At 59.8% G+C, this 115,343-nt stretch carries 103 protein-coding genes, 3 tRNA genes, 1 pseudogene and 2 riboswitches (1 of these 109 only partly in view); of the genes and pseudogenes, 62 read left to right on the forward strand and 45 right to left on the reverse strand.

Annotated features, from left to right (window positions below; all coding sequences use genetic code 11):
- Positions 1-204: 204 nt before the first annotated feature.
- The 10 genes and pseudogenes from DWB67_RS09250 to DWB67_RS09295 all read right to left on the reverse strand — a co-directional run.
- Positions 205-759 (reverse strand): annotated as a pseudogene (locus DWB67_RS09250) (AGE family epimerase/isomerase); the annotation flags it as partial.
- Positions 760-846: 87 nt separating this feature from the next.
- Entirely contained in the window at positions 847-1,452 is a 606-nt protein-coding gene (locus DWB67_RS09255; protein ID WP_119807261.1) for a response regulator transcription factor, read from the reverse strand.
- 3 nt (positions 1,453-1,455) lie between these two features.
- Positions 1,456-3,939 carry an ATP-binding protein gene (locus DWB67_RS09260; protein ID WP_147385919.1) on the reverse strand — a complete coding sequence of 828 codons (2,484 nt, stop codon included), beginning with the start codon at positions 3,937-3,939 and terminating at the stop codon, positions 1,456-1,458.
- Positions 3,940-4,047: 108 nt separating this feature from the next.
- A complete protein-coding gene (locus DWB67_RS09265; RefSeq protein WP_119807263.1) occupies positions 4,048-4,530 on the reverse strand; it encodes a molybdopterin-dependent oxidoreductase in 483 nt (160 codons plus the stop codon).
- A 164-nt stretch (positions 4,531-4,694) separates the two neighbouring features.
- Positions 4,695-5,603, reverse strand: coding sequence for a homocysteine S-methyltransferase family protein (locus tag DWB67_RS09270; protein ID WP_119807393.1), 909 nt, complete (start codon positions 5,601-5,603; stop codon positions 4,695-4,697).
- A 36-nt stretch (positions 5,604-5,639) separates the two neighbouring features.
- On the reverse strand, positions 5,640-6,425 hold the full coding sequence (locus DWB67_RS09275; protein WP_119807264.1) for an ABC transporter permease: 786 nt from the start codon (positions 6,423-6,425) through the stop codon (positions 5,640-5,642).
- Positions 6,425-7,144, reverse strand: coding sequence for an ABC transporter permease (locus DWB67_RS09280; RefSeq protein WP_119807265.1), 720 nt, complete (start codon positions 7,142-7,144; stop codon positions 6,425-6,427). Before DWB67_RS09280 ends, DWB67_RS09275 begins: the two co-directional genes overlap by 1 nt.
- Positions 7,145-7,203: 59 nt before the next feature.
- Complete coding sequence (locus DWB67_RS09285; RefSeq protein ID WP_255418618.1) at positions 7,204-8,019, reverse strand: transporter substrate-binding domain-containing protein; 816 nt, start codon at positions 8,017-8,019, stop codon at positions 7,204-7,206.
- On the reverse strand, positions 8,016-8,786 hold the full coding sequence (locus tag DWB67_RS09290; protein WP_119807267.1) for an ABC transporter ATP-binding protein: 771 nt from the start codon (positions 8,784-8,786) through the stop codon (positions 8,016-8,018). The genes DWB67_RS09285 and DWB67_RS09290 overlap by 4 nt, the downstream gene beginning before the upstream one ends.
- 145 nt (positions 8,787-8,931) lie before the next feature.
- A complete protein-coding gene (locus tag DWB67_RS09295; protein WP_119807268.1) occupies positions 8,932-11,046 on the reverse strand; it encodes a heavy metal translocating P-type ATPase in 2,115 nt (704 codons plus the stop codon).
- Positions 11,047-11,129: 83 nt separating this feature from the next.
- Here DWB67_RS09295 and DWB67_RS09300 point away from each other — a divergent pair, with 83 nt between their 5' ends.
- Positions 11,130-11,549, forward strand: coding sequence for a helix-turn-helix domain-containing protein (locus DWB67_RS09300; RefSeq protein ID WP_119807269.1), 420 nt, complete (start codon positions 11,130-11,132; stop codon positions 11,547-11,549).
- Positions 11,550-11,600: 51 nt separating this feature from the next.
- Here DWB67_RS09300 and DWB67_RS09305 read toward each other — a convergent pair whose 3' ends face one another.
- Both DWB67_RS09305 and DWB67_RS09310 read right to left on the reverse strand, forming a co-directional pair.
- Complete coding sequence (locus DWB67_RS09305) at positions 11,601-13,481, reverse strand: PhoX family phosphatase (protein ID WP_119807270.1); 1,881 nt, start codon at positions 13,479-13,481, stop codon at positions 11,601-11,603.
- A 108-nt stretch (positions 13,482-13,589) separates the two neighbouring features.
- A complete protein-coding gene (locus tag DWB67_RS09310; RefSeq protein ID WP_119807271.1) occupies positions 13,590-14,210 on the reverse strand; it encodes an aspartate/glutamate racemase family protein in 621 nt (206 codons plus the stop codon).
- A gap of 252 nt (positions 14,211-14,462) precedes the next feature.
- On the opposite strand from DWB67_RS09310, the gene DWB67_RS09315 reads away from it, so the two are divergent.
- The 5 genes from DWB67_RS09315 to DWB67_RS09335 are packed head-to-tail and all read left to right on the forward strand — an operon-like array spanning position 14,463 to position 19,934.
- Positions 14,463-16,067, forward strand: a complete 1,605-nt coding sequence (locus DWB67_RS09315) for an ABC transporter substrate-binding protein (RefSeq protein WP_119807272.1) — start codon at positions 14,463-14,465, stop codon at positions 16,065-16,067.
- A gap of 60 nt (positions 16,068-16,127) precedes the next feature.
- Positions 16,128-17,081 carry an ABC transporter permease gene (locus DWB67_RS09320; RefSeq protein ID WP_119807394.1) on the forward strand — a complete coding sequence of 318 codons (954 nt, stop codon included), beginning with the start codon at positions 16,128-16,130 and terminating at the stop codon, positions 17,079-17,081.
- Positions 17,082-17,084: 3 nt separating this feature from the next.
- On the forward strand, positions 17,085-17,960 hold the full coding sequence (locus tag DWB67_RS09325; protein ID WP_119807273.1) for an ABC transporter permease: 876 nt from the start codon (positions 17,085-17,087) through the stop codon (positions 17,958-17,960).
- Positions 17,947-18,960, forward strand: a complete 1,014-nt coding sequence (locus DWB67_RS09330; RefSeq protein WP_119807395.1) for an ABC transporter ATP-binding protein — start codon at positions 17,947-17,949, stop codon at positions 18,958-18,960. The genes DWB67_RS09325 and DWB67_RS09330 overlap by 14 nt, the downstream gene beginning before the upstream one ends.
- A complete protein-coding gene (locus DWB67_RS09335) occupies positions 18,957-19,934 on the forward strand; it encodes an ABC transporter ATP-binding protein (RefSeq protein ID WP_119807274.1) in 978 nt (325 codons plus the stop codon). The genes DWB67_RS09330 and DWB67_RS09335 overlap by 4 nt, the downstream gene beginning before the upstream one ends.
- On the opposite strand, the gene DWB67_RS09340 is transcribed toward DWB67_RS09335, so the two are convergent.
- A complete protein-coding gene (locus DWB67_RS09340) occupies positions 19,931-21,151 on the reverse strand; it encodes an amidohydrolase family protein (protein ID WP_119807275.1) in 1,221 nt (406 codons plus the stop codon). The two genes, DWB67_RS09335 and DWB67_RS09340, sit on opposite strands and share 4 nt — an antisense overlap.
- Positions 21,152-21,232: 81 nt before the next feature.
- Between DWB67_RS09340 and DWB67_RS09345 the strand changes: the two genes are divergently transcribed.
- Positions 21,233-21,634, forward strand: a complete 402-nt coding sequence (locus DWB67_RS09345; protein WP_119807276.1) for a nuclear transport factor 2 family protein — start codon at positions 21,233-21,235, stop codon at positions 21,632-21,634.
- On the opposite strand, the gene DWB67_RS09350 is transcribed toward DWB67_RS09345, so the two are convergent.
- Positions 21,635-22,336: a GntR family transcriptional regulator gene (locus tag DWB67_RS09350; protein ID WP_119807277.1), complete on the reverse strand. Its 702-nt coding sequence runs from the start codon at positions 22,334-22,336 to the stop codon at positions 21,635-21,637.
- 182 nt (positions 22,337-22,518) lie between these two features.
- Here DWB67_RS09350 and DWB67_RS09355 point away from each other — a divergent pair, with 182 nt between their 5' ends.
- Genes DWB67_RS09355 through DWB67_RS09370 form a run of 4 tightly spaced genes read left to right on the forward strand, consistent with a single transcriptional unit; the run spans position 22,519 to position 26,679 of the window.
- A complete protein-coding gene (locus DWB67_RS09355) occupies positions 22,519-23,361 on the forward strand; it encodes an ABC transporter ATP-binding protein (protein ID WP_119807278.1) in 843 nt (280 codons plus the stop codon).
- Positions 23,362-23,364: 3 nt separating this feature from the next.
- On the forward strand, positions 23,365-24,138 hold the full coding sequence (locus tag DWB67_RS09360; RefSeq protein WP_119807279.1) for an ABC transporter permease: 774 nt from the start codon (positions 23,365-23,367) through the stop codon (positions 24,136-24,138).
- Positions 24,139-24,157: 19 nt separating this feature from the next.
- Positions 24,158-25,177 carry an ABC transporter substrate-binding protein gene (locus tag DWB67_RS09365; RefSeq protein WP_119807280.1) on the forward strand — a complete coding sequence of 340 codons (1,020 nt, stop codon included), beginning with the start codon at positions 24,158-24,160 and terminating at the stop codon, positions 25,175-25,177.
- Positions 25,177-26,679 (forward strand): gamma-glutamyltransferase family protein, encoded by a 1,503-nt coding sequence (locus DWB67_RS09370; protein WP_220475108.1) that lies wholly within the window; start codon positions 25,177-25,179, stop codon positions 26,677-26,679. The genes DWB67_RS09365 and DWB67_RS09370 overlap by 1 nt, the downstream gene beginning before the upstream one ends.
- Positions 26,680-26,709: 30 nt before the next feature.
- Here the strand turns inward: DWB67_RS09370 and DWB67_RS09375 are convergent, their stop codons facing one another.
- The 6 genes from DWB67_RS09375 to DWB67_RS09400 form a co-directional block, all read right to left on the reverse strand.
- Positions 26,710-28,125 carry a M20 family metallopeptidase gene (locus DWB67_RS09375; protein ID WP_119807281.1) on the reverse strand — a complete coding sequence of 472 codons (1,416 nt, stop codon included), beginning with the start codon at positions 28,123-28,125 and terminating at the stop codon, positions 26,710-26,712.
- 23 nt (positions 28,126-28,148) lie between these two features.
- Positions 28,149-29,150, reverse strand: coding sequence for an ABC transporter ATP-binding protein (locus DWB67_RS09380; RefSeq protein ID WP_119807282.1), 1,002 nt, complete (start codon positions 29,148-29,150; stop codon positions 28,149-28,151).
- Positions 29,147-30,133: an ABC transporter ATP-binding protein gene (locus DWB67_RS09385; protein WP_119807283.1), complete on the reverse strand. Its 987-nt coding sequence runs from the start codon at positions 30,131-30,133 to the stop codon at positions 29,147-29,149. Before DWB67_RS09385 ends, DWB67_RS09380 begins: the two co-directional genes overlap by 4 nt.
- Entirely contained in the window at positions 30,130-31,038 is a 909-nt protein-coding gene (locus DWB67_RS09390) for an ABC transporter permease (protein ID WP_119807284.1), read from the reverse strand. The genes DWB67_RS09385 and DWB67_RS09390 overlap by 4 nt, the downstream gene beginning before the upstream one ends.
- Entirely contained in the window at positions 31,035-32,012 is a 978-nt protein-coding gene (locus tag DWB67_RS09395) for an ABC transporter permease (protein WP_119807285.1), read from the reverse strand. Before DWB67_RS09395 ends, DWB67_RS09390 begins: the two co-directional genes overlap by 4 nt.
- A gap of 71 nt (positions 32,013-32,083) precedes the next feature.
- Positions 32,084-33,691 carry an ABC transporter substrate-binding protein gene (locus DWB67_RS09400; RefSeq protein WP_220475109.1) on the reverse strand — a complete coding sequence of 536 codons (1,608 nt, stop codon included), beginning with the start codon at positions 33,689-33,691 and terminating at the stop codon, positions 32,084-32,086.
- A gap of 143 nt (positions 33,692-33,834) precedes the next feature.
- Between DWB67_RS09400 and DWB67_RS09405 the strand changes: the two genes are divergently transcribed.
- On the forward strand, positions 33,835-34,791 hold the full coding sequence (locus DWB67_RS09405; protein ID WP_119807286.1) for a LysR substrate-binding domain-containing protein: 957 nt from the start codon (positions 33,835-33,837) through the stop codon (positions 34,789-34,791).
- A 19-nt stretch (positions 34,792-34,810) separates the two neighbouring features.
- Positions 34,811-35,974: an acetylornithine deacetylase gene (gene argE, locus DWB67_RS09410; RefSeq protein ID WP_119807287.1), complete on the forward strand. Its 1,164-nt coding sequence runs from the start codon at positions 34,811-34,813 to the stop codon at positions 35,972-35,974.
- Between the two features lie 15 nt (positions 35,975-35,989).
- On the opposite strand, the gene DWB67_RS09415 is transcribed toward argE, so the two are convergent.
- The 5 genes from DWB67_RS09415 to DWB67_RS09440 form a co-directional block, all read right to left on the reverse strand.
- On the reverse strand, positions 35,990-37,312 hold the full coding sequence (locus DWB67_RS09415; protein ID WP_119807288.1) for an acetamidase/formamidase family protein: 1,323 nt from the start codon (positions 37,310-37,312) through the stop codon (positions 35,990-35,992).
- 780 nt (positions 37,313-38,092) lie between these two features.
- Positions 38,093-38,169 (reverse strand) — tRNA-Arg (locus DWB67_RS09425).
- 50 nt (positions 38,170-38,219) lie between these two features.
- Positions 38,220-38,954, reverse strand: coding sequence for a triose-phosphate isomerase (tpiA, locus tag DWB67_RS09430; RefSeq protein WP_119807290.1), 735 nt, complete (start codon positions 38,952-38,954; stop codon positions 38,220-38,222).
- Positions 38,955-39,026: 72 nt separating this feature from the next.
- Positions 39,027-39,398, reverse strand: a complete 372-nt coding sequence (locus DWB67_RS09435) for an iron-sulfur cluster assembly accessory protein (RefSeq protein WP_119807291.1) — start codon at positions 39,396-39,398, stop codon at positions 39,027-39,029.
- A gap of 72 nt (positions 39,399-39,470) precedes the next feature.
- Positions 39,471-39,827, reverse strand: coding sequence for an SUF system Fe-S cluster assembly protein (locus DWB67_RS09440; protein ID WP_119807292.1), 357 nt, complete (start codon positions 39,825-39,827; stop codon positions 39,471-39,473).
- Between the two features lie 127 nt (positions 39,828-39,954).
- Here DWB67_RS09440 and tgt point away from each other — a divergent pair, with 127 nt between their 5' ends.
- On the forward strand, positions 39,955-41,085 hold the full coding sequence (gene tgt / locus DWB67_RS09445; protein WP_119807293.1) for a tRNA guanosine(34) transglycosylase Tgt: 1,131 nt from the start codon (positions 39,955-39,957) through the stop codon (positions 41,083-41,085).
- A gap of 53 nt (positions 41,086-41,138) precedes the next feature.
- A riboswitch (FMN riboswitch) is annotated at positions 41,139-41,268 on the forward strand.
- A 72-nt stretch (positions 41,269-41,340) separates the two neighbouring features.
- Positions 41,341-41,814, forward strand: coding sequence for a 6,7-dimethyl-8-ribityllumazine synthase (locus tag DWB67_RS09450; protein WP_119807294.1), 474 nt, complete (start codon positions 41,341-41,343; stop codon positions 41,812-41,814).
- 63 nt (positions 41,815-41,877) lie between these two features.
- Here DWB67_RS09450 and DWB67_RS09455 read toward each other — a convergent pair whose 3' ends face one another.
- A complete protein-coding gene (locus DWB67_RS09455; protein ID WP_119807295.1) occupies positions 41,878-42,993 on the reverse strand; it encodes an alkene reductase in 1,116 nt (371 codons plus the stop codon).
- Positions 42,994-43,200: 207 nt separating this feature from the next.
- Between DWB67_RS09455 and DWB67_RS09460 the strand changes: the two genes are divergently transcribed.
- The 12 genes from DWB67_RS09460 (at position 43,201) to thiC (ending at position 57,314) form a co-directional block, all read left to right on the forward strand.
- Entirely contained in the window at positions 43,201-43,965 is a 765-nt protein-coding gene (locus tag DWB67_RS09460; RefSeq protein WP_119807296.1) for a DeoR/GlpR family DNA-binding transcription regulator, read from the forward strand.
- A 156-nt stretch (positions 43,966-44,121) separates the two neighbouring features.
- Positions 44,122-45,096, forward strand: a complete 975-nt coding sequence (locus DWB67_RS09465; RefSeq protein WP_370453581.1) for a class 1 fructose-bisphosphatase — start codon at positions 44,122-44,124, stop codon at positions 45,094-45,096.
- Positions 45,097-45,107: 11 nt separating this feature from the next.
- Positions 45,108-46,142 (forward strand): class II fructose-bisphosphate aldolase, encoded by a 1,035-nt coding sequence (gene fba / locus DWB67_RS09470; RefSeq protein WP_119807298.1) that lies wholly within the window; start codon positions 45,108-45,110, stop codon positions 46,140-46,142.
- Between the two features lie 111 nt (positions 46,143-46,253).
- Positions 46,254-47,264, forward strand: coding sequence for an ArsJ-associated glyceraldehyde-3-phosphate dehydrogenase (locus DWB67_RS09475; protein ID WP_119807398.1), 1,011 nt, complete (start codon positions 46,254-46,256; stop codon positions 47,262-47,264).
- The gene (gene arsJ, locus DWB67_RS09480) at positions 47,261-48,490 is read left to right on the forward strand and encodes an organoarsenical effux MFS transporter ArsJ (protein WP_119807299.1); all 1,230 of its coding nucleotides are present in this window, start codon (positions 47,261-47,263) and stop codon (positions 48,488-48,490) included. Before DWB67_RS09475 ends, arsJ begins: the two co-directional genes overlap by 4 nt.
- Before the next feature lie 136 nt (positions 48,491-48,626).
- The gene (locus tag DWB67_RS09485; protein ID WP_119807300.1) at positions 48,627-49,205 is read left to right on the forward strand and encodes a TetR/AcrR family transcriptional regulator; all 579 of its coding nucleotides are present in this window, start codon (positions 48,627-48,629) and stop codon (positions 49,203-49,205) included.
- 44 nt (positions 49,206-49,249) lie between these two features.
- The gene (locus DWB67_RS09490; RefSeq protein ID WP_119807301.1) at positions 49,250-50,281 is read left to right on the forward strand and encodes an NADP-dependent oxidoreductase; all 1,032 of its coding nucleotides are present in this window, start codon (positions 49,250-49,252) and stop codon (positions 50,279-50,281) included.
- A 27-nt stretch (positions 50,282-50,308) separates the two neighbouring features.
- A complete protein-coding gene (locus DWB67_RS09495) occupies positions 50,309-50,983 on the forward strand; it encodes a type 1 glutamine amidotransferase domain-containing protein (protein ID WP_119807302.1) in 675 nt (224 codons plus the stop codon).
- 131 nt (positions 50,984-51,114) lie between these two features.
- Entirely contained in the window at positions 51,115-52,416 is a 1,302-nt protein-coding gene (locus DWB67_RS09500) for a cytochrome c (protein WP_119807303.1), read from the forward strand.
- A 19-nt stretch (positions 52,417-52,435) separates the two neighbouring features.
- The gene (locus DWB67_RS09505; RefSeq protein WP_119807304.1) at positions 52,436-52,909 is read left to right on the forward strand and encodes a (2Fe-2S)-binding protein; all 474 of its coding nucleotides are present in this window, start codon (positions 52,436-52,438) and stop codon (positions 52,907-52,909) included.
- Positions 52,902-55,226, forward strand: coding sequence for a xanthine dehydrogenase family protein molybdopterin-binding subunit (locus DWB67_RS09510; protein ID WP_255418619.1), 2,325 nt, complete (start codon positions 52,902-52,904; stop codon positions 55,224-55,226). Before DWB67_RS09505 ends, DWB67_RS09510 begins: the two co-directional genes overlap by 8 nt.
- A gap of 76 nt (positions 55,227-55,302) precedes the next feature.
- Positions 55,303-55,425: riboswitch (TPP riboswitch) on the forward strand.
- Positions 55,426-55,532: 107 nt separating this feature from the next.
- Positions 55,533-57,314, forward strand: coding sequence for a phosphomethylpyrimidine synthase ThiC (gene thiC, locus DWB67_RS09515; RefSeq protein WP_119807400.1), 1,782 nt, complete (start codon positions 55,533-55,535; stop codon positions 57,312-57,314).
- Positions 57,315-57,462: 148 nt separating this feature from the next.
- Here thiC and DWB67_RS09520 read toward each other — a convergent pair.
- Both DWB67_RS09520 and DWB67_RS09525 read right to left on the reverse strand, forming a co-directional pair.
- Positions 57,463-57,537 (reverse strand) — tRNA-Asn (locus tag DWB67_RS09520).
- Between the two features lie 59 nt (positions 57,538-57,596).
- Entirely contained in the window at positions 57,597-58,460 is an 864-nt protein-coding gene (locus tag DWB67_RS09525; protein WP_119807305.1) for an MBL fold metallo-hydrolase, read from the reverse strand.
- Between the two features lie 34 nt (positions 58,461-58,494).
- Between DWB67_RS09525 and DWB67_RS09530 the strand changes: the two genes are divergently transcribed.
- From DWB67_RS09530 to dusA, 4 genes are all read left to right on the forward strand, one after another.
- On the forward strand, positions 58,495-59,850 hold the full coding sequence (locus DWB67_RS09530; RefSeq protein WP_119807306.1) for an ATP-binding protein: 1,356 nt from the start codon (positions 58,495-58,497) through the stop codon (positions 59,848-59,850).
- 147 nt (positions 59,851-59,997) lie between these two features.
- Positions 59,998-62,415 carry an endopeptidase La gene (gene lon / locus DWB67_RS09535; protein ID WP_119807307.1) on the forward strand — a complete coding sequence of 806 codons (2,418 nt, stop codon included), beginning with the start codon at positions 59,998-60,000 and terminating at the stop codon, positions 62,413-62,415.
- Positions 62,416-62,579: 164 nt separating this feature from the next.
- Positions 62,580-62,654 (forward strand) — tRNA-Val (locus tag DWB67_RS09540).
- Between the two features lie 97 nt (positions 62,655-62,751).
- Positions 62,752-63,762: a tRNA dihydrouridine(20/20a) synthase DusA gene (dusA, locus tag DWB67_RS09545; protein WP_119807308.1), complete on the forward strand. Its 1,011-nt coding sequence runs from the start codon at positions 62,752-62,754 to the stop codon at positions 63,760-63,762.
- On the opposite strand, the gene mazG is transcribed toward dusA, so the two are convergent.
- Positions 63,759-64,595, reverse strand: a complete 837-nt coding sequence (gene mazG, locus DWB67_RS09550) for a nucleoside triphosphate pyrophosphohydrolase (protein WP_119807309.1) — start codon at positions 64,593-64,595, stop codon at positions 63,759-63,761. The genes dusA and mazG overlap by 4 nt on opposite strands.
- A gap of 64 nt (positions 64,596-64,659) precedes the next feature.
- On the opposite strand from mazG, the gene DWB67_RS09555 reads away from it, so the two are divergent.
- The 11 genes from DWB67_RS09555 to ggt all read left to right on the forward strand — a co-directional run bounded on the left by DWB67_RS09555 (position 64,660) and on the right by ggt (position 73,945).
- Positions 64,660-65,823: a M20 aminoacylase family protein gene (locus DWB67_RS09555; RefSeq protein WP_119807310.1), complete on the forward strand. Its 1,164-nt coding sequence runs from the start codon at positions 64,660-64,662 to the stop codon at positions 65,821-65,823.
- Positions 65,824-65,969: 146 nt separating this feature from the next.
- Positions 65,970-66,299 (forward strand): preprotein translocase subunit YajC, encoded by a 330-nt coding sequence (yajC, locus tag DWB67_RS09560; protein ID WP_119807311.1) that lies wholly within the window; start codon positions 65,970-65,972, stop codon positions 66,297-66,299.
- 15 nt (positions 66,300-66,314) lie between these two features.
- Positions 66,315-67,979, forward strand: a complete 1,665-nt coding sequence (gene secD, locus DWB67_RS09565) for a protein translocase subunit SecD (protein ID WP_119807312.1) — start codon at positions 66,315-66,317, stop codon at positions 67,977-67,979.
- 1 nt (position 67,980) lies between these two features.
- Positions 67,981-68,982, forward strand: coding sequence for a protein translocase subunit SecF (gene secF, locus DWB67_RS09570; protein WP_119807313.1), 1,002 nt, complete (start codon positions 67,981-67,983; stop codon positions 68,980-68,982).
- Positions 68,982-69,335, forward strand: a complete 354-nt coding sequence (locus tag DWB67_RS09575; protein WP_119807314.1) for an Mth938-like domain-containing protein — start codon at positions 68,982-68,984, stop codon at positions 69,333-69,335. The genes secF and DWB67_RS09575 overlap by 1 nt, the downstream gene beginning before the upstream one ends.
- Positions 69,332-69,961 (forward strand): heme ABC exporter ATP-binding protein CcmA, encoded by a 630-nt coding sequence (gene ccmA, locus DWB67_RS09580; protein ID WP_119807315.1) that lies wholly within the window; start codon positions 69,332-69,334, stop codon positions 69,959-69,961. Before DWB67_RS09575 ends, ccmA begins: the two co-directional genes overlap by 4 nt.
- Complete coding sequence (gene ccmB, locus DWB67_RS09585) at positions 69,958-70,614, forward strand: heme exporter protein CcmB (RefSeq protein ID WP_119807316.1); 657 nt, start codon at positions 69,958-69,960, stop codon at positions 70,612-70,614. Before ccmA ends, ccmB begins: the two co-directional genes overlap by 4 nt.
- A 53-nt stretch (positions 70,615-70,667) precedes the next feature.
- Positions 70,668-71,393: a heme ABC transporter permease gene (locus DWB67_RS09590; RefSeq protein WP_119807317.1), complete on the forward strand. Its 726-nt coding sequence runs from the start codon at positions 70,668-70,670 to the stop codon at positions 71,391-71,393.
- Positions 71,390-71,533 carry a heme exporter protein CcmD gene (gene ccmD, locus DWB67_RS09595; RefSeq protein WP_119807318.1) on the forward strand — a complete coding sequence of 48 codons (144 nt, stop codon included), beginning with the start codon at positions 71,390-71,392 and terminating at the stop codon, positions 71,531-71,533. The genes DWB67_RS09590 and ccmD overlap by 4 nt, the downstream gene beginning before the upstream one ends.
- Positions 71,526-72,068 carry a DsbE family thiol:disulfide interchange protein gene (locus DWB67_RS09600; protein WP_255418620.1) on the forward strand — a complete coding sequence of 181 codons (543 nt, stop codon included), beginning with the start codon at positions 71,526-71,528 and terminating at the stop codon, positions 72,066-72,068. Before ccmD ends, DWB67_RS09600 begins: the two co-directional genes overlap by 8 nt.
- 71 nt (positions 72,069-72,139) lie before the next feature.
- Complete coding sequence (gene ggt, locus DWB67_RS09605; protein ID WP_119807320.1) at positions 72,140-73,945, forward strand: gamma-glutamyltransferase; 1,806 nt, start codon at positions 72,140-72,142, stop codon at positions 73,943-73,945.
- 72 nt (positions 73,946-74,017) lie between these two features.
- Here the strand turns inward: ggt and acnA are convergent, their stop codons facing one another.
- Entirely contained in the window at positions 74,018-76,792 is a 2,775-nt protein-coding gene (gene acnA / locus DWB67_RS09610; RefSeq protein WP_119807321.1) for an aconitate hydratase AcnA, read from the reverse strand.
- 296 nt (positions 76,793-77,088) lie between these two features.
- Between acnA and DWB67_RS09615 the strand changes: the two genes are divergently transcribed.
- Both DWB67_RS09615 and DWB67_RS09620 read left to right on the forward strand, forming a co-directional pair.
- A complete protein-coding gene (locus DWB67_RS09615; protein WP_220475110.1) occupies positions 77,089-77,931 on the forward strand; it encodes a thioredoxin family protein in 843 nt (280 codons plus the stop codon).
- A 93-nt stretch (positions 77,932-78,024) separates the two neighbouring features.
- Positions 78,025-78,621, forward strand: coding sequence for an inner membrane-spanning protein YciB (locus DWB67_RS09620; RefSeq protein ID WP_255418621.1), 597 nt, complete (start codon positions 78,025-78,027; stop codon positions 78,619-78,621).
- Here DWB67_RS09620 and DWB67_RS09625 read toward each other — a convergent pair.
- Complete coding sequence (locus DWB67_RS09625) at positions 78,618-79,502, reverse strand: alpha/beta fold hydrolase (protein ID WP_119807324.1); 885 nt, start codon at positions 79,500-79,502, stop codon at positions 78,618-78,620. The genes DWB67_RS09620 and DWB67_RS09625 overlap by 4 nt on opposite strands.
- Positions 79,503-80,124: 622 nt before the next feature.
- Here DWB67_RS09625 and DWB67_RS09630 point away from each other — a divergent pair.
- From DWB67_RS09630 to recN, 15 genes are all read left to right on the forward strand, one after another.
- The gene (locus DWB67_RS09630) at positions 80,125-82,467 is read left to right on the forward strand and encodes a ribonuclease E/G (RefSeq protein ID WP_119807325.1); all 2,343 of its coding nucleotides are present in this window, start codon (positions 80,125-80,127) and stop codon (positions 82,465-82,467) included.
- A gap of 124 nt (positions 82,468-82,591) precedes the next feature.
- Positions 82,592-83,335 carry a cytochrome c biogenesis CcdA family protein gene (locus tag DWB67_RS09635; RefSeq protein WP_119807326.1) on the forward strand — a complete coding sequence of 248 codons (744 nt, stop codon included), beginning with the start codon at positions 82,592-82,594 and terminating at the stop codon, positions 83,333-83,335.
- 58 nt (positions 83,336-83,393) lie between these two features.
- The gene (locus DWB67_RS09640) at positions 83,394-84,275 is read left to right on the forward strand and encodes a DUF1989 domain-containing protein (RefSeq protein ID WP_255418622.1); all 882 of its coding nucleotides are present in this window, start codon (positions 83,394-83,396) and stop codon (positions 84,273-84,275) included.
- A gap of 113 nt (positions 84,276-84,388) precedes the next feature.
- Positions 84,389-85,552 carry a putative lipid II flippase FtsW gene (ftsW, locus tag DWB67_RS09645; protein WP_119807327.1) on the forward strand — a complete coding sequence of 388 codons (1,164 nt, stop codon included), beginning with the start codon at positions 84,389-84,391 and terminating at the stop codon, positions 85,550-85,552.
- A complete protein-coding gene (locus tag DWB67_RS09650; RefSeq protein ID WP_119807328.1) occupies positions 85,552-86,637 on the forward strand; it encodes a UDP-N-acetylglucosamine--N-acetylmuramyl-(pentapeptide) pyrophosphoryl-undecaprenol N-acetylglucosamine transferase in 1,086 nt (361 codons plus the stop codon). Before ftsW ends, DWB67_RS09650 begins: the two co-directional genes overlap by 1 nt.
- The gene (gene murC, locus DWB67_RS09655) at positions 86,634-88,061 is read left to right on the forward strand and encodes a UDP-N-acetylmuramate--L-alanine ligase (RefSeq protein ID WP_119807329.1); all 1,428 of its coding nucleotides are present in this window, start codon (positions 86,634-86,636) and stop codon (positions 88,059-88,061) included. Before DWB67_RS09650 ends, murC begins: the two co-directional genes overlap by 4 nt.
- A gap of 55 nt (positions 88,062-88,116) precedes the next feature.
- Positions 88,117-88,464, forward strand: a complete 348-nt coding sequence (locus DWB67_RS09660) for a hypothetical protein (RefSeq protein WP_119807330.1) — start codon at positions 88,117-88,119, stop codon at positions 88,462-88,464.
- A 49-nt stretch (positions 88,465-88,513) separates the two neighbouring features.
- Positions 88,514-89,449, forward strand: a complete 936-nt coding sequence (gene murB / locus DWB67_RS09665; RefSeq protein WP_119807331.1) for a UDP-N-acetylmuramate dehydrogenase — start codon at positions 88,514-88,516, stop codon at positions 89,447-89,449.
- A gap of 204 nt (positions 89,450-89,653) precedes the next feature.
- A complete protein-coding gene (locus DWB67_RS09670; protein ID WP_255418623.1) occupies positions 89,654-90,544 on the forward strand; it encodes a D-alanine--D-alanine ligase in 891 nt (296 codons plus the stop codon).
- Entirely contained in the window at positions 90,532-91,470 is a 939-nt protein-coding gene (locus DWB67_RS09675) for a cell division protein FtsQ/DivIB (RefSeq protein WP_255418624.1), read from the forward strand. Before DWB67_RS09670 ends, DWB67_RS09675 begins: the two co-directional genes overlap by 13 nt.
- Before the next feature lie 30 nt (positions 91,471-91,500).
- Positions 91,501-92,835 carry a cell division protein FtsA gene (ftsA, locus tag DWB67_RS09680; RefSeq protein ID WP_119807333.1) on the forward strand — a complete coding sequence of 445 codons (1,335 nt, stop codon included), beginning with the start codon at positions 91,501-91,503 and terminating at the stop codon, positions 92,833-92,835.
- Between the two features lie 224 nt (positions 92,836-93,059).
- Positions 93,060-94,646 (forward strand): cell division protein FtsZ, encoded by a 1,587-nt coding sequence (gene ftsZ, locus DWB67_RS09685; RefSeq protein ID WP_119807334.1) that lies wholly within the window; start codon positions 93,060-93,062, stop codon positions 94,644-94,646.
- Between the two features lie 226 nt (positions 94,647-94,872).
- Positions 94,873-95,817 (forward strand): UDP-3-O-acyl-N-acetylglucosamine deacetylase, encoded by a 945-nt coding sequence (gene lpxC, locus DWB67_RS09690; RefSeq protein WP_119807335.1) that lies wholly within the window; start codon positions 94,873-94,875, stop codon positions 95,815-95,817.
- Positions 95,818-95,985: 168 nt separating this feature from the next.
- Positions 95,986-96,834: an outer membrane protein assembly factor BamD gene (locus tag DWB67_RS09695; RefSeq protein ID WP_119807336.1), complete on the forward strand. Its 849-nt coding sequence runs from the start codon at positions 95,986-95,988 to the stop codon at positions 96,832-96,834.
- A 39-nt stretch (positions 96,835-96,873) separates the two neighbouring features.
- Positions 96,874-98,520, forward strand: a complete 1,647-nt coding sequence (gene recN / locus DWB67_RS09700; RefSeq protein WP_119807337.1) for a DNA repair protein RecN — start codon at positions 96,874-96,876, stop codon at positions 98,518-98,520.
- Here the strand turns inward: recN and DWB67_RS09705 are convergent.
- The 5 genes from DWB67_RS09705 to DWB67_RS09725 form a co-directional block, all read right to left on the reverse strand.
- Positions 98,517-98,825, reverse strand: coding sequence for a hypothetical protein (locus tag DWB67_RS09705; protein ID WP_119807338.1), 309 nt, complete (start codon positions 98,823-98,825; stop codon positions 98,517-98,519). The genes recN and DWB67_RS09705 overlap by 4 nt on opposite strands.
- Before the next feature lie 88 nt (positions 98,826-98,913).
- Complete coding sequence (gene mmsB, locus DWB67_RS09710) at positions 98,914-99,783, reverse strand: 3-hydroxyisobutyrate dehydrogenase (RefSeq protein ID WP_119807339.1); 870 nt, start codon at positions 99,781-99,783, stop codon at positions 98,914-98,916.
- Positions 99,780-100,787, reverse strand: coding sequence for an enoyl-CoA hydratase/isomerase family protein (locus tag DWB67_RS09715; protein WP_119807340.1), 1,008 nt, complete (start codon positions 100,785-100,787; stop codon positions 99,780-99,782). The genes mmsB and DWB67_RS09715 overlap by 4 nt, the downstream gene beginning before the upstream one ends.
- 5 nt (positions 100,788-100,792) lie before the next feature.
- Positions 100,793-101,938, reverse strand: coding sequence for an acyl-CoA dehydrogenase family protein (locus DWB67_RS09720; protein ID WP_119807341.1), 1,146 nt, complete (start codon positions 101,936-101,938; stop codon positions 100,793-100,795).
- Positions 101,939-102,086: 148 nt separating this feature from the next.
- Positions 102,087-103,586, reverse strand: a complete 1,500-nt coding sequence (locus tag DWB67_RS09725; protein WP_119807342.1) for a CoA-acylating methylmalonate-semialdehyde dehydrogenase — start codon at positions 103,584-103,586, stop codon at positions 102,087-102,089.
- Positions 103,587-103,689: 103 nt separating this feature from the next.
- On the opposite strand from DWB67_RS09725, the gene DWB67_RS09730 reads away from it, so the two are divergent.
- From DWB67_RS09730 to coaD, 3 genes are all read left to right on the forward strand, one after another.
- The gene (locus tag DWB67_RS09730) at positions 103,690-104,601 is read left to right on the forward strand and encodes a LysR family transcriptional regulator (protein WP_119807343.1); all 912 of its coding nucleotides are present in this window, start codon (positions 103,690-103,692) and stop codon (positions 104,599-104,601) included.
- A 57-nt stretch (positions 104,602-104,658) separates the two neighbouring features.
- On the forward strand, positions 104,659-105,120 hold the full coding sequence (locus DWB67_RS09735) for a CBS domain-containing protein (protein WP_119807344.1): 462 nt from the start codon (positions 104,659-104,661) through the stop codon (positions 105,118-105,120).
- Positions 105,121-105,208: 88 nt separating this feature from the next.
- Complete coding sequence (gene coaD / locus DWB67_RS09740; protein WP_119807345.1) at positions 105,209-105,706, forward strand: pantetheine-phosphate adenylyltransferase; 498 nt, start codon at positions 105,209-105,211, stop codon at positions 105,704-105,706.
- A gap of 30 nt (positions 105,707-105,736) precedes the next feature.
- On the opposite strand, the gene DWB67_RS09745 is transcribed toward coaD, so the two are convergent.
- From DWB67_RS09745 to pyrC, 9 genes are all read right to left on the reverse strand, one after another.
- Complete coding sequence (locus tag DWB67_RS09745) at positions 105,737-106,591, reverse strand: fumarylacetoacetate hydrolase family protein (RefSeq protein ID WP_119807346.1); 855 nt, start codon at positions 106,589-106,591, stop codon at positions 105,737-105,739.
- 139 nt (positions 106,592-106,730) lie between these two features.
- The gene (locus tag DWB67_RS09750; RefSeq protein WP_182911540.1) at positions 106,731-107,231 is read right to left on the reverse strand and encodes a polymer-forming cytoskeletal protein; all 501 of its coding nucleotides are present in this window, start codon (positions 107,229-107,231) and stop codon (positions 106,731-106,733) included.
- Positions 107,221-108,519, reverse strand: coding sequence for a M23 family metallopeptidase (locus DWB67_RS09755; protein ID WP_119807347.1), 1,299 nt, complete (start codon positions 108,517-108,519; stop codon positions 107,221-107,223). The genes DWB67_RS09750 and DWB67_RS09755 overlap by 11 nt, the downstream gene beginning before the upstream one ends.
- Positions 108,520-108,708: 189 nt before the next feature.
- A complete protein-coding gene (locus DWB67_RS09760) occupies positions 108,709-110,106 on the reverse strand; it encodes a short-chain fatty acyl-CoA regulator family protein (protein ID WP_119807348.1) in 1,398 nt (465 codons plus the stop codon).
- Between the two features lie 60 nt (positions 110,107-110,166).
- Complete coding sequence (locus DWB67_RS09765; protein WP_119807349.1) at positions 110,167-111,363, reverse strand: multidrug effflux MFS transporter; 1,197 nt, start codon at positions 111,361-111,363, stop codon at positions 110,167-110,169.
- A gap of 77 nt (positions 111,364-111,440) precedes the next feature.
- Positions 111,441-112,091, reverse strand: a complete 651-nt coding sequence (gene msrA / locus DWB67_RS09770) for a peptide-methionine (S)-S-oxide reductase MsrA (protein WP_119807350.1) — start codon at positions 112,089-112,091, stop codon at positions 111,441-111,443.
- 69 nt (positions 112,092-112,160) lie between these two features.
- Positions 112,161-113,648: a replicative DNA helicase gene (locus DWB67_RS09775; protein ID WP_119807351.1), complete on the reverse strand. Its 1,488-nt coding sequence runs from the start codon at positions 113,646-113,648 to the stop codon at positions 112,161-112,163.
- Between the two features lie 76 nt (positions 113,649-113,724).
- The gene (locus DWB67_RS09780) at positions 113,725-114,396 is read right to left on the reverse strand and encodes an orotate phosphoribosyltransferase (protein WP_119807352.1); all 672 of its coding nucleotides are present in this window, start codon (positions 114,394-114,396) and stop codon (positions 113,725-113,727) included.
- A protein-coding gene (gene pyrC, locus DWB67_RS09785) for a dihydroorotase (RefSeq protein ID WP_119807353.1) crosses the window boundary here: on the reverse strand, positions 114,393-115,343 show its 3' portion. Its footprint extends 93 nt past the window's final position; the window shows 951 of its 1,044 coding nt (coding positions 94-1,044); its start codon lies off the right edge, out of view; its stop codon occupies positions 114,393-114,395. The genes DWB67_RS09780 and pyrC overlap by 4 nt, the downstream gene beginning before the upstream one ends.

Genomic DNA, 115,343 nt, shown 5'->3' on the forward strand with positions numbered 1-115,343 from the left:
GATAGAGCAGCCCGGTAGCTCGTCAGGCTCATAACCTGAAGGTCGTAGGTTCAAATCCTACTCCCGCAACCAGATCACAAAAAGCCCGCAGCAAATGCCGCGGGCTTCTTGCATTCCAAACAAATCCACAAAAAAACCGGAAATGCCCCGATCAAACAGGGCATCTAAACCTACATGAACTCCGATACAGAAACACATCGGGACTCAAGCATCCGGAAAGCCGGTAAAACCAGGCCACAGACCCGCACGCGCACCTTCCGTCAAGGCAAGCAGAACGTGATAGAACAAACGCGTCAAGGCCTCGGGCCAGACAACCGCGCCAGTCTTGTCCAGACGGTTCACCCAGACAGCATGATCCGCAAACCAGTGACGGAACATCGCGCATAACAGCCCCCGCGCCTGTTCCCCGGCACCCGCATCACCCGCCATGTGCCGCATCGCATAGACCTTGATCGCCTCGGTCTGCGGCCACAGAAGAAAACTGCCGTCCATCACCCGACCATCCGGAAATACCGCGTCATAGGCCGCACCCTCCAGAATGCCGCAAGGCGCACGACCGAAACTCTCTGCAAAGCGAACCATCCGCCGTCCCGTCACCCAACTGCTCTGATCGCCGCTGAAAGACGCCTCGCGCCCCAGCAACCACGCCCATTCGTACTGGTGACCCGGTTCGCGTCGATCCCCCGTCAGGCCCGCCAAAGCCGAAAGATCCGGTGAGATAAACTCCGCAAGGCTATCCGTATCATCGTCAAAAAAATGTCGGAGAGATAAATTGCGTAAATGTGTCGGATTTTAATGAAAACCCATTCCCAATTCACGACCATATACTCCGCTAAAGCGCTATGTTTATCGAAGCTTTTCCATACCGATCAAAGCTGCCTGTGTGCGATTTGATGCACCAAGTTTTCGACATAATGTCTTCACATGAAGCTTGATTGTGACTTCTGCTAGCGAGAGATTGTTTGCCATTTCTTTATTGGAATGTCCTTCGCATAATCCTCTGAGAACTTCCGTTTCCCGATTTGTTAAATTGTCGATTGGTCCTATGTTTTCACGCGCCAGAAAGTCATAGGGGATAAAAGCCTGCCCTGAAGCGATAAGCCGAATTGCGACACCCAATGACGTTGCGCTTATTGTTTTTGGTAAAAACCCTTTTGCACCGGCTTGAAGGGCTTGCCGTGCAATTGTCGGCGATGCCGACCCTGATATCAGGGCCACATGTGATTTCGGGGACAATTCCTGAATTTGCGTAAGACCAGCCAGGCCATTCATCCCCGGCATATCGTAGTCCAAAAGGATAACATCAAAATTTTTGTCAACTGCTGTTGCAATTGCTTGGGATGCGGTTGGTAGGCAATTTGCGCTTATAATATAATCAAAGCCATCATTTTTCAGAAATGCGACAATTGTATCTCTTACCAATTCATGATCATCGGCTATCAAAATACGCACTGTCTAATCCTTTAAATGATCTGTGCCATTCTCAGATCTTTTATCTACTTTGTTCGAAAAAAAGTCATCGCGCAATATGTCTGCTGCCTTTTGCATAGCGTGTAATTTTGCTTTGTCGTTAGCAACTTTGAAACCCTTTTCTAGAATAGAAAACTGGATTTGCATGTCGTGATAACCAACGATTGCAGAACTGCCCGCCAATTTATGGGCCAGACGCGCCAATTGAGACGCAGTTTCATCGGTGTGAAAATTTGTCAGGCGTGTCAAACCTTCGCTAATTTCGACATTGGCTTTTTCTTTAAGCTTTGTGGCTGCCACAGGACCTAAGACACCAATCAGTTCCTGCGACGTTGAATTGGCAGAAAAATCATTTTTTGGCAAAGGCATTAAATTACGATCAAGGATCTGCCTTAGTCCTGTCCGGTTAAGTGGTTTGATCAGGACATCCTGCATCCCTGAAACACGGAAACGTTTGATATCCTCGGGCATGGCATGTGCGGTCAGCGCGACGATCGGGGTTGTCACGTTGCAACGCCCCCCGCGAATATGGGCCGTAGCATCGATGCCATTCATGCGCGGCATGCTGATGTCCATCAGTATCAGGTCATAGGATTTGCGCTCGGCTTCCTTGATACCTTCGATGCCATCGACAGCCTCGGTGATAACACATCCGAACAGCTTCAACATTTCCTTCAGGACCAGCCGATTAATTTCATTGTCTTCTACCAAAAGAATCTGGCGGCCAGCATGGCTTTGGTACGGCAATAACTCCGGCGCTTCAGTTACGTCTGCCATAGTGGCAATGTCCAGTTTCAGATGCAGGGTAAATGCGGTCCCTTCGCCTGGCTCGCTGACAACGTCGATGGCGCCGTCCATTGCCTTGACCAATCGTTTGACGATTGCTAAGCCTAGACCGGTACCTTCGGCTTTGCGATCGTAAAAAGAGCCCAAAGTTACAAATTCATCAAAGATCTTATCAATATCCTCGTCGGCGATTCCGACGCCGGTATCGCTGACCTGAATTTCGATCGTCCCATCACTGCGGATCCGGTCCAGCTGAACGCTGATTTGACCATTTTCCGTGAATTTGATCGCATTGCCGACAAGATTGACGATGATTTGACGAATTTTTACGATATCACCATTCAGCAGCCGGTTGTCGGCACAGAAGCATTCTAACGTTAGACTGTTGTTCCGCTTTTCTGCAGCAGCGCGCATACCGTCCAGTAGTTCGCTGAGTTCTTTTTCCGGATCAAAAGGCGCAAGTGAAAGGTTAATCTGGCTGCTATAGGCATGCGTTGCCTCTAGCACGTCATTCACGTGGTGCAACAGCAACCGTGATGAATGGTCCATCGCATTCAGTAGCTTTCGTTGGTGGTCATCGAAGCCGGTTGTCTTCAGCAGGTCCAGCGTGCCCAGAATGCCGTTCAGGGGCGTCCGCATTTCATGATTCATTACGGTGATCATGCGGGTTTTCTGGCGTTCCCCTTCAACTGCGCGGTCGCGAGCCTCGATCAAGTCCGCCTCGGTTTTTTGACGACGCGTGACGTCACGGATATAGGCGACCAAAAGCGGACCGTCGGTTTCCCGATTGATGGATATCGAAATTTCAACCGGTACCATCAGGCCGCTTTTGTGTTTTGCAAATGATTGGCGCATTCCAAAGTTTTCGACGGTCCGTAATTGCGTGTTCCGGCGCATATTCGCGTAAAATATATCCGCGGTTTCAATTCGGTCGGGCGGAAGAAGAATATCACGTACGTTGTGGCCGATCGCCTCATGGGCTGTGAACCCATAAATACGTTCAGCCGACCGGTTAAAGTTCTGGATGATACCTTGTTGATCGGTGACAACGATGGCGTCGAACGATGTTGCAAACAAGGATTGAAGACGGTTCCGCGCCGAGGTGATAAGATTATTCTGCTGACGCGCGGCTTTGAACATCAGCGACAGAATTAAAACTGTCCCGGCCAGTATTAGGAATAATATGACAATGATCGTAAACAGTTTTTGAAGGGTCTGGACAATCGTCGCATGACGGATATCCGTCTTGCGAGAGAAGTATTGAACCCCTTCAAGCGAGATTGTCCTGAGATCGGGATAGATATCCTGAAAATTCCGCTGAAGTGTTTGCAGGTTTTCAAGCAGATATTCGTCACTGGCGTCAATAATGGCTGTCGATTGCTGCAGCTTGTCTTTGACGTTTTTAATCGCCGCATCCACCGTTGATTGCTGGCGGACTTCCTGAAAGCTTTTCCCGTATTGCAGGGTGTTGATACGGGAATAGAAAATATCAAATTTTTCCCGTACTTCCTGAACCGGATATCCATCTTCTGTCAGTAATAGCAACGTCGCTTTTTGCAGGGTCAGTAGTTCGACCTCGGACTGGGCCAGATACCAATGGATGCTATCGGTGTTGATCGCGCTCAGCTCGTGCAATTGTTCGCGCATATTATGGTTGAATTGCCACATGACACCGATTGTCACGACAATCAGTGTCAGAAATGCCCCGACAGCAAGTTGGTAACGGTGAAACAAAACTGTCACCCGTCACTGGCAGCTGTGTTCATCCACAGCAACCGCAATAGGGAATAATTATTCCAGTATGATCCGGTCCAACTGCCAGATACTGCGCGAATAATTGATCTGCGTCTGGTATTCGATAAACTGATCATACGGATATACGATCCAAAGCGGCCCTTTGTCGCGGACGGACATCGGTTCATCGTTCTGGTAATAGGCTATGATCGGGAATTTGTCATTGATTTCATTTAAAGGAATTTCAACAGCGTAATCATTAATTGCCGTTGCCATAATTGTGCCTTCGGTAATTCCGGCATCTTTCAATAATGCCGACAGCGATACGCCGGTAAATTCCGGAACCCCGCCTGTCCAGATTGTAGAGGTTTCAAATTTGACCTGTGGAAACGCCATCAGATCATCCAGATCATACCTTTTGGACGATGTCGGCGTGGTGATTGTCATTAAAACATCACTGGTTTCCGACGGATTTGCATAAATCCCTTGAGGCAATGCCAGAAACGATGCGAAAGCAATTGCCGCTTTAAAATGGGTCATGTCTGCCGTCCTATGAAATTCGGAATAACCTAACATTGATGATCATCGACGGCTAAGGGCGCAAAAGGATAGGATACGATGCTTTCGGACAGTATCAGACTTATTAAATATCAATTGGCAGTGCCGGACCGCCATCTACGCCAGTCCGGAATATTACTTCCGAATTAACACTTACAAATCTGCAAGTGATTCTTCAGGTGGCACTTCATGGCTGCAATATGCGGCGCGTCGATGCCGCAGCACCCGCCGATAATCGTTGCGCCGGCTGCGATCCAACGGTCCATCCAGATGGTATAGCCTTCGGGACTCAGATCTTCACGAAGGCTGGAAATGGCCTCATTGGCGGCACCTTCATCTTCTGGGGTAAAGGCATTGGCGTAGACGCCGACAGGAATGCTGCTGCCGGTTTCGGCAATCACATCGCGGGCAATGATAATCGCGGGCTGCATGGCTTCGGGCGCAGAACAGTTGAACAGGACCGCTTTTGCGCCAAGTGATACGGCAAGGCGCACTGCATCCGCGACGCTTTCGCCGGACCGCAGGGCGGGCGCATCATCTGCACTGTCACGCAGGGTATAGGAAATCCACAGCGGCAGGTCCGATCCTGCGACGGCTTCGGCCGTGATGCGGGCTTCGGCCAGACTGCTAAGGGTCTCACCCAGCCACAGGTCGACATAGGCGGCCATATTGTCGACCAGCACCTTCAGGATCGCCTTCGCGTCATCCTCGATCAAGTTTTCGGGCTGATAGGATCCGCAGACAGGGGGCAGGGAACCGGCCACGCGGATCCGGTCACCGGTGTTTGCCGCCTGCCGCGCCAGATGGCCCGCCCGGGCGGCCAGCATGGCGCCATCCTGATCGAAACGGTCCTGACCCAGATGGAAGGGCACGACGGCATAATTGTTGGCAATGATGATTTGCGCGCCGGCGGCGATGAACTCCTCATGCGCTTTCTGGACGATCTGGGGTTGGTTCATCAGCGCAAGGGCCGACCATTCGGGTTGGCGCAGGATCGCGCCGCAGCGTTCCAGTTCGCGGCTCATGCCGCCATCCAGCAGGGTGATTTGGGTCATATCGAATTGTCCGTTCATAGGAAAAAGTGCAGGCGTTTAGCGGCCTGTCGGAATACGGTTTTCCAGCCAACGCAGCCCGACAATCAGGATCGCGCTGAGGCAGAGATAGATGGCCACCAGAAGCAACAAGGGTTCATATGTCAGCAGTGTCGTCTGGCGGATGCGGGTGGTGACCGCATAAAGGTCGGTGACGGTAATGGTTGCGATCAGCGGCGTCGATTTCAGCTGCAGGATAATCTCGCCCGACAGGGTCGGCAAAGCACGGTGCAGGGCGCGGGGGAACCAGACGCGGCGAAAGACCAGCCAAGGGGACATGCCGACGGCGCGGGCAGCCTCCAACTCTCCATGCGGAACGCCGGTAAAGGCACCGCGCATCACTTCGCCCTGATAGGCGGCAAAGGACAGGGTCAGCGCCAGAAAGCCATAGGGCCAAGCCTGTCGCAGATAAGGCCATGCCCACGATTCGCGGATTTCGGGAAATTGCGCGAACAGCGCACCCAGCCCGAAATAGAACAGCCAGAGCTGTAACAGCAAAGGCGTCCCGCGAATGACAGTGCAAAAGCCAAGCGACAACCACCGCAGCGGCGAAGGCCCCATTACCTGAAACAGCGCCAGCGGCAGGGCCAGCATAAACCCCGTCACAACGCTGCCTGCCAGCATCGCCAGCGTGACCTGCAACCCCTGCCACAGGCGCGGTAAGGCGGCCGGCAGCCAGTCCCATTGCATTGTGGCGATGATAGCGACCAGACCGGCCAGCGCCATGGCTGCCATAATCAGGCGGTGCGGCATCATCATACGGCGCAGAAGGGTCGGGTTTTCCATTAGCGTGCCGCAATCATGCCGCGCCGCGCGCGTGTTTCATACCAACGCAGGACCACATTCGACAGCAATGTCAGCAGCAGATACAGCGCGGCCGCCGATAGGAAAAACAGGAAATAGGCCCGTGTGGCAGATGCCGCCTGTCGCGTCACCTGCGTTAATTCGCTAAAGCCGATGACCGCCAGCAATGCGGTGTCCTTGGTGGCGATCATCCATAAATTTGCCATGCCGGGCATGGCATGCGGCGTCATGGCGGGAATGGTCACGCGGCGCATGACAGTGACGGGGGACATGCCGAACGCCTGCGCGGCCTCTATCTGGCCATGCGGGACGGCCTTTATGGCGCCGCGGATCACCTCGGTCGCATAGCCGCCCTGAACCAGTCCGATGACGATGATACCGGCCAGCAGGCCGTCAATGTCAAAACCGGTGAAGCCCATTGCCTGCGCGGCGCGGCTGATCAGATCGGTCCCGACATAATAGAACAGCAACATCAGCACCAGTTCGGGAACGGCGCGGATGACCATTGTATAAATCTCGGCCAGATCGCGCAGGACCAGCCCGCCATACAGCTTGGCGCTGGCCCCCAAGATGCCGATAATTATGCCGACAGCATAGCCCCCCGCCGCCAGCTGGATCGACCGCAGAAAGCCGTTCAACAGCGCACCACCCCATCCGGGGGCCGTCAGCGCCAGCAGGCTGAAATCGATCGACTGGAACATAACGCAGGGGTCCTTTCACGGGTCAGATCAGGGGGCGGACAGATCCCGCCCCCGACAGGTCATTCGCCATAGATATCGATCGAGAAATACCGGTCGGTGATCTGCTGATAGGCACCATCCTTGCGGATATCGGCCAGCGCGGTGTTTACGCGCGCCATCAGGTCGGTATCTTCCTGACGCAGCCCCGCGCCGATGCCATAGCCCAGCACCTCTGGGTCGGGCTGGACGGCGCCTTTATATTCGCAGCAGGCCTGACCCGCATCCGATTGTGCAAAAGGCTGCATCGCCAGTGAATCGCCGATCACCGCATCCAGACGCCCCGAGGCAAGGTCCTGCAATTCTTCATCCAGATTCTGATAGATGCGGATCGCGCCTGCGGTATCTGCGAAATACTTGTTGGCATAAACCTCTTGGATGGACCCCGATTGCGCGCCGATAAAAGCACCGGTGACCCCTTCGGGCGTAGGGGTAATCTCTGACCCTGCCTGCGTCATCAGGCCCGTGGGGGCGGCGTAATATTTATCCGAAAAAGCGATCTGTTCGGCACGCGCGGGGGTGATGGCCATCGACCCCATGATCATGTCGATCTTGCCCGTGGTCAGCGCCGGAATGATGCCGTCCCATGCGATGGGGGTGACCACGCATTCCGCACCGAGCCGGTCGCAAAGCTGCGTCATCAGATCGATTTCCCATCCCGACCACGCGCCCGCAGCATCAGGGACATAGAATGGCGGATAAGGTTCGGCTGATATGCCGACATTCAGCGTCTCGGCCAGAACCGGTGATGTCAAAGCAAGTGAGAGAAGGACCGTCAGGCCGGTTTTGCGAAACATATTGTCTTCTTTCTGGATGATGATGGGGCGGAGCGGGGTCACATGACCGATCGGATGAATTGCTTCAGATGGGCGGATTGCGGGTCACCGAACAGCTGCTCGGGGGTGCCTTCTTCCTCGATCCGGCCATCGCGTAAATAGATCACGCGGCTGGCCACATCGCGGGCAAAAGCCATTTCATGGGTGACAAGAACCATCGTGCGGCCTTCGTCGGCCAGATCACGGATAACGCCCAGAACCTCGCCCACCAGTTCGGGATCAAGTGCGCTGGTGGGTTCGTCAAACAGTATAGCCAACGGGTCGATGGCCAGAACCCGCGCAATGGCAGCGCGCTGTTGCTGGCCGCCCGACAGATGGACCGGATAGGTCTGCAGCTTTTCACCCAGACCGACACGTTCCAGCACCTGACGCGCGCGGGCAATGGCCTGATCACGCGGGACGCCCAGCACATGGACCGGCGCCTCGGTCACATTTTCCAGCACGGTGCGATGCGGCCACAGATTGAAGTTCTGGAACACCATGCCCAGTTGCGCGCGGATGCGTTGGACCTGACGGCGGTCAGCGGGCTGTAACCCGCCCGCGCGTGACGGGCGCATCGCATAGGCTTCGCCCTGAATGGCAATATGGCCCGATGTCGGATGTTCCAGCATATTGATGCAGCGCAGCAATGTGGATTTTCCCGACCCCGACCCGCCGATAATGGCAATCACCTCGCCTGCATTGGCGGTCAGTGACACACCCTTCAGCACCTGCAGATCGCCAAAGCGTTTATGCAGGTCACGGATAACAATGGCGGGCTGGTCGTTCATGGTGCCGTCCTTTTGACATGCGGGTCCGGCAGTGTCCTGTCGGGCGACATGTTGGGCGGCACATATGTTCAAACTGGCGAAATATGGCAAGCGCCGTCGTCGGATAGTCTTTGGAATATGCGACAAAACGACGCTTGCGCATGGGTTATCGCTTAAAGGTGACCTTGGTCGGGTCGTGACGCAAAAGGCGCATGGCGTTCAGCGTGACCAGCACCGTCGCGCCGGTATCGGCCAGAATGGCGATCCACAGGCCGGTGATCCCCAGAACCGAGGTGACAAGAAACACCCCCTTCAGCCCCAAGGCCAGCCCGATATTCTGGCGGATATTGCCCATGGTCGCACGCGACAGCCGGATCATCGCGGCCACATCCGTCACGCGGTCGCGCAGGATCGCCGCATCCGCGGTTTCCAACGCGACATCCGTGCCCGACCCCATGGCCACACCGACATCGGCCTGTTTCAGCGCGGGTGCGTCATTGATGCCGTCGCCGATCATCATGACCCCGCCGTCTGCCGACAGGTCGCGGATGGTGTCCTGCTTGTCCTGCGGCAGCATCTGGGCGCGGTGATCGGCGCCAAGGCTTTCGGCGATGGCGGCTGCGGTGCGGGGGTTGTCACCGGTCAGAATGATCGGGGCCACACCCAGGTCACGCAATTGCTGCATCGCTTGGGCCGCATCTGCGCGGGGTTCGTCGCGTAGGGCGACCATGCCCAGAACCCGTTCGCCAAATAGCACCGCAACGGTCTTGCCCTGTTCCTCAAGCTGGCGGGCGCGGTCCAGAAGATCACCGGACAGGATACCCGCGTCGGCGGCGTGGCGGGGGCTGGCGACGGTCAGGGTCTGCCCATCGATCACCGCCTGCACGCCTTTGCCCGCAATGGCGCGAGCGTCCGAGGTGGGGGGCAGGGCCACGTCGCCCGCCCGCTGGACAATCGCCCGCGCCAACGGGTGGCTGGAAGCGCCTTCGATCGCCGCCATCGTCACCAGCATCGTATCATCTGATCCCGTCACCGGAATAATATCGGTCACTTGCGGGCGGCCATGGGTCAGGGTGCCGGTCTTGTCGATGGCAACATGGCGGATCTTGGCCGCAGCCTCTATCACCGCGCCACCTTTCATCAGCAACCCGCGCCGCGCCCCCGCCGACAGCGCCGAGGCAATCGCCGCCGGAACCGAGATGACCAGCGCACAAGGACAGCCGATCAGCAGAAGCGCCAGCCCGCGATAGATCCAGACATCCCAGAGCTGCCCGAAGAACAGCGGCGGGATCACGATGGTCAGCGCGGCCAAGGTGACCACCACCGGCATATACCAGCGGCTGAAACGGTCGATGAACCGTTCGGTGGGTGCGCGCGATTCCTCGGCCTCTTCGACCAGACGGATGATGCGGGAAATGGTGTTATCGGCGGCGGCTGTGGTGACGGTGATGCGTAGGGCGGCCTCGGTGTTGATGGACCCTGCAAAGACGTCTTCGTCCGGACCACGGGTGACGGGAATGCTTTCGCCCGTCACGGGGCTTTCGTCGATGCCGCTGATGCCGTCGATGATGCGCCCGTCGGCAGGGATGCGGTCACCAGGGCGGACCAGAACGATCCGGCCCGGTGCCAGCGATGCGGCGGGCACTTCGCGGGTCTTGCCGTCCTGTTCCAGCAGCGCGGTCTTCGGGACCAGATCGGACAGGGCACGGATGCTGTCGCGGGCCTTGTTAGAGGCGACGCCCTCCAAGACCTCGCCCACGGCAAATAGGAAAACGACTAGCGCGGCTTCCTCGGCGGCCCCAATCATCAGGGCACCGGCGGCGGCAATGGTCATCAGACCTTCGATGGTGAAGGGCTGCCCCATGCTTGCCATCTGGAAGGCGCGGCGGGCGACGGGTGTCACGCCGATCAGACAGGCGGCGATAAACGCCCAATGCCCGATCACGCCAAATGTCGTCAGCCGGATCGCCCATGCCAGCGCCAGCAACAGTCCCGTGGCGATGACCAGCCGCCCCTTGGCGGTGCTGTGCCACGGCCCGTCCTGCGGGCCGTGGTTATGGCCATGCGCCTTGGGGGCCGTGATGCCAAAGCCCAGCTTGCGGACCTCATCCTCGATCTGCGCTTCGGGGGTGGTGCCATCGGTCGTCAGGGTCAGCTTTTGTGACATCACGGTCACCTGCGGATCGGTGATCCCCGGCAGGCGCTGCACGGCGCGGGTGATCTTGGCCGCGCAACCGGCGCAATCCATGCCCGATACGGCCCATTCGCGGCGATTTTCCATAGTCCGACCCTTTCGATGGCGTCCTTGTGTCTTATGTGTTGGGAACATAGGATCTCTAGTGACTAGAGGTTCAAGGGGTGAATATGCCAAGCATCGGTGATTTAAGCAAAGAGACCGGCGTCAAGATTCCGACCATCCGCTATTACGAGGAAATCGGCCTGTTGCCGCCCCCTGCACGCAGCGCCGGAAACCAGCGGGTCTATGACACGGCCATGCTGCAACGGCTGGCCTTTATCCGGCACGCACGTGATCTGGGGTTTTCGCTGGCTGATATTCAGGAATTGCTGGGCATGTCCGATGATCCTGACCAGTCCTGCGCCGCAGCAGATGTCATTGCCACGCGCCAGCTGGCATCGGTCAAGGCGCGTATCGCCCGTCTGACCGCATTGCAGGATGAATTACAGCGGATGCTGGATCACTGTTCCTGCGGCACCATCGCCGATTGTCGCGTGATCGAGGTGTTGGGCAATCACGATCTGTGCACCCATGACCACGCGGAATAGAAAATGGCGCGCCGTTTCGGGCGCGCCATCCAAAAGCCGTTAAAGCCGGTATCAGCCGAACATCTGGCCGTCTTCACGCCACACAGCGATCACCGAAGAACGCGGCATGCCGGTGTTGTCGGGCCACGAACCGCCCGGATGCTGGATGCCGACAAAGGCGGTCTTGCGGTCGGGCGACCATGTCAGACCGGTGACTTCGCCACCCTTGGGGCCGGTCATGAAGCGGGCGATTTCGCCGGTTTCCGGATTGCCAACCAGCATCTGGTTGTTGCCTTGGCCTTCGAATTCGCCTTCGTTGCTGTCGTCACCATCGGTCTGGATCCACAGCATCCCGTCGGACGAGAATGCCATCCCGTCGGGCGAGTTGAACATGTTGCCTTCGTTCACATTCTCTGAACCGGCATAGGCATCGTCGCTGACAGTGGGGTTACCCGCCATGACATACAGATCCCATGCAAAGTCCGTTGCACCGTGATCTTCGCCCGTTGGACGCCAGCGCACGATCTGGCCGTAATTATTGGCTTCGCGCGGATTGGCACCGTTCACCGGCTGGTCTGCGCCACCTTCTGTCGGGGCAACGCCACGGTTTTTGTTGTTGGTCAGCGCGCAATACACTTCGCAACGGATCGGGTTGGCCGCGACCCATTCGGGACGGTCCATCGTGGTGGCGCCAACTTTGGAGCCGGCCATCCGCGAAAAGACCAGAACCTCTTCCATGGGCATGCCGGTGCTTTCGGCGGTCAGCGGCAGCCATTCACCCGACATATCGTCGTTGAATTTGGCAACATACAGCGTACCGTCCGACAGCAGGCCATCCGTCGGCTGACCTTCGGCCCATGTGCCGTTGGACACGTATTTATAGATAAATTCGCCGCGCTCGTCATCGCCCATATAGACAACGACACGACCGTCATTGGCCTGAACCATTTCAGCATTCTCATGCTTGAAGCGGCCAAGGGCAGTGTGCTTGACGGGGACCGAAGTGGCGTCCAGCGGATTGATCTCGGTCACCCAGCCGTGGCGGTTGGGTTCGTTCGGCTCGGCAACCACGTTAAAGCGTTCGTCGAACTTCTCATAGGCATAGCGGCTTTCACCACCCAGACCATAACGGATCTCGCCTTCGGATGGGGCGTGTTCACCCACAGCACCGAACATGCCGTTGAAGTTTTCCTCGCAGGTCAGATAGGTGCCCCAGAGGGTCTTGCCCGAACCGCAGTTGTTGGTCGTGCCCTTGGGCGACATGCCTTCGGGGTCGGCCTTGGTCTGGACCAGCGCGGAACCGGCGGCAGGGCCATCCATGGTCATCTGCGTTTCATGCGTGATGCGGCGGTTATAGGGGCTGTCGACGACAACCTTATATCCGTCATCGGTATTTTCGATTTCCAGAACAGTGACGCCCTGGATGTTCTTCAGCATGCGAACCTGATCGGCGTTCTGCGGCACGCCTTCGGTTTCGGCTGGCAGGTTGATTTCAGGGTTGGCGTATTCTGAATTGATGGCAAGGATGATCTTGTCGCCATCGGTAAAGGTTTCCATGCCGTCGGTGTTTTCCCCGAAGACCTTGTCAGACATCTCGATCGACAGGCCGGTTTCGGGCGAATAGGCGTCTTCGGCACCCGAAAACAGCGCGTCACCATAACGGACGACCGGCTTCCAGCTGTACCCTTGAGGGACGTGGACCGCAAAGTCGGTGGCAATGCCGATGGGCTGGAAAGCAAAGGCCGATGCCTGCGCGTTGGCCGAGCTGGCCGACCCGAACAGGCCCGTGCCCATCACAGCAGCGCCCGATCCGAAGGCCAGTGCCGCACCAAGGAAACCGCGACGCGACAAAGCGCGTTCGACGACGGCATCAAAACCGTTGTTGTCGGGACGCGGGTCGCGCAATTCGTCATATTCATCCCACGACAGGTTTGCGATGTCCTGCTTGTTCATGGCGGTATCCCTTCGGCATCAATCTGAAAGCCACGATCGTGATGATCGGGCGATGCCGCAGGACCTATGCCCCTAACCCTTCAGTTTTCTGACGCTTCCAAGAAGGTTTCATGTCAGGGGGCGCATCAAGGCCGCCGCCTCGGGGATGGGTTGGATCAGGGGGACCGGACAAAGGGCGTCAATGCGCTGGGCAGCCTCTGCCAAAGGGCCACCGCCGATGATCACCGCCTGGGCGCCCGCAGCTGCGGCCCGACGTGAGGCATCCAGCAATTCACGGTCCAGCAACGCGGGGTCTTTCATGACGCTCAGCGTGGGGCCATCGGTCAGGAAGCATCCCAGATAGCGGCCCTGACCGGCATGCGCTTTCATCAGCCGGTCGATGCCCTTGACCAGTTGCGGGGTGGTCGTCGCTACGGCAAAACTGCGCCCGCCAGCCCCTGCAGCACGCGCCGCCGCAGCGCCGATGCCGATCACGGGAATATCCAGCCGCGCCGCCAGCCGCACAGCACCGGGATCGCCAAAGGCCGATACGATCACCCCGCGGCACCCTTGGGGCGGCTGCAACTGCGCGATCTGGTCACCGGCCTGTGCAAGCAGGGCAGGGGTGTGGATCAGGTCGGCCCCATGGGGTGCGGTCCATCCCTGAATCTCGGGCAAAATCCGCGCGGCAATCGCGCACATCGCCATGGTCGTTTCGGCATTCGTGTTTGGATTGGCCAGAAGAATCATGAGTTTCCTTTCCGCGTTCCTGCAAGCCGCGCCCTGCTTTCCGCAAAGTCCACGAAACTGCACCCATCGGGCGCATAAGTTTTCCGTATGCAGAAAACGTGATCAATCTGGTCGCGCCTTAAGCAGCACAATAGCCGCCGGCCTTTTCCTTGTCGTGATGTGCCGCGGAACAGATGCATCCGTTCTGATCCAATTGGATGGTGACTACAGAAAACGGGCGTCCATAGACCCGGTCCAACAAGGAGATCAACATTGTTCCAACTTAGAAAAGGCCTTGCCGCATTGGCATTGTCGGTTGCTGTTCTGGGCGCGCATGGTGCGGCCGCCCAAGGGACCCTTCGCATCGGGATGACGGCATCCGATATTCCGCTGACCACCGGCCAGACCGATCAGGGCGGCGAAGGGCTGCGCTTCATGGGCTATACGGTCTATGACGCGCTGATCAACTGGGATCTGACCAGTGCCGACAAGCCGTCCGTGCTGACGCCGGGTCTTGCGACCGAATGGTCGGTCGATCCCGAAGATACCACCAAATGGACCTTCAAGCTGCGCGAAGGCGTGACCTTCCATGACGGCAGCACCTTTAACGCCGAAAACGTCGTCTGGAACCTGGACAAGCTGCTGGTCGAGGATTCCGAACAATACGACCCCCGCCAGTCGGCACAGGGCAAGTCGCGTATTCCGGCCATCGCCAGCTATCGCACGGTCGATGATTACACGCTGGAAATCATCACCAAGGAACCGGACGCCACGCTGCCCTATCAGCTGGCATGGATCATGATGTCCTCGAAGGCGAATTGGGAAGCACAGGACAAGGATTGGGAAAAGGTCGCGGAACATCCGTCAGGCACCGGTCCATGGCAGCTGGAAACCTTTGTGCCGCGCGAACGTGCCGAAATGGTACCCTATCCCGAATACTGGGATGAAACCCGTGTGCCACAGCTGGACAAGATGATCCTGATCCCGTTGCCGGAATCCAACGCCCGCTCAGCGGCGCTGATGTCCGGTCAGGTCGACTGGATCGAGGCACCGGCCCCCGACACCATCCCCGCGATGGAGGGGAACGGCTTTGTCATCACCTCGAACGCGTATCCGCATAACTGGACATGGCATCTGTCGCGTGTCGAAGGATCGCCGTGGAATGATATCCGTGTGCGGAAGGCCGCCAACCTTGCCATCGACCGTGAAGGCATGGGTGCTTTGCTGGGCGGTCTGATGATCCCCGCCGAAGGCTTCGTGCCGCCCAATTCGCAGTGGTTCGGCAACCCCGATTTCAAACTGACCTATGACATCGAGGCAGCACAGGAACTGATGACCGAGGCTGGTTTCGGCCCCGACAACCACCTGCAGGTCAAGGCGCTGATCTCGCCATCCGGTTCGGGCCAGATGCTGCCCCTGCCGATGAACGAATACATCCAGCAATCGCTGGCCGAGGCATGGATCGACGTCGAATTCATGGTCGTGGAATGGAACCAGATGATCAACCTGTGGCGCGCAGGTGCTGCCGATCCGGCGGTCGAGGGCGCACAGTCGATCAACTTTACCTATTTCATCCAGGACCCTTTCACCGGCTTTATCCGCCATCTGGATTGCGACCTGATCGCCCCGAACGGCACCAATTGGGGCCATTACTGCGACGAGGACATGCAGGACCTGTTCAAGAAGATCAAAACCACCTTTGATCCCGAAGAACAGGATGCCCTGCTGCGGACCACGCATGAAAAATACGTGAATGACGCGCTGTTCCTGATGGTCACCCATGACGTCGCGCCGCGCGCCATGTCACCCAAGGTGCAGGGCTTTGTCCAATCGCAGAACTGGTACCAGAACTTCTCGTCCATCACGATGGCCGAGTGATTTGAAACCCCGCGCCATCGGCCCTTTGGCTGGTGGCGTTTTATGGCGGGATGTGACGACGTGCTCAGCTATTTTCTTCGACGCCTGATCCTTGTGCTGCCGGTCGCCTTCGGGGTTTCGGTGGTGTGCTTCATGCTGGTCCAGATCGCGCCGGGTGATCCCCTAACTGCGATCATGCCGGTCGATGCCACTGCCGAACAACAGGCCGCCATGCGTGCCGCCTATGGGTTGGACAAGCCGCTGCCGGTCCAATACCTGATCTGGATCGCGAATCTGCTGCAGGGCGAGATGGGCCGATCCATCGCCAGTGGCCGCCCCGTTGCCGGCGAGGTTTTCGGCGCCGTCAGCAATTCGCTGTTACTGGCGGGGGCCGCTGCGGTCATCGCCTTTCCGATCGGCACGTTCCTTGGATTTCTGGCGGGATATTTCCGCGACACCATTCTGGACCGCTTCATCACGGCACTGTCGATCACCGGTGTCTCAGTTCCCAATTACTGGCTGGGCATTGTTCTGGTCATTATCTTTTCGGTCAATCTGGGCTGGTTGCCGTCGATGGGCGCTGGGCCGGGCGGGTCGCAGGACTGGCATTGGGACTGGGCGCATATCCGGCATCTGGTGCTGCCTGCCGTGACGCTGGCCGTGGTGCCCATCGGCATCGTGGCGCGCACCGTGCGGGCGCTGGCCGGTGATATCCTGTCGATGGATTTCGTGCAGGCGCTTTATGCCAAGGGCCTTAGCCGAGGCGATGTGCTGCGCCATGTGGCCCGCAATGCCGCCGCCACTGCGCTGTCGGTGATGGGCTTGCAGCTGGGCTATCTGCTGGGCGGGTCGATCCTGATCGAGACTGTCTTCAACTGGCCCGGTTCCGGTTTCCTGCTGTCGAACGCGATCTTCCAGCGTGACCTGCCGCTGTTGCAGGGCACGATCCTGATTCTGGCGATGTTCTTTGTGGGCATGAACCTGATCGTCGATGTGGCTCAAGCCGCCATCGACCCCCGTATCAAAAGGACCTGAGAAATGTCGCAGGTAGAAACCGCCGTTCCGGCGCCCACCCATCGCGGCTATTGGTCCCTTGTCATGTCGCGCCTGCTGCGCGATCCGGTGGCCATGGCCTGTCTGGCCGTGCTGGTGCTGTTGGTCTGTTCGGCCATCTTCGCACCGTGGCTGGGGCTGGCAGACCCTTATAAGGGGTCGATGATTGCCCGTCTGAAGCCGCTGGGAACGCCCGGCTATCTGCTGGGCACGGACGAACAGGGCCGCGACATGCTGTCCCGCCTGATCTATGGCGGACGTCTGACGCTGTTTATCGGCTTGATGCCGGTGGTGCTGGCCTTTTTCATCGGCGGCGCGCTTGGCATCGTCGCAGGCTATGTCGGCGGCATCACCAATACGATCATCATGCGCGTCGTCGATGTGTTCTTTGCCTTTCCGTCCGTCTTGCTGGCGATCGCCATTTCTGGGGCCTTGGGGGCAGGGGTGCTGAATAGCCTTGTGTCGCTGACCATCGTCTTTATCCCCCCCGTCACCCGCGTGGCAGAGGCCGTGACTTCGGGCGTCCGCCAGCTGGATTACATCGACGCCGCCCGCGCATCGGGTGCCAATGCGCTGACGGTGATCCGTGTGCATGTCATCGGCAATGTGCTGTCGCCGGTCTTCGTCTATGCGACCTCGCTGACCTCGGTCTGCATGATTTTGGCGGCGGGTCTGTCGTTTCTGGGCATCGGCGTGCGCCCGCCCGAACCCGAATGGGGGCTGATGCTGAACACGCTGCGGTCGGCCATCTATGTGAACCCGTGGCTGGCGGCGCTGCCCGGCGTGATGATCTTTGCGACCTCGCTGTGCCTGAACCTGCTAAGCGACGGTCTAAGGAGTGCGATGAATGTCCGTGACTGACAAACCCCTGCTAAGCGTACGCGACCTGAAAAAACACTTTCCCATCAAAGGCGGTATCCTTGGCCGGACGCAGGCGATGGTGCAGGCCGTCGATGGCGTCAGCTTTGACGTCGCCCCCGGCGAAACCCTTGGCATTGTCGGGGAATCCGGCTGCGGCAAATCCACGACGGCCAAGCTGCTGATCGGGCTGACCGACCGCGACGAAGGCGACATCGTTCTGAACGACAAGACCCTTGGACGCGACATGAACCTGCGGGCGCTGCGGCGCGACATCCAGATGGTGTTTCAGGACAGCTATGCATCGCTGAACCCGCGCATGACCATTCTGGACAGCGTGGCGTTTGGCGCGCGGGTGCAGGGTCTGGATGATCCGCTTGGCCGTTCGCGTCGCTTGATGGACCGCGTGGGGCTGGCGGCGGACCGCTTTGCCCATCGCTATCCGCATGAACTGTCGGGCGGCCAGCGCCAGCGGGTGAACATCGCTCGCGCCTTGGCCATGTCCCCCAAGGTCGTGGTGCTGGATGAGGCCGTCAGTGCCTTGGACAAATCGGTCGAAGCGCAGGTCCTGAACCTTCTGGCCGATCTGCGGGCGGAATTCGGGCTGACCTATATCTTTATCAGCCATGATCTGAACGTGGTGCGCTATATCTCGGACCGCATTCTTGTGATGTATCTGGGCGAGGTGGTGGAAATTGCCCCCGTCGATCTGATCTGGGCCGATCAGGCGCATCCTTATACGCGGTCACTGTTTTCGGCGATGCCGTCGATGGACCCCGACAGCCGCACTGAAAAGCCGCCGCTTGCGGGTGATCCGCCAAACCCCATCGACCCGCCATCTGGCTGTCGTTTCCATACACGATGTCCGCTGGCCGCACCTGTTTGCAAGACCCGCCATCCGGTTCTTGCACCGCGTGTGCAGGGATCAGCGCATTGGGTGGCCTGCCATCTGCATGATGTCAGCTCGGGGCATCCCGACGCAGGAAAGGGGTTAACGGCATGAGCGATAATCTGTTGGAAATCCGCAATCTGGACGTCCGCTTCAAGGGCGCGCGCAATGTCCATGCCATCAATGATCTGTCGCTGGAACTGAAACACGGCGAGACGCTGGCCCTGCTGGGCGAAAGTGGGTCGGGCAAAAGCGTGACGCTGAAAACGCTGCTGCGGTTGCTGCCTGAAAAGCGCACCGATCTGGGCGGTTCGATCGACTTTGACGGCACCGATATCATGACGCTTTCGGGCAAGCGGCTGCGGTCCTATCGCGGCGGCGACGTGTCGATGGTGTTTCAGGACCCCGGACTGGCGCTGGACCCCGTCTACACCATCGGTCAGCAAATCGCCGAAACGGTCATGCGCCACAAAGGCGTCAGCCGAGAGGATGCGCTGGATGTCGCGCTGGACATGCTGCACCGCGTGCGCATCCCTTCGGCGGAACGGCGGATGAAGAACTATCCGCATGAACTGTCGGGCGGCATGCGGCAGCGGGTGATGATCGCGCTGGCGCTGGCCTGCCGTCCGCGGCTGCTGCTGGCGGATGAACCGACCACGGCGCTGGATGCCACGGTGCAGATCCAGATCCTGCTGTTGCTGCGCGAGTTGCAAAAGGAATTCGGCATGGGGGTGATCTTCGTCACCCATGATATCGGCGTGGCGGTCGAAATATCCGAACGGATCGCGGTCATGTATGCCGGCCAGATCATCGAGGAAGGCACCACCCGCGAGGTTATCCGCAACCCCCAGCACCCCTATACCCAAGGGTTGCTGGCAGCGAACCTGCATGACGTGGCGCGTGGCACACGGCTGGATGCCATCCCCGGATCGCCCCCCGCATTGGAGACGCGCCCCGACGCCTGTCCCTTTGCGCCGCGCTGTCCGCTGATGGTGGATGCCTGCCGTCAGGCGCTGCCCCCTGTCCAGCGCCCCGGCCCACGCCGCCGCGTGGCCTGTCTGCGCGCGGGCGAAGCGATCCCGGCCTAGGGGTTCAGGATGGTGGCGGCGGGGCGATCAAAGCTTTGCCGCCCCCGTTTGAAGCCCATCAGCGGTTGGGCGATACTCGCAAAAGCCTCGGTGCCGTTTGGCGCATCCAGCACCAGCAGATCGGCCCATGCACCGACATGCAGGCCATAATCGGACAAGCGCAGGATACGCGCCGCGTCATGTGTCACCATCCCCAGACATCCCCCGAAGTGATCCGCCCCCAGATGCATGGTATTTGCATAAAGGTTGGCCATACGGATCAACGATGAATCCCCATAGGGCGTAAACGGGTTCATCACATTGTTCGTCGCGACCGACACCGCGACCCCCGCTTGCGCCAGCAGATGCACCGGTGCGATCCCGCGCGGCGCACGGTGGCCCATCTCTATCCCGTTCAGATACAGATCGGTCGAGGGCAGGGCCGTCACCGCAACCCCCGCCTGCGCCAGCATATCGGCATAGCTGGAGAACATCGCGTCATCCATCATCGCCAGCTTGGTGACATGGCCGATATTCACCCGACCCTGCCAGCCGTGACGGACGGTTGCATCGCAGATGGCATCCATATGCGACCCGTCGGGGTCCAGATCGAAATCCAGATGGAAGTCCAGATCGACATCATGGCGCAGGGCCATGTCGAACAGGCGGGTGATCTGCCCCACGGGATCGGTGTCGGTATAGGGGCAGCCGCCCAGCAGATCGGCACCCTGTTCCAAGGCCTGTTCCAGCATGCTTTCGGTGCCCGGATCATTCGTCAGCCCCTCTTGGGCGAAGGCGCAGATCGACAGGTCCAGCGCAAAGGCGAATTCGCGTTTCAGGTCCAGCATTGCCTGAAAACTGCGCATGCCGGCCCTTGGGTCGACCTCGACATGGGTGCGCATATACATGGTGCCTTGGGTGATGGCCGCCCGGATGACCCTTGCCGCGCGTTCATACACATCCTGAACCGTGAAATTACGCTTGGCCGCAGAGACCGCCGCAACCGCGCCAGCCAGCCCGCCTGCCTGACCACAGCGGCATAACAGCCCCGCCTTATCCAGATGGATATGCGTTTCCACCAACCCCGGAATGACCACCCGCCCGTCCAGATCACGGGTGCAGGACGCCGTCCCGATGTCTTGTCCGATGGCAACGATACGCCCGTCGCGGACGCCGATGTCGCAACTTGCATCATCAAGACGGGAATTGCGCAGCAGCATGTCGAATTGGGCGGTCATGTGATTGCTTTCTGGTTCAGATATGTATCGGATAAGTGTATGCAGTCTGAAGCCGGAACTTCAAGGATCAAGGGGCCTCTTATGGATGCGACAACGGAACGTGACCTGCAAACGGTCAAAGATTATCTGGATGCCTCGATGGCGCGCGATACCGAAAGGGCAGCCCGCCATGTCGCGCCCGATTTCATCTGCCGCTTTACCGGCGGGCGGGTTTATGATGCGCCGGACGGGCCGACCGGCTTTAATGCCAGCCGCTATAAATGGGTAAAAAAGCGGATCGAGCGTTATGATGTCATGCCGGGGGACGGGCAGACAGTGATCTATAGTCTTGGCTATCTTTATGGCGAATGGCCTGATGGAACGCCTTTCGACAACAACCGCTATGTCGACCGCTTTACGGTCAAGGACGGGCTGATCCTTGATACGGATGTCTGGAATGACAGCGCCGAATGGATTCTGGACCCGACGATCGCCCGCAGTTGATCAGGTATAGGGGGCAAGGATGCTGACCAGATCACGCGTGCGCGTCCCCTCACCCCCCAGCAGCGCGCGTGCGGCGACAGCCTCCAGATGATCGGCCATCATCTGGGCTGCTTTATCCGCGGGGCCTTTGGCGATGGTGTCGATCAGCAGTAAATGTTCGCTTATCGCGCATTCGGATGAATGCGGACGACCCAATGACGACAGCGACAGCCCTGCACGATAGCAGATTTCGGTCACATAGCGCACCAGAATGGGCCGTCCGGTCATTTCAGCCAGCTTGATGTGGAATTCGGTCGCCAACCTGATCGAGGCGCCCTCGGGGCCGTCGCGGGCATCATGTTCCTGCTGGACAATATCCTTTAGCTGGCGGATTTGCGTAGCTGTCAGCTGGCCGACCAGATGTTTGACCACCTGCTGTTCCAGACCCACACGAATGTCGAAAATATCCCGTGCATCGGCGGGGGTCGGGGCGGCGACCATGGCGATGCGGTTACGGCGCAGATCGACCAGCCCCTCGGCGGCCAACTGGCCCAAAGCGTGGCGGGCAATGGTTCGGCTGACGCCGAAGCTTTCGCCCAAGGCATCTTCTGGCAGGCGGTCGCCGGGGAACAATGCCCCTTCAAGAATGGCGCGACGGATGCCTTGGCAGATGGCCGACATGCGGTCGCCGTCCAGTTTGGTTGTGGTCTTGCCGGTGGTCATCGTCTGTCGCCCTCTTGCATCATTCCCGCGCATTCCTGTCCTTGTTGCCCGAAAAGAAGGCAGTTTTCCCTCATTCCGGTATCAGACCTTTGGCCAGGATTGCCGCAATTCGGTTCTGGCGGCTAGATCAAGGACAGAAAGTGCATGCAATTGCGTGATGCACCTTACACAGGAAGCCCGTTATGCAACCTGACGTCGCACAGAACGACGCTGAACGAAAGCGCCCTGCGGTGCAACTGTCGCGCGCCGGTGTTTCCTTTGGTCAGGGCGATGCTGCGGTGCAAGCCCTGCAACCCACTGATCTGACAATTGATCAGGGTGAATTTCTGGCCCTGGTCGGCCCGTCCGGCTGTGGCAAATCCACCATTCTGAAGCTGGCCAGCGGTTTGCTGCGCCCCACCACGGGTGCCGTAATCGTCGGCGGACGCGAGGTGGCGGCCAAGGCGCTGCGCGTCGGCATGGCGTTCCAGAACCCCACGATGCTGCCTTGGTTGACGATCGAACAGAACGTCATGCTGCCCCTGAAGATCGTTCAGCCCTTCCGCCGCGATTTTGCCCGCAAGAAGCGTGGCGAATATCGGGACCGCGTGCATGCGTTGCTGGCCGATGTCGGTCTGGGCAATTTTGCGGGCAGTTTTCCGTGGCAATTGTCGGGCGGTATGTTGCAACGCGCCAATCTGTGCCGCGCGCTGATCCATGATCCCAGCCTGTTGCTGCTGGACGAACCTTTCGGTGCCTTGGACCAGTTCACCCGCGAGGAACTTTGGGGCACCATGCAAAACCTGTGGACCAAGCGCCGTCCCACCGTCCTGCTGGTCACGCATGACCTGAAAGAGGCAGGCTTTCTTGGCACCCGCATCTGCGTCATGAGCGCGCGTCCGGGTCGTATCATCGACGACAGCCCTGTGACCTTCCCGCGCCCCCGCACGGTCGAAATGACCTTCCAGCCAGAATTCGTCGCCCTGAACCAGCGTCTGCGCGAACGCATCATCGATGCCCGCAGCGAAACCATGGAGGGGGTCTGACCCATGCCCTATGCCCTGAAACGCCGCATCTGGGCCGCCGCGCTGATCGTCGGGTTTTTCCTGCTTTGGGAAATTCTGTGTATTGCGATGGATATATCCGATCTGATCGTGCCGCGCCCCAGTCAGGTCTTCGCCACGCTGTTCGCCCGCTTTCCGGTGCTGTTGCCGCATATCTTCCACACATTATGGACCACGATGATCGGCTTTGTGCTGGGCGTCATTGTCGGGGTCATCATCGGGGCGGTGATCGGCACGTCACGCACCGCCTATGACACCGCCTATCCGTTGCTGATCGGCTTTTCATCCATCCCCAAGGTCGCTGTCGTGCCGATCTTCGTGCTGTGGTTCGGGGCAGGGGCCGTGCCTGCGGTGCTGACCGCGCTGGCCATGTGCTTTTTCCCCATCGTCGTGAATATCGCGACCGGCCTTGCCACGACCGAACCGGAACTGGAGGACGTGCTGAAATCCCTCGGTGCCAGCAAGATGGACCTGCTGCTGAATGTCGGTTTGCCACGCACCATGCCGTTCTTTTTCGCATCGCTGAAAATTGCCGCAACCTTTGCTTTTGTGGGAACGGTGCTGGCCGAAACAGTTGCCTCGAACAAAGGCATCGGCAACGTGATGATGAGCGCGTCTTCCAATTTCGACGTGCCCTTGGTCTTTGCGGGCCTGTTCATTTTGGCCTTCCTTGGCGTCGCGCTTTACGTCCTGTTTTCGGTCATCGAAGGCCGGTTCGTGGGCTGGGCCAACCGCCGTGACGATTTTGCATCCACCTGAACCTATCCGGAGCCTGCACATGCTGCTGAAAACCCTGCTTGCAACCGCCGCCACGCTGACCATGGGCACGGCTGCTTTGGCCGATACCGATATCCGCTTTACCCTTGGCTGGAAGACCCAAGGGTCGGATGCACCCTTTTTGATGGCGCTGGAAAAGGGTTATTTCACCGACGAAGGCCTGAACGTCACCATTGATCAGGGCGAGGGGTCCGCCGCCACGGTCACCCGCATTATGTCGGGCACCTATGACGCGGGCTTTGGTGATATCAACGCCATTATCCAGAACGCCGCGACCCGCCCCGACGAAACGCCGGTCATGGTATATCAGCTGTGGAACAAACCACCCTTTGCCATCGTCAGCAAAAAAGAAACCGGCATCACCGTGCCTGTTGATCTGACGGGTAAAACACTTGGCGGCGCGCAAGGAACGCCGACGACGCGGTTGCTGCCGATGTTTGCGCGTCAGAACGATGTCGATATCGACACTATCGACATCCAGAACATGGCTCCCAACCTGCAGGAACCGATGCTGATCCGCGATGATATCGACGGCGCAATGGTGTTCAATATCACCAGTTGGTTCAATCTGATCAATAATCGCCAAGACCCCGCCGCCGATTACAACTGGCTGAATTTCGGTGAATTCGGGCTGGACCTGTATTCCAACGGCATGATGGTGTCGCAATCGTTGATTGCCGAAAACCCCGAGGCCGTCACCGGCCTTGTCCGTGCCGTTAACCGCGCCGCCGTCGAAATCGCGCAGGATCACGAGGCGGGCGCGGATGCCGTCATGGCCTATGACAACCTTGCCAAGCGTGATCTGGAAATGGCGCGGATGTTGTTTTCCTATGAAAACCTGATCGCCTCACCCGAGGTTGAGCGGATCGGCCTTGGCGATCTGGATGATGAACGCCTTGTGCGGTCGATCGATCTGGTGGCCGAAGGATATCAGTTGGACACCACGCCCGAGGCGTCGGCTATCTTTAACCGCGACTTTCTGCCACCGCTGGCGGACCGTCAACTGATCATGGCCGATTGATGCAAGGGATGGTCACCAGCCCGCATCCGCTGGCCAGTCAGGCGGGCGCTGCGGTCCTGCGCCAAGGTGGCAACGCCGCCGAGGCTGCGGTCGCCATCGGTGCCGTGCTGACCGTTGTCATGCCGCATTTTTGCGGTCTTGGCGGCGATGCGGTCTGGATGCTGGCGGGCCGTGACGGGTTGGCGACATCAATTTTGGGCATCGGGCAGGCACCGCAGGTTCTGCCCGATCTGGACGGGCCTTTGCCGATGCGCGGCGTGGGGTCGATGCTGACGACGGCCTGCGCGGTGGACAGTTGGGATCAGGCGCTGGCTGTGTGGGACGGGGGGATGGATTTTTCCGATCTGATTGCCCCTGCGATTGCCTTGGCGCAGGACGGGTTTCTGCCATCGCGCAGTCAGGATTTCTGGTTAGAGTTTCGTGCCGCCGACTGGCCCACATGGACGGGTTTTGCCGAGCGTTTCAATCATCTTGGCAGTCACGGCCCCTTGTGCCAGCCAGAACTGGCCGAGATGCTGGCCCTGATTGCTGCTGATGGTCCGCGTAGCTTTTATCACGGACGGGCTGCAGACAGGGTGGCGCAGGGGCTGGCCGATCTGGGCGCGCCCATCACCTCGGCCGATCTGGCCGCGACGCGCAGCCAGCGATGCGCCCCGCTGTCGCTGGAGTATAATGGCCTGCGTTTATTGGCCCCGCCGCCGCCGACCCAAGGTATCACCACGCTGGCGATCATGGGTGTCCTTGCGCGTCTGGGCGCGGGCAATCCGACGCATCGTCTGGTCGAGGCTGTGAAACAGGCTTTTCTTGACCGCGACCTGATTGCCGATCCCGATATGGCCGATGTCGATTGCGCCGCCATGCTGTCGCCCGACCGGCTGGCCGCCAAAGCCGCTGCCATCCATCCTGACCGCGCGCTGGACTGGCCGCAGACCTATCAGCACGGCGATACGGTGTTTTTCGCAGCTTGCGACGGGCAGGGACGCAGTGCCAGCGTCTTGCAAAGCACCTTTTTCGATTGGGGCAGCGGCGTGGTGGTCGGCGACACCGGCATCATCTGGCAGAACCGCGGAGCCAACTTTTCGACCCAAGCGGGGCATCCGAATTGCATCGCCGCTGGCAAGCGGCCCTTTTACACGCTGAATCCCGGAATTGCGCTGAAGGATGGCGCGCCGCATCTGCTGTATGGAACCCAAGGTGCGGATGGGCAGCCGCAGACATTGGCGGTGATCCTGTCAGGATTGATCGATCAGGCAATGACGCCCGAACAGGCGCTGGCGCAGCCGCGGTTTCTGCTGGGAAAGACATTCTCCGACAGCCGCGACAGCCTGAAGCTGGAGGCTTCGCACGGTCCGCAAATGCTGACGACCCTGCGATCCTTGGGCCATCAGGTTGCGGAACTGCCTGCGCTGTCACCGATCTTCGGCTGTGCGGGGGTGATCCGGATCGGCGATGACGGCATGACCGGCGCACATGATCCACGCGGCGAAGGCATCGCGATGTAGCGCGGCCCCTGTCACGGGGCCGCGTCGAGATTATGCCGCACCGATCGGCGGGGTGGTTTCCGGCGGAATCGGGCAGGAATAGGGGAATTCAGCCAGATGTTCCCGATGCGCCCCTTTGGCCGCCTTGATCAGGGCTGGATCGGTCAGCGCCTTGCGCGCGGTCGAGGCCATGACCTTGGCCGCATGCAGCATGCCCTTATGCGCGGCAGGGGCCTTGCCCTGTGCCGTCTGCTGCCACGTATGCAGCGCGGTCCCCACAGCGCAGGTCGCGACGCGTGCCTGAACGGTCGGCACAGCCCAGCTGACGTCGCCCACATCGGTCGATCCCATGCCGCCCATGAACGGACGGTCCAAAGGCGCGATGAAATCACACATCGACTTGTCATAATCGGGCTTCATTGCCAAGCGCTGGAAGGTATCCGCGATGTCTTCGCGGGCCAGCGATTTGCGGATATCGGTGGCAAAGGCTTTGTCCTGATCGTCGAAGGGGACGGGGCCAAGCGCCTCGAATTCGGCCTGCATTGCCAGCGACAGGGGACGGTTGCCGATCAGGTTCGACACAGCAGAAAACACCTGTGATGTGACAGCCGTTCCCGACATCAGCGCCGCGCCATCGGCCATATTGCGCACCCGCTGGACCAGCGATTGCAGGCCGGCCAGATCGGGGCTGCGGATCAGCTGGCGCACGGTCGCCTTGGCCTGCACCACATTCGGTGCAATCCCGCCGGCATCCAGATAGGCGTAATGCACTCGTGCCGCATCGGGCATGTGTTCACGCATGTAATTGATGCCGATGTTCATCAGTTCGACTGAATCCAGCGCGGAACGGCCCAGTTCGGGGGCACCCGCGGCATGGGCGGCCTTGCCGGTGAAGGTGAAATCGATGCGGGTATTTGCCAGCGACCGCATGTCGTCCACGGCGTTGAAGCTGGCCGGATGCCATGTGATGGCGATATCCACGTCATCGAACTGGCCGTCGCGCACCATATAGGTCTTGGCAGCGCCGCCTTCTTCGGCAGGGCAACCGTAATAACGGACGCGGCCTTCGATACCTTCGGATTCCAGCCAGTCCTTGACGGCGGTGGCGGCGGACAATGCAGCCGACCCCAACAGATTATGACCGCAGCCGTGACCGAAACCGTGATCGGCGATCTGTTTGGGTTCGGCCAGACCGGGTTCCTGCGACAGGCCGGGCAGGGCGTCATATTCGCCAAGGATGGCGATGATCGGGCCACCGGTGCCAGCCTCGCCCATGACGGCGGTCGGAATGCCCGCGACGTTTTCGGTGACGCGGAAGCCTTGGTCGCGCAGCATCTGCGTGTGCTGGGCGCAGGATTTGGTTTCGGTATAGGCCAGTTCGGGCGTGTCGAAGACGCGGTCGGCCAGACCGGTGAATTCCGGTCCTTTTGCATCGACGAAGGACCAGATCGGATTGTCATTACGCATCGTATTCTCCTGTAAGGGGCGGATCAGGCCCCGTCGTTCAAATGGCAGGCGGACATGCGACCGGCGGCGACCTGCTTTAACGCGGGCACCTCGATCCGGCAGCGGTCATGGGCGTGGGGGCAGCGGGGGTGGAAATGGCACCCTTTGGGCGGGTTCAACGGCGATGGAATTTCGCCCTTGATGGCGTGATAGCTACGCTTGCCGGTTTCGAATGTCGGGATCTCGCTGATCAGGGCTTGGGTATAGGGGTGGTTGGGGCGCGCGATCAGATCCTCGGCGGTGCCCAGTTCGACCAGCCGTCCCAGATACATCACCGCGATCCGGTCCGAGATATGTTCGACCACGCCCAGATCATGGCTGACAAACAGATAGGTCAGGTCATTGTCCTGACGCAGCTTGACGAACAGGTTCAGCACCTGCGCCTGAATGGACACATCCAGTGCCGCCACAGATTCATCACAGACCAGAAAATCGGGTTTTACAGCCAGCGCCCGGGCAATGCCGATGCGTGCTCGCTGACCGCCGGAAAACTGGTGCGGGTAACGCTTGGCGGTGCTGGGGTCCAGACCGACCTGCTGCAGGATCGATTCGACATATTCATCGACCTGACCGCGCGGGGCGATGCCATGGACGCGCGGTGCCTCGCCCACGATATCGCGGATGCGGATGCGCGGGTTCAGCGATGACATCGGGTCCTGAAACACCATCTGGATTTTCAGCGCCGCATCGCGGGCCGCAGCGCCTTTCAGTCCCGCCACATCCTGCCCGTTAAAGTGGATGTGCCCGTTGCTGGGCGAGGCCAGCCCCGCCACCATCCGGCCAAGGGTGGATTTGCCGCAACCCGATTCACCGACAAGGCCCAAAACCTCGCCTCGTTTGATATCAAGGCTGACGTTGTCGACCGCATGGACGGTCATCGGCGCGATCTTGGCGCCCAGTTTGCGGGCGGCTTTTTCGGCAATATCAAGGTCTTTGGTAAACCGCTTCGAGACGCCGTCGATTTGAAGGATGGTATCTTGGGTCACAAGGCGGCCTTTCCGTCGGCTTCGGCATGGGGGTGGAAACAGCGCACGCTGCGATCCGGCCCGATCAGGTCCAATGCGGGTTCTGCCTGACAGGCGGCATCGGCACGCGGACAGCGCGGGGCGAATTTGCACCCTTTCGGCAGTTTCAGCAGCGATGGCGTCATGCCCTTGATCTGCGTCAGCAGCGCACCGTGGCGTTTGCCCTGCGGCACGCTGTCGATCAGCCCGCGTGTATAGGGGTGGCTGGGGTTGGCGATGATCTGGGCGGTGGGACCTTCCTCGATAATGCGGCCCGCATACATCACGGCCAGACGGTCGGCCAAACCTGACACCACGGCCAGATCATGGGTGATCCAGATCAGTGCCGTGCCGGATTTGGCGCAAAGGGACTGCACCTCGGCCAGGATCTGGGCCTGGATTGTGACGTCCAGCGCAGTCGTGGGTTCATCTGCGATAATCAGGTCTGGCTTGTGCAGCAGGGCGATGGCAATGGCCACACGCTGGCGCATCCCGCCCGAAAACTGGTGCGGATAGCTTTGCAACCGTTCGTCGGGCGATGAAATGCCCACCTGCACCAAAGCGTCGCGCGACCGGCGCAGGGCCTCGGCTTTGGAGACGTTTTCATGGGCACGCACGGTTTCGACCATTTGCGTGTCGATCCGCAGTACGGGGTTCAGGGTCATCATCGGGTCCTGAAAGATCATCGCGATCCGCTTGCCGCGCAGGTTGCGCAGCAACGGTTCCCCTTTGGCGACCAGATCGTCGCCGTCAAAGATGATCTGCCCGCCGGCGACGCGGCCCGGTTCATCGACCAACCCCAGGATCGAGAACCCCGTGACCGATTTGCCGGAACCGGATTCGCCGACCAGCCCAAGGATCTCGCCCCTGTTCAGGGAAAAGCTGACGCCATCGACGGCTTTGGCCACGCCGTCGCGGGTGAAGAAATGCGTTTGCAGATCTTTGACTTCAAGAAGTTTGGTCATTTCTGCAACCTCGGGTTCAGGACATCGCGCAGGCGGTCGCCGACAAGGTTGATGGCAACGATAGTCACCACCAGGGCCAGGCCGGGGAAAATGCTGATCCAGTAGCTGCCCGACAGTAGGTAGTCATAGCCATTGGCGATCAGCAGCCCCAATGAGGGTTCGGTGATGGGCACGCCGACGCCAAGGAATGACAGCGTCGCCTCCAGGGCGATGGCCTGTGCAATCTGCACGGTGGCGACCACGATCAGCGGCGGGACGCAATTGGGCAGCAGGTGGCGGAACATGATGCGCCGGTTCGACAGCGCCAGACAGCGGGCGGCATCGATGTAATCCTTGCGGCGTTCGACAATGGCCGAACTGCGGACGGTGCGGGCGTAATAGGCCCATTGCACGATCACCAGCGCAAGGATCACCTTATCGACCCCGCGCCCCAGCAGCGCCAACAGGATCAGCGCGATCAGGATGGCAGGGAAGGACAACTGAAGATCGACGATCCGCATGATAAAGCTGTCCAGTTTGCCGCCGAAATAAGCCGCAACGACGCCGATAATGGTGCCGATTGTAATCGCCAGCCCCAGCGACACTGTGGCAACCAGCAGGCTGATGCGCAGCCCGTACATAATGGCCGACACCATATCGCGCCCCTGTTGGTCAGTGCCCAACCAATAGGTCTGGCCTGTGGCAAAGCTGACCTCGCCCGGGGGCAGGGCGCCGTCCATGATGTCCAGCTGCGCCAGATCATAGGGGTTCTGCGGCGCGATCCACGGCGCGGCAATCGCGATCAGCGCGACGATGACGAACAATAGCAGGCCGACGACGGCAATGCGATCCTCAATGAATTCCTTGAAAATGCGTTTAGAGGGGCTATCGATGCGGGCGGGGGCGTTGGTGGTAATCTCGGTCATCCCTTCATCTCCGACAGGCGGATGCGTGGGTCCAGCAGGGAATAGATCACATCGACCAGCAGGTTGATGGCGACAATGATCAGCACGGTCAGCATCAGATAGGCCACGATCACGGGGCGATCCAAAAGGTTGATGCTGTCGATCAACAGCTTGCCCATGCCCGGCCATGCAAAGACGGTTTCAGTCACAATGGCAAAGGCGACCATCGACCCCAGTTCCAGACCGATGATGGTCACGATCGGGATCATGATGTTTTTCAGCACATGGACCAACACAACGCGGCGGCTGGACAGGCCCTTGGCGCGGGCGAATTTGACGTAATCCTGCATGCAGACCTCGCGCGTGTTTGCGCGGGCAAGGCGGATGATCAGCGACATCTTGAACAGCGCCAGATTGATGGCGGGCAGGATCAGGTGGCTGAGCCCGTCCCATGTCAAAAAGCTGACTTGCATGCCCAGAAATTCGGTTGTCTCACCGCGGCCACCGGCAGGCATCCACCCAAGGATGACGGCAAAGACCAGAATCAGCAGCATCCCCTGCCAGAAGTTCGGCAGCGAAAAACCAAGGATGGAGCCGCCCATGATGGTGCGTCCGGCGATGCTTTTGGGGCGCAGACCGGCCCAGACACCCAAGGGGATGCCGATGCCAACCGACAGAAACAGGGCGACAACCGCCAGCTCCATCGTAGCGGGCAGACGCTCCATAATAATGTCCAGCGCCGGACGGCCATAGACGAACGAGGTGCCCAGATCGCCATGCAGCGCGTTCCAGATAAAGATCCCGAACTGTTGGTACAGCGGTTTGTCCAACCCCAGACGTTGGGTTGTGGCAATGATATCGGCCTGCGTGGCCTCGGGGTTGATCAGCACATCGACGGGATTGCCGATGAAATAGACGCCGGCAAAGACCAGCACCGCCATTGCCATAATGGCAAGCATGCTTTGGCCCAAGCGGCGGACAAGATAGACGATCATGGCGGGGGTCCTTCGTGGTCCGGCATTCGGTAAGGTCCGGCACCCCGTTCAGGGATGCCGGAAGGGTCGGATCACTCGGCTGCGACAGGTTTGACCTCGGTGGCCATGGTGTATTGATCGACGCGCGGCTCATAGGACAGGGTCGGCTTCATCGCCCACACGGTCTGTTCGTAATGCAGCGGGATGATGCCGAAATCGTCCAGAACCATCGTTTCGGCCTGTTGCAGCATTTCGTCGCGTTTGGAGTCGTCGATGGTGGCCATCGCCTCGATCAGGACCTTGTCCATGTCGGGGTTGGAATAGCGGCCCGCATTGGTCGGGCCCATGCCGGTATCGGCGTTATAGGTCGCAACCAGCGATTTCAGCGGCGATGACATATCGCCCGAAGATGCGCCCCAACCGGCCATATAGATCGGGAATTCCAGCGCGTTGCGGCGGCTAAAGAACTGGCTGGCGGTGCTGGCATCGACATTGGTGTTGATGCCGATCCGCGCCATCATCTGGGCTACAGCCTGCGCGACCTGTTCATCATTGATATAACGGTCGTTCGGCGTTCCCAGCGTGATCGTGAAACCGTCGGGATAGCCCGCCTCGGCCAGCAATTCCTTGGCGCGATCAACGTCATAGGTATCGACAGCGCGCCCCGAGGTGCCAAACATCGGCGGCGGCAGCAATTCGCCCGCAGGCTGGGCATAACCACCCATGATGCGTTCGGCGATGGCTTCGCGGTTGATCGAGATCGAGATCGCCTCGCGGACGCGGGGGTCCAGCAGGGGGTTCTTGCCGTCGGTGCCTTCGATGCCGGGGGCATCTTCGACCTGCTGCATGTGCAGATAGATGATGCGGTTCGACAGCGCATCGACGATGTGAAAGCCTTCGCCCTCGATACGTTTGATGTCCTGAATGGGGGGCGATTCAATCATATCGACATCGCCTGCCAACAGGGCCGCCACACGGGGGCCATCGCTGGTGATCGGGCGCATGACAACGCGTTCCCAATCAGGCTTGCCACCCCAGTAATCGTCAAAACGGGTCACGGTCATTTCCGACCCGCGGGTATAGCTTTCCAGCTTGTAAGGGCCGGTCCCGACCGCAACATCGGGTGAATTGAATGCATGCGATTGCGGGACATCGCCCATGCCTTCGCAGGTGCCGTCCGTGCCAAAGGTGACGGTGTCTTCTGCGCCCAAAGCGTTGGCCGACAACACCGCAAGGCTCCACAGATCGGTGGGCAGCAGGGGGTTGGTTGCTTTGGTCTTGATGATCAGCGTGTGATCGTCTTCGGCCTGCATATCGGCAATGCCACCGGTAAAGATGGTAAATGCCGATGGCGAATTTTCCACCAGCGGCACGCGGCAGAATGAATAGATCACGTCACGGGCGGTGAAATCACTGCCATCGTGGAATTTGACGCCTTGGCGCAGCTTGAAGCGCCATGTGGTGTCATCCACCGCTTCCCAGCTTTCGGCCAGACCGGGGGTGACTTTCTGGACGGCGTCCTGCGTGGTCAGCGCCTCGAAGATGTTCTTGGCAACCTGGATGTTCGTCGACAGCTGGTGGAATTGCGGGTCCATCGAGGTGGCTTCGGATTTCAGGCCGATGGACAGGTCCTGCGCCAGCGCGGGGGTCATGCCAGCGGCAATCAGGCCCGCCATCAGTGGCAACGTAAGTGCTTTCACCGGAAGATCCTTCCTATTGGTTGTTTTCGCTTTTTCAGTCCCGGGGTTGATCCCCGATGGTGCAATCCTGCTTGGCGTTGAAACTATTATGCGTTAAACAGAAGTCAACAAAGAATCTGTATGCGTTTTTGTCATAGGTTATTATGAATTCCGAAATATCTGCTGCGGCAAAAGACCGAAGATCAGGAATTACCCTGCGCGAGCTTGAGGTTTTGCAGGCTTTGGTGACGGCAGGCACGGCCATCAGCGCTGCCCGCCGGTTGGGGATTTCGCAATCCGCTGTCAGCCGTCGGTTGGCCCAGCTTGAGGAAAGATTGGGCTTCCAGCTGTTTTTGCGGGCAGGCGGGCGGCTGGTCCCCACGGTCGAGGCAATGTCGATCAATGAACAGCTTACGCCGGTTTTCGACACCCTTGCGCGCATTGCCAATCATGCCGACCAACCCGAAAAAGCGCATGTCGGGACGCTGGCGATTGTAGCCCCGCCGACTATCGCGCACCGCTTTCTGCCCAGTCGAATCGCCGCTTTCAAAAAGCAGAACCCCGATCTGCAGATCACCTTCGAGGTGCTGTCCAGCGATAGCCTGCTGACCGGAATCGCCGAATGCCGCTTTGACGTGGGGCTGACCGACAGCATTACTGCCCATGAAGGCATTCAGAATGAGCAACTGCTTGAAACACAGGCAATCTGCATATTGCCGCAGCATCATCCGCTTGCGGGACTGGATGTGATTCGTCCCACCGACCTGCAAGGCGAAGATTTCATCGCCCTGTCACGCCGCCATTCCAGCCGTGTTGCCATCGACCGCGTCTTCGACAAGGCGGGGGTCAATCTGAACATCGTGATCGAAGCCTCGACCAACGTCTCGGCGATGGAGTTCGTGCGCGAAGGCCTTGGTGTGTCCCTGTTGAATCCTTTCCCGCTGGTCCACCAGATGGGCGAGGGGGTGGTATTGCGCCCGTTTGTTCCGACGCTTTGTTACACCACCAATTTCCTGCTGCCTTCCAGTCATGCGCCATCGGCGGTGACGCTGGCCTTTATTCAGGCAACGCGGGCCAGTCTTGACCGCAATGCCTATCCCACTGTTCCGACAAATATCTGATCCGAAAAAGGAATATCTGATGTCCACCCCGTCCAGCCGCGAAATTCTGGCCCGATTGGTCACCTTCGATACGACCAGCAGAAATTCGAACCTTGCGCTGATCGACTATGTTCAGACCTTCCTGTCATCCTATGGCGTCGAAAGCCGTCTGGTGATGGATGCGACCGGCCAGAAGGCCAATCTTTGGGCCACCATCGGCCCTGCGGATCAGGCGGGTGTCATTCTGTCAGGGCATACCGATACCGTGCCGGTCGACAATCAGGATTGGGCCAGTGATCCCTTCACGCTGGATGCGCGTGACGGGCGTCTTTACGGGCGTGGTTCTTGCGACATGAAGGGGTTTCTGGCCTGCGCCCTTGCAGCCGTTCCTTCTTTGGTGGCGCGTCAACTGAAACGTCCTGTGCATCTGGCCTTTTCCTATGACGAAGAGGTCGGCTGCGTCGGTGTCGTCGGATTGCTGGAAATGTTGCAGGCCCAGAACATCCGGCCCGCCATGTGTATCGTCGGCGAACCGACGATGATGCAGGTGGTGACGGGGCATAAGGCCAAACGCTCGATGCGGGTGACGGTGCGGGGTGAATCCTGCCATTCGTCATTGGCGCCGCAAGGCGTGAACGCGGTAAATTATGCCGCGCGCATGGTGGTCCGCATGCAGGATATTGCGGACAGACTGGCATCGACCGGCGATAACGACGCCGATTACGACATCACCCACAGCACGGCCCATACAGGCGTCATCCACGGCGGAACCGCGCTGAATATCGTGCCTGACAGCTGCACCTTCGATTGTGAATTCCGCGTCCTGCCGCATGAGGACGCCGACGCATTGGTGCAGGAATTGCGCGACTATGCCGCCGAACTGGAACCGGCCATGCAGGCTGTCGCCCCCGAAGCAGGGATCGACATCGATCTATACGCCCAATTCCCCGGTCTGGACACCGCACCCGATGCACCCATCGTGACATTGGCCAAGCGGATGACCGGCAAGAACGGTCATTCCAAGGTCGCCTTCGGGACCGAGGGCGGGCGCTTTGATCAGATGCTGGATGTGCCGACGATCATCTGCGGTCCGGGGTCGATTGGGCAGGCGCATAAGCCTGATGAATATATCGACCAGTCGCAGCTGGATGCCTGTGATGACTTTCTGTCGCAAATGGCCGATTGGGCCGCGCAGCCCGATTAAGCTGCGCGGATTAGGCTACAGCCCGTATTGTTCGCGGGCAAAGCCGCCCAATCCGACGGCATCCAGCTTAGCCAGCGGCGCAAGGAAAGTGACCTGAATAACGCCGGGCGCACGCCCGATCTCGATCGCCCCATTGATGGTGGCGCGGTTGCGGATCTCGGCCACGGTGACATCCAGCAGCAGGGCGGCACGGGCCAGACCGTTTTCAATTGCGTCATTCAGATTGGCCGCCGTCCCGATGACCGAAATCGGGGCCAGCGGTTCAATCTGTGTCACGCCCCATTTTGCGGCCAGCTTGGCCCCCTTGGCCTGTTCGGCTTGGGTAAAGGGACGCGCCATCGGGGGCAGATCCTCGAACAGGGGGAACAGCACGGGTCCGTCGAGGGGATAGTTTTTGACAACCTCGACCTGCAGGGTCACGCTGCCTGACACATCCATGGTGTGACCTGCGATCTCTCCGTCACCCTGACCGGCGTGCATGTCACCCATATAGATGCCCGCGCCTTCAACCTTGACCGGTGCCACCAGAATAGCGCCGGCCCGCACGGCATCGATGTCCATATGGCCGTCGGTTTTATGTTCGGCCAGCTGTTCGGGGGTGATTGCATATTCATGCGGCGCGCCAACCAGAAACGCCCCGAAATCACCGGCATTATGGCTGTCTGGCATGGGCATGGAGGGGCAACTGCCCAGCTGTCCCATAAAGGGCCGCATCCGCACCAACGTACCCGGCATATCCGACGGCGCATAGTTCAGGATTGAATGCTGTTTGCTGCCATCAGGTAGGGCGGCATAGCGATCGGCATCGGCGGCAATGGTTTCGGCGGCGTTTGCAGGCAGGGTCAGGCCAACGCTACGCGTTTCGTCAAAGGTGACGGTATAACCGTGGACAATGTTGAACGGGGTCACCGGATTGTCGCAGGTATCGCATTTCACCGCATCCTGCCCGATGCCGTCGACATGGGTTTCGGGCCAGACTGTATCACATGTCGGACAGCGGGCGGCGACATAGGGATCGCCCAGACAGAACCCCTCGGGCGAGGCATCATGACCCGATGCCGTCGCGGTCGAGGTCACGGTGATATCGCGGATGCGGATGGCCACCCCGTCACCGACCTGCGCGCCTTCGACGAAAACCGGCCTGGTCACCTCATGGCCGCCACGCAGGCGGGGAGTAATCATAGGCCCCCAGCAACCGGGTGCCGTATTTGCAATGATCGTGCCACCATTCTGCACCGGTCCCAACATCGGTGCATCGGGGTCCAGCAGGCTGTTGGTATATTCGTTGACGACAATGCTGCGCATCGTCTTTATCGGGGTCTGGCTTCCATCCGGCATGATATTCTCCGCTAAATGATATCCGGCAATGATAGGCGGCCCGACCCTTGCAACAAGCCCCGAAGGGTTAAAAAATCCGCCCTGTTCCAAATGGAAAAACCCCGCGCCGAATAAACGGGCGGGGTTTGACGCGGTAGTCTGTGATCCATTCTCTTCGCTGGCTCGGAATCGCCATACAGGCATTTTGACCAGTGCCGCAGTCTTCGTGATTGGAACGGTTAGTGCCCGATGTGGTTCCTGTTGTCCGCGGCGTAAGGGCGTCAGAACGGGGCAAACCTAGAAAATCAGCGATAAGATGCCGATGACAACCAAAAGTCCGATCAAAAAGATGATGCCGACAGCACCTCCTAGAAATTTAAACATCGTCATCTCCTGTTTTTGTTCAGGACTCAACGAGAAGCGGTTAATGTTGTTCCACCCGATCAGGGCATGATGCTTTGGCCTGTCAGCGTCATAAATAATACCGAAAAGCGGATATACGTATGGCTAGCTTTTCGGAAAACAGAACAATGTTAATATCCAGAAGGGCCTAAGACTGAGTTTAGAGTGGGAGATTTATAAAATGAATAACGGTGTTAAGTCGATTCACGGAATAACCGGCCGCGATTGGGCCCTTATTATTAATGCAATAAAAGCGTACTCTCATAATACCGAATATTCGGATCTGTTGTCACGTCTGGAACAATCCAACCAGCCATTTGAAAAAGACAGGAAAAGCCAGATGGTGCTGCGCTAACGCTATCAAAAGGATAGGCACCAACGATCACAATTGTCATGAAATGGTGCACCCGAGAGGATTCGAACCTCTGGCCTCTGCCTTCGGAGGGCAGCGCTCTATCCAGCTGAGCTACGGGTGCCTGCCGCCTGATTACCGATCTGTATCAGGCGGCGCAATGGTGAAAATGCCTTAGGCGGCGGTCAATGCAGCAATGATGGGGGCAAAATCATCCGCCTTCAGGCTGGCACCGCCGACCAAAGCGCCATCGACATGGGGGATCGCAAAGATCTGGGTGGCGTTTGCCGCTTTGACGCTGCCGCCATAAAGCAATGACATATTGGCACCATCAGTAAAACGCGCACCAAGTTCGTCACGCAACAGGGCGTGAACCTCGGCGATCTGGTCTTCGGTCGGGGTGCGGCCTGTTCCGATGGCCCAGACGGGTTCATAGGCAATGACAGTATTGTCAGCCGTCGCGCAGTCCGGAACCGAGCCTGCCAGTTGTGTCGCAATCACCTGCAGTGTTTCGCCGCTGTCGCGCTGGCTTTCGGTTTCGCCGATGCAGATCACCGTTACCAATCCGGCCTGATGGGCAGTAATTGCCTTGGCGCTAACATCCGCATCTGTTTCGCCATGATCGGCGCGGCGTTCGGAATGGCCAAGGATCACATGGCTGGCACCGACATCGCGCATTTGCTCGGCGGAAATATCGCCGGTATGGGCACCGCTGGTCTTGTCATGGCAATCCTGCCCGCCAACCAGAATGGCACTGCCTTCGGCCTTCTGAACCATCGCATGGATCAACACCGAAGGGGGGCAGATCAGCACCTGACACCCATCGGCCGTCAAAGCATCCAGCTGGGTAAGTGCCGCCAGATCGCCGTTCATTTTCCAGTTGCCAGCTGCGATTTTCTGCGGTGCCATCGATATTCCTCCCTGAATTTGTCAAGAAGTATCCAGCGGATGGCGGTCATGCAATATCCAATGCCACCAGCATCAGCTTTGTGCGCGACTGCCTTCCAATGCTTCGAAGGTCACTGATTCACCGCAACCGCAGGCATCGGTGACATTGGGATTGCGGAACTTGAAACCGGATTCCAGCAGACCGTTTTCGTAATCGATTTCGGTCCCGAACAGGAACATCTGTGCCATGGGTGCGATGATGACGCGGGCACCGTTCTGTTCGATCACCTCTTCGTTGCTTGAAGGGGTTTCAGCCAGCTCCATGGTATATTCCATGCCGGCACATCCGCCCTTTTTAAGCCCGATCCGCAGGCCGTAAGCGTCTTTACCCGCCATCAGACGGGCGATCTGCGCCGCAGCGGCGGCGGTGATGGTCACGGGGGCGGTGCCGGGTATGGCGAACATGGCGGGTTCCTTTTGCTGACCTCAAGATAGTCATCCGACCTGCGGTGCTTCAACCCCGCAGGTCGTGAAAGCTTACATGAAGCCCAGTTCCAGACGCGCCTCGTCGGACATCATATCCATGCCCCATTGCGGCTGGAACGTCATTTCCACATCGACCTGCTTGACGCCGGGCAGAGGTTCGATCGCATCTGCGACCCATCCGGGCATTTCACCGGCCACGGGGCAACCGGGGGCAGTCAGGGTCATTGTGACGCGCACCTCGTTGTGGTCATTCGCCTCGATCGTATAGATCAGGCCCAGATCATAGATGTTGACCGGAATTTCCGGGTCATAAACCGTTTTGCACGCCTCGACGATCGCTTCATACAGCGGATGGTCTGTGGTCGAGGGCGTAATCAGCGGCGCGCCTTCCATCAGGGGTTCGGTCATCACATCATCCTTCAATTCCGAGCAATTATATAGGGCATGACCCGCCCTTGGTCCAGTGGTGCCCCTTTGCATTGCGTCCGAACGACGCGACGGTTAAATACGTCCGGTTCCAGCGACAGGCAGCATCATGACGAAACGCATCTCTTTCACACTTAATGCGACGGATGGCGCGGCCCGTACGGGCGTCATCAACACGCCGCGCGGCCAGATCCGCACCCCTGCTTTTATGCCCGTGGGCACGGCGGCCACGGTCAAGGCTATGCTGCCCGGTTCGGTGCGCGAAACGGGTGCCGACATTCTGCTGGGCAACACCTATCACCTGATGCTGCGTCCGGGGGCCGAACGCGTGGCCCGTCTGGGCGGGCTGCATAAATTCATGAACTGGGAACGCCCCATTCTGACGGATTCGGGGGGATTTCAGGTCATGTCGCTGGCGGGTCTACGCAAGCTGACCGAAGAGGGTGTGACCTTTTCCAGCCATATCGACGGCTCCAAGCACCACCTGACCCCCGAACGCAGCATGGAAATCCAGCGCCTGCTGGGGTCCGATATCGTGATGGCCTTCGACGAATGCCCCGCGCTGCCTGCGACCGATGCGGCGGTGGCCGAATCCATGCGCCTGTCGATGCGGTGGGCGCAAAGGTCGCGGGACGCATTCGGTGACCGTCCGGGCCATGCGCTGTTCGGCATCATGCAGGGCGGCGTCACCCGCGACCTGCGTGAGGAATCGGCGAAGGCGCTGACTGATATCGGCTTTGACGGCTACGCCGTCGGCGGCCTTGCCGTGGGCGAGGGGCAGGAGGCGATGTTCGGCGTTCTGGATTACGCATCTGATTTCCTGCCCGAAGACAAGCCGCGCTATCTGATGGGGGTTGGCAAGCCCGATGACATCGTCGGTGCGGTGCAGCGCGGTATCGACATGATGGATTGCGTGCTGCCCTCTCGGTCGGGACGCACCGGACAGGCGTGGACCCCGCGTGGTCAGGTCAACATCAAGAACGCCCGCCATCAGGACGACCCGCGCCCGCTGGATGAAAACTGCAGCTGCCCCGCCTGCACCGGCTATTCGCGCGCCTATCTGCACCACGTTTTCCGTTCGGGGGAAATGATCAGCGGCATGCTGCTGACATGGCACAACCTGCATTACTATCAACAACTGATGGCCGGACTGCGGGATGCCATCGAAAACGGCACACTTGATGCTTTCGTCACCAAGTTCCATGCTGATCGCGCGCAGGGCGACATAGAACCACTGTGATGCAGTTTCGCGCCGCGTCACACTTGCGCGGCGCCATCGGGGCGCTATGGTCGGGATGTTCTCAGGGCGGGGTGCAATTCCCCACCGGCGGTGACAGCCCGCGAGCGCCCCTTTCCGAAGGGGGTCAGCAGATCCGGTGAAACTCCGGGGCCGACGGTATAGTCCGGATGAAAGAGAACCGTGTCAGGCCGCTTTCCGGTCCGGCATGGCTCGTGCTCTGGGACCTGACGCAAGCAAACGTAAGGTTCCTGCAAGATGACCAACCAATCCCCCCGTATCGCCTTTATCAAGGCCCGCTGGCACGCTGATATCGTGGACCGCGCCTATGACGGTTTTACCGATGCCGCAACGGGTCTGATCCCCAACGCGCAAATTGACCCCTATGATGTGCCGGGCGCATTCGAAATGCCCTTGCTGGCCAAAAAGCTGGCACAGACCGGCAAGTATGACGCCGTGGTCGCGGCTGCGCTGGTGGTCGATGGCGGTATCTATCGCCATGATTTTGTGGCGCAGGCTGTGGTGACGGGCCTGATGCAGGCGGGACTGGAAACAGGCATTCCCTGTTTCTCGGTGTCACTGACGCCGCATAACTATCAGGAAACCGATCTGCATACGGCGTTCTTCACAGAACATTTTATCAAAAAAGGTGCCGAAGCCGCCGAGGCTGTCCGTCAGGTTCTGGTGCTGGAAAGCCAGCTGGCAGAACTGGATCAGGTTTCGGCGGCCTGATCCGGTCGCAAATGTTCTGCGAATGAAAAACGCGCATCCGGTTCGAACCGGATGCGCGAATTGTTATTTATCGTCCAAAGCGGGATAGTCGGTATACCCTTTGGCACCACCGCCATAGAAGGTGTCGGGGTCGGGTTCGTTATAGGGACCATCCTGCGCGATACGGGCCGGCAGATCCGGATTGGCGATAAAATCGCGTCCGAAAGCAACGGCATCGGCTTTTCCATCCTGCACCCAGATCGCGGCCTCGGGGGCCGAGAAATCGCCGTTCGCGATAAAGACGCCGTCGAATGCGTCCTTCATTTTTTCCATTAGTGTGGTCGCTGCGTCTTTTCCATTCCCGTCGCTGGTATAATTGTTTGGACGGATCACATGCAGATAGGCCAGTCCTTTACCGGAAAGTGCCTTTGCGGCCTCGACGTAAAGCGTATCGGGATCATCGTCAAAGCTGCCGCCCGGACCGCCTTGGGGCGACAGGCGGACACCGACCTGACCGGGGCCCCACGCCTCGGCCGAGGCATGGACCGCCTCGATCAGCAGGCGGATGCGGTTCTGGACCGGACCGCCGTATTCATCGCTGCGCTTGTTGACCGAGGACCGCATGAACTGGTCGATCAGATAGCCATTCGCGCCATGCACCTCGACCCCGTCAAAACCGGCGCGGCGGGCGCATTCCGATGCGTGGCGGAAATCATTCAACAGACGCGGAATTTCATCCAGCGCCAGCGCACGGGCTTTGGGGTGGGGAACGGTCGGGCCATCGGGCAACAGATCGCCGACAAAAGCCTCGCCCTTGGGGGTCCATTCGCTGGCGGAAACTGGGGCCGCACCACCGTGGAAGACGTTATGGCTGATCGCACCCACATGCCACAGCTGGCACACGATCTTGCCGCCCTTTGCGTGGACTGCATCGGTCACTTTGCGCCAGCCTTCGATCTGCGCCTCGGAATAGATGCCGGGCGTCCACGCATAACCCTGACCTTCGGTGCTGATCTGGGTCGCTTCACTGACGATCAGCCCCGCACCCGCGCGTTGACTGTAATAGGTCGCGTGCAGATCGGTCTGGGTCAGATCATCGGGCTTGGACCGCGCCCGTGTCAGGGGGGCCATGATGATCCGGTTGGTGGCGTCGATGCCACCGATGGCAAGCGGGGCGAAGAGTGGTGCGTTGGAGGGCATGTTTCATCCTTCGGTATCAATACGATTTGCGCCATCCAACATTTGCTGGGGCCGATAGTTCCGGCTGCACAATACGCAGGCAGTCGGGCCGAAAATCCCCTCGATGCACAGAATTGTAACATTTATAAATCACAAAATAACATTTTATAGCATTGTTAATCGCAGTCGTGATGTTATGTAGCCAGCGAACCGACAGAGGAACCGGCTTTGAAACGCGAAGAACGCAGACAGGCGATCATGGATTTGCTGGTTGAAACCCGCGCCGTTGATCTGGATGATCTGGCTGACCGCTTTACGGTATCGAAGATGACGATCCACCGCGATCTGGACGATCTGGATCAAGCTGGACTGCTGCGAAAGGTGCGTGGCGGGGCGACGATCGATGCCGGCACGCAGTTCGAAAGCGATTTCCGCATCCGTGAAACACAGGACGCCGAAGCCAAGGCCCGTATGGCCCGCGCTGCGCTGGAACTGGTCGATCCCGGAATGACGGTGATGGTCAATGACGGCTCGATGGCGGCGCTGCTGGGGGGCAGCCTGACGGAGAAGGCCCCGCTGACCGTTATCACCAATAATGCCGCCGTGATCGACCGCCTGAAAGAGGCGCCGCGTGTCACATTGATGGCCTTGGGCGGTGTCTTCAGTGCCAAGTTCAACGGCTTTTTCGGTATGGTGACCGAAGATTCGCTGTCGCGCCTGCGGGCAGACATTGCCTTTATCTCGGCCCCCGCTGTGTCGGGGTTGCAGGCGTTCCATCAGGACGACAACGCGGTCCGTGCCAAGCGGGCGATGATGGCCGTTGCGGATCGCAAGATCCTGATGGTCAATCACCAGCGGTTCGGGCGATCGGCGCTGCAATCCTTGGCCCGCCTGACCGATTTTGACACGATCATCACCGATGCCCCTCCGGCCCCCGAGGCGCGCGCCCATCTGGACCGCGCGGGCATCGCTTTGATCATCGCCAAGGACTGACGGAATGGCCCCCTTGTTCCAAAGCCATCCGACATCCCGGCGGGCGCCGGCCCGCCCGACTGCATTTCCGGCCGGAATGACGGCAACCGACAGCACCGGCCACATGGCCGGACACATCGGGGCCGCGACCTTAATTGAAGCAAGATATAGGCAATCATGACTATGTTACACCTTCCAAATGACAGCGAAGCCACCGGTCCCTTGTTGACCGATATGCTGTCCACCGATGGCGTTCAGGGTGTTGTCCTTGCCATTGCACAGGCTTTACCACCTTTGGCGCAGCGACTTGCAGCGGGGCGCCTGCATGGTGATCCGGCGGCAATTGTCGGCACCAACGACAGCGGCGACAAACAAAAGGCGCTGGATGTCGCAGCCCATGACCATATGATCGCGGTCCTGCGCGACGCGGGCGTTCGGCAAGTGCTGTCCGAGGAAGCCGAGCAGATCATCGCCCTGAATGCCGACGGTGCATTCGATGTCGCCATCGACCCCATCGACGGGTCGGGCAGCATCGGCATCGGCGCGCCTTTGGGCATGTTGTTTTCGGTTCTTCCCGCCGATGACAAAGGCTTCCTGCGCAAGGGCCGTGATGCGGTCGCTGCGGGCTATGCGTCCTTCGGGCATTCGGTCGATTTCGGCTGGTCGGTGGGACAGGGCGTCCATGTGGCGACTTTTGACGCAGATGTGGATGCCTTCCGTGTTGCACGCCAGAACCTGACGCTGCCTGCCAAGGCGTCGGTCTTTGCCTATAACGCGTCGAACGAACGGCATTGGTCCCCTGACTTGCAACGCTGGGTCAGCGATCTGCGCGCAGGGGCGGATGGACCGCATGGCCGCAACGTCAACATGCGCTGGCTGGCGGCGGCTGTGGGCGACATGCACCGTATCCTGATGCAGGGTGGCGTCTTCCTGTACCCCGCCGACAAGCGTCGAGGCTATGAAAACGGTCGTCTGCGTCTGATCTATGAATGCATTCCCATGGCCTATCTTGTCGAACAGGCCGGCGGGCGTGCCACCAACGGCAAGATCGACATTCTGGACGTCGAACCGAACGAACTTCACCAGATGTGTGCCCTCTATTTCGGTGCAAGCGCCGAGATAGATCTTATCCATTCCTATTTTACGTCATAAGGATCAGTCACATGGCTATGATCACCCTGCGTCAGCTTTTGGACCACGCCGCTGAAAACAGCTATGCCGTGCCGGCGTTCAACATCAACAATTTGGAACAGGGCCTTTCGGTCATGAAGGCGGCGCAGGCCACGCGTTCGCCTGTTATCCTGCAGGCCAGCCGCGGCGCGCGGGCCTATGCCAATGATCTGGTGCTGGCAGGTCTGATTTCGGGGCTGGCCAAGGCTTATCCGGATATTCCGCTGTGCATGCATCTGGATCACGGCAACGGTCTGGAAACCTGCGCGACGGCGATCCAGAACGGCTTTACCAGCGTCATGATGGACGGGTCGCTGAAATCCGATGGCACGACGCCTGCCAATTATGAATATAACGCCGACATTACCCGTCGCGTGACCCAGATGGCGCATGCCTGCGGTGTGTCCGTCGAGGGTGAGCTGGGCGTGCTGGGCAGTCTGGAAACCGGCATGGGCGATCAGGAAGACGGCCATGGCGCGACCGAAAAGCTGTCCCATGACCAGCTGCTGACCGATCCTGCCGAGGCCGAGCAATTCGTCAAGGATACCGGTGTCGATGCACTGGCTGTTGCGATGGGGACCAGCCATGGTGCCTATAAGTTCACGCGCAAACCCGATGGCGACATTCTGGCCATGGGTGTGATCGAGGAAATCCATCGTCGCATTCCCAACACCCATCTGGTGATGCACGGCTCATCCTCGGTCCCCGAGGATCTGCAAGAGATTATCAACCAGTATGGCGGCGAAATCCGCCCCACATGGGGTGTTCCGGTCGAGGAAATCCAGCGCGGCATCAAGCACGGCGTTCGCAAGGTCAATATCGACACCGACAACCGTCTGGCCATGACCGCCGCGATCCGTAAATGCTTTGCCGAGGATCCTTCGGAATTCGATCCGCGCAAATATCTGAAGCCCGCGATGGAAATGATGGCACAGGTCTGTCAGGATCGCTTCGAGGCTTTCGGCACCGCAGGTCAGGCCGACAAGCTGCGTCCGCTGCCGCTGTCGGCAATGGCTGGACGTTACTAGGGATATCGGGCGCGGGGTCCACCCCGCGCCGTGACAGCCTTGCGGGTTGTGTGCTTTTAATTTCTATTATACATGATTAATTGAATTAAAGCATCCCGAAAGGCTGATATGATGACCCGGATCGCCCTGAATGGCCTTGGCCGTATCGGAAAACTGGTGTTGCGCGACCTGATCGATACAGGTGCCGCCGGACAGATCGTTTTGCTGAACGACACTGTCGGAACGCCTGAACAACATGCGATGTGGCTGGAATTCGACAGTGTCCACGGGCGCTGGGCCACAGATATCAGCTATGATGACGCCGGACTGGTGATCAACGGCCAGCAGATCGCGCTGACCTCTGCCAAACGGATTCAGGATCTGCCGCTGCAGGATATGGGCATCGATGTCGTGATCGATTGCACCGGTGTTTTCAAAACCGCCGACAAGGTGCAGCCCTATTTTGATGCCAGTGTGAAAAAGGTTGTTGTTTCGGCACCGGTCAAGGATGGCGGGGCGTTGAACATCGTCTATGGCATCAACCACGGTGATTATGATCCCGACCAGCACCGGCTGATCACGGCAGCCAGCTGCACAACCAACTGTCTGGCCCCTGTGGTCAAGGTGATCCACGAAGGTCTGGGCATTCGCCACGGATCAATCACGACCATCCATGATGTGACGAACACCCAGACCATTGTGGATCGTCCCGCCAAGGATTCACGCCGCGCAAGGTCGGCATTGTCGAACCTGATCCCGACCTCGACCGGATCGGCGACGGCGATCACGCTGATTTATCCCGAACTTGCAGGCCGTCTGAACGGTCATGCCGTGCGTGTGCCACTGTTGAATGCATCCCTGACCGATTGCGTGTTCGAGGTCGAACGCCCCACCACCGCAGCCGAGGTGAACGCCCTGTTCGCCGCTGCCGCAGAAGGCCCCCTGAAAGGCATTCTGGGATATGAGGAGCGGCCATTGGTGTCATGCGATTACCTGAATGATCCACGGTCGGGCATTATCGACGCCGGATCGACCATGGTCATCAACGGCACGCAGGTCAAAATCTATGCGTGGTATGACAATGAATGGGGCTATGCCTGCCGTCTGGCAGATATTGTCCGCATGGTGGCGGGCGAAAAATGAACGGCCTGCGCGCTTATATTGCCGTAACGGCGGCCTATTGGACCTTTATGCTGTCGGATGGCGCCCTGCGGATGCTGGTGTTGTTGCATTTCAACGGGTTGGGATTCTCTCCGATCCAGCTGGCGTGGCTGTTCCTGCTGTATGAACTGGCAGGCATTGTCACCAATCTGGCGGCAGGATGGATTGCCGCGCGCTTTGGTTTGGCCAGCACGCTGTTTGCGGGGCTTGGTTTGCAGGTGGCGGCCCTGATCGCCTTGGCGCAACTTGATCCGGCATGGGGCATGGTGCCATCGGTTATCTTTGTGATGGCGGTGCAGGGTGCCAGTGGCGTCGCCAAGGATCTGTCCAAGATGTCATCGAAGTCAGCGGTCAAGGTGCTTGCGCCGACCGGTGACGGGGTGCTGTTCCGCTGGGTCGCGGCGCTGACGGGCTCGAAGAATGCCGTCAAAGGCTTGGGGTTCTTCCTTGGGGCCGCGATGCTGGGGCTGGCCGGTTTTCAGGCGGCGGTCTGGTTTATGGCGGCGGTGCTGGCCATCATCCTGATCGCGATTGCCTTGTTCCTGCCCGAGGGCCTGCCCAAAGGGCGCAAGGACAGCAAGATCAGCGCCATCTGGTCGCGTGACCCGCTGGTCAACCGGCTGTCGCTTTCACGCATGTTCCTGTTCGGTGCAAGGGATGTGTGGTTCGTCGTCGGTATTCCGGTCTATTTCCACTCGGTCCTGTCGGATGGCACCCCTGATGGCAGCCGAGAGGCTTTCTTTCTGATCGGCGCATTCATGGCGGCATGGATCATTGCCTATGGGGGGGTTCAGGCGGCTGCTCCTCGATTGCTGGCCGCGCAGGGCAAAGCAGTTGCGGCCATTGTCGACAAGGCAATCGCATGGGCCGGATGGCTGGTGCCGATCCCCTTGGTTCTGGCCGGATTGGCGATGTTGTCCAAGGGTCCGGCGCTGTGGCTGACCTTGGCCTTGGTTGCGGGGCTGATGCTGTTCGGCTTTGTCTTCGCGGTCAATTCGGCGGTGCATTCCTATCTGATTCTTGCGTTTTCCAAGAATGACCGCGTCACGATGGATGTCGGTTTCTACTATATGGCAAATGCTGCGGGGCGTTTGCTGGGAACACTTCTGTCCGGCCTCAGCTATCAGTTCGGTGGATTGCCGTTATGTCTGGGCACAGCTGGGGTGATGGCCTTGGCAAGCTGGGTCAGTATCCGCCGCCTGCGGTAAGCAGCGATGGAACATCAGGGCAGGGGATGTGCGTTGGTTGGTACAATGTGCACGACCCCTGCCAGTCTGAACTTATCAAAAATTTATTTCCAGCAGTGCACTAGACAATCGGTCTAACGTGCATAGGTAGTGTATCATGACAGATGCACGCACCCATATACTGGATACCGGACGCCGCCTTGTGGCACAGCGCGGCTATACCGCAGTCGGCCTTGGCCAATTGTTGGCCGAAGCCGAGGTGCCCAAGGGGTCTTTCTATCACTATTTCACCTCGAAAGAGGGATATGGCTGTGCGCTGCTGGATCGCTATGTCCGCGATTACGAAGCCAACCTTGCCGCCACGCTGGATAACGGACAGCTGTCCGGCCGCGACAGGGTGCTGGATTATTTCGCTGACTGGCAGGGGCGACAGGGCGGCGACGATGCCCAGCAGAAATGCCTGATCGTCAAATTGGCCGCCGAAGTGGCCGATCTGTCCCCCGATATGCGCGCCATTCTGCAACAGGGTGTTCAAGGCATCATTGCCAAGCTGTCCGATGCGCTGGTCCAAGCAGGCCGCGACGAATCGATGGTCGCTGTCGATGACCCCGAAGCCCTTGCCACGACGCTGTACCAACTGTGGCTTGGCGCCAGCCTGATGGCACATCTGTCGCAAGACAACGCCCCCTTTCATCACGCGATGGCGCAAAGCCGGACGCTTTTGCGCCAATCGTGAAACCCATTCCAGAACTTGGTCCACCGGACCGAAAAGGAGATAATATGGCACAGTCGAACACACAGAACCGCCGCCAGATTCTGGCCGAACGCCCCAATGGCGAGCCGACCGAAAACACGCTGCGCCTTGAAACCGCGGATGTTCCGACCCCGAAAAAGGGCCAGATGCTGCTGCGCAACGAATTTCTGTCGCTGGACCCCTATATGCGTGGCCGGATGAGCGATGCGCCCTCTTACGCGGCCCCTGTCGAGGTCGGCGATGTCATGGTCGGTGGGACGGTGTCGCAGGTCGTCACCTCGCACGTCGAGGGCTTTGAAGAAGGTGATTGGGTCGTCGCATTCGGCGGCTGGCAGGATTACGCCCTGTCCGATGGCAAGGGTGTCATCAACATGGGCAAGAACCCCGAAAACCCGTCATGGGCGTTGGGCGTTCTGGGCATGCCCGGCCTGACCGCTTGGGCGGGGTTGACGCAGATCGGTTTACCCAAGGCAGGTGAAACACTGGTCGTGGCGGGCGCAAGCGGACCTGTCGGTGCGACCGTTGGCCAGATCGGCAAGATCCTTGGCCTGAAGGTCATCGGCATCGCCGGTGGTGCCGACAAGTGCAAGCACGTCGTAGATACTTTGGGCTTTGACGCCTGCGTTGATTACAAAGCCGACAGTTTCGAGGCTGACCTGAAAGCCAAAGCAACTGACGGCATCGACATCTATTTCGAAAACGTCGGTGGTGCGGTCTTTGACGCGGTGCTGCCACTGCTGAACCCCTCGGCCCGTATTCCGGTGTGCGGCCTGATTTCGCAGTATAACGCGACCTCGCTGCCCGACGGGCCGGACCGCATGAATTATCTGATGGGTCAGATCCTTCGCAAGCGGATGACCATGCGCGGATTTATTGTCTTTGACGATTTCGGTCAACATTACCCCGAATTTGCCGAACAAGTTGGTGGTTGGGTCAAGGAAGGCAAGATCAAATACCGTGAGGAAATGATCGACGGTCTGGAACAGGCACCCCAAGCCTTTATCGGACTGCTGCGCGGCGAGGCTTTCGGCAAGCGCGTCATCCGTCTGTCCGCCTAATCCCCACATTCTCAAGGAGAAACCGATATGAAAATCCTGATGGTTCTGACTTCGCATGACAAACTGGGCGACACCGGTGAAAAAACCGGCTTCTGGCTAGAGGAATTTGCCGCCCCCTATTACACCTTCAAAGACGCAGGGGCCGAGGTGGTTCTGGCATCCCCCAAAGGTGGCCAACCGCCTCTGGACCCCAAAAGCGACGATGAAAGCACCCAGACGGCAGCGACCACGCGTTTCAAGGGCGATGATGCCGCGCAGGCCGATCTGGCCAACACCAAAGTGCTGGCCGATGTGACGGAAGCGGGCTTTGATGCCATCTTCTATCCCGGTGGTCACGGTCCCTTGTGGGATCTGGCCGAAGATGCCGACAGCAAGCGCTTGATCGAGGCATTTGCCGCCAAGGACCTGCCCGTCGGCGCTGTCTGCCACGCGCCTGCCGTCTTCCGTCATACGGTGACTGCCGATGGCAAGCCGCTGGTTTCCGGCAAGCGCGTCACCGGCTTTACCAACACCGAGGAAGAGGCCGTCGGCCTGACCGATGTTGTTCCCTTCCTGGTCGAGGATATGCTGAAAGCCAATGGCGGCAGCTATGAAAAGGGCGACGATTGGGCTGTCTTTACGCTTGTCGATGGCAAGCTGGTCACGGGCCAGAACCCTGCGTCCTCTGAAAAGGCCGCGGAAAAACTACTGGCATTGATCTGACCGGATCAGCGTCGTCGGGTAGTTAAAACCTGACCTGCATGGAACCCGATCGTCCGCGGTCGGGTTCACATTTATATATTATCGGCGGGTTCCCGCTGATACCTCAGAGAGATACCCAGGGAAACGGATCTATGTTCAAACAGATCTGCCTAGGCATTCTGGCTGTCGGCGCAATCGGCGCTGCGGGCTTTGGTGTCTATGCTTATAAGCCTGCCATATCGCCGGTCACTGCGGCAGACCACGCCAGTTTCCCCCCTGAACAGGTGGAACAGGGCAGGGTGCTGGTTGGTGCCGGCTATTGCGCGACCTGCCATACGGCAAAGGGTGGCGAACCTTATGCCGGCAATTACGCAATGGAGACAGGGTTCGGCACCATCTATGCCACGAACCTGACGCCGGATATGGAAACAGGCATCGGGGCCTATTCCAAGGATGCGTTCCGCCGGGCCATGCATGAAGGGGTTGCCCGTGACGGCAGCCACCTGTTCCCCGCCTTCCCCTATGACCATTTCACCAAGATGAGCGACGATGACATTGATGCCATCTATGCGTTCATCATGTCCGAGGTGAAGCCGGTCCGCACCACCCAGAAGGAAAACGAACTGCCCTTCCCGTTGAACGTCCGTTTCCTGCAGGCCGGTTGGAAAATGCTGTTCGTCGATTTTGGCGAATATGAAACCGATCCGGATAAATCGGCGGAATGGAACCGCGGTGCCTATCTGGCCGAGGGCGTGACCCATTGCGGCGCATGCCACACCCCGCGCAATGCCCTTGGCGCGGAAGACGCCGATCAGAAATTTGCCGGCGCCGAGATTGACCGCTGGCAGGCCCCTGCGCTGACCGCGGCCAATGCCTCGGCCGTGCCGTGGAACGCAGCGGAATTCCGGGAATATCTGGTCAAGGGATCGACGAAATACCACGGGATTGCTGCAGGTCCGATGGGTCCGGTTGTCCATGCGGGTGTGCGTGAACTGCCCGACAGCGATCTGACAGCGATCAGCATCTATCTGGCCGATCAGGTCGGTGCGGATGACAGCGATCCTGCCGACAGCCAGATCGTTCAGGCCAGCCTTGAACGCAACGCCCCCGACCGCCGCTATCGTCAGGCCGAGGGTGAACGTCTGTACACAACCGCCTGTGCGGCCTGCCACTACAATTCGCAGCAGATCAATGCGGGGCGTCCCGATCTTGGGATCAATTCATCCGTCAATCAGAATGATCCCAGCAACCTGATTCAGGTGATCCTCTATGGTGTGAACAGCCATCAAGGGACCGAAGGCGTCGTGATGCCCGGTTTCCGTGACGCGCTGAGCGATGACCAGATCACCTCTATTGCCGCCTATCTTCGCGCTGACCGTGCCGAACAGGCCCCGTGGGAAGGCTTGCGCGGCAGCGTGACCGAACTGCGCGCCCGCGGCCCCGGCACCCACTAATTCATAAGGGAAAGACCTGATGGTAAATTTGAAAATCAACGGGCGCGAGGTCAGCGTCGATGCCGATCCCGCGACCCCTTTGCTGTGGGCGATCCGCGATGAAATCGGCCTGACGGGCACGAAATTCGGTTGTGGCATCGGCATGTGCGGTGCCTGCACCGTCCATGTGGGCGGTCAGGCCACGCGGTCCTGCATCACCATGTTGGGCGACGTCGAAGGCACCGAGATCACCACGATCGAAGGTCTGGACGCCGATGACAACCACCCCGTTCAGGAAGCGTGGCGCAATCTGCGTGTGCCGCAATGCGGGTACTGTCAGTCGGGCCAGATCATGCAGGCCGCAGCCCTGCTGACCGACATCCCCGACCCAAGCGACGACGACATCGACGCCGTCATGACCGGCAACCTGTGCCGCTGCATGACCTATCCGCGCATCCGTAGTGCGGTCCGCGAAGCAGCTTCGGCAAATAGGGGGCAGACCCAGAATGGCTAAGAACAAAATCATGTCGCGTCTTGGCGGGGCTGGCAAAGCGACCGCACTAAGCCGCCGTGGCTTTCTGATCTCGATGACGGCTGCCGGTGTGGCATTCGGTTTCCCGCGCAGCTCTTATGCCGCGATGGACCCGCAGGCCGCCGATGGTGTGCCGATCACTGCGGTGGGCGATGCGTTCGAACCGACCATGTGGTACTGGATCGACACCGAAGGCCGCGTGAACGTCAACATCATCCGCGCCGAAATGGGCCAGCATGTCGGCACCGCCATCGCCCGCATCCTTGCTGACGAGTTGGAAGTGTCATGGGACGATGTCCGCATTACCCATGTCGATACAGATGAAAAATGGGGCACCATGGTCACCGGCGGCAGCTGGTCGATCTGGCAAAGCTGGCCGGTTTACCGCCAAGCCGGTGCCGCTGGTTGTACCGCGCTGATCGAGGCTGCCGCGACCCAATGGGGCGTGGACGCATCGACCTGCACGGCGCGTGACGGCACGGTCACCGATGGGACCAATTCCATCACCTATGCCGAATTGGTCAAGGCGGGCATCAGCCGCAGCTTTACCGAAGACGAACTGGCCGCCCTGCCGCTGAAGCCGCATTCCGAATTGCGTCTGGTCGGCAAGGATGTCACCGCGCTGGACATCGCCAATAAGACCAACGGCAAGGCCATCTATGGTCTGGATGCCAAGATCGACGGCATGGTTTACGGCGTTCCGCTGATGCCGCCGACCCGTCTGGGATCGCAGGTTCTGTCGATTGACGACAGCGGTGCCAAAGACGTCAAAGGCTATCTGCAGACGCTGACGCTGGACGATCCTTCAGGGACGGTTCCGGGTTGGGTCGTGGTCTTGGGTGAAACACTGATGGCGGCCAAATGGGCGTCCCAGCAGATCAATGTCGAATGGAACGCAGGCGAAACCGCCGGCGTCTCCGAGGCGGACATTCAGGCCAAATCACGCGAATTGATCGCGGATGCCTCGACCGGTGCGATCCTGCCGACCGAAACGCCTGATACGACGCAGGCGTTCAAGGACGCGGCTGACACGCTGGAGGCCGAGTATTCAACCGCAACCGTTCTGCATTTCCAGATGGAGCCGCTGAACGCGACCGTTTTCCAGAATGCCGATGGTGTCTGGGAAATCCATTCGGGCAACCAGTGGCAATCGCTGATCCTGCCAACGCTGTCTGCCGCGCTGGAAGAAGCACCCGATAAGATTATCATGCGCAGCTATATGTTGGGCGGTGGTTTCGGACGTCGCCTGAATGGCGATTATACGATCCCTGCGGCGCTGGCGTCGAAACAGCTGGGCGGCAAGCCGGTCAAGCTGGTCTTCATGCGCGAAGACGATGTGCAATTCGACAGCGTCCGGTCGCCAAGCGTCCAGAAGCTGCGGATGGCCTTTGACGGTGACAAGCAGGTCATCGGCATGGAACATCACGCGGCTGCCGGTTGGCCCACGGGCGTCATGGCCCCGTCCTTCCTGCCCAAGGGCGTGAACGACCAGCCCTATGACGTCTTTGCCATCGACGGCGCCGACCACTGGTATTCGGTCGGCGCGCATCAGGTTCGCGCCATTGAAAACGAGCTGGCCAACCAGACCTTCCGTCCCGGCTGGCTGCGCTCGGTCGGTCCGGGCTGGACCAATTTTGCCGTCGAAAGCTTCATGGATGAAGCGGCGGCGAAGATCGGGGTCGATCCGCTGGAATTCCGGCTGAACCATCTGATTGCCGAAGGTTACAACGCCGGCACCGTGCCGGATTCGGTCGGGGGCGCATCGCGTCAGGCGGCTGTTCTGGAACGGGTGGCCAAGATGTCGGGCTATGGCACGGCTGATCTGCCCGCCGATACCGCCATCGGTATCGCGACGACCTTCGGTCAAAGCCGCCAGATGCCGACATGGACCGCAGGTGCCGTGCAGGTGCATGTGGACCGCGAAACCGGCACGGTCGAGGTCCAGAAGATGTGGCTGGCCTTTGATTGCGGCACGGTCGTCGACCCCGACGGGGCACGCGCGCAATGCGAAGGTGCGGCACTTTGGGGCCTGTCCATGGCGCTGTACGAAGGGACCGAGTTCGAGGATGGCAACGTCCGCGACCTGAACCTTGGCGGCTATACCCCCTTGCGGATGATCGACACGCCGGAAATGGAGATCGAGTTCATCGACAGCACCGAAGTGCCGGTGGGTCTGGGTGAACCGGGCACCACGGTCATCGCACCGGCCATCGCCAATGCCATCCAGTCTGCCGTGGGCGTGCGCCTGCGCCACCTGCCGATGCGTCCCGACGATGTGCTGGCCGCGTTGAAGGCCTGATACCGACCGCAGGCGCCCGCCACCTTGGGCGCCTGCATCACAGCTGTTGACAGTCCCCCCCGAAATCGCGAACCTGCCCGCACGTCAGGGGAGTCCCGCCTTAAGGGGACTGAGAGGCTGAGTGGGGACAACCCCGGTGAAGCGACCCTTTGAACCTGACCCAGTTTATGCTGGCGTAGGAAGACCAAAGGCAGCTTCCCCAACCAAACGGGGCGGTCCTTTGGGCCGCAAGGTCCGTCATCGGGCCCGCGTGGCCCCTTCATCGCTTGTCTTATCCGGGTCGCCCATTTCGAACGGGAGACACTGATGAAACCGAACCCCCAGATCACCACCGGCCCCATGCCCGCATCCAGCAAGCTGTATGTGCCGGGTGCCATGCACGACATTCGCGTGCCGATGCGCCAGATTGCCCTGACGGGCGAGGCCCCGCTGACCGTCTATGACAGCTCCGGCCCCTATACCGACGGGGATGCGCGGATGGACATCCAAAGCGGGCTGCCCTCGGTTCGTGGCGGTTGGCTGACGGGCAGGGGCGATGCCGAAAGCTATACCGGTCGTCCGCTGACCGCCGCCGATAACGGCTTTGTCGATGGCAAGCGCCTGACACCTGCCTTTCCGCATCAACGCGACCCGCTGCGTGCCACCAAAGGGGCCGTGACCCAGCTGGCCTATGCCCGCGCCGGTATCATCACGCCGGAAATGGAATATGTGGCCATCCGCGAAAACGAAGGCCGCACCGCCGCCTATACCCGTGACGGAGAGGATTTTGGCGCATCGATCCCCGATCTGGTCACGCCGGAATTCGTGCGGTTGGAAATTGCGCGGGGGCGGGCGGTGATTCCCGCCAACATCAACCACCCCGAGCTGGAGCCGATGATCATCGGCCGCAATTTTCTGGTCAAGATTAACGCCAACATCGGCAATTCCGCGGTGACATCCTCGATGGAGGAAGAGGTCGACAAGATGGTCTGGGCCATCCGCTGGGGTGCCGATACCGTCATGGACCTGTCCACGGGCCGCAACATCCACAACATCCGCGACTGGATCATCCGCAATTCGCCCGTGCCCATCGGGACGGTGCCGCTGTATCAGGCGCTGGAAAAGGTCGGCGGCATCGCCGAGGACCTGACGTGGGAGATCTATCGCGACACGCTGATCGAACAGGCCGAACAGGGTGTGGATTATTTCACCATCCACGCGGGCGTGCGGCTGCATATGATCCCGATGACGGCCAAGCGCGTGACGGGCATCGTCAGCCGTGGCGGATCGATCATGGCGAAATGGTGCCTGCATCATCACCGCGAGAGCTTTCTGTACGAGCGCTTCGACGAAATCTGCGAGATTATGCGCGCCTATGACGTGACCTTCAGCCTTGGCGACGGGTTGCGCCCCGGTTCCATCGCCGATGCCAACGATCAGGCGCAATTCGCCGAGCTGGAGACATTAGGTGAGTTGACCAAGAGAGCATGGGCACGCGATTGTCAGGTCTTCATCGAAGGACCGGGCCATGTGCCGATGCACAAGCTGAAGGCCAATATGGACAAGCAGTTGGAGCATTGCCACGAAGCGCCGTTCTATACCCTCGGGCCGCTGACCACCGATATCGCGCCGGGGTACGACCATATCACCAGCGCCATTGGGGCCGCGATGATCGGTTGGTTCGGAACGGCGATGCTGTGCTATGTCACGCCGAAGGAGCATCTGGGACTGCCGGATCGGGATGATGTCAAAACCGGCGTCATCACCTATAAGCTGGCGGCCCATGCGGCGGATCTGGCCAAGGGGCATCCCGGCGCACAGATGCGCGATGATGCGCTGTCACGTGCGCGGTTCGATTTCCGCTGGCAGGATCAGTTCAATCTGGGACTGGACCCTGACACCGCGCGGAAAATGCATGATGAAACCATGCCCGCCGATGCCCATAAGGTCGCGCATTTTTGTTCGATGTGCGGGCCGAAATTTTGCTCGATGAAAATCTCGCATGACATCCGTGCGACTGCGGAAAAGCAGGAGGGGATGGAGCGGATGGCCGATCTGTTCCGCGAAAAGGGCCAACTTTACGTAACTGCCGAATCTGTCGACGGCTGAAACCGGTTGCGCCCTGCCGTTTCTAACGGTGGGGCCAGTCTTTGAATGATCAGAAAACAACGCGACACGGATGCAACAAAGCCCTGAAACGCAAAAAGCCACCCGAAGGTGGCTTTTGCAGTAGCAATGAAACCTTCAAAAAGATTTCTGGCTCCGGCGGTAGGGATCGAACCTACGACCAATTGATTAACAGTCAACTGCTCTACCGCTGAGCTACGCCGGAACACGAGGCGGATATAGCAACGTGTTATGGGGGCGTCTAGGGCCTTTTTGCATTTTTCGTCATAAAGTTGAAAAAAAGCTGTCGACGGTCAAATTCTTTGGGAAATCAAGGGCGCCCAGCTGTGACAGGGCAATCAGATGGGACAGGATGTTCCGCTGTGCTGCCGGAAAAAGATGTTCGGGGATGTCATAAAGCCGGCGCGCAAGACCGGCGGCTGAATCGGGGCGCTGTCGCAGCGCCGCCATAATCTGTGCAGTGCGGGCGCGGCGGTGGCGGGCCAGTTCGTCGATGCGGGGCAGGGGGGCGTCGATGGCCGGACCGTGGGTCGGCAGCATGCGGCGGGGAGCCATATGGGCCAGCCGCTCCAGTGATCTGAAATAATCGCCCAGATCCCCGTCGGGGGGCGATATCAGTGTCGATGACCACGCCATGACGATATCACCGCAAAAGACGGTGTCGTCCCATCGAAAGCACAGATGGTTGGCCGCATGTCCGGGTGTATGCAGCGCTTGCAAGGTCCAGTCGGGGGTCGTGACCTGCTGGCCATCGGTCAGGCGGATGTCGGGGATGAAACTGTGGTCCAGCCCTTCGCCCCCCTCGATCAGGCCCGTTTCTGCAAGACGCACCATTACCGGTGATCTGCCGTCAGTCACTGTTCCGAAAGCCAGCACAGGCGCGCCGGTCATGGCCGACAGACGGGGGGCACCCTGACTGTGGTCGCGATGGGCATGGGTCACGAAGATGTGGCTGATATTGCTGCGCCCTGCCTTGATGATCCTGTCAAGGTGGCCATCATCATCAGGGCCTGGGTCGATGACGGCGACATGGTCCTGGCCGATCAGGAATGTCGTTGTTCCCGGTCCCGTCAGGGCCGAAGGGTTCGGGGCCAATAGACGCAGCGGCTCTTTCACGGGGGCGTTCATGGCGATAGCCTAGCGGGCGAAAGAAGGGGTTTCCATGCCAAACGAACATCAGGGGCCGATTGCCAGATCGCTGGTCCCGCGGGGACTTTATGCCCGCGCTGCGTTGATCCTGTTCCTGCCTGTGGTGGTGGTGACTCTGGTGGTCGGGGTCATGTTTCTGCAGCGCCATTTCGACGGGGTGACGCGGCAGATGACCTCCAGCATGGCGCATGAGCTGGACTTTGTGGCTCGCCAGATTGAGCTGGCGGATGATGTGCTGGACGCCCGCGCAAGGGCCGAAAACGTGGCGCGTCCGCTAAGTCTTGCCTTCCGCCTGCCGGTCAAACCCGCAGAACACGACCAACGGCTGTGGTATGACTTTTCGGGGCGGATCGTGACAGAAGTGCTGCGCGAAACCGTTCCGCGCGTTTTGTCGATTGATCTGGCCAGTAATGAAAAACGGGTCGATGTGGCGCTGATGGGTCCGTTCGGGCCGTATGGCCTCAGCTTTGAACGGCGCAGGGTCAGTGCCTCGAATCCGCATCAACTGCTGGTTCTGATGATGTTCACATCTTTACTGATGAGCAGCATTGCAACTGTCTTCCTGCGCAACCAGCTGCGCCCGATCCGCCGCCTTGCATTTGCTGCCGAAGAATACGGCAAGGGCCGGATGGTCCCATATCGCCCATCGGGTGCGATAGAGGTTCGCAGCGCGGGCACCGCATTTCTGGATATGCGCAACCGTCTGGAACGCCAGAACGAACAACGCAAACTGATGATGTCGGGGATCAGCCATGATCTGCGCACGCCGCTGACCCGTTTGCGTCTGGGTCTGTCGATGGTCTCGCCGGAGATGCCGCCCGACGCCGAGGATGTCACCGCGATGGAAGCTGACATCGCCGAGATGAACCGCATGGTGGATGGTTTTCTGGATTACGCGCGGGATGAGGCACAGGACCGCCCTGCCGAAACGCTTGTCGCGGGGGCGTTTCTGGAAACCGTCGTGGCGGATGCACAACGCGCGGGGCAGAACATCGTGCTGACCGCATTCGAGGGCGATAGGCAGGGGATGGCAACCTTCCGGCCCGATATGTTGCGCCGTGCCTTGGAAAACCTGATGGGGAATGCCGTGCGCTATGGATCGCGCGCCCAGATGGATGCGGCCCTTGGTCCGCGCAGCCTGCGTATCGGGATCGAGGATGACGGCCCCGGCATTCCCGAAGACAGCCTTGAAACCGCGATGCGTCCCTTTACCCGTCTGGACCCCGCACGGCGTCGCAACAGCGCCCAAGGGGCCGGTCTGGGACTGGCCATTGTGAACGATGTGGTGCGTGCACATGGCGGACAACTGCGTTTAGGAAAAGGTCACAAAATGGGCGGATTACGTGCCGAAATCGTGATTCCGCGCTAATTAAGCCCTTTCGGGGCATTTTCTTGCAAAATAGGTCGTATTCTTACGGTCGTATTGAACGCAGCCCATGCCCGTCCTAGATTAACGCGATGCAGAGGCCGTGCGTCGCCATGACGGGGCCACGGTTTCGGGCAGAAAGGACAAGACATGACGGAATTCGCCACTTCAACCTACCCGGTGCTTCCTTTGCGGGATATCGTCGTTTTCCCGCACATGATCGTGCCACTTTTTGTTGGCCGCGAAAAATCTGTGCGTGCGCTGGAAGCGGTGATGGAATCGGACAGTCCGATCCTGCTGGCGGCCCAGATCGACGCCTCGATCGACGAACCTACCGAAGACGGAATTTACCGCACTGGCGTATTGGCCAATGTGCTGCAACTGCTCAAGCTGCCCGACGGAACCGTGAAGGTGCTGGTCGAAGGCCGTGAACGCGTCCAGATCACCGAATTCGTTCCGAATGAGGATCATTTTCAGGCGTCGGCAACGGAAATGGCCGAAATCGACGGCGATTCCGACACCGTGACCGCGCTGGTCCGCACCGTCGCCGAGGAATTCGAGCGTTACGTCAAAGTGCGCAAGAATATCCCCGAAGAGGTTGTGACCGCCGTGTCCGAAGCGGATGAACCCGGCAAGCTGGCCGATCTTGTCGCGGGCCACATGGGCATCGATCTGGACCGCAAGCAGGACCTTCTGGACACGCTGAATATTTCCGAGCGTCTGGAAAAGGTCTATGGCCATATGCAGGGCGAGATGTCGGTTCTGCAGGTCGAGAAGAAGATCAAGTCGCGCGTCAAGACCCAGATGGAAAAGACGCAGCGCGAGTATTATCTGAACGAGCAGATGAAGGCCATTCAGAAGGAACTTGGCGACGGTGAGGACGGCCAGAACGAGCTGGACGAGCTGGAAGAGAAAATCGCCAATACCAAATTCAGCAAGGAAGCCCGCGAAAAGGCTGAATCCGAACTGAAAAAGCTGAAGTCCATGTCGCCGATGTCTGCAGAAGCAACGGTCAGCCGTAACTATCTTGACTGGCTTCTGGCGCTGCCGTGGGGCGTGAAATCGCGCACCCGCAAGGATCTGGGCCGCGCGGAAAACATTCTGGACGCCGATCATTTCGGACTGGAAAAGGTCAAGGAACGCATCGTCGAATATCTGGCCGTTCAGGCCCGCAGCCAGAAGCTGAAAAGCCCGATCCTGACGCTGGTCGGCCCTCCGGGTGTGGGTAAAACCTCGCTGGGTCGGTCGATTGCCAAGGCGACGGGGCGCGAATTCATCCGCATCAGCCTTGGTGGCGTGCGTGACGAATCGGAAATTCGCGGTCACCGCAGGACCTATATCGGCTCGATGCCGGGCAAGATCATTCAGGCCCTGAAAAAGGCCAAGACGACGAACCCGCTGATCCTGCTGGATGAGATCGACAAGATGGGTCAGGACTTCCGCGGCGATCCTGCTTCGGCCATGCTCGAGGTGTTGGACCCCGAACAGAATTCGACCTTCGTTGACCACTACCTCGAGGTGGAATACGATCTGTCGAACGTCATGTTTGTAACCACGGCCAACAGCTATAACATGCCGGGTCCGCTGCTGGACCGGATGGAGATCATCAGCCTGTCGGGCTATACCGAAGATGAAAAGCGCGAGATCGCCAAAGGTCACCTGCTGTCCAAGCAGATCACGGCCAACGGTCTGCGTAAGGGGGAATTCAGCGTCACCGACGAGGCGCTGACCCATATGATCCGGTATTACACCCGCGAAGCCGGTGTGCGTTCGCTAGAACGTGAAATCGCCAAGCTGGCCCGCAAGTCCGTCACCGAGATCATGAAGACCAAGGTCAAATCGATCGAAGTGACGCCTGAAAAGGTCGAGGAATATTTGGGCGTCCGTCGCCACCGCTATGGTCTGGCCGAGCGTGAGGATCAGGTCGGTGTCGTCACCGGTCTGGCATGGACGTCGGTCGGGGGTGATCTGCTTCAGATTGAAGCACTGCGTCTGCCGGGTAAAGGCCGGATGAAAACGACCGGCAAGCTTGGCGATGTGATGAAGGAATCGATCGACGCGGCCTCCAGCTTTGTGCGGTCGGTTGCGCCGGAAATCGGCGTCAAGCCGCCGGAGTTCGACAAGCGTGACATCCACGTCCACGTTCCGGAAGGGGCAACCCCGAAGGATGGTCCGTCTGCAGGTGTCGCGATGGTCACCTCGGTCGTGTCGGTGATGACGGGCATTCCGGTCCGCAAGGAAGTCGCCATGACGGGTGAAGTCACCCTGCGCGGCAATGTGCTTGCCATTGGCGGTCTGAAGGAAAAACTGCTGGCAGCCCTTCGCGGTGGCATCACCACGGTGATGATCCCGCAAGATAATGAAAAGGATCTGATCGAGATCCCGGACAACGTCAAAGAGGGTCTTACCATCATTCCGGTCAGCAACGTCCGTGAAGTCCTGCGTCACGCCTTGGTCCGTCAGCCTGTTGCGGTCGAATGGGACGAAGCCGCCGAGGAAGCCGCCGAAGCAGCCCGCCTTGACGCCCGTCGCGGTGATGGCAGCAAAGGCAGCACCGTCGCCCATTAAGGCCACCGAACATTCAAAAGGGGCCGGGGGCGTTTTGCGTCCCCGGCCTTTGTCATGTCTGACCAAGCAATACCGCTGCAGACTGTGATGTTGGGTATGATTGCGGCTTATGTCGTCATCACCTCTTGCAACATGGTTTGACTGGCGCTAGAAGCCAGCGCGACGGGTGATTAGCTCAGTGGTAGAGCGCTTCGTTCACATCGAAGATGTCAGGGGTTCAAATCCCTTATCACCCACCATTTTCCCGCCTGTGCGAATATGCCTTGGACAGAATGCGTCCGCATTTGCATAGGGCGTTGCCCGATATGACCGGCGCAGAATCAGCAAGAGGTTTTGATGAAAAATCCCGATGCCAAAGGTGATCTGGCCGTGCGTCGCGCGGCGCGCCTGTCTGTCGCGCCGATGATGGATTGGACCGACCGGAATTGTCGACTGTTCCACCGGATGATGTCGCGCAATACCTTGCTGTATACTGAAATGATCACGGCGCCGGCGGTGATCCACGGTGACCGTGCGCGGCTGCTGGATTATGACGCCCGCGAACATCCGCTGGCGCTGCAATTGGGCGGCTCGATCCCCGATGAATTGCGTCAGGCCACCCGTATCGCCGAAGATTGGGGCTATGACGAGATTAACCTGAATGTCGGTTGTCCCAGTGACCGCGTGCAATCGGGGGCCTTCGGGGCTGTTTTGATGAAATCGCCCGATCTGGTGGCGGAATGCGTCAGCGCGATGCAAGCCGAAACGCAGGTCGAGGTGACGGTGAAATGCCGCATCGGGGTTGATGACCAGACCGCTGCTGAAATTCTGCCAGATTTCCTGGCAAAGATGCAGCAGGCCGGCGTCCGTCGTGTGACGATCCATGCCCGTAAAGCATGGTTGCAAGGGCTTAGCCCGCGCGAGAACCGTGAAATTCCCCCGCTGGATTACCCATTGGTCCATGCGATGAAGGGCCAGTTTCCCGATATGCATCTGTCCGTCAACGGTGGCATCGCCGATCTGGATGCGGCGCGTGACCATCTGTCGGTGATGGATGGCGTGATGATCGGTCGGGCTGCCTATCATGAACCGTGGAAGATTCTGGGGGCCGCCGATCGCCTTTGGGATCAGGCACCGCCGTTCGAACACCCGCTGGATGTGGCTGCGGCCATGCGTCCATTAATTGTCGATCATATGGCCAAAGGGGGCCGGTTGCACCAGTTCACGCGGCATATGCTGGGCCTGTTCCACGGCATGCCGGGGGCAAGGGGTTGGAAGCGCACCATATCGGAAGGCGCATCCAAAGGCGGGATCGAGGTCTATGACGCCGCCGTTCAGCAGGTCGCAGACCCCGTCTTTCCGGCCTAGCGCGCGGCTTTTTCGGCTGCCTTGGCCTTATTCCACAACTGGTCCATTTCGGTCAGGTCGCTGTCTTCGGGACGGCGGCCTGTTGCGGCCAGATCGGCCTCGATACTTCCGAAGCGGCGGGTGAATTTGGTATTGGCGCGACGCAGGGCCAGTTCCGGATCGATCTTCAGATGACGGGCCAGATTGGCCATCACGAACATCAGATCGCCGAACTCTTCCTCCAATTCGTCCTGACCAAGGGTATCACGTGCCTCGACCAGTTCGGCAGTTTCTTCGGTGATCTTGTCCAGAACCCCCGACACACCGGGCCAGTCAAAGCCGACCCGGGCGGCGCGGTTCTGCAGTTTCACGGCCCGCGTCAGGGCAGGCAGCCCAAGCGCCACGCCGTCCAATGTGCCACGTTCGGCTTTGCCTGCACGTTCGACGGCCTTGATCGCCTCCCAATCCTTGACCTGCTGTTCGGCTGATTTATCGCGGCTTTCATCGCCGAAGACATGTGGATGGCGAAAGACCAGTTTGTCACTGATGGCGGCGGCGCAATCGGCAAAATCGAACATTTCCGCTTCCGCTGCCATCTGGGCATGAAAGACCACTTGCAGCAGCAAATCGCCCAGTTCGGATGGCAGTTCGTCCCACGCCTGACGTTCGATCGCGTCCTCGACCTCATGCGCTTCTTCGATGGTATAGGGCGCAATCGAGGCAAAATCCTGTTCGATATCCCACGGGCAACCGGTCTTGGGGTCGCGCAAAGCGGCCATAATATCTAGCAAACGCCGGATTTCTGCGGCCGGATCGCGCGGCTGCGCGGCGAGGGACGGTGTCTGGTCAGCCATTGCAATTCCCCTTGGGACACGGAAGATGCCCCATCGACTGCCACAGCCAAAGGCCCAAGTCCACATGCCCGTCCTGAACCGTATCGCCGATTTCACCGACCAGATGACCGCATGGCGCCGCCATCTGCACCAGAACCCCGAACTGGGGTTTGAATGTCACCAGACCGCAGCATTCGTTGCCAAAAGGCTTGCCGAATTCGGCGTTGATGAAATCCATCAGGGGATCGGCAAGACCGGCGTTGTGGCCATCATCAACGGTCAGGGGGACGGTCCGACCATCGGTTTGCGCGCCGATATGGACGCCCTGCCGATGGACGAGATTACCGGCGCGGAATGGGCGTCTACAGTGGCGGGAAAAATGCATGCCTGCGGGCATGACGGCCATACGACCATGTTGCTGGGGGCTGCGAAATATCTGGCCGAAACGCGCAATTTTTCAGGCCGCGTTGCGTTGATCTTCCAACCGGCAGAGGAAAACGGCGGCGGTGCGGATATCATGGTGCAGGAAGGCATTATGGACCGGTTCGACATCGGCCGCGTCTTCGCCATGCATAACAGCCCCGACCAACCCGAGGGCAGCTTTCATACCGCCATCGGCCCGATCATGGCCGCCGTCGATACATTCGAGGTCTATGTTCAGGGCCGCGGTGGCCACGGTGCCATGCCGCATCTGACCAATGACCCCATTGTGGCGGCGGTGGCTGTCGTAAACTCGGTCCAGACGATCAGCAGCCGCAACCATTACAGCGGCGATGATCTGGTCGTGTCGGTCACGCAGATCCATACGGGCAGCGCGGACAACATCGTGCCGGATACGGCCTATATTTGCGGCACGGTGCGGACCTTCGATCCGCAGGTGCGCGATATGGTCAAACGCCGGATCAGCCAGATCTGCGAGGGGCAGGCGCAGGCCTATGACCTGCAGATCCGGCTGGATTACCAGCAGGGCTATCCCGCGACGGTGAATGATGCCGATCAGGCGGGCTTTGCCATTGCCACCGCGCAGGAAGTCGCCGGTGCCGATCAGGTGGACCCCGACACCAGCCGCCACATGGGCGCCGAGGATTTCAGCTATATGCTGAACGCCCGTCCGGGGTGCTATCTGTTTCTGGGGCAGGGCGAAGGCCCGGGGCTGCATCATCCGGCATTCGATTTTAACGATGCCGTCGCCCCCGTGGGTGCCAGCTTCTTTGCGCGGCTGGTCGAACGCGCCCAACCGCGCGGCTGATATCCGATCACGCAGCCGTTTGTCGCAGTGCGCCGGTCAGCCTTGGCGCTTTCTTGCCAAGCGCCGGTCGCACAGATAGGTTGCGCGCCAATCCAGACGCGGCTTGCGGGCTTTTCCGCGGCCCTTATTTGTCGAAAGGACTATGAATGTTCGTGACCCCAGCTTATGCCCAAGCCGCAGGTGCCGGTGGAACTGCTGCTTTTGCACAGTTCATCCCGCTGATCCTGATCTTCCTGATCATGTATTTCCTGATGATCCGCCCCCAGCAAAAGCGTGCCAAACAGCACCGTGAACTGGTCGCGAATGTCAAAAAAGGCGATACGATCATCACCTCGGGCGGCATTCTGGGCAAGGTTGCCACGGTTCGCGACGACGAACTGGAAGTCGAAATCGCACAAGGCGTCCGTGTCCGCGTCGTGCGCAGCACCATCGCCCAGGTTGTCAGCAAAACTGCACCTGTCGCCGCCAACAACTGAAAGGCGTAAGCCAAAATGCTGCAGATTGACCGCTGGAAGCGCGTCCTGATTATCGGGATCTGCCTTCTCGGGCTGCTATTCGCATTGCCCAATGCCTTCTATAAACGCGTCGAGGCGCATAATGATGCCGTGGCCCAGATCGAGGCCACCGGCGTCGAAACGCCCGAGCTGGTTGCGGCGCGCGATGCCTGGCCGTCTTGGATGCCCAGCAATCTGGTCAATCTGGGCCTTGACCTGCGCGGAGGCGCCCATCTGCTGGGCGAAGTGCAGGTCGAACAGGTTTACAAAAGCCGCATGGATTCCATGTGGCCGGAACTGCGTACGGCGCTGGCCGCCGAACGCGAAACCATCGGCGCGATCCGCCGCGTGCAATCGCCCGATGGTGTTCTTGCCCTTGATATCGGCAATGCCGACCAGATGGCCCGCGCGGTCGAAATCGCCCGCGGTTTTTCCGAGCCTGTGACCACTTTGTCGGGTGCGGGCCAGCAATCGCTGGCAATCTCGACCCAAGGGGCACGGCTGACCATCCAGTTGTCCGAGGCTGAAAAAGCTGTCACCGACGACCGGACCATCCAGCAAAGTCTTGAAATCATCCGCCGCCGCGTGGATGAGGTCGGCACACGCGAACCCACGATCATGCGCCAGGGCGAAGATCGGATCCTGATCCAGGTGCCCGGTATCGGATCGGCAGCCGAGCTGAAAGAACTGATCGGGACGACGGCGCAGCTGACCTTCAACCCCGTCGTGGGCACCACCGGCGATGCCTCTGCCACAGCCGCCCTTGGCCAGTTTATCGCACCGGCGGTCGATCAGCAGGGCTTGTATTACATCATGGAAGACACGCCTGTTGTTACGGGCGAGGATCTGGTCGATGCGCTGACTGCCAGCGATGAAAACGGCCTGCCTTCGGTGAACTTCCGGTTCAACCCCTCGGGGGCGCGGGCGTTCGGCAAATATACGTCGGAAAATATCGGTCAGCCTTTCGCCATCGTTCTGGACAATGAGGTCATCTCGGCCCCTGTCATCCGTTCGGCGATCACCACAGGTTCGGGCCAGATTTCCGGTTCGATGGGCTTTGACGAGGCGAACCGCCTGTCGGTCCTGCTGCGCGCCGGTGCCCTGCCTGCCGAACTGACTTTCCTTGAGGAACGGACCGTCGGTCCCGAATTGGGACAGGACAGCATCGACGCGGGCAAAATCGCATCCGGTGTCGGATTTGCGGCGGTGATTGCACTGATGGTTCTATCTTATGGCCGTTTCGGGGTCTTTGCGACCGTGGCGCTTGGTTGCAACATGCTGCTGCTGTTTGCGGTGCTGTCGATCATCGGCGCAACGCTGACCTTGCCCGGCATCGCGGGGATCGTGCTGACCATCGGTATGGCGGTTGATGCCAACGTGCTGGTCTTCGAACGCATCCGCGAGGAACTGAAGACCGCCCGTGGCCCCGCCCGTGCCATCCAGACCGGTTATGAAAAGGCGATGTCGGCCATTGTCGATGCAAACATCACCACGCTGATTGTCGCCGGCATCCTGTTTGTTCTTGGTTCGGGGCCTGTCAAAGGCTTCGCCGTGACGCTGACCATCGGTATCGTGACCTCGGTCTTTACGGCGCTGTATGTGACCCGTCTGATAACCGTCATGTGGTTCGAGCGTGCGCGCCCGAAGCAGATCGAGGTGTGATATGGCTTTCCGTTTAAAACTTGTCCCCGACGAAACAAAGATCGACTTCTTCAGATGGCAAAAGGGCACCTTCGGGCTGTCCGCCCTTCTGCTGGTGCTGTCGGTGGTGCTGTTGCTGGTCAACGGCCTGAACTTCGGCATCGATTTCCGCGGCGGCACCACGATCCGCACGGAATCAACGCAAGAGGTCGACGTCGCCGAATACCGCGCCGCGCTGCAACCGCTGGACCTTGGCGATGTCGCCATTACCGAGGTTTTCGACCCCAGCTTTGATGATGACCAGAACGTCGCCATGGTGCGTATCAGCGCGCAGGACGGCGTCGAGGCCGTGACCCCCGAACTGATCGCCTCGGTCGAGGAAGCTTTGCAGGTCTATGATTCCTCGATCACTTTCCCGTCGGTGGAATCGGTCGGACCCAAGGTTTCGGGCGAATTGGTCAATACGGCGATCTATTCCGTGTTGGCTGCGCTGGCGGCCATTTCGGTCTATATCTGGTTGCGGTTCGAATGGCAGTTCGCCGTGGGCGCGATCGTGTCGCTGTTCCACGACGTGCTGCTGACCATGGGCCTGTTCGCCCTGTTGCAGATCAGGTTCGACCTGACCACCATCGCGGCGCTGCTGACCATTGTCGGCTATTCGATCAACGATACCGTGGTTGTCTTCGACAGGCTTCGTGAAAACCTGATGAAGTTCAAGAAAACCCCGCTGCGTGATTTGATGAACCTGTCGGTGAACGAAACGCTGTCGCGGACCATCATGACCTCGGGGACGACGCTGGTCGCGCTGATCGCGTTGCTGGTTCTGGGTGGCGATGTGATCCGCGGGTTTGTGTTCGCGATCACCTTCGGTATTCTGGTCGGGACATATTCGTCGATCTATGTCGCCAAGAACTTTGTTCTGTGGCTGGGCGTGCGTCGTGATTGGGGCAAACCCGATCCCAACGACCCCACCGCCAAGCCGCGCAAACCCGTGTCGCCCTTCGAGGGCGCCGAGGAGGGCTGATGATCCTTAACCCCACCGATTTCGAAGGCGCGAATGCCGTCGACAGCTATGGCCCCGGTTTTTTCCGGATTGCCGGCAAGGTGTTCCACGGTGCGTTGGTCGTCGAAGGCGACCGCGTTACCGAATGGGGCGGTCTTGACGATATGCAGGCGCTGAAAGATCTGGCGGGGCGCGTGGACGTGCTGTTTCTGGGCATGGGCGACCAGATCGCCTATGCCCCGCGCGATCTGGTCGCTGCGCTGGATGCCCTTGGCATCATGGTCGAGGCGATGAATTCGCCCACCGCCGCGCGCACCTATAACGTGACCCTCTCGGAAGGTCGCCGCGTCGCCTGCGCGCTTTTACCGTTGTGAGCCTGCTGGCGGTCCATGATCTCTCCGTCGCGCGCGGTGGATTGCGGGCCGTCGAAGGTGTCGGCTTTGCCCTGAACGCGGGGCAGGCACTGATCCTGCGAGGGCCGAACGGCATCGGGAAAACGACGCTGTTGCGGACCATCGCGGGGTTACAGGCCCCCGTTTGCGGAACAATCAAGATGCCCGACGATGCGGTGGCCTATGCCGCGCATTCCGACGGGCTGAAATCATCCCTGACTGCGCGTGAAAACCTGACCTTCTGGGCGCGGGTTTTCGGCGGTGGCGGGATTGATACCGCATTGGCCGCCATGGATCTTGCCGCGCTGGCCGACCGTCCTGCAGGGGCACTGTCAGCGGGGCAGAAACGACGCCTTGGCCTTGCCCGCCTGATCGTCAGCGGTCGCCCCTTATGGGTGCTGGATGAACCGACAGTCTCGCTGGATGCTGCATCCGTGGCCCGCTTTGCCGATGTGGTCGGTGGCCATCTGGGGCAGGGCGGGGCCGCACTGATGGCGACCCATATCGACCTTGGTCTGCCTGATGCGCAGGTGCTGGACCTGACACCCTTTCGTGCGCGAGGCGGTCCGACCGCCCGACCGCATGGCTTTAACGAGGCTTTTGCATGATCGCCCTGCTGTTGCGCGATTTGCGTCTGGCGACCCGTGCGGGCGGCGGATTTGGCCTTGGGGTGGCGTTTTTCCTGATCCTTTGTGCGCTGGTGCCTTTTGGCATCGGGCCGGATCGCGCGGCACTGGCCCCTGTTGCACCGGGTATCCTGTGGGTGGGGGCGCTGCTGTCCTGCCTGCTGTCGCTGGACCGCATCTTTGCGCTGGATCATGAAGACGGCAGTCTTGATTTGCTGGCCACATCCCCCATGCCACTTGAAGGCACCGTGGCCGTCAAGGCGCTGGCCCATTGGATCACCACCGGATTGCCTCTGATTTTGGCGGCCCCTGTGTTCGGCATTTTGTTGCAACTGCCCGTCCACGCCATGCCGATGCTGGTGCTGTCGCTGTTGATCGGCACGCCTGCGCTGTCGATGCTGGGCGCATTCGGGGCGGCGGTGACAGTCGGGCTGCGGCGTGGCGGTTTGTTGTTGTCGCTGCTGGTTCTGCCGCTTTATATCCCGACATTGATTTTTGGCGCGGAAATCACCCGTCGCGGTGCTGCGGGGATGGACGTAGCCACGCCTTTAGTCTTTCTGGCGGGGGTGACGCTGGCGGTTCTGGCGCTTATTCCCTTTGCGGCGGCGGCGGCACTGCGGGTCAATCTGCGGTGATCCGCACCTTGGCAGGCCAAAGCGGCCTGCCGTGGGACAGATAAGGAAGAATGATGTCGATCTGGGAATATGCAAATCCGGCCAAGTTCATGCGGACAACCGACAAGGTCCTGCCCTGGCTGGTCGTCAGCGCGACAATCTGTGTGCTGGGCGGCATTGTCTGGGGGTTTCTGACGCCGGATGATTACCGTCAGGGATCGACCGTCAAGATCATGTTCCTGCATGTGCCCGCCGCCCTGATGGCGATCAATATCTGGGTGATGATGCTGGTCACATCGCTGGTCTGGATCATCCGCCGCCATCACGTCAGCGCATTGGCCGCCAAAGCCGCAGCCCCCATTGGCGCGGTCATGACGCTGATCGCGCTGATTACCGGTGCCATCTGGGGTCAGCCGATGTGGGGGACATGGTGGGAATGGGACCCGCGGCTGACATCATTCCTGATCCTGTTCCTGTTCTATGTCGGCTATATCGCGCTGTGGTCCGCGATCGAGGATCCTGACAGCGCTGCCGACCTGACCGGCGTTGTCTGCCTTGTCGGTTCGGTCTTTGCGCTGCTGTCGCGCTATGCCGTGCTGTTCTGGAATCAAGGCTTGCATCAGGGTGCGTCCCTGTCCGTCCAGTCCGGCGAAAGAATGAGCGCGGTCTATCGCTATCCCCTTTATCTGTCGATGATCGGCTTTGCGCTGCTGTTTCTGGCGCTGGTCGTTATTCGCACCCGCACCGAAATCCGCAAGCGGCGTCTGGCCGCGTTGCAAGCGCAAGAGGCCCGTGCATGATCGACCTTGGACGTTATACCGGAACCGTTCTGGCCGCCTATGGCGTGTCGGTCGTTCTGCTGGCCGGACTGATCTGGCATAGCATTGCCGCAAATACCCGCGCGCGCCGCAATTTGGAAAAGCATAGAAACGATGCCTAAAATCTCTCCTCTGATGATGCTGCCTCCGGCGATTTTTGTGGCTTTGGCTGCGACGTTCCTGTGGGGGATGGGGCGCGATGATCCGGGGGGTATGCCCTCGACCATGGTGGGCCGGCAGGCACCGGAAATTCCGCAGACGACCTTGCCCGGCAAGGTGCAGCTGACCGATGCCATGCTGCGCGAACCGGGGGTAAAACTGGTGAATTTCTGGGCCAGCTGGTGCCCGCCATGCCGCGCTGAACATCCGACCCTGACCGATCTGTCGGCGCAATTGCCGGTTTATGGCATCGATCTGAAAGACCCCGAAAGCAACGCCCTGTCCTTTCTGACGCAGGATGGTGATCCTTTCGCGGCGATCTCTACCGATCCACGCGGGCGCACGGCCATTGACTGGGGTGTCACCGCACCGCCCGAAACCTTTATCATCGACGGCGAGGGCAATGTCCTTTACCGCCACGCCGGCCCCCTGATCCGCGAAGATTATACCAACCGCTTTTTGCCCGAACTGGAAAAGGCATTGGCCGCACAGGATTAAGGTGCAGCCTTGCGCGTTATGGTTGTTTTGACCAAAGTGCCGTCACGTAAATACCGTGAGGGAGAATGGCAATGACGCGAACTGGTCTGGCTTTGGCACTGCTGCTTGGCAGCGCCTCAATGGCGGGGGCCCAGCAGGCCACCGACGCCGTCGCCCCCGAGGCAGCATCCGCGGCAGAAATCGCCACCGACGGCTTTGGTGATCTGGACCAGCCCGCCCGTGACGGTCTGACTGCCAAAGCCGAAGGTCGTCCGGTGACATCCGAAAACTGGATGGTTACCGCCGCACATCCGCTGGCCGTTCAGGCCGGTGCGCGTGTGTTGGAGGCAGGCGGCACTGCGGCTGATGCGATGGTGGCTGTCCAGACCGTGCTGGGTCTGGTCGAACCGCAAAGTTCTGGCCTTGGCGGCGGATCGTTTCTGATCTGGTATGATGCCAAATCCGGTAAAACCACCACACTGGACGCGCGTGAAACCGCACCCATGGATATAAAACCGACGCTGTTTCAGGACGATCAGGGGCAGCCATTGGAATTCATGCAGGCTGTCGTCGGTGGCCGTTCGGTCGGCACCCCCGGCACGCCGCGCCTGTTGGAAATGGCACATCGCAAATGGGGCAAATCCAATTGGGCGACCCTGTTTGACGATGCGATCAAACTGGCCGATGACGGGTTCACAGTTTCGCCCCGTTTGGCAGGTTTGGTGGCCGAAGAAGGCGATGCCTTGAAGCGCTATCCCGCGACCGAAAATTACTTTTTCCCCGAAGGTCAGGCCGTGACCGAAGGAAGCACGCTGAAAAACCCCGCCTATGCCGATACCCTGCGCGCCATTGCGGCGGGGGGTGCGGATGCCTTTTATAAGGGGCCGATCGCAGAACAGGTGACTGCTGCGGTGCGCGGCGCCACTGACAACCCCGGCTATCTGTCGGCCAGCGATCTTGCCGCTTATCAGGTTATCGAACGTCCTGCGGTCTGTGTCGAATACCGCGAACATGACGTTTGCGGCATGGGGCCGCCATCATCCGGCGCTCTGACGGTCGGTCAGATTCTGGGCATGCTGAACAATTATGACCTGTCGGAAACCGGTCCGGACAGCCCCGAAAGCTGGCGTCTGATCGGCGATGCCTCGCGTCTGGCATTCGCGGATCGTGGCCGTTTCATGGCCGACAGTGATTTCGTTCCGATGCCGACCGAGGGTCTGATCGATCCCGCCTATCTGGCCGAACGCGCCAAGCTGCTGGCGGGTGACGACAGCCTGCCCGAAGTGACCGCAGGCAACCCCGGTTGGACCCACGCTAGCCTCTGGGGCGATGATGTCGCGATCGAGCTTCCATCGACCACGCATATCTCGATCGTGGATGCCGAAGGCAACGCCTTGTCGATGACCACCACCATTGAAAACGGCTTCGGGTCGCGCCTGATGGCCGGTGGTTTCCTGCTGAACAACGAACTGACCGATTTCAGTTTCGCAACGCATGATGACGCGGGCTATCCCATCGCCAATGCCATCGCACCGGGCAAGCGTCCGCGGTCGTCCATGGCGCCGACGATTGTTCTGAAAGACGATGCGCCGGTCATGGTAATCGGGTCACCCGGTGGCAGCCGGATCATCGGCTATGTCGCCAAGGCGATCATTGCGCATCTGGATTGGGGCATGGACATCCAGTCGGCGGTGGCCAGTCCGAATATTCTGAACCGTTTTGGCAAGATGGATGTCGAACCGGGTCTGCCTGCCGCGCTGACCGAAGGTCTGACCGCGATGGGGTTCGAGCTGAACGAGGGTGAACAGACCTCCGGCCTGCAAGGTGTCGTAATTACGCCCGAGGGGTTGATCGGTGGCGTCGATCCGCGCCGTGAAGGCGTCGCCATCGGCGGCTGACGCCCACCGGACCGCGCAATAAAAAAGCCCCCGACCATCGTCGGGGGCTTTTCAGTTCAATGCATGCTCTGATCAGGAGGCAGCAAGGTTGCGCAGCACATAGTGCAACACGCCGCCGTTTTTCAGATAGTCGATTTCGACTTCCGTATCGACGCGTGCCTTCAGCTGGATCGTCTTTTCGGTGCCGTCTTTATAGGTGATGGTGCAAGGCACCAGCGACAGCGGCTTGAATTCGCCCGACAGACCGTCGATCGAGATGACTTCGTCGCCGGTCAGATTCAGCGATTTGCGCGATGCGCCTTCGGTGAACTCGAACGGGATGACGCCCATACCGACAAGGTTCGAACGGTGGATACGTTCAAAGCTTTCCGCGATGACGGCTTTGACGCCCAGCAGGTTGGTGCCTTTAGCGGCCCAGTCACGCGACGAACCCGCGCCATATTCGATGCCGCCGACGACAACCAGGGGTGTGCCCTGATCGACATAGGACATCGCCGCGTCATAGATCGCAGCTTCATTGCCGTTGGCGTCCTTGGAATAGCCGCCTTCGACGCCGTCCAGCATCTCGTTCTTGATGCGGATGTTGGCGAAGGTACCGCGCATCATGATCTCGTGGTTGCCACGACGCGAGCCATAGCTGTTGAAGTCGCGGACCGGCACCTGACGGTCGGTCAGATACTGACCGGCAGGGGTGGTCGGTTTAAACGAACCGGCAGGGCTGATGTGGTCGGTCGTGATCATGTCGCCCAGCAGCGCAAGGACGCGCGCGCCTTTAACGTCGCTGATCGTGCCGGGTTCCTGGGACATGCCCTGGAAATACGGCGGGTTCTGGATATAGGTCGAATTCGCAGGCCAGTCATAGGTTTCACTGTCCGTGATCTCGACACCCTGCCAGCGTTCGTCGCCTTTGAAAACATCGGCGTATTTCGACTGGAACATTTCGCGGGTGACGACGCTGTCGACCATGTCCGACACCTCTTTCGAGGTCGGCCAGACGTCCTTCAGGAACACGTCCTGACCGTCTTTGCCCTTACCCAAAGGTTCGGTGGTCAAATCGATGTTCATGTCGCCTGCCAGCGCGTAAGCGACGACCAGCGGGGGCGATGCCAGATAGTTGGCGCGAACATCAGGGCTGATGCGCCCTTCAAAGTTGCGGTTACCCGACAGGACCGACACAGCGACCAGATCGTTGTCGTTGACCGACTTCGAGATCTCGGGCTGCAGAGGACCCGAGTTGCCGATGCAGGTGGTGCAGCCATAACCGACCAGATCGAAGCCGATGGCGTCCAGATCGTCCTGAAGGCCGGCAGCTTCCAGATATTCGGACACAACCTGCGAACCGGGAGCCAATGAGGTTTTGACCCAAGGCTTGCGGTTCAGACCCAATTCGCGCGCCTTGCGGGCCACCAGACCGGCCGCCATCATCACGTAAGGGTTCGAGGTGTTGGTGCACGACGTGATCGAGGCGATGACGATCGAACCGTCACGAAGGGTGTAATCCTCGCCCTCGACGCTGCCTGATTTCAGATGACCGTGGCTGTCGCCCGGAATGTCGCCGGGGGAAGGCTGGCCGCCTTCTTCTGCCCAGTCGCCTTTTTCTTCGGCAGGAACCGAAGGGGCGGCGCGCATGCCTTTGATGTAATCGCTGAATGCGGTCTTGGATTCGGTTAGTGCGACGTGATCCTGCGGGCGCTTGGGGCCCGAGATGGCCGGAACGACGGTGCTTTGATCCAGCGATAGGGTCGAGGAATAGACCGGTGCGTAATCAGTCGTGCGCCAGAAACCGTTTTCCTTGGCGTAGGCTTCGACCAGCGCGATGCGGTCTTCTTCGCGACCGGTTTGACGCAGGTAACGCAGGGTTTCGTTGTCGATGGGGAAGAAGCCGCAGGTGGCACCGTATTCGGGGGCCATGTTGGCGATCGTTGCGCGATCGGCCAGCGGCATGTTGTCCAGACCTTCGCCATAGAATTCGACGAACTTACCGACCACGCCGTGGGCGCGCAACATTTGCACGACCTTCAGCACAAGGTCGGTGGCGGTGACGCCTTCGGCCAGCGCGCCGGTGACTTCAAAGCCAACAACCTCGGGGATCAGCATCGAGATCGGCTGGCCCAGCATTGCGGCTTCGGCTTCGATCCCGCCGACACCCCAGCCCAGAACGGCAAGGCCGTTGACCATGGTGGTGTGGCTGTCGGTGCCGACCAGCGTGTCAGGATAGGCAACCTGATTGCCGTTCTGGTCCGTATCGGTCCAGACGGTCTGCGACAGGTATTCCAGGTTTACCTGGTGGCAGATGCCGGTTCCGGGGGGGACCACGCGGAAGTTGTTAAAGGCTTTCTGACCCCATTTCAGGAACGTATAACGCTCCATGTTGCGCTCGTACTCCAGCTCGACGTTGCGCTGGAAGGCGCGGGGGTTGCCGAATTCGTCGATCATGACGCTGTGGTCGATGACCAGATCAACGGGGTTCAGCGGGTTGATCTTCTGTGCGTCGCCGCCCAGTGCCTTGATGCCGTCGCGCATTGCGGCCAGATCGACCACGGCGGGAACGCCGGTGAAGTCCTGCATCAGAACGCGGGCAGGGCGGTATGCGATTTCGCGCGGGTTCTTGCCGCCCAAAGTCGCCCATTCGGCAAAAGCCTTGATGTCGTCAACCGACACCGTATGGCCGCCATCTTCAAAGCGCAGCATGTTTTCCAGCACCACTTTCAGCGCGGCGGGAAGTTTCGAAAAATCACCAAGTCCTGCCTCGGTGGCGGCGTCGATCGAATAATAGTCGACCTTATTGTCGCCAACCGCAAGCGTGCGGCGCGTCTTGGCGGTATCTGTTCCGGTATTGATCGGCATCAAAGCCTCCCTGTCTGGAAGTATGGATGGGTCTGGCGTGCGTGCACAGCTTTGCCCCATCACGGGGTGTATCGCAAGTCTGCGTCACAAATTGTATGCCGTCGCATACCATGCATGGGGTTGTTGCTCAAGAGGCACGGTTTCGAAAGGTCACGGTCACTGACGAAGCCTTGATTTGGCCTTGGTCGGGGATGGTCGCTATCACTGTGGACAAGATGACAATCGGGGATCGACAGATGGGTTCTGTGCCGCGCTTTTGCCGGACGGAGTGGCGCTTCGGCGTCTTTGGACTAACTATGGCCGCGCTGTCCACGACAGGGGCGGGCGCTTTTGCACAGCCGATCATTCTGGCCCCTGAAAATGCGGGCCGGATGATGCCTTCCGTCGCGGACGTGCTGGAAGGGGGCGGTTTCAGCAATTTCTCGGCCACCGACACAGCCCCGCCCACCGCCGATCTGCCTGATGCCACCCAGCCTGTCGTGGTCGAGATGTTCACCTCTCAGGGGTGTTCCTCCTGTCCCCCCGCAGATGCGATGCTGGCGATGCTGGGCAACCAGCGGGATGTCCTGCCGCTGTCCTATCATGTCGATTACTGGGACTATCTTGGTTGGGCCGACAGTTTCGCCAAGCCCGAATTCACCGACCGCCAAGAGGCATATGCACGCGCGGTTGGCGAACGCTCGGTCTATACCCCCCAGATCATTGTGGGTGGTACGGATACGGCATTGTCGCCGGGCCCGACCGAATTGATGGGGCTGGTCGATGGTCGCCGCTTTGCGCCGACCACCGTCAGCGTCACCCGCGACAAGACCCCCGAAGGCGAGATGATCGAACTGTCCCCCTTGTCCGAACTGGGCAACCGGATCGACGTCGTTCTGGTCAGCTATGCGCCCGAACGCAGGATCAATGTAACGGCAGGGGAAAATCGTGGCCGGACGATTGTCTATACCAATGTTGTCGTGTCAACGCAGCATCTGACCGAATGGGACGGCAACACGGCGCTGCGACTGAACGTGCGGCCCGAATATTTCAGGGATGGCCGTTTCGATGCTGACACACGGCATGTGCTGCTGGTCCAGCAGATGTTGGGCAAGCGCGGATTGCCGGGTGCAATCCTGACGGCCATCCGGCTGGACTAGGGCCTTGCGGTGGCGTTCTTGTCGGGCGACAAGATCGGCGCAAATCGGATGATGCCGTCCTGACGGATGGCCAGAAACAGGCGGATAGGCCGGATGAAAACGAATAAACCCTGGATCAAGCCCGCATTGGAATTCGGGCCGCTGATCATCTTCTTCGGCGTCTTCATGCTGTATCGTGAACGCGATGTCGTGCTGTGGGGCGAAACCTACAGCGGCTTTATCCTTGCAACGCTGGTCTTTATTCCTGCCCAGTTCATCAGCACGCTGATCCAGTGGCGCATGACCGGCAAGCTGGCCCCCATGCAGGTGGCCACGCTGGTGCTGGTCGTGGTATTCGGTGGCATGTCGGTCTGGCTGAACGATCCCAGCTTCTTCAAGTTCAAGCCCACATTGATCTATCTGCTGTTCGCGATCATCCTTGGCACCGGCCTGCTGCTGCGCCGCAACTGGCTGGGATCGGTCCTGTCCGAGGCTTTGCCGATGGACGAGGAGGGCTGGCGCAAACTGACCCTGCGTATGGCGATTTTCTTTGTCTGCCTTGCCGTTGCCAATGAAATCGTCTGGCGGAACATGTCGGAAACGACCTGGGTCTATTTCAAGACCTTCGGCCTTCCGTTCCTGCTGTTTGCGTTCCTGTTGGGGAATGCGGGGCTGTATCGCGCACATGCGCTGCCCGAAAAGAAAGACTAGGCCCGCATCGCGCCCAATGTCGCTGGTCGTGCCAGCAAGCGCGACCAGCGCGCATCGTGCCTGGCGGGCAAGTGGTGGCGCAACAATCCCAGCGGCAGCGCCCATGGATGGCAAAGCGCCGCCCGATAGAAATCAAACAAGCCGCCTCGCAGATAGGGCGTCCAATGCGACAGGCGGCGCGCCCCGCGTTCGGTCGGAAAACCCAGATCCGCCAGCGCATCCAGCGTTGCGGCATCGTCAATCTGCAGATCGACCCAATTCGCCCGACGGGTTTCAAGCCCCAGCCCCAAGGCGCGCCTGCGTCCGCGGGCAAGCAAACGCTCTAGCGCGAAATCGAACAGGTCGTTTTCACGGGCGGTGACATTGATCACCTCGGCCCGTTGACCGGCGGGGGACATCAGGGCGGTTTCCGCCGTGTCGCGGAATTCCGCAGCGTTCAGCAGGATGACCCGCTCCACGCTGCCCTCGTCAGTCTTTTGCACCGCTTGCAGCGCGACCCGCCCGCCAAGCGAATGGCCGATCAATCCGACCGGACGACCGGCTTGCTGCGCCAGTTCCGACAAGGCCGCGGCCAGAACCTGTCCTGACGGTTCTGCGCGACCATAGGCGGCGCGCAAGGTGCCGCGTGCTTCCCAGCCGAAGGCAATGGCAAGACCTTCGTGGTTTTCAGCCCCGAAGCCCAATGCGACGGGCCATGAAGTCGTATGGGGAACTGGCAGGGGCGACAGGATATGGCGATGGGGATCATGGGCGGGAATGCTGGGGGAATAGCGATAGCCATGCATCATGACCAGAATTGGCGCACCTTTGGGCAATCTTCTGGCAGCATGGATCAACGATTGCGTGATCCCCTGTTCGGCATTCATCTGCACCACTGGCATCGTGAACCTCCGCTGCGGCCCTTTTCGCAGCCTTTGCTAGGTCAAGCGTGCGACAGCCCCGTGAAGTTGGCATCAAAGATACATGACGGTAGGGGTGCATCTTTGGTATGAAATCTGCGCCATAACGGGGGGCCCCGAACGCAGAATACCAGAGTTTGTCGCCTGATTGGTCGATTATTGCGCGCGAATAGCCGCGGTTGGGGGTGCGGCAACGTTTTCTGCATTGAATTTTCCCCTTGTGAACCTCTATGCTGTCCAAATGTGCAAGTGGCCTTTGAACAGGTCGCAAATGCACCGACAGTTTCGCAGCGGGGCACCTCTGGATCCGATCAAGATGACGGAACAGCCATGTACCACGCGGAAAACCCGCCCTCCGGTCGCGCAACCGCGCACGGGGGTGATGAACACAGCGGCCCGGTCGGCCTTAAGGCACCGGGTCTTTCGTAAGGAACAGACGCGATGACGCGCGCTTTGGACGGCAGACTTCAGGACGGGCGGGCCATTGGCAGCGCCGGTTCGAACGTCTTCACCGAAGACGCCCCCGCGTCCCCATCATACCGCAGCCGCATTCAGGGGATGCCACTGGCACCACCCGGCCCGCGCCTGCGCGAAAGACATATTAATGGCAAACAAAATGCTGATAGACGCGACCCACGCCGAGGAAACTCGGGTGGTCGTGGTGGATGGAACCAAGGTTGAAGAATTCGATTTCGAAACCGTAAACAAGCGGCAGCTGTCAGGAAATATCTATCTGGCCAAAGTCACGCGGGTCGAACCCTCGTTGCAGGCGGCCTTTGTGGATTACGGCGGAAACCGCCACGGGTTTCTGGCATTCGCGGAAATCCATCCCGATTATTACCAGATCCCCGCTGCCGATCGCGATGCGCTGATCGCCGAGGAAAAAGCACAAAACGACGACGAGCCCGAGGAAGCACCGCGCAAACCTGCCCGTGCCCAAACCGCCTCGTCGGATGATGAAACCACGTCCGATGACGATGGTGACAGCGATGACGGTATTGAATCGGTTGCAGAAGAAGACGTGACCGAGGAAGTCCGCGCCCCCCGCAAGCCGCGCGCGCGCCGCTATAAGATCCAGGAAGTGATCAAGGTCCGCCAGATCATGCTGGTGCAGGTGGTTAAGGAAGAGCGCGGCAACAAGGGCGCTGCGCTGACGACATATCTGTCGCTGCCGGGCCGTTACTGCGTCCTGATGCCCAACACCGCACGCGGTGGCGGGATCAGCCGCAAGATCACCAATGCCGCCGACCGCAAGAAGCTGAAAGACATCGCCGCCGAACTAGATGTTCCGGAAGGCGCGGGTCTGATCATCCGCACGGCGGGCAGCCAGCGCACGCGGACCGAGATTCGTCGTGATTACGAATACCTGCTGCGTTTGTGGGAACAGATCCGCGATCTGACCTTCAAGTCGATTGCCCCTGCGGCGATCTATGAAGAAGGCGATATCATCAAGCGCAACATCCGCGACCTGTTCAGCAAAGACATCGACGAGGTGTTGGTCGAAGGCGAACGCGGTTACCGCGTGGCCAAAGATTTTATGAGCATGATCATGCCGTCGCATGCCGACAGCGTGAAGCATTACACCGACCAGATGCCGCTTTTTGCCCGCTATCAGGTCGAAAGCTATCTGTCCGGCATGTTCAATCCCATCGTTCAGCTGAAATCGGGCGGCTATATCGTCATCGGCGTGACCGAGGCGCTGGTCGCGGTCGACGTCAACTCGGGTCGGGCCACTAAGGAAGGCTCGATCGAGGATACGGCGGTCAAGACCAACCTTGAAGCCGCCGACGAGGTTGCCCGCCAGCTGCGCCTGCGCGATCTGGCCGGTCTGATCGTCATCGACTTTATCGACATGGACGAGCGTAAAAACAACGCTGCCGTCGAAAAGCGCATGAAGGACAAGCTGAAGTCCGACCGCGCCCGCATTCAGGTTGGCCGCATTTCCGGCTTTGGCCTGATGGAAATGTCGCGTCAGCGTCTGCGTCCGGGCATGTTGGAAAGCACGACCCAGCCTTGCGCCCATTGCCACGGCACCGGCCTGATCCGCAGCGACGACAGCCTTGCGCTGACCATCCTGCGCGCGATCGAGGAAGAGGGCACCCGCAAGCGGTCGCGCGAAGTTCTGGTCAAGGCACCGATTGCCGTCGCCAACTTCTTGATGAACACCAAGCGCGAACATGTCGCCGGCATCGAGGCGCGCTACGGCATGTCCGTACGTGTCGAGGCTGATCCGCTGATCACCTCGCCCGATTTCGCGATTGAAAAGTTCAAGACCGCAACGCGTGTGGTTCCCGAACCCTCGCATGTGGTGCTTGGCGTGAATGCGGACCTGATGGCCAGCATCGACGACGAGGATGACCACATCGAACCGCAGGTCGAAGACGCTGAAATTGTCCCCGTGGTAGAGGTGGCGCAAGCCCCCGAAGCCCCCGAGGCCGAAGCAAAGCCCGAAGAAACGGCAGAAGACGATTGCGAAGGCGGACGTTCGCGTCGCCGTCGTCGCCGTCGCCGCCGGAAAACCGGTGACCGCCCCGAGGGTGAAAACACCGATACCGACAATGGTGACGATACCGTCGCCGAAGCGGATCCGGTCGCCGAAACGGTTGAAGAGGTTGCGCCCGAAGCCGCAGCCGAAGCGCCAAGCACCGGTCGTCGCCGTTCGCGGTCTCGTTCGCGGTCGCGCAAACCGGCGGATGCCGGTGCGCTGCCCGAGGTGGTCGACCTGTCTGCTGACGGTGATGCGGATGACAGCCGCGCGGCTGCTTTGCCGTCGGGTGATCATGGCACCAAAGTGACGGCACCTGCAGCGCCGCAAGCCGTCCCCGCCGAGGCTGTGGCCGAAGCGCTGGTCGAAACCGCTGCGGCCCCGAAGGCTGCCAACCAGCCCGAGCCTGCAGAAGAAGCCGCGCCGACCAAGCGTCGCGGATGGTGGGCCGCAGGCCGGTAAGGCATTCCATTGAACCTGACAGGGGCGTGGCAGCGATGCCGCGCCCCTTTTTAATTGGCGACCCCACGAAGGCGTGACGCTCTGCCCTCTGTCTTTCTGAGGATGGGACGCTAAGGTGCCGGTTATGTTAGGAATCGAACTCGTCTCAGCCGCTTTTCTGCCTTCTGCGTTTGTCGCATTACTGGCGGGTATTTTGTCTTTCCTGTCGCCATGTGTGCTGCCGATTGTGCCGCCCTATCTGGCCTATATGACGGGTGTCGGCGTGAACGGGCTGAAAACCCATGAACGCAGCGCGGTCGTGCCCGCGCTGTTTTTCGTGCTGGGACTGTCGACAGTCTTCCTAATTATGGGCTTTGCAGCCTCGGCCTTCGGGCGCGCATTTCTGCAATATCAGGATATTCTGGCGCAGGCTGCCGGTGTCATGGTCATCGTGATGGGGCTGCATTTCCTGCATGTGTTCCGCATTCCCTTCCTTGATCAGGACGCACGGATGAATGCCGGCAAGCAGGATGGCGGTGCTTTCGGGGCCTATATCCTCGGGCTGGCCTTTGCCTTTGGCTGGACGCCCTGCATCGGTCCGCAATTGGGCATGATCCTGTCGCTGGCGGCAACAGGGGGGGAATTGTCACGGGGCACTGCCTTGTTGGCGATCTATGCCTTCGGTCTGGGGATTCCTTTCCTGCTGGCGGCGATCTTTATCAACCGCGCGATGGGGGTGATGAACCGCATCAAACCCTATCTGAAAACGATCGAGCGGGTGATGGGCGGATTGCTGATCATTGTGGGGGTCATGCTGCTGACCGGTGCCTTCACAAGCTTCAGCTTCTGGCTGCTGGAAACATTCCCCGCTTTGGCCACCTTGGGCTGAGGGTCAGATTCAGGGGCAGTAATCTTTCCGTTTTCGCGGCAGCATGGCGCGATACCAGATGAAGGCACCCCTGATGAAGCCAAGCCGTCCCGAATATTCCTGCCCCGATGACGCTGCAGACCGCCGCGCGGTCGCGCCAATCATCTGCTATCCTGTCGATGCCTTGCCGCAACCTGATCTGACGGCATATCGCGCCGCGCGGGATGGCTGGGTCCAGCTGTTCGAAACCATCATTCCCCCGCGCGATGCCGCATGTTTCGAGGTGCCTGCCGGACATTTCTTCCGCATCACCAGCACTGATGGCCCGCAGGTCGGTGACCTGAACCTGTGGTCGGCGGATCTGTCGGCGCATTTTTATTCCGGCAAGACACGGGCGCTGCATGGCACCCATCTGTCCACGGGCGACCGGATGTGGTCGAACCTGCCGGATCTGCGCCCCTTGGCAACCATCACCGATGACACTCTGGATTGGTATGGTTTTGATGAATGGGGCGGCAGTGTGCATGATGTGATCGGGACGCGCTGCGATCCCTATACCCATGCGCTGTTGTCGGGGGGCGGTCAGTATCACCATTGCTGCCATTCGAACCTGACGCGGGCTTTGGCGCGGGCCCGCAATATGCCCCTGCATCAGGCCGAGGCATTCATTCATGACGTGCTGAACGTCTTCATGTGTACCGGCTTTACCCGCGACACGGGCCAGTATTTCATGAAAGCCAGCCCTGTCCGCCCCGGTGATTATCTGGAGTTTTTTGCCGAGACTGATCTGCTAGCGGCGCTTTCGGCCTGTCCGGGCGGTGATTGCGCGGGCCAGCATTCATCGGATGCCGCACAATGCCATCCGCTTCTGGTGCAGGTATTCAAGCCGATGACGCCCCCTGCCGGTTGGACCGGCCCTGCGTCAAACCCCTATGATCGTAGCCACGGGGCGGGAATATGATCACGATCCCGCTGCACCACAATCTGTAGTAGCGCCTAAGGCCTAATCAGGCTATCCTTTCGCGCAGATCCGGGAAAACCGGACAGACACAGGCAGTGACGGCGGTATTTTCCATGACCGATATGGTTTTTGGCACGGCGCCCGCACGGGCGGGCGACCCTATTCTTCCGCGTTGGTGGCGGACGTTGGACAAGTGGACGCTGTTCTGCGTGCTTGCCCTTTTCGCGATCGGGCTTTTGCTGGGGCTTGCGGCCTCGGTTCCGCTGGCGGAAAAGAACAATCTTCCACGTTTCTACTATGTCCAGCGGCAGGCTGTCTTTGGCGGTATGGCGCTGGTGGTGATGCTGGTCATTTCGATGATGTCACCGCGACAGGTCAGGCGTCTGGGGGTGCTGGGCTTTGCCATCGCCTTCCTGTCGATCCTTGCGCTGCCTTTCATCGGCACGGATTTCGGCAAGGGCGCGACCCGCTGGCTAAGCCTTGGTTTCGTATCCATCCAACCTTCGGAATTTCTGAAGCCCGGATTTGTGGCATTTTGCGCATGGTTCATGGCTGCCTCGACCGAAATCGGTGGCCCGCCGGGTAAGCTCTATTCCTTCTTCACGGCGGCAACGGTTGTTGTGCTTCTGGCGCTGCAACCCGACTTCGGTCAGGCATCATTGGTGCTGTTTTCATGGCTGGTGATGTATTTTGTCGCCGGTGCACCAATGGTGCTGCTGGTGGGCGTTTTGGGAATGGCCGTCACGGGCGGGTTTTTCGCCTATGGCGCGTCGGAACACTTCGCCCGACGCATCAACGGTTTTCTTTCGCCAGATATCGATCCGCGCACCCAGATCGGCTATGCGACCAATGCCATCCAAGAGGGCGGGTTCTTTGGTGTTGGCGTGGGCGAAGGCACGGTGAAATGGTCGCTGCCTGACGCGCATACCGATTTCATCATCGCCGTCGCCGCCGAGGAATATGGCCTGATCATGGTCCTGACCGTGATCGCCCTTTACATGACCATCGTCATCCGGTCGCTGCTGCGCCTGCTAAAGGAGCGTGATCCTTTTGCGCGGATCGCGGGTACCGGTCTTGCCTGTGCGTTCGGCGTGCAGGCCCTGATCAATATGGGCGTGGCCGTGCGATTGCTGCCTGCCAAAGGCATGACGCTGCCCTTTGTCAGCTATGGCGGATCATCCGTGATTGCATCGGGGATTGCGGCGGGAATGCTGCTGGCCCTGACCCGAACCCGCCCTCAGGGCGAATTTGCCGAAATCCTGCGCCGAGGCCGCTAATGTCCAAACCCCTTGCCCTGATTGCCGCCGGAGGAACCGGCGGCCATATGTTTCCCGCCCAATCACTGGCTGAAATCCTGCTGTCCGAGGGCTGGCGCGTGCGCCTGTCCACAGATGAACGTGGTGCGCGGTATGCGGGGGGCTTTCCCGATGCCGTGCAGCGCCAGATCGTCCGATCCGCCACCACGGCACGCGGCGGGGTCGCGGGCAAGCTGGTGGCACCGTTAAAAATTGCCTCGGGCGTGCTGTCGGCGCGTCGGGCGTTCCGGATGGAAAGACCGACCGTCGTGATCGGCTTTGGTGGATATCCGACCATTCCGGCGCTGTCTGCCGCGTGGTCGATGGGGCTGCCACGGATGATCCATGAACAGAACGGTGTGATGGGCCGCGTGAACCGGCTTTTTGCCGGACGTGTGGACCGCGTCGCCTGCGGTATCTGGCCGACCGATCTGCCGCAGGGTGTCAGCGGGCTGCATGTCGGCAACCCTGTGCGTTCGGCCGTGCTGAACCATGCCGCCGCGCCGTATCAGGCGCCGGGGCAGGGGGCTTTGCATCTGCTGGTTATCGGCGGCAGTCAGGGTGCGCGTGTGCTGTCCGATCTTGTGCCCGCAGCACTTGCGGCCTTGCCCGATGACATCCGCGCCCGTCTGGTCGTCAGCCATCAGGCGCGGGCCGAGGATGGCGATCGCGTCACCAAGACCTATGCCGATGCCGGTATCACCGCCGATGTTCAGGCGTTCTTTGCCGATGTTCCCGAACGTCTGGCGCAGGCGCAGCTGGTCATCAGCCGGTCGGGTGCATCGTCGCTGGCCGATATCACGGTGATCGGGCGACCCTCGATCCTGATCCCCTTTGCGGCGGCAACCGGCGACCACCAGACCGCGAATGCGCAAGCTTTGGCCGATAATGGCGCGGCGCTGGTCCATCCTGAATCGGTGCTTGACGCCGAAAGCCTGACGCGCGACATCCGCGCGATTTTGAACGACCCTGCGCGTGCGACGGCCATGGCCCAAGCTGCGCTGTCCCTTGCCCGTCCCGATGCGGCGCGGCGCCTTTACGACCTCGTTACGGAGATTGTGCGATGAATGCGGCGACAAAACTTCCCGGTGAACTTGGCCCTATCCATTTTGTCGGTATAGGCGGCATCGGCATGTCGGGCATCGCCGAGGTGCTGCTGACCCTTGGTTACCGTGTTCAGGGCAGTGACCTGAAGAAATCGAAAATTACTGACCGGCTGGAAAACCTTGGGGCTGTGGTGTTCGAAGGCCAGCGCGCCGAAAACGTCGAAGGTGCCGGTGTCATCGTTATCTCGACCGCGATCAAGAAGGGCAATCCCGAACTGGAAGAAGCCCGCTTGCGCGGCATGCCCATTGTCCGCCGTGCCGAAATGCTGGCGGAACTGATGCGGATGAAATCGAACATCGCCATCGCGGGCACCCATGGCAAGACGACCACCACCACGATGGTCGCCACGCTGCTGGATGCGGGCGGCGTCGATCCGACCGTGATCAATGGCGGCGTGATCCATGCCTATGGATCGAACGCGCGTGCCGGTGCCGGTGAATGGATGGTGGTCGAGGCTGACGAATCTGACGGCAGCTTCAACCGTCTGCCCGCAGATATTGCCATCATCACCAATATCGACCCCGAACATATGGAACATTGGGGCAACTTCGACGCGCTGCGTCAGGCTTTCTATAACTTTGCCTCGGGCATTCCCTTCTATGGTCTGGCCGTTTGCTGCACCGACCACCCCGAGGTGCAATCCTTGGTCGGCAAGCTGACCGACCGCCGCGTCGTGACTTTCGGCTTCAATGCCCAAGCGGACGTGCGGGCGGTGAACCTGCGCTATGAAAAGGGGATCGCGCATTTCGATATTGTCCTGCGCGGTGAAAGTGCTGCCGATGCCGCCACCCCCGAAGTGATCGAAGGCTGCACCTTGCCCATGCCGGGTGATCACAACGTCTCGAACTGTCTGGCGGCTGTGGCTGTGGCCCGTCATCTGGGCATCCAGAAGTCCGAAATCCGCGACGCACTGGCCAATTTCGCCGGTGTCGGTCGTCGCTTTACCCGTGTTGGCGAAATCGACGGTGTGACTATTATCGACGATTACGGCCACCATCCGGTTGAAATCGCTGCGGTTCTGAAAGCCGCGCGTCAGGCCAGCACCGGGCGGGTGATCGCAGTGCACCAGCCGCACCGCTTTTCGCGCCTGTCCTCGCTGTTCGATGATTTCTGCACCTGCTTCAACGAAGCGGATGTTGTGGCCATCGCCGATGTCTATGCCGCGGGCGAAGAACCGATTGCCGGTGCCGGTCGCGATGATCTGGTCGCCGGTCTGATTGCCCATGGCCATCGCCATGCCCGCGCCATCCTGTCCGAGGATGATCTGGAGCGTCTGGTCCGTGAACAGGCTCGTCCGGGGGATATGGTTGTCTGCCTTGGTGCGGGCACCATCTCGGCTTGGGCGAACAACCTTCCGGCGCGCCTGCAGGGCAAAGCTGCGTGACCCTGACCGGTGAACGCATACGCCAAGGCAGGGTTTCGATTATGGGCGTGCTGATATGAACCCTTGGGTCATTGCCGGGTTCTGCCTTGTCGGATCGGGTTTTATCGCATGGTGCACAGCGCGGCTGCAGTTGCGCTGGCCATTGCCGGTGCTGGCGCTGTTGCTGATGGCAATATCGCTGCAACTGCTGTTTGCAGCGCGGGGGCAGGGCGGGTTTCACGACCTTGCCGCCATCGTCGCGCAGGGCTTTACCACCGTTCCGGCCCTTCTGGGGGCGGCCACGGGGCTGGCCTTGGCGCATATCCGCCGACATAAAATCCGCTGGCGCAGCGCATTCGGGCTGACCAGTGCTGTGGCATTTGCAGTGGCAGCCGCTGCGTCTGTGGCGACATTCCTGATCTAGGTGTCGGGCGCTGTTGACGTGCCTTGCGGCTCTGGCTACGACTTTCTGCATGAGTTTTGACCTTCCCACCCCGCGCGGCACCCTGACCCCCAACCGTCCCTTGGACAGCCTGACATGGCTTCGCGTCGGAGGACCGGCTGACTGGCTGTTCCAGCCTGCAGATGCCGATGATCTGGCCGAATTTCTGGCCGCCTTGGACCCCGCAGTTCCGGTTTTCCCGATGGGCGTGGGCAGCAATCTGATTGTCCGTGACGGGGGTATTCGCGGCGTCGTGATCCGCCTTGGCCGCGCCTTCAATTCGGTGTCGGTTGAGGATACGACCATCACGGTCGGCGCTGCCGCATTGGACGCGCAGGTCGCCCGCCGCGCCGCCGAGGCGGGGCTGGATCTGACCTTTCTGCGCACCATTCCGGGCAGTATCGGTGGTGCGGTCCGGATGAATGCGGGCTGCTATGGCAGCTATGTTGCCGATCATCTGATGCAGATCGAGGTTGTCACGCGGCAGGGCGAACAGATCACCATGCAGGTCGACCAGATTGGTTTCGGTTACCGCCATTCGGATATTCCGCAGGACTGGATCATCACGCAGGCGGTTTTCACCGCCAGGAAAGGCGATGTGGACGCCCTGCACGTGCGGATGGCCGACCAGCTTGCCAAGCGCGACGAAAGCCAGCCGACGCGTGAGCGCAGCGCGGGGTCGACGTTCCGCAACCCTGCCGGGTTCAGTTCGACCGGACAGGCCGATGATACGCATGATCTGAAGGCATGGTCGCTGATCGATCAGGCAGGCTTGCGCGGTCACAGCTGGGGCGGGGCGCAGATGTCGGAAAAGCACCCGAACTTCCTGCTGAACACCGGTGCCGCCACCGCAGCCGAGCTGGAAGCATTGGGCGAGTTGGTCCGTCGCCGGGTTCTGGAAGACAGCGGTCACGACCTGCAATGGGAAGTGATCCGCATCGGCGACGAGCTGCCCGAAGGGGAATGATGCCTGCCTGTGCAAAAGGATAGGCGGAAGAACGTTAATAAAAAATTCAGGCTTTTGCGATAGGCGCTTTGCATGTAACCTAAAGGCAACGCGCGACGTTCAAAAGGACGCGCCGTGGCAAATTGAAGCCCGGATCAACCGGGCGCGAAAGGCAATAACGTGACGGGCAGGTCGAGCAGGACAGCCCACTCGGTAGCCGTTCTGATGGGCGGACCCTCGGCAGAGCGAGAGGTGTCCTTGTCTTCGGGGCGTGAATGCGCGGATGCGCTTCGGGTGGCAGGATATCAAGTGACTGAAATTGTGCTGGATAAGGCACATGACGACCAGATCGTCCGCAGCCTTGTCGAATGCGCCCCTGATGTTGTCTTCAATGCATTGCATGGAAAATGGGGCGAAGACGGCTGCGTTCAGGGTATTCTTGAATGGCTGCGGCTGCCCTATACCCATTCCGGCGTTCTTGCCTCGGCCTTGGCGATGGATAAGACGCGCGCCAAGGATGCTTTCCGTGTCGCGGGTCTGCCGATTGTCGAAAGCGTCGTTGCCGATGCGGACGAAGTGCGTCGCCGCCATGTGATTCCCGCCCCCTATGTGGTCAAGCCGAACGACGAAGGCTCCTCGGTCGGGGTCTATATCGTGCATGACGGGGCCAACCAGCCACCGCAGCTGTCTGATGACATGCCCGAACGGGTGATGGTGGAAACCTATGCGCCGGGTCGCGAACTGACGACCGCCGTGATGGGGGATCGCGCGCTTGGCGTGACCGAAATTCTGGTCGATGGTTGGTATGATTATGCCGCCAAATACACTGTGGGCGGGTCGCGCCATGTGTTTCCCGCCGAAATTCCGGATGAAATCCGCGATGCCTGCATGTCGCTGGCCTGCCGCGCCCATGACGCGCTTGGTTGTCGCGGGCTGACACGTACCGATTTCCGTTGGGATGATTCGCGCGGGCTGGAAGGGCTGATCATCCTCGAGGTGAACACGCAGCCGGGCATGACCCCCACATCCCTTGCCCCTGAACAGGCCGAACGTCTGGGCATTGATTTCCCCGCCCTGATGCGCTGGATGGTGGAGGATGCCTTGTGTCGGTCGTAATTGATCACCGCCCGGGCAAACAGACCAATCCAGACCCCGTCAAGCCGCGGCGCGATCCCGCACCTTCACGTCTGAAATACCGGCTTGAACGGATGTGGCTGAAGCCATTGTACCGCCGAACCCTTCGTGTCGGTCTTCCGGCCTTTCTGATCGCGATGGTGGCAGGGATCTGGCTGTCGGATGAAGACAGACGTGCGATCCTGAAGGATGGTGTCACCTCGGTCGTGACACAAATCCAGAGCCGTGAAGAATTTCAGGTCCATAGCATGACGATCGAGGGTGCCTCGCCTGTGGTCGAACGTGCTGTGCAGGGAATGTTGCCGGTGGATCTTCCTGCCTCCAGCTTCGATATCAACCTGCCTGCGCTGCGTATTCAGGTGATGCAGCTTGACGCGGTCGAAAGTATCGACCTGCGCGTCAAACCGGGTGGTGTTCTGTCCGCTGTCGTCAAAGAACGCGTGCCGGCCATTTTGTGGCGCCGCACCCGCGGGATCGAGATTCTGGACCGTGGCGGCCATCGCGTCGCCAGCGTCACGTCACGCGAAGTTCGTCCCGAACTGCCATTGATCTCTGGCGATGGGGCCGATCTAGTGACCGAAGAGGCGTTGAACCTGTTTGATGCCGCCGGTCCGATCCTGCCGCGTGTGCGTGGTCTGGTGCGGCGCAGTGAACGCCGCTGGGATCTGGTTCTGGATCACGGTCAGACGATAATGTTGCCTGCAAAAGGGGCAGTTGTGGCGTTGGAAGCCGCGATTGCCCTTGACCGGGCCGAAGATTTGCTGGCCCGTGACATCACCACTGTTGATCTGCGCGATCCGTCGCGTCCGGTTATGCGGCTGGGGCTGGATGCAAGAAATACCATCCGTGATGCGCGCAGCCTGCCCGTTTTGGGGCCGGACGGCAATCCGGTTGACGATAAAACTTAAAGCTGACGGTCACATAGGGGGGACAGGCGAATGGCGGATTTGTACCAGACACAGCGCGCGATGCGGAACATGCGTCGGGCCGCCCTGCAACGGGGTGTGATCGGTATTCTGGATATCGGCACGTCGAAAATTGCCTGCCTTGTGTTGCGCTTTGACGGGACAGGGACGTTCCGTGAAACCGACGGCGTCGGGCCGATGGCAGGGCAGGTGAATTTTCGGGTAATCGGGGCGGCCTCGACACGGTCGCGCGGCATGCGTCGTGGTCAGATCGAGACGATGGCGGAAACTGAACGCGCCATTCGCACGGTCGTCGCTGCCGCGCAAAAGCTGGCGGGCGTCAGGATCGATCATGTGATTGCCTGCCTGTCGGGCGGTTCACCATCGTCCTATGGACTTGCCGGAGAAATTGATCTGGCTGCCGGAAAGGTGGCCGAACATGATGTGGCGCAGGTTCTTGCCGCATGCGAGGCCCCTGATTTTGGACGAGGGCGCGAAGTGTTGCACGCCCAGCCGGTTAATTTTGCGGTCGATAACCGTTCCAGCCTTGCGGATCCGCGGGATCATGTCGGCAACAAGCTGTTCTGCGACATGCATGTTCTGACCGTAGATGGTGATGTGATGGGCAATCTTGTCCAATGTATCCGGCGCTGTGATCTGGAACTGGCGGGCATCGCCTCGGCGCCCTATGCCTCGGCCCGCGCCAGTCTGGTCGAGGATGAGCAAGAGTTGGGCGCTGCCTGCATTGACTTTGGCGGGGGCGGGACAGGCGTTTCGATCTTCATCAAAAAGCATATGATCTTTTCCGACCATGTGCCGATTGGCGGCAATCTGATCACACAGGATATCGCGCAGGGTCTTCGCGTGCCCTTGCCCGTGGCCGAACGGTTGAAAACCGTCAGCGGCGGGGTCGAGGCGACGGGGCAGGACGACCGCGAGATGATCGATGTCGGCGGGAATACCGGTGATTGGGAAACCGACCGTCGCAGTGTCAGCCGTGCCGATGTCATCGGGGTTATGCGCCCGCGGGTCGAGGAAATCCTTGAAAATGCGCGCGAAGTTCTGGATGCGGCCGGTTTCGACTATATGCCCAGCCAGCAGATTGTCCTGACCGGTGGTGGCAGCCAGATCCCTGGCCTTGATGGTCTGGCCGCCCGTATTCTAGGTCCGAACATCCGCTGCGGACGCCCTTTGCGTATTGATGGTCTGGCGCATGAATTGACTGATCCAAGCTTTTCAAGCGCTGTCGGTCTGTCGCTTTTTGCGGCACATCCGCAGGACGAATGGTGGGATTTCGAAATGCCTGCCGACAACTATCCGGGGCGCAGTTTCCGGCGCGCCTATCGCTGGTTCAAGAACAACTGGTGATCGAAAATACAGCAGGAATATGATGGGCGCGCAGGCTGCCCACCATATTCTGTGGCATGGGCAAGATGCCGCCGACATCTTGGCTGTTTGACGCCATATTTTGCGAATTTACTGTGTTTTCTGGGTGACGGTTGGACTGTGAATGTTTACGATAGTCAGTAAATACGGGGATTCGAGCGGGCAGCCCGCGCCCGATAACGAAGCAGCGATTACAGGCGGACACCATGAACCTCAATCTGATGATGAATGACGAAGAAGAGCTGAAGCCACGCATCACCGTTTTCGGTGTCGGCGGGGCAGGCGGCAACGCGGTCAATAACATGATCCAGAAACAGCTTGATGGTGTCGAGTTCGTCGTTGCGAACACCGACGCGCAGGCGTTGCAGCAGTCCTTGGCCACCAACCGCGTCCAGATGGGACCGAAGGTCACCGAAGGTCTGGGTGCCGGCGCCAAGCCTTCGATCGGTGCAAAAGCGGCCGAGGAAACGATCGAGGATATCGTCGATCACCTGATGGGCGCGCATATGTGCTTTATCACCGGTGGTATGGGCGGCGGCACCGGCACCGGTGCAGCACCGATTATCGCGCAAGCCGCGCGTGAAATGGGTATCCTGACGGTGGGTGTCGTCACCAAACCGTTCCAGTTCGAAGGCACCAAGCGGATGCGTCAGGCCGAGGAGGGCGTTGAAGCCCTGCAAAAGGTCGTCGATACGCTGATCATCATTCCGAACCAGAACCTGTTCCGTCTGGCAAACGAAAAGACGACCTTCACCGAAGCCTTCGCCATGGCCGATGACGTGCTTTATCAGGGTGTTAAAGGCGTGACCGACCTGATGGTCCGTCCGGGCCTGATCAACCTCGACTTTGCCGATGTTCGTGCCGTGATGGACGAAATGGGCAAGGCGATGATGGGAACCGGCGAAGCCTCGGGCGAAAACCGTGCACAGGAAGCGGCAGAACGCGCCATCGCGAACCCGCTGCTGGACGAAATCAGCCTGAACGGCGCCCGTGGTGTTCTGATCAACATCACTGGCGGTTATGACATGACGCTGTTCGAACTTGACGAAGCGGCCAATGTCATCCGTGACAAAGTCGACAGTGACGCCAATATCATCGTGGGTTCGACTTTGGACCCCGATATGGATGGCAACATCCGCGTGTCGGTCGTGGCAACGGGCATCGACGCGGCTGCCGCCGTGGCCGAAGTTCCTTCGCCCCGCCGCAGCATGGCTGCTCCGCTGACCCAGAATCCGGTTGTCGGTTCGCAGGCCGAGGCAGAGCCGCAGATGCCGCAGCGCCGCGTGACCCCGCCGGTCGCCCGTGCGGAACCGGCAGCACCCCAAGCACCTGCCGCCCAGACCGAAGAAGATATGCCCCAACCGGCATATCAGCCCAAGGATAGCGCGCGTCAGGCACCTGCTGCCCGTATCGAAGACGACGCATCGGCCTTTGTTGCGCCCCGCGCGCCGCAAGCCCGTGCAGGTCAGCCCGCCCCCGAGGTGATGGATCGTCTGCGCCGCGCCGTGGACAACCATAACCAGACGGGTCGCGCATCGGGCCAACCGGCACCGCAACCCCAACAAGCCCCCGGCGCCAGCCGGATGAGCGGCTTGGGTCGTATGCTGGAACGGATGGCTGGCCATGGCGATCAGGCGCAAAAGCCGTCATCGGCTTCGATCGCAGAACGCGTGAATGAACGTGTTGCCGTGCGTGCGCGCCAGCAGGATACCGACTTTGACGATCTGGCCAGCCCGGATGACAGTCAGGAAAATGTCGAGATTCCGGCCTTCCTGCGTCGTCAAGCCAACTAAGGCCGATCACGAAACTGACATATATCTATGTGAAGGGGTCGCCTTGTGCGGCCTCTTTTATTATAAAAAGCAATAGATTACGCCGCCATTTGCGGGCAGTGTGTCACGAAGCCTGTCTAATGTTTCACCCCGTTACAAAACGTTAATTGAATGCTTTCGCGTCTGATCCTAGCTGGAATAACACAAGGCCATCAGGGCCGGAAAAAGAAGTGAAGGCAGGCATATCATGCAGGCGACGTTAAAAGATAAGGTGACATTTACCGGCGTAGGTCTCCACTCGGGGGCTGCAGCCCGTCTTGTGATTCACCCCGCTCCGGTCGGTCATGGTATCATTTTCCGCCGCATCGATCTGGTGCCTGCCGTGGATATTCCTGCCATCTGGCATATGGTGACGCCATCGCCGCTTTGCACGTTGATGGACAACGGGCAGGGCGTGACCCTGTCGACGGTCGAGCATGTGATGGCTGCACTGGCTGGTACGGGCATCCATAACGCGCTGATCACCGTCGACGGCCCCGAAGTTCCTATTCTTGACGGATCTGCCGCACCCTTCGTCGATGCAATCATGGATGCAGGCATCCAGCGCCAGAAGGCAACGTTGCGCGCCATCCGCGTTTTGCGCACGGTCGAGGTGCGTCACGGTGATGCATTCGCCCGTCTTAGCCCCGCCGACCATCTGGAAATCGATTTCCAGATCGATTTTACCGATGCCGCTATCGGTCATCAGGAAAAGCGTCTGGATATGGCCAACGGTGCCTTCCTGCGCGAACTGGCTGACAGCCGCACCTTCTGCCGGGCTGCTGATGTTGAAATGATGCGCCAGAATGGTCTGGCCCTCGGCGGTACCTATATGAATGCTGTGGTTGTTGATGGCGCGAATGTGCTGTCACCCGGCGGTCTGCGCCATCAGGACGAAGCTGTGCGCCATAAAATGCTGGACGCCACCGGCGATCTGGCACTGGCAGGGGCGCCCTTGCGGGCACGCTATACCGGTCATCGCGCCGGTCACGCGATGACGAACCGTCTGCTGCGGGCTTTGTTCGCCGATCCGGCTGCATGGACGTGGGAAGATTGCACCCCCGATCTGGAAGATCGTCTGCCGGGTGCCCGCATCACGGAACATATGCTTGCGGCGAATGAATTGGCTGCATTGTCTTTTGCAGCTGAATAAAAACGATTGCGTGGCCTTTCCGGACAGCTTCCTTGGTAGCATCACGGGAAAGCCACGCAGAATTCAACGGATTGCCATTTTGCGCCCCCTGATGTTCTGTGCTAGGAGGTGCCTGCAGCGCAGCCTTTCAGGGGCGGCCGCACGGCAGAATCGTAGGGCAGGATAAAGATGGCGGGCTCGAAAATTTCGGCTTCGGTGATGGCTGTGGTGCTGTCGGGCTTTGTTCTTTCGGGTTGCGCAGGCAATCGTCAGGACGCCCAGAAACAGAACCTCGACCGTTTTACTGCAGAAGAAATCTATAAACGCGGAGAGTTCGAGCTGGAAAACAGCGGCGAACCCGAAGACGCGGTCTTTTATTTCAGTGAAATCGAACGGCTTTATCCCTATTCGGAATGGGCCAAGCGTGCGCTGATCATGCAGGCCTATGGCAATCACAAAGCCAAGAATTACGAAGAGGCACGGGGTGCCGCGCAACGCTTTCTGGATACCTATCCGGGGGATGAGGACGCGGCCTATGCCCAGTATCTGCTGGCTTTGTCCTATTATGACCAGATCGACGATGTGGGCCGTGACCAGGGTCTGACGTTCCAGGCGCTGCAAAGCTTGCGTACGGTGATCGAACAATATCCCGACAGCGAATATGCACGCAGTGCGATCCTGAAATTCGATCTGGCCTTTGACCACCTTGCCGCCAAGGAAATGGAAATCGGTCGCTATTACCTGAAGCGCGGACAATATACCGCCGCTGTGAACCGTTTCCGCGTTGTGGTCGAGGAATTCCAGACGACAACCCAGACCCCCGAGGCATTGCTGCGTCTGGTCGAATCCTATCTGGCACTTGGCCTGATCGACGAGGCACAGACGGCTGGCGCAATTCTGGGGCATAACTTCCAGTCCTCGCCTTTCTACGAGGATGCGTTCCGTCAACTTCGCGGGCGTGGTCTGAAGGCCGAAGCCAAAGGCGACAGCTGGCTGACGAATGTTTACCGCCAAACCATTCAAGGGAGATGGCTGTAGCCCCCGGGCCTTTCGGTCATGGGCGCGGCCTGAATTTGCATGCTCCGATCGCTTGATATCCGCAATATGCTGCTGATCGACCGTTTGGAGCTGGGCTTTGGCCCGGGTCTGAACGTGCTGACCGGCGAAACGGGTGCCGGTAAATCCATTCTGCTGGATTGCCTTGGTTTTGTGCTGGGATGGCGCAGTCGTGCCGATCTGGTCCGCCAAGGTGCGACGCAGGGCGAGGTTCTGGCGGTTTTCGATCTGCCCGCGGACCATCCTGCGCGCGCTGTCCTGACCGAGGCGGGTATTACCACCGAAGAGGACGAATTGATCCTGCGTCGGGTGAATACCCTGGACGGGCGCAAGACCGGCTGGGTAAATGACCGGCGCGTTTCCGGTGAGGTGCTGCGTAAGCTGTCGGAAACACTGGTCGAATTGCACGGTCAGCATGATGATCGCGGGCTGCTGAACCCGCGTGGGCACCGGTCATTGCTGGATGCCTTCGGGGTCATTGATACCAAACCCGTTCGTCAGGCATGGGTGAAACGACGCGAGGCCGCGCAGGCATTGGCGCAGGCCGAAGCCGCCCTTGAAGCCGCCCGTCAGGAAGAAGAGTTCCTGCGTCACGCAGTCGCCGAGATCGAGAAACTGGCACCGGCACCCGGTGAGGAACAGCAGTTGGACGTCTCGCGTCGTCAGATGCAGGGTGCCGAACGTATTCGCGATGACGTCATCCGCGCTTTGCAAATGCTTGGGGGGACCGGCGCAGAACAGGCGATGGTCGATGCGGGGCGTTGGCTGGAAGGCGTTTCCGACCATGCCGAAGGGCGGCTGGATGAACCACTAGCGGCACTGTCACGTGCGCTGATCGAATTGGGCGATGCCACACGCGGTATCGAGGATACGCTGACAGCGCTGGATTTCGACCCTTCCGCGTTAGAGGCGACCGAAGAACGGTTGTTCGCGTTGCGCGCTTTGGCCCGCAAGCACGGCGTTCTGGCCGATGATCTGGCTGATCTTGGCAAGGAACTGGGCATCCGGCTGAACCACATCGACGCCGGAGAGGCGCAGATTGGCACCCTGCGTGCCGATGCCCGCGCGGCGGATCAGGCCTTCGATGAGGCCGCTGCCCAGCTGACAGCGACCCGTGTCAAGGCTGCCAAGCAGCTGGATAAGGCGGTCACCTCTGAACTGGTGCCGTTGAAAATGGATCGTGCCGTTTTCGAAACCCGCATCACCGAAGCTGACGCGGGGCCGGATGGCCGTGACATGGTCGCCTTTACCGTTGCCACCAACCCCGGCGCGCCATCGGGACCTTTGGACAAGATTGCCTCGGGCGGGGAATTGTCACGGTTCCTGTTGGCGCTGAAGGTCTGTCTGGCACGTGGCAATGATGCGTTGGTCATGATCTTCGACGAAATCGACCGCGGTGTCGGCGGGGCGACCGCAGATGCCGTCGGGCGCCGTTTGCAGGCATTGGCGGCGGGGTCGCAAGTTCTGGTTATCACCCATTCGCCACAGGTCGCGGCCCTTGGCGCAGTGCATTTCCGCGTGGCCAAGTCTGTAACCAAAGGTATGACCACCTCGAACGTTGTGGCCTTGTCCATGGATGAACGCACCGCCGAGATTGCCAGAATGCTGTCAGGTGATCGCGTGACCGATGCGGCAACCGATGCAGCCCGAGCATTGCTGGCCGGTTAGTGGCCGGCCTGCGGAAGCGGGCGCAGGATCGAGAGGATACGTCCAGTTTTTCTGTCGATCCGCACCAGATGACCGGAAACAACCGCATAGCTGCTGCCCCTGAGTTCTGAGCCCAAGCCATAGGTCCCGGGATTTCCGATCACTGTCACCTGTGCAGGGGCAGGGACGTCGCCAATGACAGGCCGTTCCCTGACGGGTTTTGCCACGACCTCGGTTACGCGCATCGAATCGGGCATCGAGGCCGAAAGCGAGGCAATGCCCAGCCCTGCCATCATCGCTGCCACTAAAATCCGACGCCCGTTCATCTTGCCATTCCTTGGTCACCTTGCATTCATCGGCTTAACCGTAGGCAGGGGCACGGGTTCCGTTTACTGCGACAATGCTGGATCGTTTTTACGTGTTCCGTTGTGTAAAACGAGGCAGCATGGCAGAAAAGTCACGGCCTCTACCATCCTCATCCTCGACAAAGCTGTGATACAGCTGGCGGGCCAGCGCGCCCATCGGGGTATCTGCATTGGCGGAATCCGCTGCCTGCTGTGACAGGTTCAGATCCTTAAGCATCAGTTCGGCGGCAAAGCCCGGGGTGTAATTGTTATCCGCTGGCGATTTAGGGCCAACACCGGGGGCAGGGCAATAGGTATTCACGCTCCAACTGCTGCCCGAACTGGTCGAGACAACATCGAACATTTTCTGTCGATCAAGGCCCAGCTTGTCGGCCAGTGCAAAAGCCTCGCAGGTGGCGATCATTGTGACGCCAAGGATCATATTGTTACAGATCTTGGCGGATTGACCTGCACCGCTGTCGCCGCAATGCACGGTTTTTTGGCCCATGATATCCAACAGCGGCACGACCTTGGCAAAAGCATCATCGGGACCGCCGACCATAAAGGTCAATGTTCCTGCCTGTGCGCCGCCGATTCCACCAGAAACAGGCGCATCAAGCGCAGCCAGACCAGCCAAGCGGGCCTGATCGGCCACAGCTTTGGCGCTGTCGACATCGACGGTCGAACAATCGCACAGCACGGCACCTTGCTTCATGGCTGGGATAATGCTGGCCGCGACATCCCGCAGGATCTGGCCGTTGGGCAGCATGGTCACGACAACATCGACCTCGGTGACAGCGGCCTCGGCACTGTCGGCGGCGGTCACGCCGACCGGCATGGGCGCGGCGGTGTCAAAGCCGGTAACATCATGGCCCGCAGCAGCAAGATTGGCCGCCATGGGCCCGCCCATATTCCCCAAACCGATAAAGCCGATTTTCATTCCGCACTCTCCCATGTCATTTCTTCTGGTCCCAGACTGGCAAGGATATCCTGCACGGCTTGGGTCGATGCATCAGCGGCCCATCGGGGGCTGCGATCCTTGTCGATAATCTGGGCACGGACGCCCTCCAGAAAATCACTGTGCTCTGTCGCGCGGGCGGTAAAGCGGTATTCGCGGCCAAGCGATTCTTGAATCCGCAGATCGCCCCGTGCCGCCCTGACCATGATCAGCGCCGCCGCCATAGATAACGGAGAGTTCCGTTCAAGCGCCTTCAGGCTGTCGCTGTCGCCCGCAACACGCAGGGCATCAAGAATATCGGCAACATGACGCCCGCCAAAGGCCGACAGATCACGGCCCTGCAAAGCGGCGGCGGGGGCATCGGTCCCGTTGATCAGGGAAATATCACCGCTGTCCTGCAATGCGTCGATCAGGGCAGGCCATTGATCTTCGGGCAGGTAGGTATCGGCGAAACCTGCGTGGATCGCGTCACCCGGTCCCATCCGTGCACCTGTCAGCGCCAGATATTCGCCAATGCGTCCGGGCGCGCGGCCCAGCAGCCATGTCCCGCCGACATCGGGGATCAGGCCGATGCCACTTTCGGGCATCGCAATGCGGGTGGTTTCGCCGATTATCCGGTGGCTGGCATGACCGCCCAATCCGACGCCGCCGCCCATCACAAAGCCCTGCATAAAGGCGACAACGGGTTTGGGGTAATCCGCGATGGCGGCATTCATCTGGTATTCGTCGCGAAAAAAATCACGCCCGACCTGATGATCGCCAGCGAGGCCCGCGTGATAGACTGCGGCAATATCGCCGCCCGCACAAAAGGCGCGATCCCCTGCGGCATCCATGATGACCAACGCAATCGCGGGATCATCACGCCAGTTGTCCAGTGCCTTCAACACTGCATTCGCCATGTCATGGGTCAATGCATTCAGCGCATGTTCACGCGTCAGCGTGATCCGTCCCGCATGTCCGGCGACGCATATATCGATGTCTTTCAAAAGCCTTACCCCCGTTCGGCTAACAGCGCCCGAAAGATGATCAGGCGCATAATCTCGTTCGTGCCTTCAAGGATCTGATGCACACGCAGGTCACGCACGATCTTTTCGATCCCGTAATCGGCCAGATAACCATAGCCACCATGCAGTTGCAGGCACTGGTTGGCCACCTCGAATGCGCGGTCGGTGACATGCAGCTTGGCCATGGCGCAGAATTTGCTGGCGTCAGGGGTCGCATGATCCAACTTCCACGCCGCCTGTCGCAAGAAAATACGGCTGGATTGCAGCGCAGTTTCCATGTCCGCCAGACGGAATTGCAGGGCCTGAAACTGGTCCAGCGATTTACCGAAAGCCTGCCGGTCACCCATATAGGCCAGCGTCGCGTCCAGCGCCGATTGTGCCCCGCCAAGGGCTGCCGCAGCAATATTCAGACGTCCGCCGTCCAGCCCTGCCATGGCATAGGAAAACCCGCGGCCTTCCTGACCAAGCAGATTGTCGGCAGGAACAATGCAATTGTCGAATTGGACCTGCGCGGTGGGTTGGGACCGCCAGCCCATTTTATCTTCCGGCGCGCCGAAGGACAGGCCATCCGTGCCATCTTCGACGATGACGGTGCTGATCCCCTTTGGGCCATCGTCGCCGCTGCGGACCATGACGATATAGGCGTCGGAATAGCCGCCGCCCGAAATGAATGCCTTGGTGCCGTTCAGCGTCCAGTCACCGTCACCGGCTTTGGCACTGGTCCGCAGGGCAGCGGCATCAGACCCGCTGCCTGGTTCGGTCAGGCAATAGCTGAAGATCCTGGTCATGGCACATAGGTCGGGCAGCCAGCGTTCCTTGGCGTCCTGACTGCCGAATTTGTCGATCATTCCGCCGCACATGTTGTGGATCGACAGGAAAGAGGCGACGGACGGGCAGGCCATGGACAATGCCTCGAAGACCAATGTCGCATCAAGCCGTGTCAGGCCGGTCCCGCCATAGTCTTCCGACACATATAACCCGCCAAGCCCCAGTTCGGCGACTTCCGACCAAAGGTCGCGCGGAATGCTGCCCTCGGCCTCCCATTGGCGGGCGAAGGGAGCGATGCGGGTTTGCCCGAAATCGCGCGCCATATCGAAAATGGCCTGCTGTTCCTCGGATAATGCGAAATCCACGCGGCGTACCTCCCCAGATTGCCGAATTGGACGAATGTTTAATTGTTGGATATTGCAACAATATTGCAAGAGGCGATTGCTATCCCTTGCCCTTGATCCATTTGCGCCCCGATCCGCCGGTGTCCCTGCGGGTCGGGGCCTGTCAAAATCAGTCCATGGCTTTGAAGTTGAATTCGCCGCCTTCCTTGATCCCCGATGGCCAGCGCGCGGTCACGGTCTTGGTGCGGGTATAGAATTTGAACGCGTCGGGGCCGTGCTGGTTCAGGTCGCCAAAGCCCGATTTCTTCCAGCCGCCAAAGGTGTGATAGGCCAGCGGAACCGGAATGGGGACGTTGATGCCGACCATACCGATGTTGATGCGGTTCGCGAAATCACGCGCCGTATCGCCGTCACGGGTATAGATGGCGGTGCCATTGCCGTATTCGTGGTCAAGGGCCAGCTTGATTGCATCGTCGTATGACGCAGCGCGCACGGTCGACAGGACCGGACCAAAGATTTCCTGCTTATAGATATCCATATCGGGCGTGACGCGGTCGAACAGATGCGGGCCGACGAAGAAGCCGTCCTCGTATCCTTGCAGGTTGAAATCGCGGCCATCGACGACCAGCTCGGCGCCCTGATCGATGCCGGTCTGGACCAGACGCAGGATGTTTTCCTTGGCGGCCTTGGTCACGACGGGGCCGTAATCGACATCGTCGCCCGCCGTCCACGGGCCGACCTTCAGCTTTTCGATGCGCGGAACCAACTTTTCGATCAGCGCATCCGCGGTTTTTTCACCCACCGGCACGGCAACCGAAATGGCCATGCAGCGTTCGCCAGCCGCACCGTAACCGGCACCGATCAACGCATCGGCGGCCTGATCCAGATCGGCGTCGGGCATGATGATCATGTGGTTCTTGGCACCGCCAAAGCACTGTGCACGCTTGCCAGTCGCTGCCGCACGTTCATAGATGTATTGCGCGATCGGGGTCGATCCGACAAAGCCGACGGCCTGAATGACGTCGCTGTCCAGAATCGCGTCAACGCTTTCCTTGTCGCCGTTGATCACCTGCAAAACGCCATCGGGAAGACCTGCTTCTTGCAACAGTTTCGCCAGCATCAGGGGAACCGAAGGATCGCGTTCCGAAGGCTTCAGGATCATCGCATTGCCGCAGACCAGCGCTGGACCCATCTTCCACAGCGGGATCATGGCGGGAAAGTTGAAGGGCGTGATGCCTGCAACAACGCCAAGCGGCTGGCGCATGGAATACATGTCGATACCGGGGCCGGCGCTGTCGGTAAACTCACCCTTCAACAGATGCGGCGCGCCGATGCAGAATTCGATGACTTCCAATCCGCGCTGGACGTCGCCTTTGGCGTCGGGGAAGGTCTTGCCGTGTTCGGCGGACAGGGCCTCGGCCAGCTTGTCCATGTCGCGGTTGATCAGGTCGACGAATTTCATCATCACGCGGGCGCGGCGCTGCGGGTTGGTGGCCCCCCACTTCAACTGGGCGGCAGCGGCGCGATCGATGGCGTCATCCATTTCGGCCTTGGTGGCCAACGACAGGCGGGCCTGAACCTCGCCGGTGGCGGGGTTGAACACATCGGCAAAACGGCCCGAGGTGCCCTTGGTTTCCTTGCCGTCGATCCAGTGATGAATCTCTCTCATTGTCGCCTCCTGCATATGTCTTTGCATGACGATAGCCTTGCGGAAATGCCGGATAAAGGGGAATACCGGCAAAAGGGTTTTGCGTTTTTGCAAAGGTGGCGGCATGGATTGGGATGATCTGCGGATATTTCTGGCGGTGGCGCGGACCGAAAGCCTGTCTTCGGCGGGGCGACGTCTGGTGATGGATGCCTCGACCGTGGGGCGGCGGGTGGCGCGGCTGGAATCGGCGGTCGGCGCGGCGCTTTTTGTGAAAACTCCGCAGGGATATACGCTGACCGCCGAAGGGGCGCGCCTTGTCGTACCCGCCGAGGCTGCCGAACAGGCCGCCGCCGCCGCCGTGGAAGGGGTGCGCCGTGACGCGGGGCTGACGGGGCAATTGCGGATCGGGGCACCGGACGGGTGCGCGAACTATCTGCTGCCGCAGGTGGCGCGGGATCTTTGCAACGCCCATCCGGGGCTGGAAATCCAGATCGTTGCCCTGCCGCGCGTCGTCAATCTGACCAAGCGAGAGGCGGATATGGCCATTGCCGTATCGCCCCCCGACACCGGCCGCCTGATCGTGCAGCGGCTGACCGATTATCATCTGCATCTGGCCGCGCATCGTGATTATCTGGACCGCCACCCGCCCCTGCGTAACCTCGAGGATCTGCACCACCACAAGATCATCAGCTATATCCCCGATATGATTTTCGACCGCGAACTGGATTATCTGTCAGCGACGGGGTTGGAAAACGCGCAGATCAGCTCGAATTCGGTGGCGGTGCAGATGCAGGCGGTGCGGGCGGGGGCGGGGCTGGGAATCGTGCATGATTTCGCTGTGCCTTTCGCAGAAGGGGTCACGCGGGTTCTAACCGATAAGATCAGCCTGCGCCGCAGCTTCTGGATGATCCGCCATGCCGACGATCGTGCGTCCCGCCGTTTGACCCTGCTGGCTGATGCTTTGGCCGCCGCATTGCGCGCCGAAGTTGCCCGCCTAGAGGGGCAGCTGACCGCCCATTGTGACGCTCACCCTTGACGGCGGGCGATTCCACGCCTTTCATTAAGGTATCCATACCGAAAAGGGGGGCGTCTGATGCTGGTCAAGCAACTGCTGTCGATGAAATCTGATACGGCCAAGCCGTGGATCGAATCCGGATTGATCGTAACGATCAAGCCCGATGCCACATTGGCCGAGGCTGCCAAGCTGCTGGCCGAACAGCGGATCGGTGCCGTCGTTGTCTCCTCGAACGGTCGCACGCCCGAAGGTATTTTGTCCGAACGCGATATCGTCCGCCAGTTGGGCAACCACGGCCCCGACGTCCTGTCCAAGCCGATTAGCGGGATCATGACCAAAAGCGTCCAGACCTGCACTGCGGGTGAAGAGGGAATGGCGATCTTGCAGCGGATGACCGAAGGACGCTTCCGCCATATGCCGGTCGTCGATGGTCAGGGCGATATGCTGGGCGTGATTTCGATCGGTGATGCCGTCAGCGGTCGCTTGAAAGAGCTGGCAGCCGAAAAAGACGCGTTGACCGGCATGATCATGGGCAGCTGAGATCGCGCTTTTGTGCATCACGAACTTGCAATCCGGGGGCAAATGCGATTTGCCTTGAGGCCGATACCCTGAAACAGGACGTAGCTGCATGCGCATCGGCCTCTATCCCGGCACTTTTGACCCGATCACCTTGGGTCACATCGACATTATGCAGCGCGCGATGGTGCTGGTGGACCGTCTGGTCATTGGCGTCGCCATCAACCGCGACAAAGGTCCGCTGTTCGATCTGGAAGAACGTGTGGCCATGGTACAGGCGGAATGCGATGCCATTGTCGCCAAAACCGGCGGCGAGATTGTCGTCCATCCGTTCGAAAACCTGCTGATCGATTGCGCCCGCGATGTCGGCGCAGCCGTCATCATCCGCGGCCTGCGCGCAGTTGCCGATTTCGAATATGAATTCCAGATGGTGGGAATGAACCGCGCGCTTGATCACGAAATCGAAACGGTTTTCTTGATGGCCGATGCACGTCGTCAGGCAATTGCATCGAAGCTGGTCAAGGAAATTGCCCGGCTGGGAGGGGATGTGTCGAAATTCGTCACTCCACCCGTTTGTCAGGCGCTGATCAAACGCTATGACGAAGGTTGATGCCCGCGGAGCCAACCACGGGCATCGGTTTTAACCCGCGATCACCCGTTGCGTTTGTTCGCCCAAGCCATCGATGCCCAAGCGCATGACTTGTCCAGCACGCAGATACACGGGCGGCTTTTGTCCCATGCCGACACCTGGCGGGGTGCCAGTCGTGATCAGATCACCCGGATGCAGCGTGCCAAGACGCGAACAATAGGCAACCAGCTCGGCCACACCAAAAATCATTGTTTTGGTCGTGCCGTCCTGACGCATCTTGCCGTCCACCTCCAGCCACAGGCGCAGGTTTTGCGGGTCGGGGATTTCATCGCGGGTCACCATCCACGGGCCGATTGGACCAAAGCCGTCATAGCCTTTGCCCTTGTCCCATGTCGGACCGTGGTTAATCTGCCAATCACGTTCACTGATGTCATTGATCAGGCAGTAACCGGCCACGCGATCCAATGCCTGATCCACCGGAATATTGCGCCCGCCATCACCGATGACGATGCCTAATTCGACTTCCCAGTCGGTATTGGTCGATCCTTCCGGAAGATGCAGATCGTCATCAGGACCGGCAATACAACTGTTCCATTTGGTGAAAACGATGGGTTCGACGGGAACCTCCATCCCCGCTTCGGCAGCGTGATCGGCATAGTTCAGGCCGATGGCAATGAATTTGCCAACGCCTGCAACACAGGCCCCTAACCGCATGTCCTTTTGGGGCGTTCCCTGAACCACCGGCAGCGATGTGGGGTCCAGTTCACGCAGGCGGGCAAGGGCGTCGCTGGTCAGGGCAGGGCCGGACACATCGGCGATATAGGCGGACAGATCGCGGATCTGTCCCTGTTCGTCCAGCAGACCGGGTTTTTCCGATCCTGCTGGTCCATAACGCAACAATTTCACGCGGGGCTCCTCCTGAATGTTATCGTGCGGAGGGACTTTGGCACTGTGGCCGCGCCGATGGAATGGCTGTCGCAAAGATTTGCATGGACGAGGATCACGCATGAAAAAAGGCCCGCGAAACGCGGACCTTGTAACAGGATCAGCTGGCGGGCGGTGCCAGCTTTTTGGTGCCGCCATTGGCCAGCGGGTCTTCCTGACGCTGGACCGAACCTTCGAAATGTGCGCCTGATTCGATTGCGATCGTCTTGTGGATGATATCGCCCTCGACCCGCGCGGATGCGCTAAGACGGACCTTCAGACCACGGACGCGACCGATGACACGGCCATGGACGATGACGTCATCGCCGACAATCTCGCCTTTGATGGTGGCCGATTCGCCAACCGTCAGCTGATGGGCACGGATGTCGCCTTCGACCGTACCCTCAACCTGGATATCGCCCTGCGTCTTGATATTGCCGACCACGGTCAGATCTGCGGACAGAACCGAAGGTGCGGTGCGCGTGCGGGGCGCTGCGGCGGCGGGCGTATCGAACATGCGTTCTGGCGTCACTGCAGGCGCTGCATCGGTTTCCGGTGTCGGCTGCGGTCCCGAGGACTGCTGCGGGCGGGTATTTTCGGTAACGCGGGTCTTAGAAAACATTATCTGCTGCCTTGATGAAGCTCATCGGGTCCACGGCCCGACCTTTCATGCGCACTTCGTAATGGAGGTGCGGACCGGTCGAACGTCCTGTATTTCCCATATCACCGATGCGTTCGCCTTGCGACACCTTATCGCCAACTTTTACGTTGATGCGGCTCAGGTGACCGTAACGGGTTTCGGTGCCCAATTCGTGCTGGATCTTGATCAGATTGCCATAGCCGCTGGCACGACCGGCGTGGATCACGACACCGTCGCCCGTGGCATAGACCGGCGTGCCGATCGGGCCAGCCATATCGACGCCCTCATGCATGCGGCCCCAACGACGGCCAAAGCCCGAGGTATAGCGGAAGCTGTCCTTGACCGGCATGGCCAGCGGCAGCTTTTCGATCGCGATGCGATAGGTGTTCATCTGGTCCAGCGTCACGATGATCTGGCGCGCCTTGGTTTCACCCTGGCTAAGCGCCGCGTCACCGCGCGTCGAATAGGACATCGGGGTCAGCGGGCCGCCCTGACCGGAATACCCTTTGCGGATCGTGCTTAACACGTCATCGGGGTTCATCCCGACCGAGCGGAACACATCATCCAGCGGCTTGACCGACACCGACACCGCATCCTGCACCTGCGTCAGGATTTCGTCGTTGCGGGCAAGGATCTGGTCGCGTTCGACAGTCAGTTCCTGTGCTGCCAGCTTTGCCTCTTCGGCTTGCTGTTCGGCTTGAACGCGCTGGTCCGAAGCACTGCGCAATTCGGTGGACAGGATGTCCAGCGCGACCGAAAATTCGTCGCTGCGATCAGGGGCCGCTTCGGTGTCGCCGTTTTCTGCGCTGACAATGGCCTGTGCCGCATCGCGTTCGGTAATGGCGTCCCGCAGGGTCGTCTGGACAGCACTTAGTCCGGTTTCGACCTCGCGCCGCTGTTCTTCGGATTTCAACAGTTGCGATTGCATCTTGGACACCTGATCCAGCGCGACCGTAAAGCGGTTCTGCGCGGCAAGTGCCTCGGATGCGCGGGCGTCGCGTTCGCTGGAAAGCTGGTCCAGCCGTTCCTCGAACGCGCTTTTTGCGCGCAGCATCTGGTCGCGCGAATTGCCCGAGCTGACGGCGTCGATAACAAGGAAAGAACTGGCAACCAGCGTCCAGCCAAAAACGACGGTGATGCCGCTGATGCCGACAATCTGGGTCAGGGGGCGCAGGCGTACAAAGCGGGTCGTGTCGTCGGAGCGAAGGAACAAACGCTGTTCAGGCAACAACTTTTCCAGCGACGAATTCAGTCGATCCATGACCTTCATTGTATGACTTAGTCCCCCGAATGCGCGTCGTGTCAAAAAGCCGTGGCGCGTTGGTTCTTTTTTCTATGTCGGGTAAATAGCACCTGTGCCATCTTTGCAACGGCACACGGGCATTCGGTTCCATAGATTGGCGGATCTCTGCCTTGGTCGGCAGTTTATTGCCGACGTTATGTCAAACGCATTGATTCTTCATGCAATTTCGTAGGGCAAAGGGCCATTGCGATCGGCAGGGATGCGTAAGGGGCGGTCAATTGGCGGAACCGAGCGTTGGTGACAGTCGGGTCGTGGACAGATACGGCATGAGATTCCGATGGGATCAAAGACCCTTGGTTTGGTCAGGTCCAGCCCGTCGGCATAGACCATCCCCTCAGCTTGCGTCACTTCGCAGCCCAGTCCTATGGCAAAACGGCGGACCGGCGCGTTGAAGGCGCCGGCGTGTTTTGAGACATCGCGCGACAATAAAAGATAGCGCACCCCGTCTGGCGTTTCTGCAAGCTGCCGCAAAAACCGCCCCGGCTGTTCAAAGGCCTGATGTACATTCCACAACGGACATGCCCCGCCAAAGCGCGCAAATTGCAGACGCGTGGCCGAATGGCGCTTGGTGATCGTGCCTGCCTGATCGACCCGCACGAAGAAAAAGGGCACACCCTTTGAACCGGGGCGCTGCATCGTTGACAGGCGGTGGGCGACTTGTTCCAGCGATGCGCCGAACAGATGCGACAACCGTTCCAGATCATGACGTTCTGTCTGCGCCGCTGCCAGAAACTGGCGATAGGGCATCAGGGCAGCACCCGCGAAGTAATTGGCCATGCCCACGCGCGCGATTTCCCGCGCGGTCTCACTGCGGAAACGGGCCAGATCCAAGGTGGCCTCAAGCAGGTCGTTCTGGTGTTCCAGCGCCACCAGATGCAGCAGCTGGAACAGGCGGGTCGGACCTTCGGTCGCGGCGTTTACAAGGATCTGGTTGCCAATGCGTTTGAAGACTGAATTTGCAGGCATCTCGGACAATTGCACCTGAATGCCGCGCTTGGCCAAGGCGGCGACGGCCAGCTGCCATGGGTCCTGTCGCTTGCCATCGGGGCAGGCAAAGCGCTCGGCGGCGCGATCCACAGCATCAATATAGTTGTCGCAGTAATGGAAGAAATCACGCACTTCCTCCCACGGGGTTGAAAGGCTGTTGCGGCCATCCGCCCCGATGGCCTGATCCATCGCTGCCAGCCGTTCCTGCCCCTGCCGATGCACCCGGTAAAGGTCCAGAAATGCCCGCGCCAAAACGGGCGCGTTGGTCGCCGCCAGCCGCAGATCGGCCAAAGGGGGCGTGGCGTCGAACAGCGGGTCGGCCAATGCCTCTTGCATGTCGATGACCATACGTTCCGCGTCACCGGCGGCCAATGTGGTCAGATCGACGCCGAATTCCTGCGCCAGACGCAATAAGGCACCGGCTGAAATGGGCCGGTGGTTATTTTCCATCTGCGACAGATAGGGCAGGGACACGCCAAGGCTTTCGGCAAAGCGCTTTTGTGTCAGACCGGCACGGGCACGGGTTTCACGCAGCGCACTGCCGGCATAGATTTTCTGCGTCGCCATGACCCCTCCGGTTTTGCAAAGCGAAGTCTAGCTTTTGCAAAGGCGATGCCGCAAGTGGCGTTAGGCCACCAGCATAATCCGACGTTCGCGGTGGAACACCCAAAGGATGGCCACCAGCGATCCCAAGGCCGAACAGCACATGATCACCAGCAAAGGTGTCGCGCCGCTGCCCGGTTGCAGCAAGGCCCCCGCCAGTGCCGACAGGGCCGCGCCGCCAGCAACGGCCATTGCGCCGCCAAGACCGGATGCGGTTCCGGCCAGTTCGGGGCGGATGCCCATCATGCCGGCATTGGCATTGGGAAGGACCATGCCATTGCCCAGCCCCATCATCGCGATCGCACCGAAAAAGGCCAGCGGACGGATCTGACTGCCCAGATCGACCAGAAGCGCCGCCGTCAGGGCGGTCAGGCAGGTCAGTGCACCCATCAGGATCATCACGTTCAGCCCCAGCCGCGCCGAATTGCGGGCCGAGATGAAATTGCCGGTGATATAACCGATCGAGGGGGCCGCGAACCAATAGCCGACCTTGGCAGGTGTCAGACCAAAGACCTGTTCCCCGACAAAGGGCGCGCCGCCCAGATAGGCAAAGAACGCCCCCGACGACAGCGTCGCGGCCAGACAGTATCCCCAGAAGCGATGGGACCGGAACAGGACCGGATAATTCGCCATCTGCCGCCGCAGGGACATGCCGCCGCCCCGCACGGTTTCGCCCATATCCCGATAGGCAATGACCAGCGCCAGCAGGGCCAGAATGCCCATAACAGCGAAATTTGCCTGCCAACCGAATAATTCGTCCAGAACTCCGCCAAAAACCGGGGCCATCATCGGGACAACAGCCATGCCCATCGTGACATAGCCAAGCATCGCCGCGGCCTGATCCCCGTCGTAAAGGTCGCGAACAACAGCGCGCGGCACCAGCATGCAGACAGTGATCACCGATTGCAGTAGGCGGAAAATCAGGAATGTCGTAACAGTGGTGGCCAGCAATGTACCTATGGTCGCCAGCAGGAACAGCGCCAGCGACCCCAGCACCACGGGTCTGCGTCCAAAGCGGTCACTGACCGGACCGCCCAGCAACTGCAAGACCGCGCTGGCCCCGATATAGGCCGATACCGACAGCTGCATCACTGCATAATCAACCTGAAAATCGCGTGCCATACCGGGCAGAGACGGCAGGAAGACATTCATCGACAAGGCGGAAACGCCGGACAGGATGACCAGTGTCAGCAGATGCGGGGCAGTGCGGGAATGGGGCATTCGGTGTCCTTGCATGCCCCTTCGGGACGGTTTCTACGTCCCAAATATGCACAACGTGCAATCCCCGCCGCAAGTGTTTAGTGGTTGGCGAAAGGTGCGGCATTCCCCCACAGGGCTTGCACCTTCTGATCACGCCCGCAGGAATCGCGATACAGCTTATAGGCCGAGGCTTTCGACCGTGGCCCGAAACGCGTCAGGATCAGATCGTCCTGCTTGTAATAGTCTTGATGATAGGCGTCGGCGTCATAGAACTGCCCCGCATCAAGGATCGGCGTAACAATGCTCTGGCCCAGATCGGCGGCGGCCTGCGCCTTGGCGCGTTCGGCGGCCTGACGTTCGGAGGGGTTTTTCACAAAGACCGCCGTGCGATAGCTGTCGCCACGATCACAGAACTGGCCCCCCGCATCCGTCGGATCGACCGACCGGAAATAGGCATAAAGGATCTGGTCATAGCTGACCTTTGCGGGGTCATAGACGATGCGCGCGGCTTCGTAATGGCCTGTGCCTCCGCCTGTCACCTGTTCATAGCTGGGATTGGCGACAGTGCCGCCGGTAAAGCCTGAATAAACCTCGGATACGCCGGACAGCTTTTCGAAATCGGCCTCGACGCACCAGAAACAGCCACCTGCAAGAATGGCGGTGTCCTGTGCCTGACTGATGGCGGGGGCGGCTGCAAAGCCAAGGGCGACGGATGCCGCAAGGGCAAGGCGGGTTAGGGTCTTGGTCATATGGCCTCCTGTTTGCGATATCGTGCGGGCAGGAGGCCAGCTGTTCAAATCAACGGCGCGTGAAGCGGGCTATTCCCACTGCGACTGTCGGTCGCGGGCAAGGTTGCCAAAGCGGGTGAACTGGCCTTCGAAGGACAGCTCGACCGTGCCGATGGGACCGTGGCGCTGCTTGCCAAGGATCACCTCGGCCTTGCCATGGACGTTTTCCATGATCTGCTGCCATTTGGCCATTGCATCCAGATCGGCATCCGAGGGCTTTTCGCGTTCCTTGTAGTATTCCTCGCGGAACACGAACATCACGATATCGGCGTCCTGCTCGATCGAGCCGGATTCGCGCAGGTCCGACAGCTGCGGGCGTTTGTCTTCGCGGTTCTCGACCTGACGTGACAGCTGGGACAGGGCGATAACGGGGATGTTCAATTCCTTGGCGACGGCTTTCAGACCTTGGGTAATCTCTGACACCTCGTTCACGCGGCTGTCCTTGGCCGAAGCGGCCTTTAGCAGCTGAAGATAGTCGACCATCAGCACGTCCAGACCATGCGTCCGCTTCAGTTTGCGCGCACGGGCGGCCAGCTGGTTGATCGGCAGGGCGGGGGTGTCGTCAATAAACAGCGGGCAGTTCTGCAGCGCGTGGGCGGCTTCGACGAAACGGCGGAATTCACCTTCGTCCATATTGCCCGAACGGATGCGTTCGGAGGGCACTTCGGCGGCTTCTGACAGAATACGCGCGGCCAGCTGTTCGGCGGACATTTCCAGACTAAAAAAGCCTACGACGCCGCCTTCGATGGTGCCATGCGTGCCGTCGGGCTTTTCGCCCATCTTATGCGCCTTGGCAATGTTGAAGGCCACGTTGGTGGCCAGCGCGGTTTTCCCCATCGAGGGACGACCGGCCAGAATAACAAGGTCCGAATTGTTCAAACCACCCATCTTGGTGTCCAGATCGACCAGTCCGGTTGAAATCCCCGACAGCTTGCCATCACGCTGATAGGCAGCATTGGCAACCTGAACAGCGCCGGTGACAGCCTTGAGGAAGCTTTGGAAGCCGCGTTCCGCAACACCCTGTTCGCCCAGCTTGTACAGCGTCTGTTCGGCGGCCTTGATCTGTTCTTCGGCTTCGTCACCGACCTCGACCATCGACGCGCGGGCGGAAATATCCTGCCCCAGCTGCATCAATTCGCGGCGCAGGGCGAATTCGCGGATCATCTGGGCATAGTCACGCGCCGCATAGGCACTGATCGCGGAACTGGCCATGCGGGCCAGATAGGCAGGACCGCCCAGTTCCTTCAATCCGTCGTCATTTTCAAGGAAGGCCTTGATGGTGACAGGGCTGGCCAGCGCGTTCTTGCGAATGCGTTCGCCGCAGATGTCATAGATTCGCGCATGGACCGGATGATAGAAATGGTCGGCTTTGATGATCTGGCTGACGCGGTCAAAGACGTCGTTATTGGTCAGCAATGCCCCCAGAAGCTGTTGTTCAGCCTCGATTGAATAGGGGATGGCGACCTTTTCTTCGGACTCTGTGTCCTGCCCCGGAACGATAACGCGCAATCCGCTCATGCTTGGTAACCCCGACGATTCTGCATCAGGCCTTATCGCACGGCCCTTGGATAAGGGCCATGCGCTTTGCCGGAATTCAGCTGTTTGCTGCCTGCCACTGACGCGGATTGGTCAGGAAGGTCTGGACCTCGTTCAAGGTGTCCTTGTCGAAGGATTCCTGTTCGCGGGCTTCGGCCAGCACATCCCACCATGTGCACAGGTGGTGCAGTTGCACGCCATGATCGGCCAGACGCTGGGTCGTTTCGGGGAAAATCCCGTAATAGAAGATCACCGCCGTATGCGCGCAGGTGGCGCCGGTTTCGCGGATTGCATCGACAAATGACAGTTTGCTGCCGCCATCGGTGGTCAGATCCTCGACCAGCAGGACGCGCTGGCCTTCGGTCATGACGCCTTCGATGCGGGCATTGCGGCCATAGCCTTTGGGTTTTTTGCGCACATAGGTCATCGGCAGCGCTAGACGTTCGGCAACCATCGCACCAAAGGGGATGCCCGCTGTTTCACCGCCTGCGACGTTGTCGAAGGCCTCGAAGCCCGCGTCGCGCATGACGGTTGCGGCCATGAAATCCATCAGTGTGGCACGGACGCGCGGAAAGCTGATGATGCGGCGGCAATCCACATAGGTCGGACCCTTCAGGCCGGACGCATAGGTGAAGGGCGTTTCGGCGTTGAAATCTACCGCCTTGATTTCCAGCAGCATCCGCGCCGTGAGGCGGGCGATTTCTTCGCGGGTCGGGAAAGTCAGGCTCATACGTCCTCCAGATGCCAATAAAGCGGGAAGCCGGGATCGAAGACAGTGACATCTTCGCCGCCGGCGGAAATGGTTGCGGGATAGGGGGCGGGCGTGTCGAGGCGCACCAATGTGATGCGATCATCGGACGGTGCCATGCGATAGAAGGCCGCGCCATTCAGACTGGTGAATGCCTCCAGCCGGTCCAGCGCATTGTCGTCCTGAAAGGCTTGGGCCAGAATGGACATGGTGTTCGGGGCGGTAAAGCAGCCTGCACAGCCACATGCCTGCAGCTTGGCAGTATCGGGATGGGGCGCACTGTCGGTACCCAGAAAGAACCGGCCTTCGCCGCTGGTGGCTGCCTGACGCAGGGCCAGACGGTGGCTTTCACGCTTGGCGACGGGCAGGCAGTAATAATGGGGCCGGATGCCGCCCGCCAGAATGGCATTGCGGTTGATGACCAGATGATGCGTCGTAATCGTCGCTGCCAGATCGTCGCCACCCGAACGTGCGTAATCGACACCGTCCGAGGTGGTGATGTGTTCCATGACCACCCGCAGGCCCGGCACCTTGCGACGGATGGGGTCCAGAACAGTGTCGATGAACACAGCCTCTCGGTCGAAGATATCGACGGCAGGGTCGGTGACTTCGCCGTGGACGCACATGGTGATGCCATGTTCGGCCATCGCTTCCAGCACGGGGCGCACGCGGTCCATGTCGGTCACGCCGCTGTCGGAATTGGTGGTCGCCCCCGCAGGATACAGTTTGACCGCGCGGATGATGCCGGCCTTGAAGGCGGCGACCACATCGGCGGGGTCCGTCGCATCCGTCAGATACAGCGTCATCTGCGGTTGCAGCGGCGCACCTTCGGGCAATGCGGCCAGGATCCGGTCGCGGTAAGCTGCCGCTTGTGCACCGGTCACCACGGGCGGGACAAGGTTCGGCATAATGATTGCACGGCCAAAACC

The sequence above is a fragment of the Paracoccus sp. JM45 genome, from assembly GCF_003590715.1.
Taxonomy (GTDB): Bacteria; Pseudomonadota; Alphaproteobacteria; order Rhodobacterales; family Rhodobacteraceae; genus Paracoccus.

What these genes read in the sequence shown, in the direction of transcription:
- DWB67_RS09510 (WP_255418619.1), top strand. Translation starts at nt 52,902, where the DNA reads ATGGCTAAGAACAAAATCATGTCGCGTCTTGGCGGGGCTGGCAAAGCG.
- DWB67_RS09630 (WP_119807325.1), top strand. Translation starts at nt 80,125, where the DNA reads ATGGCAAACAAAATGCTGATAGACGCGACCCACGCCGAGGAAACTCGG.
- DWB67_RS09765 (WP_119807349.1), bottom strand. Translation starts at nt 111,363, where the DNA reads ATGCCCCATTCCCGCACTGCCCCGCATCTGCTGACACTGGTCATCCTG.
- DWB67_RS09290 (WP_119807267.1), bottom strand. Translation starts at nt 8,786, where the DNA reads ATGAACGACCAGCCCGCCATTGTTATCCGTGACCTGCATAAACGCTTT.
- arsJ (WP_119807299.1), top strand. Translation starts at nt 47,261, where the DNA reads ATGAACGGCCTGCGCGCTTATATTGCCGTAACGGCGGCCTATTGGACC.
- yajC (WP_119807311.1), top strand. Translation starts at nt 65,970, where the DNA reads ATGTTCGTGACCCCAGCTTATGCCCAAGCCGCAGGTGCCGGTGGAACT.
- DWB67_RS09780 (WP_119807352.1), bottom strand. Translation starts at nt 114,396, where the DNA reads ATGAGCCTGACTTTCCCGACCCGCGAAGAAATCGCCCGCCTCACGGCG.
- DWB67_RS09505 (WP_119807304.1), top strand. Translation starts at nt 52,436, where the DNA reads ATGGTAAATTTGAAAATCAACGGGCGCGAGGTCAGCGTCGATGCCGAT.
- DWB67_RS09495 (WP_119807302.1), top strand. Translation starts at nt 50,309, where the DNA reads ATGAAAATCCTGATGGTTCTGACTTCGCATGACAAACTGGGCGACACC.
- DWB67_RS09350 (WP_119807277.1), bottom strand. Translation starts at nt 22,336, where the DNA reads ATGACCACCGGCAAGACCACAACCAAACTGGACGGCGACCGCATGTCG.
- DWB67_RS09340 (WP_119807275.1), bottom strand. Translation starts at nt 21,151, where the DNA reads ATGACCGCCCAATTCGACATGCTGCTGCGCAATTCCCGTCTTGATGAT.
- argE (WP_119807287.1), top strand. Translation starts at nt 34,811, where the DNA reads ATGTCCACCCCGTCCAGCCGCGAAATTCTGGCCCGATTGGTCACCTTC.
- DWB67_RS09640 (WP_255418622.1), top strand. Translation starts at nt 83,394, where the DNA reads ATGAAGGCACCCCTGATGAAGCCAAGCCGTCCCGAATATTCCTGCCCC.
- DWB67_RS09395 (WP_119807285.1), bottom strand. Translation starts at nt 32,012, where the DNA reads ATGATCGTCTATCTTGTCCGCCGCTTGGGCCAAAGCATGCTTGCCATT.
- DWB67_RS09465 (WP_370453581.1), top strand. Translation starts at nt 44,122, where the DNA reads ATGACTATGTTACACCTTCCAAATGACAGCGAAGCCACCGGTCCCTTG.
- DWB67_RS09650 (WP_119807328.1), top strand. Translation starts at nt 85,552, where the DNA reads ATGTCCAAACCCCTTGCCCTGATTGCCGCCGGAGGAACCGGCGGCCAT.
- acnA (WP_119807321.1), bottom strand. Translation starts at nt 76,792, where the DNA reads ATGCCGATCAATACCGGAACAGATACCGCCAAGACGCGCCGCACGCTT.
- DWB67_RS09730 (WP_119807343.1), top strand. Translation starts at nt 103,690, where the DNA reads ATGGATTGGGATGATCTGCGGATATTTCTGGCGGTGGCGCGGACCGAA.
- dusA (WP_119807308.1), top strand. Translation starts at nt 62,752, where the DNA reads ATGAAAAATCCCGATGCCAAAGGTGATCTGGCCGTGCGTCGCGCGGCG.
- DWB67_RS09270 (WP_119807393.1), bottom strand. Translation starts at nt 5,603, where the DNA reads ATGACCCAAATCACCCTGCTGGATGGCGGCATGAGCCGCGAACTGGAA.
- tpiA (WP_119807290.1), bottom strand. Translation starts at nt 38,954, where the DNA reads ATGGCACCGCAGAAAATCGCAGCTGGCAACTGGAAAATGAACGGCGAT.
- DWB67_RS09435 (WP_119807291.1), bottom strand. Translation starts at nt 39,398, where the DNA reads ATGTTCGCCATACCCGGCACCGCCCCCGTGACCATCACCGCCGCCGCT.
- DWB67_RS09335 (WP_119807274.1), top strand. Translation starts at nt 18,957, where the DNA reads ATGAGCGATAATCTGTTGGAAATCCGCAATCTGGACGTCCGCTTCAAG.
- DWB67_RS09300 (WP_119807269.1), top strand. Translation starts at nt 11,130, where the DNA reads ATGCCAAGCATCGGTGATTTAAGCAAAGAGACCGGCGTCAAGATTCCG.
- DWB67_RS09660 (WP_119807330.1), top strand. Translation starts at nt 88,117, where the DNA reads ATGAACCCTTGGGTCATTGCCGGGTTCTGCCTTGTCGGATCGGGTTTT.
- ftsW (WP_119807327.1), top strand. Translation starts at nt 84,389, where the DNA reads ATGACCGATATGGTTTTTGGCACGGCGCCCGCACGGGCGGGCGACCCT.
- DWB67_RS09365 (WP_119807280.1), top strand. Translation starts at nt 24,158, where the DNA reads ATGCTGCTGAAAACCCTGCTTGCAACCGCCGCCACGCTGACCATGGGC.
- DWB67_RS09670 (WP_255418623.1), top strand. Translation starts at nt 89,654, where the DNA reads ATGGGCGGACCCTCGGCAGAGCGAGAGGTGTCCTTGTCTTCGGGGCGT.
- DWB67_RS09735 (WP_119807344.1), top strand. Translation starts at nt 104,659, where the DNA reads ATGCTGGTCAAGCAACTGCTGTCGATGAAATCTGATACGGCCAAGCCG.
- ggt (WP_119807320.1), top strand. Translation starts at nt 72,140, where the DNA reads ATGACGCGAACTGGTCTGGCTTTGGCACTGCTGCTTGGCAGCGCCTCA.
- DWB67_RS09530 (WP_119807306.1), top strand. Translation starts at nt 58,495, where the DNA reads ATGCCAAACGAACATCAGGGGCCGATTGCCAGATCGCTGGTCCCGCGG.
- DWB67_RS09405 (WP_119807286.1), top strand. Translation starts at nt 33,835, where the DNA reads ATGAATTCCGAAATATCTGCTGCGGCAAAAGACCGAAGATCAGGAATT.
- DWB67_RS09485 (WP_119807300.1), top strand. Translation starts at nt 48,627, where the DNA reads ATGACAGATGCACGCACCCATATACTGGATACCGGACGCCGCCTTGTG.
- DWB67_RS09725 (WP_119807342.1), bottom strand. Translation starts at nt 103,586, where the DNA reads ATGAGAGAGATTCATCACTGGATCGACGGCAAGGAAACCAAGGGCACC.
- fba (WP_119807298.1), top strand. Translation starts at nt 45,108, where the DNA reads ATGGCTATGATCACCCTGCGTCAGCTTTTGGACCACGCCGCTGAAAAC.
- recN (WP_119807337.1), top strand. Translation starts at nt 96,874, where the DNA reads ATGCTCCGATCGCTTGATATCCGCAATATGCTGCTGATCGACCGTTTG.
- DWB67_RS09705 (WP_119807338.1), bottom strand. Translation starts at nt 98,825, where the DNA reads ATGAACGGGCGTCGGATTTTAGTGGCAGCGATGATGGCAGGGCTGGGC.
- DWB67_RS09390 (WP_119807284.1), bottom strand. Translation starts at nt 31,038, where the DNA reads ATGACCGAGATTACCACCAACGCCCCCGCCCGCATCGATAGCCCCTCT.
- DWB67_RS09305 (WP_119807270.1), bottom strand. Translation starts at nt 13,481, where the DNA reads ATGAACAAGCAGGACATCGCAAACCTGTCGTGGGATGAATATGACGAA.
- ftsZ (WP_119807334.1), top strand. Translation starts at nt 93,060, where the DNA reads ATGAACCTCAATCTGATGATGAATGACGAAGAAGAGCTGAAGCCACGC.
- DWB67_RS09590 (WP_119807317.1), top strand. Translation starts at nt 70,668, where the DNA reads ATGTCGATCTGGGAATATGCAAATCCGGCCAAGTTCATGCGGACAACC.
- DWB67_RS09695 (WP_119807336.1), top strand. Translation starts at nt 95,986, where the DNA reads ATGGCGGGCTCGAAAATTTCGGCTTCGGTGATGGCTGTGGTGCTGTCG.
- DWB67_RS09600 (WP_255418620.1), top strand. Translation starts at nt 71,526, where the DNA reads ATGCCTAAAATCTCTCCTCTGATGATGCTGCCTCCGGCGATTTTTGTG.
- mmsB (WP_119807339.1), bottom strand. Translation starts at nt 99,783, where the DNA reads ATGAAAATCGGCTTTATCGGTTTGGGGAATATGGGCGGGCCCATGGCG.
- ftsA (WP_119807333.1), top strand. Translation starts at nt 91,501, where the DNA reads ATGGCGGATTTGTACCAGACACAGCGCGCGATGCGGAACATGCGTCGG.
- lpxC (WP_119807335.1), top strand. Translation starts at nt 94,873, where the DNA reads ATGCAGGCGACGTTAAAAGATAAGGTGACATTTACCGGCGTAGGTCTC.
- thiC (WP_119807400.1), top strand. Translation starts at nt 55,533, where the DNA reads ATGAAACCGAACCCCCAGATCACCACCGGCCCCATGCCCGCATCCAGC.
- coaD (WP_119807345.1), top strand. Translation starts at nt 105,209, where the DNA reads ATGCGCATCGGCCTCTATCCCGGCACTTTTGACCCGATCACCTTGGGT.
- DWB67_RS09490 (WP_119807301.1), top strand. Translation starts at nt 49,250, where the DNA reads ATGGCACAGTCGAACACACAGAACCGCCGCCAGATTCTGGCCGAACGC.
- DWB67_RS09755 (WP_119807347.1), bottom strand. Translation starts at nt 108,519, where the DNA reads ATGAAGGTCATGGATCGACTGAATTCGTCGCTGGAAAAGTTGTTGCCT.
- tgt (WP_119807293.1), top strand. Translation starts at nt 39,955, where the DNA reads ATGACGAAACGCATCTCTTTCACACTTAATGCGACGGATGGCGCGGCC.
- DWB67_RS09310 (WP_119807271.1), bottom strand. Translation starts at nt 14,210, where the DNA reads ATGATTCTTCTGGCCAATCCAAACACGAATGCCGAAACGACCATGGCG.
- DWB67_RS09385 (WP_119807283.1), bottom strand. Translation starts at nt 30,133, where the DNA reads ATGACCAAACTTCTTGAAGTCAAAGATCTGCAAACGCATTTCTTCACC.
- DWB67_RS09750 (WP_182911540.1), bottom strand. Translation starts at nt 107,231, where the DNA reads ATGTTTTCTAAGACCCGCGTTACCGAAAATACCCGCCCGCAGCAGTCC.
- DWB67_RS09635 (WP_119807326.1), top strand. Translation starts at nt 82,592, where the DNA reads ATGTTAGGAATCGAACTCGTCTCAGCCGCTTTTCTGCCTTCTGCGTTT.
- DWB67_RS09615 (WP_220475110.1), top strand. Translation starts at nt 77,089, where the DNA reads ATGGCCGCGCTGTCCACGACAGGGGCGGGCGCTTTTGCACAGCCGATC.
- DWB67_RS09280 (WP_119807265.1), bottom strand. Translation starts at nt 7,144, where the DNA reads ATGTTCCAGTCGATCGATTTCAGCCTGCTGGCGCTGACGGCCCCCGGA.
- DWB67_RS09325 (WP_119807273.1), top strand. Translation starts at nt 17,085, where the DNA reads ATGTCGCAGGTAGAAACCGCCGTTCCGGCGCCCACCCATCGCGGCTAT.
- DWB67_RS09620 (WP_255418621.1), top strand. Translation starts at nt 78,025, where the DNA reads ATGAAAACGAATAAACCCTGGATCAAGCCCGCATTGGAATTCGGGCCG.
- DWB67_RS09625 (WP_119807324.1), bottom strand. Translation starts at nt 79,502, where the DNA reads ATGCCAGTGGTGCAGATGAATGCCGAACAGGGGATCACGCAATCGTTG.
- DWB67_RS09295 (WP_119807268.1), bottom strand. Translation starts at nt 11,046, where the DNA reads ATGGAAAATCGCCGCGAATGGGCCGTATCGGGCATGGATTGCGCCGGT.
- DWB67_RS09415 (WP_119807288.1), bottom strand. Translation starts at nt 37,312, where the DNA reads ATGCCGGATGGAAGCCAGACCCCGATAAAGACGATGCGCAGCATTGTC.
- DWB67_RS09330 (WP_119807395.1), top strand. Translation starts at nt 17,947, where the DNA reads ATGTCCGTGACTGACAAACCCCTGCTAAGCGTACGCGACCTGAAAAAA.
- DWB67_RS09775 (WP_119807351.1), bottom strand. Translation starts at nt 113,648, where the DNA reads ATGAGCGGATTGCGCGTTATCGTTCCGGGGCAGGACACAGAGTCCGAA.
- lon (WP_119807307.1), top strand. Translation starts at nt 59,998, where the DNA reads ATGACGGAATTCGCCACTTCAACCTACCCGGTGCTTCCTTTGCGGGAT.
- DWB67_RS09275 (WP_119807264.1), bottom strand. Translation starts at nt 6,425, where the DNA reads ATGGAAAACCCGACCCTTCTGCGCCGTATGATGATGCCGCACCGCCTG.
- murC (WP_119807329.1), top strand. Translation starts at nt 86,634, where the DNA reads ATGAATGCGGCGACAAAACTTCCCGGTGAACTTGGCCCTATCCATTTT.
- DWB67_RS09355 (WP_119807278.1), top strand. Translation starts at nt 22,519, where the DNA reads ATGCAACCTGACGTCGCACAGAACGACGCTGAACGAAAGCGCCCTGCG.
- DWB67_RS09375 (WP_119807281.1), bottom strand. Translation starts at nt 28,125, where the DNA reads ATGCGTAATGACAATCCGATCTGGTCCTTCGTCGATGCAAAAGGACCG.
- ccmD (WP_119807318.1), top strand. Translation starts at nt 71,390, where the DNA reads ATGATCGACCTTGGACGTTATACCGGAACCGTTCTGGCCGCCTATGGC.
- ccmB (WP_119807316.1), top strand. Translation starts at nt 69,958, where the DNA reads ATGATCGCCCTGCTGTTGCGCGATTTGCGTCTGGCGACCCGTGCGGGC.
- secD (WP_119807312.1), top strand. Translation starts at nt 66,315, where the DNA reads ATGCTGCAGATTGACCGCTGGAAGCGCGTCCTGATTATCGGGATCTGC.
- DWB67_RS09475 (WP_119807398.1), top strand. Translation starts at nt 46,254, where the DNA reads ATGACCCGGATCGCCCTGAATGGCCTTGGCCGTATCGGAAAACTGGTG.
- DWB67_RS09455 (WP_119807295.1), bottom strand. Translation starts at nt 42,993, where the DNA reads ATGCCCTCCAACGCACCACTCTTCGCCCCGCTTGCCATCGGTGGCATC.
- DWB67_RS09525 (WP_119807305.1), bottom strand. Translation starts at nt 58,460, where the DNA reads ATGAACGCCCCCGTGAAAGAGCCGCTGCGTCTATTGGCCCCGAACCCT.
- secF (WP_119807313.1), top strand. Translation starts at nt 67,981, where the DNA reads ATGGCTTTCCGTTTAAAACTTGTCCCCGACGAAACAAAGATCGACTTC.
- murB (WP_119807331.1), top strand. Translation starts at nt 88,514, where the DNA reads ATGAGTTTTGACCTTCCCACCCCGCGCGGCACCCTGACCCCCAACCGT.
- DWB67_RS09345 (WP_119807276.1), top strand. Translation starts at nt 21,233, where the DNA reads ATGGATGCGACAACGGAACGTGACCTGCAAACGGTCAAAGATTATCTG.
- DWB67_RS09760 (WP_119807348.1), bottom strand. Translation starts at nt 110,106, where the DNA reads ATGGCGACGCAGAAAATCTATGCCGGCAGTGCGCTGCGTGAAACCCGT.
- DWB67_RS09265 (WP_119807263.1), bottom strand. Translation starts at nt 4,530, where the DNA reads ATGACCCATTTTAAAGCGGCAATTGCTTTCGCATCGTTTCTGGCATTG.
- msrA (WP_119807350.1), bottom strand. Translation starts at nt 112,091, where the DNA reads ATGACCAAGACCCTAACCCGCCTTGCCCTTGCGGCATCCGTCGCCCTT.
- DWB67_RS09555 (WP_119807310.1), top strand. Translation starts at nt 64,660, where the DNA reads ATGCCCGTCCTGAACCGTATCGCCGATTTCACCGACCAGATGACCGCA.
- mazG (WP_119807309.1), bottom strand. Translation starts at nt 64,595, where the DNA reads ATGGCTGACCAGACACCGTCCCTCGCCGCGCAGCCGCGCGATCCGGCC.
- DWB67_RS09450 (WP_119807294.1), top strand. Translation starts at nt 41,341, where the DNA reads ATGACCAACCAATCCCCCCGTATCGCCTTTATCAAGGCCCGCTGGCAC.
- DWB67_RS09440 (WP_119807292.1), bottom strand. Translation starts at nt 39,827, where the DNA reads ATGACCGAACCCCTGATGGAAGGCGCGCCGCTGATTACGCCCTCGACC.
- DWB67_RS09360 (WP_119807279.1), top strand. Translation starts at nt 23,365, where the DNA reads ATGCCCTATGCCCTGAAACGCCGCATCTGGGCCGCCGCGCTGATCGTC.
- DWB67_RS09500 (WP_119807303.1), top strand. Translation starts at nt 51,115, where the DNA reads ATGTTCAAACAGATCTGCCTAGGCATTCTGGCTGTCGGCGCAATCGGC.
- DWB67_RS09575 (WP_119807314.1), top strand. Translation starts at nt 68,982, where the DNA reads ATGATCCTTAACCCCACCGATTTCGAAGGCGCGAATGCCGTCGACAGC.
- DWB67_RS09370 (WP_220475108.1), top strand. Translation starts at nt 25,177, where the DNA reads ATGCAAGGGATGGTCACCAGCCCGCATCCGCTGGCCAGTCAGGCGGGC.